Origin of the sequence: Saliphagus sp. LR7 (assembly GCF_003344565.1) — an archaeon.
Classification (GTDB): Archaea; Halobacteriota; Halobacteria; order Halobacteriales; family Natrialbaceae; genus Saliphagus; species Saliphagus infecundisoli.
Window position 1 is genome coordinate 1 of sequence record NZ_QPND01000010.1, and the last position, 105,508, is coordinate 105,508.

Here is a 105,508-nt window from a genome sequence, read left to right on the forward strand (position 1 = left end):
CCTGGACGTCCCATGCCGTGTTGGACGTCGAACCCGACGATACGTACTGGTGTGCCGCGGACATCGGCTGGATCACCGGGCATTCGTACATCGTCTACGGTCCGCTCGCGTTGGGGACGACGAGCGTGATGTACGAGGGCACGCCCGATTACCCCGAGAAGGATCGGCTCTGGGAGCTCGTCGAGAACTATGGGGTCGACATCTTCTACACGGCACCGACGGCGATTCGGGCGTTCATGAAGTGGGGCCAGGACTACCCCAAAGAACACGACCTTTCGTCGCTCCGGTTGTTGGGCACCGTAGGCGAGCCGATCAATCCTCGCGCCTGGAAGTGGTACTACACCCATATCGGTGGCGAGGAGTGTCCCATCGTCGATACCTGGTGGCAAACCGAAACCGGCGGCATGATGATCACCACCCTCCCGGGCATCGGCGAGATGAAGCCGGGATCGGCGGGCCCGCCACTGCCCGGCATCGACGCCCGGATCGTCGATTCGGGCGGCGAAGAGGTCGAGGCGGGCGACGCGGGCTACCTCACGGTCGACAACCCCTGGCCGGGGATGTTGCGAACGCTCTACAACAACGACGAGCGCTTCCTCGAGGAGTACTGGCGCGAGTATTCGGATCCCGACGCCGACGAGTGGGTCTACTTCCCCGAGGACGGCGCCAAGATCGACTCGGATGGGTATATCACCATCCTCGGGCGCGTCGACGACGTCATCAACGTCTCCGGGCACCGACTGGGCACGATGGAGATCGAAAGCGCCATCGTCGGCACCGAGGGCGTCGCCGAAGCCGCCGTCGTCGGCGGCGACCACGACCTCAAGGGCGAAGCGGTGTATGCCTACGTCATCGTCGAGGACGACTACGAGGGAAGCGACGACCTCCGCGAGCGCATCGTCGAAGGCGTCGAGGAGGCCATCGGCCCCATCGCCCGCCCCGAAGAAGTGATCTTCACACCCGAACTCCCCAAAACCCGCTCGGGCAAGATCATGCGCCGACTCCTCGAGGACCTCGCCAGCGGCGACGAACTCGGGGATACCTCCACCCTGCGCAACCCCGACGTCGTCGACGACATCGCTGCCCAGGTCGGCGACGACTGACCTCCTCCCCCGGAAGCGTGATACGGCGGGGACCCCCATTCGGTCCCGATGACCTCCTCCCGGTACTCGCGACGGGCGGTCCTTCTCGGGGCGGCGATCGCGCCCGTTCCCGCTACCGGCTGTCTCGGGTTCGACGATGACGCAAGCGGGTCCGCGGCGGATCGGGAAGACGATCCCGCGAGTTCCGTAGACGACGAAACGGAGAACGGACGCGACGGAGAGGGGTCCGAGGACGAGTCCGGAGGCACCGAATCCGAGGCGGACCCGGACCCCGAGGAACCCTCCCTCGCGGTCACGGAGGTCGCGACCGGGCTGTCCCACCCGTGGGCGATCGCAATTCTCCCGGAGGGCGGGCTCCTCGTCACCGAGCGCGAGGGTCGGCTCGTCCGAATCGATCCGGACTCCGGGGACGTCGACCCGATCGACGGCGTGCCGGAGGTCCTCCCGGAGGGGCAGGGCGGCCTGCTCGACGTCGAGTTGGCCCCCGACTTCGACGAGGAGCCCTGGATCTACCTCACCTACGCCGCCGGGACCGGCGACGGAGAGTCGGCGACCCACCTCGGTCGGGGCCGGTTCGACGCCGAGGCGATGGCCGTAGAGGGCTTCGAGGACCTGTACGTCGCCGACGCCGCGGGCTCGAGCGGCCACTACGGCTCCCGGGCCGTCTTCGGCGCCGACGGGATGCTCTACGTGACCGTCGGCGACCGCCAGTCAAAGGAGTTCGGCCCGGATCACGTCGCCCAGGACCTGGGGACGAATCTCGGGACGACGCTGCGGCTCCGTCCGGACGGCTCGATCCCCGAGGACAACCCGTTCGTCGGCGGCGATGAGGCCGTCCGGGAGGCGATCTACAGCTACGGCCACCGGAACCCCCAGGCGATGGCGGTCCACCCCGAAACCGGCGGGATCTGGCAGGCCGAACACGGCGAGGAGGACGGCGACGAGATCAATCGGCTCGAGGCGGGCGGCAACTACGGCTGGCCGGTCGCGACCTACGCCTGCGAGTACGGCACCGACGACCCCGTCGGCGACCGCCCCGACGAACGCGAGGGGACGGTCGAGCCCGTCCACTACTGGGAGTGTGGCTCGGGCGGGTTCCCGCCGAGCGGCGCCGCGTTCTACGACGGGACGGCCCTCCCGTGGCAGGGCGACCTCCTCGTCGGCAACCTGGCCGAGGGATACCTTGGGCGCTTTTCCGTCGAAGGGGCGGGGACCGACGACGTCTCCGTCCGGGAGCGAGAGCCGCTGCTGGTCGATCGCGGGTGGCGCGTCCGGGACGTCGTCGTCGGCGATTCGAGCGTCGTCTACGTCGCCGTCGACGCCGAGGACGCCCCGATCGTCCGGCTCGCCCCGACGTAGACGATGCGGGTCGCGGTGACCGGGCGGACCGCAACCGCTATCCTCGTCGCCACTCCTCACCCGTTCATGACCGATTCCGACGACGACCCGGAAGGACGGACGACGATCCGACCCGGCCGGAACTTCGAACGCGAGTACCGCCTCTCGACGGAGGAAGCGGGCCGGTTCCTGATCGACCTCGGGAACCAACTCCGCGACGGCGAGGAGCTGACGATCGAGGGCGACGACTGGGAACTCCCCTTCGCGTTCGGCGAGCCCGCCGAACTCGAGATCGAGTTCGAGGGCGTCGGCGACGAGGGGTTGGAGATCGAACTCGAACTCGTCGGCCGCCCCGACGAGAGCGGCCCCGACGTCCGATAGCTCAGGCGTCCCGGTCGATGACGAACGTCGTGAACGCCGCGAGTTTCTCCGCCGTGTCAGGGTCGACCCCGAGGGCATCGACGTGCTCTCTGGCCTCGGCGGCCAGCTCGAGGGCGCGCTCGCGGGCGTACTCGACACTGCCGGCCGACTCGAGGATCGCGAGGGCCTCCCGGATCTCCTCGTCGGTGTTCGTGTCGGCACCGAGGATCCCCCGGAGGCGCTCCGCGTCGGCGGGGTCGGCCTCCTCGAGGGCGTGGATCGCCATCAGCGTCTTCTTGCCCTCCCGGACGTCGTTGCCGAACTCCTTGCCGAAGTCGCCGGCCCGGCCGAGGGAGTTCTCGACGTCCAAGATGTCGTCGCCGATCTGGAAGGCGACCGAGGTGAGTTCGGCGTAGGCGGCGGCGTGGCGCTCGATTGCTTCGGACTGCCCGGCGACGATCGCCGCCAGACGGGCGACGATCCGGCCGAGACAGCCCGTCTTGCACGCACACATCTCGAGGTACTCCGCCCGGGAGATCCGGACGTCGCGCTCGTTGTGCCAGGCGATGTCCATTCCCTGGCCGAGGTGGGTCCGGTTGAGTTCGTGGGTGAGCATCTCGTAGGCCGCCAGCCGGGCCTCGGCGGGGAGGTCGCCCGGATCGCGTTCGAGAACTTTCAGGGGGAGAAAGTACAGCGCGTTGCCGGCGTTCAGCGCGACGTCCTCGCCGTAGACGCGGTGGAGGGCGGGCTCGCCCCGGCGGATCGCGGCCTCGTCCTCGACGTCGTCGACGATGATCGTCCCGTTGTGGAGGATCTCGGGGATGCAGGCGTAAGCGAGGAGTTCCTCGGGGTCCTCGCCGAACCCCTCGACGAGGACCAGAAAGAGGACGGCCCGCCAGCGTTTCCCGCCCCGGTCGAGCAGGTCCCAAACCGGGTCCGCGAGGCCCCGCTGGATGCTTTCGGGGTCGTACGCGTAGGTGGGCGCGCCGAAGAAGTCCTCGAGGTAGTCGGCGTCGATCTCCCGTGGGAGCAGGTCGGCGATCGCGTCGTCGATCGCCGGCCGCCACGCCGCGAGCGTCTCCCGCATACGGGCCGGTCACGGAGCGGGGTGAAAAAGATTCAGTTCGACGCCCCGGCATCCAAACCGCATGCTTTTGACCGGCGCGCCGGAACGGCCCGTATGGGACCGCCGGGGCGGGCGAACGAGGGGGAGAGCCGCGTTGCCGTCGTCGAGGGCGAGAGCGGCGGCTCCTCACTCGAGCTCGACGCCCTCTCGGAGACGGTCGAGAGAGAGGGCGGGCGACTGGTGGTCGGCCCGGCCCCGGATCTCGAGCGAGCGCCCGACGTCGTCGTCTGTCCGGACGAGCCCTCCCTGTCGGCGGTCGCCCGGGCGGGCGTGGACGCCCCGGTCCTCGCCGTCGGGATCGATGGCGTCCCCTCGGTCACGCCCGACCGGCTCCCGGAAGCGGTCCGGGACGCCCTCCCGGGCAACCCGCGGACGGTCCGCCGGCCGGTCCTCCGGGTCGAGACGGAGGGGGTTTCCAAGCGAGCGTTTTTCGACGTCGGCCTCCTGACCGCCGAACCCGCGCGCATCTCGGAGTACAGCGTCTCGAGCCGGGGGGAGACGGTCGCGCGGTTCCGGGCCGACGGCGTCGTCGTCGCGACCCCCCAGGGGAGCCACGGCTACGCGAGCGCCGCCGGCGCCCCGGTGCTCTCGGCGTCCCTCGCGGGCGTCGCCGTCGTTCCGGTCGCCCCCTTCGTCACGAAGACCAAGCAGTGGATCCTCCCCGACGACACCCTCGCGCTCGCCGTCGAACGCGACGAGGGAGCCGTCTCCCTCCAGGCCGACGACCGAACCGTCGCCACCGTCGGCGTCGGCTCGCCGGTCTCGATCGGCACCGACGGCAACCTCGCGGTGGTCGCTGACCCCGGCCTCGAGTGAACCGGATGTGGACGCACCGGCCGACGACCGTTGGCACCCGTCCACATTGGAAACACTCTAATGGTCGAACCACCGTGTTTCGGGTATGATCACGTCATCGCTGTTCGGGCCGATCGACGTCCTCGCCCAGGAGGTGGTCAGCGGCGTCGCGGCCATCGAGTTCGTCCTGCTCGTCGTCGTGGTTGCGAACCTCGCGATCCGCGCGCTCGCCTACCGCGACTACGCCAGCGCCGCACGCGAGGGCGGCGCCGAGGCGATCACCCGGAGCACCGCCCTCGACGCCACGAACGTCGCGCTCGTGCTCGGGTCGTTCTACTACATCACGGTCCACCTCCACGGCGGCGTCGTCCTGACGACCCTCGTCCTCGCGCTCGTGATCGCCGACGTCTTCGAGTTCGAGGCCCGCCTCGTCGAGGCGCGCACTGAGCGGCCCATCGAGCGCCCGAACGGCGCGCTGTTCGCGTCGGCGCTCGTCTTCGCCTACATCGCCTACCAGTCGCTTTTCTTCATCGTCAGTCCGGTCTGGGACGCGATCGTGTGACCTCTCCCCGTTCCTCCCAGACGCCCCTCGGTCCGGGAGGGGCTTCGATCCCGGTTCTCGGCGCACGGTCGTCGCTTCAGTTCCAGTCACTCGTGGCGTCCCCGTCAAAGACCGGGCAGCATCGAGCGACTCGTTCACCCCTTGGGAGGCTTCGGCTCGAACACAGCCGAGAGGGTCGTTACGACGATCTGCCGATCTCGCAGTGCCGTGTTTCGATCGACGGGACACTGACTTGTGACCGACCCTATGAGAGCACCGACGGTCTCGTCTTCGGGCCGGCTCCCCGTTTCCGCGGACGACGCGGGCGCTCCCGGGTTCGGTCACCACCGAAAACCAGTTCGGACCGGACTCGAGACCGCGCGTTCAGCTGTCGGTCTCCGCGTAGTACTCCCGGGCGCGCCGTCCGGTCGGGACGAGCACCCAGAAGGTGAACGCTCCGACCAGCGCGAAGTACAACATCGCGTCCTTGATCACGAGCGCGACGGCCGCGTAGGTGCCGGGATCCTCCGGGTTCGGTGCGATGAGCTGCGTATCGTAGAAGCTCGGGGTGTTGAACCAGCCAGCGAACACCAACCATATGAGCAACCCCCCAGTGAGGATGGCAAACCCCTTGATGAATTCATCGGCCATTGTTCGTAGTCGATCCTTCGTCGGGCTCGTCTTTAGCGTTTCCCATCCCGGCGGCCCGAAACCGCGTCGAGAACGCGTAGGTGAGCGCGCCGGTCGCGATCAGGGCGACGCCCACGATCGAGAGCCCGACGCCGATCTCGCCGATGTCGGCCTGGGCACGGTTCGTCGCGGCGTCCAACAGGGCAAACCCCGCGAGAATCGAGACGATGGCGATCAGCGTCGAGAAAACGGTGACGGTCTTGTAGAGCCTGAGCGGGACGACGACGTCGTGTCGATCCGGGCCGTCGTCCGCGTTCTCTCCGGCCTCGTCAGTCGTTCCGTCCCTTCCGTCTCGATCGGTCATTCGGGTGCTCGCACTACTTCGGCGGCCTGAGGCGGTAGTACCGTCGGTTCAGGTCGTACATGTACCCCTCGCGCATCGCCTTCAGTACCGAGTACGCGATCGTTCCCGCCACCAGCGGCAACAGGAACGAGAGGTCGAACGTGATCCCGTGGCTGAACGGGACGAGGTTCTGGACCGCCACCACGCTCATCGTGAACGCGAAGGTGACGCCGGCGACGCCGACGGCCGTCCAGAACGGCTGCTCGACCGGGCGCCGGGCGCTGCCCTTGTTGAGGAAGGGAACGATTGCGATCACGCCGACGACGGCGACGTTCGCGAGCACGCCGTAGAACTCGTCGGACATGAGCTTCTCGCCGCCCAGGATCGACAGCTCGGGGTTGAGCGGGCCGAGCTTCAACAGGCCGAACGACCAGTAGAGATACCAGTCGGGGATGATGACGGAGGGCGTCTGGGCGGGGTTGGCCACGTCCCCGAGGTGGGGCGGGAGCATCGCCGCCAGGAACACCAGCATCCCGACGAAGAAACTCGAGATCGCGAGGTTCCGGACCGTCTCGTGGGGCCAGGCGGGAAAGCCGAGCACGTCGCGTTCGACGTAGGTCGACTCCTGGCGGAGGTCCTGGTCCTCGCGGCGGGAGCGCTCGAAGTACTCGTAGGTGAGCCGCGAGAGGCCGGTCCGGCGTTCCTTCCGTTCGCGCCAGGTGGGCGTCTCGTCGTCGGGCGCGACGATTCCGGGGCCGCTGCCGTCGGTCTGTGGGTCTTGGTTGTCGCTCATTGTATCAGTGGGGTTCCGCGATGCCCTGCATCCAGACGATGCCGATGTGGAGCACGATCAGTCCCGTCACAACGAACGGGAGGACGAACACGTGGAGGATGTACATCCGCTGGAGCGTCGACTGGCTCAGGCTGAAGCCGCCGAAGATCAGCTGGGCGCCCCACTCGCCGACGACCGGGACGGCAAGCGCCATCTCGACGCCGATCTGGCCGGCCCAGAACGCCAGCTGGTTCCAGGGCAGCAGGTAGCCGGTGTAGCCGAAGCCGACGGTCAGCGCGAGCAGGACGACGCCGATCAGCCAGTTGACCTCCCGGGGCTCCTTGTAGGCGCCCGTGAAGTAGACCCGGATCATGTGGAGGAAGACGACGGCGGCCATCACCTGGGCCGACCACCGGTGGATGCTCCGGAGCATGAACCCGAAGTTCTGGTCCATCATGATCGTCGAGATCGTCGCATACGCCGCAGGGGTCTCCCCGGCGGTCGCGGGCGCGTAGTAGAACCCGAGTAAGGCCCCGCTGATCGCCGCGACGAGATAGGCCAGTAAGGAAAACGAGCCCAGCGCGTAGAGGGGATACCAGTACCAGAACTTGTTGTCCAGGTTGTACTGTTCGGTGTGGCTCTTTGGCATCTGGAGGTTGATCTTGTAGTACATGTTCTCTAAGATCTCCAGATAGTCGACGAGCCGGAGGCGCCGGTCGAGCCAGACCAGCGTCGTCAGATACGTCTTCTCGATGACCGAGAGGTCGCGCTCGGCGAGCCAGGCGTTGTGATCGTGTTCGTCCTTCGGCTCTAAGCTCATTCGTCGTCGCCCTCCGGGCGCGGGAGCGCGATGAGTTGCTGTTCGGTGATATCGAAGGGGTTGTACACCGACTGGTGGCAGTTACAGTAGATCCTGTCGTCGCCGTTCCCGTAGTTGCCCGACTCGCCCAGGCGCTTGTAGCCGGGGACACAACAGAAGTGGGTACACTTGTTGAGGTAAGCGACACAGCCCTGCGGGCACGTTTCAGCGACCCATTCGTCGTCCTGGGCCATTTCCTCGATCCGGGTCGACCGGATGACGATGATGGGGATCGTGTTCTCGGCGGCAACGTTCTGTGAGCGCCAGGTCGCGGTGGCGGGCTTGCCCAGCCCGTCCTCGCCGATGCCGTTGCCCCAGTCCTCGTAGCCCTCGAGGTCCTCGATGTGGATCCGGTCGCCGCCGCTTACCTCCTCCATCCACGGGTAGTCCCCGGAGGCGGAGGTGTCGTACCGGAAGTAGGCGTCCTGGCCGTCGGCGTCGGGAGCGATCCCTGGGAACGTCTGGACGCCACAGTACTGGTACCACTCCGTCGAGTACTCCGTGCCGGCGATCTCGGTTCGGGAGACCTGGTACTCGGTGCTGCCTTGCTCGACGGTTTCGGGCTCGGGCCAGATGCCCTGGAGGTAGCCCTCGTCGTCGATCTCGATCGGGATCTGGGGGAGCCCGCGCGGGGCCGGCCCCATCTCCCGGACGGCGCCGCGGTAGTCCATTCTCCCGCCGCCGCCGCCGGAGGGAGTCGTCGCCATCGTCACGCTCGCGGCGCCGACGGTGAGCAGCCCCGAGAGCACGCCGCCGCCGACGACGCCCTTGACGAAGCGACGGCGATCGGATTCGACCGGATAGTTGTCGTCGTCTGCCATTGTTATCGTTTGTAGTATGGGTAAATCGCGCGTTTGACCGTGTCCCACGCGCCGGTTTCGTCGGCGAGGGTCCGTCCCTCGGCCTGGTCCTCGCGGATGTGGACGTCCTCCCACTTCCGGCGTCGCTTCTTGACGATCATCACGTCGGGGAGGAACTCCTTGCGATAGAGCATGAGGATGAATCCGAGATTGACGAAGATCGCGGCCAGCAGGAAGCCGAGGAACATGTTCCCGGTCCCGCCGGCCTGGGAGCCGATCGCCCACTGGTCCGCGAGCCCGTAGACGAACAGCGCGACGAAGATCATCTGGACGAAGGTGAGCAGGACGATCGCGATCGCGGCGACCGTGCTCTCGCGGGGGGGTTCGTAGCGGTGGATGTCGCCGTAGGTGCTTCCGGAGGAGGACATTTAGCGATCCCTCCCCGGACTGCTGGTGTTCGCCGACTCGCCGTACTTCAGCAGGTAGAACGTAAAGACCAGCGAGACGAACGTCGCGAGGAAACTCGCGACCCCGACGTACTGCTTCTGGATCGGGACGCCGAGGTCGTGGATGTCGACGTCGGCCTCGGCCTGCCCCCCGCCCGTGTCGGTGGTGACGGTGATGGTGCCGGTCATCCCCTGGGAGACGTGGGGCTCACAGATGTACTCGTAGTCGCCTTCCGTCTCGAACGTCGACGAAAAGGAAAAGTCGCCGCTCTCGAGCGAGGAGTGGCCCTCCCAGCCGGCTCCCTCGGGCTGGGAGTCGGGGACGACGTTGTGCTGGGCCTGGGTTCCCTGCCAGGCCCACTCGACGGTCGTCCCGGGCTCGATGGTGAGTTCGGCGGGTTCGAAGGCGTTGTCGACGACGTTGACCGTCTCCGTGGTGCCGCCTCCGCCACCGCCGCTTGCGTTGCCGCTTTGGTTTCCGCCGCCGCTCTCGTTGCCCCCGCCCTGCGTTTCGTTTCCGCCGCTCCCGCCTCCCGTTTCGTTTCCGCCGCTCCCGCCTCCCGTCTCGTTACCGCCGCTCTCGTTGCCCCCGCTCCCGTCCTCCTGGGCCCCGACGGGCATCACGGCAGTCACGGCCGAGCCGGCACCGAGAACGCTGCCGACCGCTACCAGAGCCTCCCGTCTGTTCATACACGATGGGTTCAGGAACCTGTTCGCTTAAACCCTCCGGATGCACCTCCGGGAACCGGCTCCCGTTACCGGCCGACCGGGCCGTCATCCCGGGGTTTCGACCCCTCGTCCTCGCCGGAGAGGGCCGGCTCGCTCCCCTCGAACGCGTCGTCCTCGATCGGGAGGAAGTCGGGCCGGTCGGCCGAGGCCGCCCCGGTCGAGCGGAGCCGTCCCTTGTACTCCCGGAGGCGGAACTTCTCGGAGAGTCGGGCGTTCGCGACCATCAAGAAGAGGACGAGGCCGACGGCGGTGAAGCCCAGACCCACCACGAGCAGGACCATGTTGTCCCGGGCGCCGAGGATCGGCCAGGCAACTAAGGTTCCAAGCCCCACGAGCAGCTGGGTGGCCGCGAGCAACTGGAGCATCCAGTTGCCGACCTCGCTTCCCGAGTCCGGGATCGAGTCGGGGTCGGGCAGTCGCCAGTCCTCGGGCGGGTCGTCGACCTCGTAGTCGTCCATCGAACAGAGCGCGACCGTCGGCTTGACGTCCCGGACGATCGTCCCCCGACCCTCGACGCTTCCATCGGGGAAGACGATCGCGTAGTCGGTGTCCGAGTAGGCGACCAGCGCCCGATCGCCCTCGACTTCGGCGTACTCCAGGGACGCGAAGACTTCCCGGCTGGCGATCCGGGACTTGAGTTCGCGTTCGACCCGCGCCAGAAGCTCCGTGCCGGTGATCCAGCTCTCGTCGTCGAAGGCGACGTCCCACTCCTCAGGGGTGATCTCGGCCATCTCCCGGGGGCCGAACGCCTCGAAGTCGTACTTCTCCTCGACGCGCTCGCGGAGGGCCTCGACGCTCTCTGCGTCCCCGTCGGCCCCGCTCCCCGGGGAGGGCTCGCCGGGCGCGTCCTCGGGCGGGGCTCGCTCGCCCGATCGGTCGGGGGCGTCTCCGGGATCCGCCATCGGTCGAACCCAGGGCCCGACGGCCAAAACCCTTTTCGACCCGGCCCCGGGCCCGGTTTCGGGCCCTTTATTCCGCGCGCGACCCCAGCGCCGACATGGACCAAGAGCTGGCGGTCGCGACGGTCGTCGCCGGCCTCGTCACCGCCAGCTTCCCCTTTTACCTCTACGGCGCCTGGATCATGATCGACACCGAGGTTGTCACCTGGGACGTCCTCGTCTACCACCTGAAGTTCATCGCGGTCGGCCTGGCGCTGACGACTCTCCCCGTGGTCGGCTGGATGGTCCCCCGCACGGCCGCCCAGATGGGCGGGCTGCTCGTCGTCCACGCCTTCTTCGGCCTCCAGGCGTACGCGATGCTCGCCGTCGCGCTCACCGGCATCGTCCGGATCTTCCAGGTCAAACGCGATCACGACCTCTACACCGACGGGGCGGCCGCGGACGTCGAGATCGACGACCTCCACGAGAACATGGCCGGCTGGCGCCGCCGGCTCCGGGTCGGCGTCTTCGGCTACGTCCTCCTCTGGCTGATCGCCTACCTCATCGGGATCGTCCGGTACCTCCTCCGGTACCAGGTGTTCTGGTAGGGATCGACGTCCCGGCAGTGGGGGCGAGACTCGATCAGTCGGCCCGCGGGAGCGAGACGACGAAGACGGCACCCGTCGGCTCGTTGTCCTCGATCCGGACGTCGCCGCCGTACTGGTCGACCAGCGTTCGAACGAGATGGAGCCCGAGTCCCGACCCGGGACTCCCGAGACTCTTCTCGCCTTTCGCGAACACGACCTCCTTCTGTGCGTCCGGAATTCCGGGTCCGTCGTCGGCGATTCGGACCACGACGTCCTCCCGGCGCACCTCACAGGAGACCTCGACGACGGGCGTCTCGCCGTCGTTGTGCTGGACGGCGTTGTTCAGGAGTTCCTGAACAGCGAGCTGGCCATCCCGTTGACTGCGACCTCGACGTCCGGAACCGGGTCCTCGAGGACGAACTCCGCCTCCGGAAACGACTCCTCGCGAAGCGACAGCTCGGTGTCGAGGACCGAGGACAGCGGGGTCGGTTCGACGGCGAGGTCCCCGCGTTCGGTCACCGTCTCCACGAGGTCGCGGGCGGTCTCGGTGAGCTCGACGATGTGCTCCCCGCTGTCGAGGATCCGCTGGAGGTGCTCTTCGCCCTCCTCGTCGACGTGATCGGAGAGCAGTTCCGCCCACCCGAGCACGACCGCGATGTCGTTTCGGATGTCGTGGCGGACGACCCGGTTCAACAGCTCGAGTTCCTGTTCGCGGCGCTTCTGGTCGGTGATGTCCGTCGTGAGGCCGACGGCCTCGACGTCCCGTCCCTCCCCGACGAGGACCTGGCGCGTGAGCACCCACCGGAGCGAGCCGTCCGGTCGAACGACGCGGCCCTCGTAGGAGTTCTCGCGCGATCCGCCGGGCTCCATCTGCTCGCGAACGCGGTCCCGGTCGTCGGGATGGATGGTGTCGAGCAATCTCTCTACGTCGTCCTCGACTTCCTCCGACGGAATCCCCCAGATCCCCTCGAACCCGTCGCTGATGTAGTCGAACCGCCCGGGTTCGGTCGCCGTCCAGAGCGCGACGTCCTCAAGCTGGTCGAACAGGGCTCGGAAATCACGGCGCTGTCCGAGCGAGGAACGAGGCATAGCGGACCGTCCGGAGCGAGGCGTATAAATTTACGCTCCACGCCATGCGATCGTCGCCGACAGCGCCACAGGAAAACGGGGTCCCGACCGGCGCCGTCTAGCTGTTGAACGGCTCCTCGTCCCGGTGGTTGTCCGGGTTCTCGTGTTCCCGGGCGTCGTTTTCTCGCTCGTCGGATTCGTGTTCGATGTCCTGGCGCTTCCGTTCTTCCTCCTGTTTCCGCCGGGCCTCCATCTCCGCTTCGGTGAGCTCTTCGTCGTCGTTCTCGTCGGCCTCCTTCGCGAGTTCGACGTCGCGGCCGTGGTCGGTGTCGTCGTCGGTCATGGCAACCCGGTCGTACGGGCGCCGGAAGAAAAGGGGTTCGGCTTGCGCCCGACAGCCGGCCGGGCGGCCCGTCCGACGCGCTACCAGGGCTCGCCGGAGGCGAGGTCGACCGGGCTATCGCCCTTCTGGGAGGGACAGATGGCCGCGAGCACGCAGTCCCCACAGTCGGGGTTCCGTGCGGTACAGGTCGCCCGGCCGTGGTCGATACAGAGGTGGGTGAACTCCTGCCAGTCCTCGCGGGGAACGATCCCCACGAGGTCCTCTTCGATCCGCTCGGGCGTGGGCTCCTCGGTCAGTCCGAGCCGCCGGGAGAGCCGTTGGACGTGGGTGTCGACCACGATTCCCTCGACGATGTCGTGGCCGTGCTGGAGGACGACGTTCGCGGTCTTGCGGCCGACCCCCGGGAGGTCGGTGAGTTCGGCCATCGTGTCGGGAACCTCGCCGTCGTGGTCGGCGACGAGGCGTTCGCCGATCCCCTGGAGATAGCCACCTTTGTTGTTGTGAAAGGTGATCCCGTAGATCGCGTCGGCGAGCTCTTCTTCTGTGGCGTTCGCGTACTCCGCGGGCGTCGAGTACGTCTCGAAGAGCTCCTCGGTCACCTCGTTCACGCGCTCGTCGGTACACTGCGCCGAGAGGACGACGGCGATAAGCAACTCGAGGCGATTCGAGTACCGAAGCGAGATCGTCGAATCGGGGTAGGTCTCCCGGAGCCGGTCGGTGACTTCCTCGACCTGGGCCTCGCGGGGCTCGAGGGGAGTTCCCATTGCCTCCGTCTTTCGGGAGCGGTCATTTGAGCGGTTCGGTTCGCACGGACGGGGGTCGGGAGTTTTAAGCGGGCGACACGCCCCTGTCGGGGTATGAAAGCGACGGCGGTGGCCCACCCGATCCAGGGACTCGTCAAGTACCACGGGATGCGAGACCCGGTCGAGCGGCTGCCCTACCACGACAGCATCAGCGTCTGTACGGCCCCGAGCCGGACGACGACGACCGTCGAGTTCGGGTCGAGCGACGAGGATCGTTTCGTCGTCGACGGCGAGGAACTCGACGGACGCGGCAAAGAGCGCGTCGACGCCGTCGTCGAGAAAGTCCGCGATCGGGCGACGGCCGCCCACGCCGACGAACCGGTCCGGATCGAAAGCGAAAACAGCTTCCGGTCGAACGTCGGCCTCGGCTCGTCGTCGTCGGGCTTCGCCGCCGCCGCGACCGCCCTCGTTTCGGCTGCGGGCCTCGAACTCACCCACCCGGAAATCTCGACCATCGCCCGCGTCGGTTCGGCGTCGGCCGCCCGGTCGGTCACCGGCGGCTTCTCGCTGCTCGAGGCGGGACTGAACGACGAGGACTGTCGGTCGCGCCGTCTGGAGACCGACGTCGGCGACGATCTGACGATCATCGCGGGGCTGGTGCCCTACCACAAGGAGACCGAAGCGGCCCACGAGGAGGCAACCGAGAGCCACATGTTCGGGGCCAGGAACGCCCACATCCACGACCAGATGGTCGAGATGCGCGACGCGCTCCGGGAGGGAGACTTCGACCGGGTCTTCGAGACCGCCGAACACGACTCGCTGTCGCTGGCGGCGACGACGATGACCGGGCCCGCGGGCTGGGTCTACTGGCAGCCCCGGACCCTCGAAATCTTCACTCGCGTGCGAGAACTCCGCGAGGAGGGGATACCAGTGTACTTCTCGACGGACACGGGCGCGAGCGTCTACGTCAACACCCGCGAGGCGTATGCGGATCGGGTCGAGGAGGCCGTCGCCGACTGCGGCGTCGAGACCGCCCGCTGGGGGGTCGGCGGCCCCGCCCGGACGGTAGACGACCACCTGTTCTGACAGAGCCGGTTACAAGTCAGTGCGCCGTCGATCGCGATACGGTGGCGCGATCGAACGGTGAATCGTTGTAATCGACCCTGTGAGGCGACGCTTTTGGGACTGGGCGCCCAAGTTCTCGTATGCACGTCGCCGTCCTCGGCGCGGGCTACGCCGGCCTGACGCTGACGCGCCGGCTCGAGCGCGAGCTTCCCCCCGACGCCACCCTCACGCTGGTCGACGCCTCCCCGAACCACCTCGTCCAGCACGAGCTCCACCGGGTCATCCGCCGTCCTGAGCTCGCGCGCGGGATCACCGTCCCCCTCGCCGACGCGGTCGACGCGGACGTCCGGGTCGCACGCGTCAAGTCGGTCGATCCCGAGAACGGAGAGGTCGCCCTCTCGAGGGGAACCCTCTCCTACGACGTCGGCGCGGTCTGTCTGGGCGCCCGGACCGCCTTCTACGGCCTCGATGGCGTCCGCGAACACGCGATTCCCCTGAAACGGCTGGCCCACGCCGAACGGATCCGCCGGGAGTTCTTCCGGGCGACCGACCACGGGGACCCCCAGGTGGTCGTCGGCGGCGCCGGCCTCTCGGGGGTCCAGGTCGCGGGCGAACTCGCCGAACTCGCCCGCGAGGAGGGCGTCGATCCCGAAATCGTCCTCGTCGAGCGCCTCGAGCGCGTCGCCCCCGGATTCCCGCCGGCGTTCTCCCGGGCGGTCCGGGAGGCCCTCGAACGGAAGGGCGTCGAGGTACGGGCCGGCGAGACGGTCCGGGGGGCCGACGCCGACCGGGTCGATCTGGCCTCCGGCGAACTCGCCTACGACGTGTTCGTCTGGACCGGCGGGATCCGAGGGGCCGACGCCCTCGGCGAGCGCCCGACGGTCCGCAGCGACCTCCGGCTGGCGCCCCGGACGTTCGGACTGGGCGACGCGGTCCGGGCCGTCGATGCCGACGGCGAGGCCGTCCCCGCGAGTGCCCAGAGCGCGGTCCGTGAGGCCCGGACCGTCGCCGAGAACGTCTCCCGACTGGTCGCCCACGACCGGGAGGGCGGGGAGTTCGAGCCCCGACTCGAGCCCTTTACGTTCGACTCGCCGGGCTGGCTGGTCAGCGTCGGCGACGACGCGGTCGCACAGGTCGGCTCCTCCGTGGTGACGGGGCGGGCGGCGACGGCCCTGAAGACGACCGTCGGCGTCGGCTACCTCTCATCGGTGGGTGCGGTCGGGAACGCGATCGACCTCGTCTCGCGGGAACTCGGGCGGCAACGGTGAGTCCGTTCGCTACTGGTGAGAGGCCGGACGGTGTCGCTCAGCACGGTTGAGTCGTCGTTACATACAGGGAAAGCGACTACCGCTCCGGGAAATCAACGAGCCATATCAACTAACGCTACTCCTGTGAATCCAACAAAGATTGTTATCACTATACAGAATCCTACAATTAGATTCTCCGCCAGTGCTGATGAGACGAGATGTACGCCAAACAGCTCACCGAACGAAACGCCCAGGACTGCCAAAACTGGCGCAGCAACGATACCGTACCACGGGTTGTTCCAGCCCTCGTGATCAAATCGAAATAATCTCTGTTTTAGACCATCCCTCATATATCAATAGACCTACCGAATCCACATAAATCAGTGGTCGGTTCGCACCTCGATGTAACGTCGATCCGAATGTTACATACAGTCATCCGCATCTAACGCGTGCGTTCCGTTCCGAATCACGGACCCGACCTCCGATAGTAGCCACCCACCGGTCCAAGTCAACGGGCAAAGGATTCCGACTGTCGTCAGTGAACAATGTTTTATGGGTGATGGGTAAAGTGGTTTCAGCATAGATGATGCGTACCGCGGAAAAGGTAGACGACCTCGTCCGCGGGGACGATTCAATGGCGGAGGCCCTTGACTCGATCCGCCGGGAGGCCGACCGAAACGGCGGCGAGGTCGAGTGGGCCGACGTCCGGGACGATCTCACCAGCGGCCAGTGGGGCCGGATCATCGAGACGGGGATCTTAGTCGACGGCCGCGACGGCTTCGAGATCGCCGACCGGGAGGCGTTCGACCGCGCCCTGGACGACGACGAGGAGGGGGTCGACGCCGACGACGCCCCCGAGATCGACGACGGCGCCTCCTCGTGGTCCCAGTGGGACAAGCTGGCCGGGCTGAGCGCCGTCCTGTTAATGACCGGCTACTGGTTCGACTCGATCCGGGACCTCATTGGAGGGACGATGGACGTGATACTCGGGCCGCTCAACGCCGCGCTCCCGTTCTACGGAGTGATCCTCTCGGTTGCGCTAGTGACCGGGCTTTCTACATCGCTGCTGCAGGCGAACCTGATGAATCCCGAGCGGATGGGCAAGTATCAAGAGCGGATGCAGGCGATGCAGGAGAAGCGAAAGGACGTCGAGGAGCGAAAGGAAGCCGCCGAGGAACGCGGGGCCAGCGACGCCGAACTCGAGCGCCTCGACAACGAGATGGATCGCGTCCAGGAAGAACAGATGGAGGCGATGGCCGAGAACCTCGGAATGTTCAAAGAGCAGTTCCGGCCGATGGTCTGGACCATGCTGATCGTTATTCCCTTCTTCCTCTGGATGTGGTGGATGATCCGGGATGGCCACATCGCCAGCGACGAACTCCAGGTCGTGATGCCGATCGCCGGCGTCGTCGAGTGGAACGACGGCGTCATCGGCCCGATGCAGGCCTGGATCGTCTGGTACTTCCTCTGTTCGATGGGCTTTACCCAACTGCTCCGCAAGGCCGTCAACATCGACATGTCGGTGACGGCTAACTAACGAGAAGGGTTTCGCGGCCCCAAAGGGACGATACTCGACGTTTTAGGCGTACACGGCACCGAGTTGGCTCGTCCGGTTGGCTCGGGCTAATCGCAGTGACTGATCACGGGATCCGGGTTGCGACGACGGACCGCCGGGCACACAGTACACAACCACGTAGCGGGCAAGCGGCCCGCCTCACGACCAGCGGTCGAGCCCGGTCTGGACGATGCTCTCCTCGAGCCGTTCGAAGCCGCGTTCGACCTCGCTCTCGGCGACGCCCCAGTCGGCGACGTACTCGCGTGCGGCCCCGACGTCGGGTTCGATCGTCGGGTCGAACGCGTAGTCGTCGGTCACGTTCGGGTCGCGAAACAGCGCGCGGATCCGGTCGCCGTGGGCGATCGAATCGCCCCTGGCCTCGAGGACGCTCCAGAGGTCGCCGTGTTCGGCGATCGCCGAGAGGGCGGTCTTCGGGCCGATTCCCGACACCCCCTCGTTGAAGTCCGTCCCGATCAGGATCGCGGCGTCGATCAGCTGTTCGTGGGTGAGGTCGTGAGTCGCCAGGGTCTCGTCTAAATCCATCAGCTCCGGATCGCCCGAACTCGTCAGCTGGCGGACGGTCAGCGGCGCGCCAAAGAGGAGGGCGTCGTAGTCCTCGCTGCCGACGTAGTCGGCGTCGCCTCGACGGGCGATGTGGGCCGCCTGGGCCTCGCCCTCTGCGGGGGCCTCGACGACCGGAACGTCGAGTCGGTCGAACAGCTCTCGGCTGGTCTCCTGGATCGTCGGCGTCAGGCGCTGGGTCCGCGATTCCAGGCGGGCGATCGCAACCGGGTCGCCCTCCTCGCGGGCGACCTCGAGGTCCTCCTCGTAGCTCTCGCGTTGGGCGCGCCTGGACTCGATCTCGTCGCTTTTGAGGTCGGAGGGGCCGCCGTCGAACACCATCACGGGAGTGATGTCGTGCTCGAAGAACTTCGGCAGTCCCTTGACGATCCCGATGAGGTTTGCGACCTCCTCGCCGTCGGCGGTCGTGTACGCCGACCTCGAGGTCCACTTGACCGTCGTCGTCAGATACCGGTAGAGCCAGTTGTGGGCGTCGACCGCGATCACCGAGCCCGACAGCTCCTCGATCGGGATCTCCTCGATGGCCGCGATCTCCCGGAGCGCTGCGTTTCCCATCGACGGACGTTGGAGCGAGCGGGATTTGATAGTTGCCCCATGTCTCCGACCCGACCGTCTTGTCCGCCCCGCGACTCCCGATTTCCCGGACCCCCTCGTCGACCGTCGGCGGCGACACTCACTCGATCCGCTCGGGCGGCCCCCGTTCGCCCTTCTCGGCGAGGAAACGCTCCTCGCCGTCGGTCAGCTCCCGCCCCTCGAACTCGGCGAGCCCCTCGCGGTAGCGCTTTTCGGGGTCGGCCCCGACCGCTTCCGGGGGGTACTCGAGGACCAACTCGGCGATCCCAGTCGTCTCGCCCGTGTAGGCAAAGCCGGTCCGGTACAGCGCCTCGAAGGCGTAGGGGTTGTTGACCGCGATCCGGAGCCGGTCGTAGCCCCATTCGCGGGCGGCCTCGCGGACGCGCGAGAGGAGTTCGGGACCGATCCCCTCGCCGCGGCGGTCGTTCCGGACCGTGACGTAGCGGAGCCACAGGGTGCGGTCGTCGGTGCGGTCCTCGTTGAACGCGACGGCGGCGACTACCTCGCCGTCCTCGCGGGCGACGGCCTTGCCCGTGTTCGACATCACGAACTTGCCGGCGTAGCTAAAGCGCTCGTGGTCGAGCCGGAGCGTCGGCCCGTCGGGCGGCCAACCGAGGATCTCGTACTCCACGCGCCCGGCGATTGGGCCCCCGGACCCAAGGCTCCATCGACGCTCCGGCAAACCTTTTTCCGGTCATCCGTGGAACCCACGACCGATGACTCCGGTCCCGGTGGCCTCTTCGAGACGGATGTGGCGGCTTCGTACCTGGCGATCGAGGGCACGGCCGGAGGCGGAGGTAGCATGAACGTCCGTGGCACCCTCGAGCCCGACGAGGTCGAGACGTTCCTCGAGGAGACGACGGTCCCCGTCCGGCTCTCCTGTCGGACTCCCGGGGGGCGACTCTGGATGGTCTCGCTGTGGTTTCGCTTCCGGGAGGGAGTCCTCGAGTGTGCGACGTCGGCGGACGCCGACGTGGTCTCCTTTCTGGCGGCCGACTCCCACGTCGCCTTCGAGGTCTCGACGAACGACCCCCCATATCGCGGGGTCAGGGGCAACGGGACCGCGACGATCTCGCCCGACCCCGAAAAGGAGGTTCTCGGGGACCTCCTCGAGCGGTATCTCGGGACGACCGAGAGCGATCTAGCCGACCGACTGCTCGATCCCGACCGCCGGGAGGTACGGATCGAAATCGAGCCCGAGACGGTCGCCGGCTGGGACTACACCCACCGGATGGGCGGCGGGGCGTAGCCGCCGAGCGAGACCGGATAGCGGAGCTACCGGCTCGCGATGGCGTACTGGACGTGGACGAACTCCTCGAAGCTCATCGGCGCCCGGCGCTCGATCTTCTGTTGGACCTCCTTTCCCTCGCGGTCGATCTCGAGTTCGCTCGCGAGCGTATCGACGTCCAGGACCGCCGTCGTCATTCCCAGGAGGAGGTGTTCACACGCCATCTCGACTATCGTCTCCGCGTCGGGACTGCCGTCGTCTACCGCCTGGATCTCGGCGGCCTCCTCCAGAGAGAGGTCGGGAGAGTCCCCCGCCAGCAGCGCGTCGATCCGGTCGGCGTCGATTCCCGTCCGTGCGGCCGGCTCCTCGACGCGCTCGAGGATCGCCCGGAGCTCGTCGTCGTACTCCCGCCGGAGCGCCGCCGGGGTATCCGGAACCTGCATCCGTTGTTCGTAGAACACGGCGTCACGAACGGCCGGAGTTCGGAAAGGGGTTCCCATCCCCGCCGTCCGGACCGGTCGCCGCCGGATGTTTATAAGCCAGTCCGCAGACCGTGGGAACGCGTTACACGCCACGAGGGGGCGTCTGCTAACGGTTTTCACACTCCCGCCCACCGGTACACTTAAATGAGACGCGCCAGTAGTAACGGCCACCAGAACGCCACCGGCGTGGCGTGTATCGCTCGATGATCGATGACAGAACGCTTCCTCACGAGGTTCGACAGGTCACGAGCGCCAGCCACCGCCGGTGGGTGTATGGCACAGAGGTTTGACTAACACATGGTAGACGAATCGAAGAACGTAGAACTCACCGACGACGACATCGAGAACGACTCGAAAGGACAGCTCATCAAGAAGGCCGGACAGCTCCGGGACCGACGGAACGAGCTGAACCAGATGGCCTCCGAGCGCGCCTCCAAGCGCGACGACCTGAACGCGAAGACCAGAGAGAAGGTCGACGAGGCCCAGGAACACCGCGAGAAACGCGACGAACTCAACGAGCAGGTCCAGGAACACAAGGAGAGCCGGAACGAGCTCAACGCCGAGGCAAACGAGCTCTTCGACGAGGTCGAGGGGCTCAAGTCCGAGATGGAACTGGGCGAGGGCAAGGACCTAGAGGAGCTCGAAGAGGAGATCGAACAGCTCGAGTTCAAACAGCAGACCGAGGTCCTCTCGAGCGAGGAGGAACGCGAACTCATCGAGAAGATCGAGAGCAAGCGCGAGGAGTACGCCGACCGAAAGGAGAAACTCGAAGACAACGGCGACCTAGAGGAGCTCGTCGAGGAGGCCGAGGAGGTTCGCTCGGAGGCCTCCCAGCACCACCAGAAGGTGACCGAACTGGCCGACGAGGCCCAGGAACACCACAACCGGATGATCGAGGCCTATCGGGAGGCCGACGACGTCCGCGACGAGGCCGACGACATGCACGACTCGTTCGTCGAGGCTCAGGAGGCCGCCGACCGCCACCACGAGGACTTCGTCCGGGTCCAGAAACGGCTGCGGGAGATGGACAAACAGGAGGAAGAACAGCGCAAGTCCGCCCGCGACCAGAAGAAAGAGGAGGCCAAGGAGGAAGCCGAAGAGATCTACCAGAAGTTCAAGGACGGCGAGACCCTCGACACCGAGGACCTGATGAAGCTCCAGAAGACCGGACTGCTCTAAGGCGGTTCGTCACCGTGTGTCCCTTTTCGAGACGCGACCCGTGAGCCACGGCTGGAGGCTGGCGGGGCAGTGACGGGAGTCCGGGAGATCCGGCCCCCATCCTTTTGCACTCCGGGTCCGTCTGGTCGACCGTCATGTACCCGACCACGTGGAGAGAGCGGACCGGCCGGGGGCCGGCGCGTGAGTAGCGTCCGGTCGGCGGGCCGGATCACGGTGGTCGCGGCCGTCGCCGGCGCGGTCGCGCTCGCCGGGATCGTCCTCTTCTGGTGGCTCCCCGACTCGACCGTCGAACTAGCGGGGATCGTCCTCACGCTGGGTCTCGCCGTCGTCGGCGTGCGAGTCGGCGGCTCGATTGCCGACTCGGTGTTTCCCGGCTACGACGTCGCCGAGGTGGCGGTCGAGGGACCGATCACCCGCGACGGCGGCGGAGGCGGGCTTCCCTCCTCCCCGCGGGGGACCGGTGCCGACGACGTCGTAAGCGAGATCGAACGCGCCGATGCCAGCAACGCCGAGGCGCTGATCGTGCGCCTGAACACGCCCGGCGGCCAGGTCGTCCCGAGCGAGGACATCCGGCTCGCCGCGGCGGAGTTCGACGGGCCGACGATAGCCTACGCGACGGACGTCTGTGCCAGCGGCGGCTACTGGATCGCGAGCGGCTGTGACGAGCTGTGGGCCCGCGAGGCCTCCATCGTCGGCTCGATCGGCGTCGTCGGCTCGCGGGTCAACGCGAGCGAACTCGCCGACAAGCTGGGGCTCTCCTACGAGGGCTTCACGGCGGGCGAGTACAAGGACGCCGGCGTCCCCCTGAAGGAAATGGACGATGACGAACGGGCCTATCTCCAGGGACTGATCGACGACTCCTACGCCCACTTCGTCGAGCGCGTCAGCGAGGGCCGGGGCCTGGATCCCGAGTTCGTCCGGGAGACCGAGGCCCGGGTCTACCTGGGCAGCGACGCCGTCGAGAACGGGCTCGTCGACGAGCTGGGGACCCGCGAGGCCGTCGAGGAGCGGGTCGCCGACCGCCTCGGCCGCGAGGATGTCGCAGTCGAGGAGTTCGAGCCCTCCCGCTCGCTCGTCGAGCGGATGGGAACCGGCGCCCGGGGGGTCGCCTACGCGTTCGGGGCCGGCCTCGCGGGGCTCGTCGACCGCGGCGGCAACGGGTTCCGGTTTCGCCTCTAACGTCCGCGAGAACGCGGGACGGTGGCGTCGCCGCGAGCGGTGACCGGGCGGTCGGAGCGGTCGAGTACGTGGTTTTATCGTCGCGGGGAACCCACCGGGAGCCGTGACAACGCTCGTCGTCTGTCTGGATCGGACCGACGACGTCGGCCGCAAGACCGGGCTGCACTCGCCGGTCGTCGGCTGGGAGGCCGTCCGCGCGCTGGTGACCGACGTCGGCCTCGCCGATCCCGAGGACTCCGGGGTCAACTCCCTGCTCGAGACGCTCCGGGTTGCCCAGGGGCTGCGCGACGACGACGAGGAGACCGTCGTCGCCGTCGTCTCGGGCGACCGCGAGTCGATGGTCCGGGCGGATCGGGCGGTCGCCCGCCAGCTCGACGAGCTGATCGCCGACCACGACCCCGACTCGGCGGTCGTGGTCATCGACAGCGCCGAGGACGAGCGCCTGGTCCCGATCGTCGAGAGCCGGGTCCGGGTCGACAGCGTCGATCGCGTGGTCGTCCGCCAGGCCAGGGACATCGAGTCCACCTACTACCTCATGAAGCAGTTTCTGGCCGACGAGGAACTCCGCCAGACCGTTCTGGTTCCGATCGGACTCACCCTCCTCGTCTTCCCGATCCTCGCGATGGTCTTCGAGTTCTCCCCCGCGGAGGGCGCCGCGGCGATCACGACCGTCATCGGCCTCTTCCTGCTCTACAAGGGGTTCAGCGTCGACGACGTCCTCGGCGGGTTCGCCCGCCAGGCCCGCCGGTCGCTGTACAGCGGTCAGGTCTCCGTGGTGACCTACGTCGTCGCCGCCGGGCTCACCGCCGCCGGCCTCTTCGCCGGCGGGCTCGGCGTCTCGACGCTAGAGGACCCCCAGGGCTACTTCATCCCGGCGATGCGGTTTGCCTTCGACAGCGTCCCCTGGCTCGCCGCGGCCGCACTGACCGCCAGCGCCGGCCGACTGCTCGACGAGGCGATCGACGAGGAACCGATCCGGGGATCGTACATCAACCTCCCCTTCGTCGTCGTCGCCGTCGGCCTCGTCGTCCGGGGGTTCTCCGCGTACTTCCTCGAACAGGCCGACCTCATCGGACCCCTGACCGTGAGCGCCGCCGACCTGGGCGTGCTTTCCGTCGAGAGCTTCGCGGTCGGCGGCGGCAACCGCCTCGCGGTGTTCGTCGTGGGCGGGGTCCTCCTGAGCCTCGTGGGGGTGAAAGTCGCCTCCGCGCTCCGCGGGGTCGACCCTTCAATCGAGGAGCCCGAGATCGCCGACGGCGGCTCGGATTCGGACTCCCATCGGCAGTGAGCGCTCGCGAACCCGCCACGCCTTTGTCCGCGCCGCCCCGAGACGACGCATGGACGGGATCGGGACCGAGGACGACGCGGGTAGCGACGCAGGCGACGACCGGACCGACGGAGGCGCGTGGGTCGGGCTCTTCTCGGGCGGGAAGGACTCCTCGTGGGCGGTGTATCGGGCCATGGAGCGCGGTCTCCCCCTCTCCCGGCTGGTGACGGTCCACCCCGCGGGCGACTCCTACATGTACCACGTCCCGGCGACCGAACTCGCTTCCCTCGCCGCCGAGAGCATCGGGATCCCCCTCGTCGAGGTCTCGCCCGACGACTTCCACGCGGAGGAGGCGAGGGATTCGGGCCGCCAGGGCGACGCCGAGCTCGAGCCCCTCGAGGTGGCTCTCGCCGACGTAGACGACGAACTCGAGGGCGGGCTCGCGGGCGTCACCGCCGGCGCCGTCGAAAGCGAGTACCAGACGAGCCGGATCGAGGCGATGTGCGGGCGTCTCGATTGCGAGCTGTACGCGCCGCTGTGGCGCGAAGAGCCCCGGGAGCTCGCCGAGGCGATGCTCGAGGCGGGGTTCGAGATCGTGATCGTCCAGGTCGCCGCCGAAGGCCTCGATGAATCCTGGCTCGGGCGCCGGCTCGACCGCGACGCCCTCGCCGAACTGGAGGCCCTCAGCGAGGAGTACGGCGTCCATCTGCTCGGCGAGGGCGGCGAGTTCGAGACGCTCGTCGTCGATGGCCCCCACATGGACCGCCGGATCGAGCTCTCGTCCAAACCGGTCTGGGAGGGCACCCGGGGACGGCTTCGGGTGACCGACGCGGCTCTCGAGTAGTCAGCGATCGCCGTTCGTGATCCTCGTGTGGGCGCCGATCAGCGCGCCCGCGAGGTCCAGCCCCTCGAGTACGGTGCCCTCGTCGATGATCGACCGGCGGACGTCGGCGTCCCGGATCGTCGCCTCGGGGAAGACGAGCGAGCCCTCGAGGTGGCTCCCCTCGACGGTCGCACCGTCCATCACGTGGACGTCCGCCCCGATCGTCGAGTCCTCGACGCGTGCGGTGTCGGCGACGATCGACTCCCCCTCCAACTGCCAGCGGACGGCCTCGAGGTAGCTCTCTGGGGTGCCGATGTCGAACCAGGCGCCCTCGAAGGTAAAGGCGTAGGTCGGCTCCCGGTCGACGAGCCACTGGACGAACCAGCCGGGCTCGTCGGGGTTGTTGTCGCCGGCGAGGTACTCCGAGAGCAGCGACACCGACTCCCGGGGAAAGGCGTAGCAGGCGATCGAGACGAGCGTGCTCGCCGGGTTGTCGGGCTTCTCCTGGAAATCGACGACCCGGTCGCCCTCCAGCTCGACGAGCCCGTAGGATTTGGCCTTCTCTACGGAACCGACGTCGTAGGCGGCGATCGTCGGCCCACCGCTCTCCTCGAAGAAGTCGAGGAAGTCGCCAACCGCGAAGCTCATCAGGTTGTCGCCCGCGATCACGAGCAGGTCGTCGTCGACGCCCTCGCGGGAGACAAGTTGTGCGAGGGCGCCGACGACGCCGAACTTCTCGTCTTCGGCGCTCGTGTCCTCGACCGACAGAGTGGGTTTCTCGAACTCGCTTTCGGCGAGGTGGTCCTCGAAGCTCTCCGCGAACCGCTCGTTCGTGGAGACGAACACCTCCGAGATCCGGTCGTCGCCCTCCAACTCCTCGAGGATCCGGTCGATGACCGTCGAGTCGCCGATCGGGAGGAACATCTTGGGCCGATCCTTCGTGATCGGCCACAGCCTGGTCGCGTACCCGCCCGCGAGGACGACGGCCTTCATACACGCACCTCGCCCTCGGGCCGTAAGTCGTTTCGCCATGTCGTCTCGGAAGACCTATTCCGGTCGGGCGTCCGTGCTCTCCATGCGCGAGGCAGACGAGACCACCCGCGAGCGGATCCGGGCGGCGCTCGCCGAGGAGCCGGCCACCCCGAGCGAACTCGCCGCCCGGTTCGACCTCACCCCCTCGGTCGCGCTCGCCCACGTCGAACACGTCGCCCGGTCGGCCGAGGGCAATGGCGAGACGGTGATGGTCGCGCCGCCTGCGTGTACGGACTGCGGGTTCGACGGCTTCGACGACCTCCTGAATCGTCCCTCCCGGTGTCCCGACTGCAAGAGCGAGGCCGTCGCCGAGCCACGGGTGACGATCGGGAGCGAATAGACCGATGGCGACAGCGCTATTTACCGCGGCGGAGAGGAAGCCGGTAGGAACGCGAGCGACTCACATGACGACGACCACACCGACCCCACCCGATCCCGGGCCCGACGGAAACCGTGCGGCCCTCGTCGCCTCGCTGCTCGACTGGCTCGAGACGCGAGACCGGACGCCCGCGGAGCTCTCGCTCGTCCTCGATACCGTCTCGAACCGGCGCCGGCGGGTCACGATCGACGCCCTTCGAGCCCACGGCGAGGCGCTGACGCTACCCGACCTCGCCGAGGAGGTCGCCGTACGCGAGTTGGATCGCCCCCTGACCGAGATCGAGCCAGAAATTGTGACCGAGATCTACGCCTCGATCTACCACGATCACCTGCCGCGAATCGAGGACGCCGGGCTCGTCGCCTACGAACAGGAACGCGACCTCGTGGTGCCGGCCTTCGACTAACCGAACTTGCCGGTGATGTAGTCCTCGACCCGGTCGTGTTCGGGGTTCTCGAAGATCTCGTTCGTGTCCCCGGCTTCGACGAGTTCGCCGCCCGTGAGGAACACTGCCGTTTTATCCGAGATCCTGGCTGCCTGCTGCATGTTGTGGGTGACGATGACGACGGTGTACTCCTGGGCCAGTTCCTCGACCAGATCCTCGACCTTGGAGGTGGCGACCGGATCGAGCGCCGACGCGGGCTCGTCCATCAGGAGGACTTCGGGGTCGGTCGCGATGGCGCGGGCGATACACAGCCGCTGTTGTTGGCCCCCCGAGAGGTCCAGCCCGGATTCGTCGAGGCGGTCCTCGACCTCGTCGATGAGGGCCGCGCGCTCGAGGGCGGTGTGGATCCGCTCGTCGATGTCGTCGGTCTTGCCCTGGACCTCGAGGCCGTAGGCGACGTTGTCGCGGATCGATTTGGGAAACGGGTTCGGTTTCTGGAACACCATCCCGATCTTTCGCCGGAGGGCGACCGGATCAACGTCCTCGTCGTAGACGTTCTTGCCCCGAAAGAGGAGGTCGCCCTCGACGCGGGCGACGTCGATGAGGTCGTTCATCCGGTTGATCGACCGGAGGAAGGTGGACTTCCCACAGCCCGACGGACCGATGAGGGCCGTCACCCGGTGTTCGGGAATCGTCAGGTCGATCCCCCGGAGGGCCTGCTCGTCGCCGTAGAAGACGTCTAAGTCCCGGGACTCGATGACGGTCTCGGCCCCGTCCGTGGCTCCCGACCGCTCGGGGTCGTCGTCGGTTCTCGATTCCGGTTCGGAGCGATCGGCCATCCCCGTGACTGCCCCCTGACCGGCGCCATCCGAGCTCATTGGTTCGACGTTGGGCCGCCCCAAGTTACCTGTTCCGGATCACTCCAGAAGTCGGTCGTCGCCCTCGAGGGCGTACAGGGTCCGGCCGGCGACGTTGACCGCGTGGTCGCCGACCCGTTCGATGTCGCGGACCACCAGCAACGTCCCCAAGACGGCGGCAAACGGCTTCCCGTCGCCCGCCTCGTCCCCGGAGCCGCGAGTCGTCTCCAGGAGGTGCCGGAGGACCCGGTCGGTGACGGCCCCACACCGCTCGTCGAGTTCGTCGTCGCGGTCGGCGATCGCGGGGCACGCCCCGGCGTCGCGGGCGACGAACGCCTCGATCGCACGCTCGAGGAGTTCGAGCGCGAGCGCCCCGATCCGCTCTACGTCGGCGTCGACGGTCGCGACCGCGGGCCCCGCCCCCAACGCGTATCCCGCGAGGTTGGTCGCGAGGTCGCCGACCCGTTCGAGATCGGTGACGATCGCGAACGCCGCGACGATCCGCCGCAGGTCGGAGGCGACGGGCTGGTGGAGGCGAATCAGGTCGAGACACTCGCGCTCGATCGCGAGGTACCGACGATTTACCTCCCGGTCGCGCTCGATCACCGCCTCGGCGAGGTGGGCGTCTCCGGTAAACAGCGTCTCGATGCCGGTCGCGAGTCGATCGCGGACGAGGTCGCCCATCGCGACGACGGCTTCCTCCATGCGCTCGAGACGGGGCCGGTATCGCTCGCGGGCCATCCCTATCCGAACTTGCCGGTGATGTAGTCCTCGACCCGGTCGTGTTCGGGGTTCTCGAAGATCTCGTTCGTGTCGCCGAACTCGACGAGTTCGCCGCCCGTGAGGAACACCGCCGTTTTATCCGAGATCCTGGCGGCCTGCTGCATGTTGTGGGTGACGATCACCACCGTGTACTCCTCGGCGAGGTCGGCGATGAGGTCCTCGACCTTGGAGGTCGCGACCGGGTCCAGCGCCGACGCGGGCTCGTCCATCAGGAGGACGTCGGGATCGACCGCGATGGCCCGGGCGATACACAGCCGCTGTTGTTGCCCGCCCGAGAGCTCGAGTCCCGACTCGTCGAGGCGGTCCTGGACCTCGTCCCACAGCGCGGCGTCTCGCAGCGCGCGCTCGACGCGCTCGTCGATGTCGTCGGTCTTGTCCTGCACTTTGAGGCCGTAGGCGACGTTGTCGTAGATGCTCTTGGGGAACGGGTTGGGCGACTGGAACACCATCCCGATCCTCCGCCGGAGGGCGACCGGATCGACGCCCTCGTCGTAGACGTTCGTTCCCCCGAAGCGGAGCTCGCCCTCGACGCGGGCGCTGTCGACGAGGTCGTTCATCCGGTTGATCGTCCGGAGGAACGTCGACTTTCCACAGCCCGACGGACCGATCATCGCGGTGACCCGGTTTTCCGGGATATCCATGTCGACGCCCCGGAGCGCCTGGACGTCGTCGTAGAAGACGTCCACGCCCCGGGACTCGATGATCGTCCGCCCGGGGGTCGAGTGCTCGTCCGAGTCCTCGGTCGTCACCGACGTCTCGATGAGCCCGCCGGTCTCGCCGCTCGCTTCCGCGGCATCGATCCGTTCGTTCCGACTCGGCTTCCCGTCGTCTGGTACGTTTCTGGCCATGGTATCAACTCTCTCGCTGGTACTTGTTCCGGATGAGGATCGCCGTCCCGTTCATCATCAACAGGACGACCAGCAGCGTCACGACGCCGGCGGCGAGCACGCCGTAGCGAAACTCCGGCTGGATCTCCGAGGACCACGAGTAGATCTGGCGGGGCATCGCGCTGAACCGGGAGAAGAAGCCGTTCGGCGGCGTCCGGACGCTCGCGGCCGCCCCGATCATCAACAGGGGCGCGGTCTCGCCGATGGCCCGCCCCAACGCGAGGATCGTCCCGGTGAGCGTCCCCGGAAGCGCCCGCGGGAGCACGACGTTGCGGATCGTCTGCCACTGGGTCGCACCCATCCCGTAGGAGGCCTGTCGCAGCGAGTCGGGCACCGCCCGGATCGCCTCCTGGGCGGAGATGATGACGATCGGCAGGATCAACAGCCCGACCGTGAACCCGCCGACGATCACCGTTCCGTTGCCCAGATCGAACGTCCGGACGAAGATCGCCAGCCCCAGGAGCCCGTAGACGACCGAGGGCACCCCCGCGAGGTTGCCGATGTTGATCTCGACGAGCGTGACGAACGTCCCGAGCGGCCCGGAGTTCGGGGCGTACTCCTCCAGATAGATGGCCGCCCCGACGCCCACGGGGAACGCCGAGACGACGATTACGACGAGCATCAGGATGCTGCCGACGAGCGCGGGGTAGATGCCGGCGTCGGCGGGCGACCGGGAGGTCGCACTCGTCAGGAACCCCCAGTCGAGCCAGGGATCCGGCCCGGCGAACCCGACCGTCTCGACGACGAGGGCACCGACGAGCGTTCCCGCGACGACGACGACCGGGAACCAGAGGCCGGCGAGGCCCGCACGCTCGCGGACGACGCCCTCGAGGTAGACGCCGAGCGGGAGGAGCGTCGTCGTCGCGAGCACCACCCAGTGAGCGGCGTCGATGCCGACCGTCGGGGCGACCAGCGCACCCACGAGGGCGACGGCGCCGGCCGCCGCGACCGTCTCCAGACGGCCCCGGTCGTCCTCGCGGCGCCGGGAGACGATGCGCCCGAACGCGAACGCGACCGGGAGGGTGAGCGAGACGACGAGCAATAGCCAGTCGAGCGGGAGGACGGGCAGGGAGGTGAACAGCTCCGGGACGCCCGGGAGGAGTTTCGGGGTGGAAAACGAGAGGGTGAACAGCTCCGTCCCCGTCAGCGGCGTCGCGAGCGTCCGATCGACCGAGAGGGCGGGAACCCCGAAGATCGCCACCAGCGGGGCGACGATCAGGACGGCCAGGCGCTCGAGCGCGGCGTACGGCCGGAGTCGGCGGTGGAGTTCGATCGCCCCCGCGGCGGCGACGAGCGCCAGCGCGAGGCCGAACCAGTCGGCAACGGAGACGACCTCGAGGAAGACGACGACGATCCCCGCGCCGACGAGCAGGCCGACGACCGGGAGCCCGAACGTCGCGTAGGCCACCTCGCCGGCCGGTCCCTCGCGGGTGTAGCAGTAGGCCGCGACCGAAAGCGAGGGGACGACGAGCGTCAGGAAGAAGACGAGGTGCCAGCCGGGGTCGGCGCTGAGCGGGCGGACCGCGTCGTTGACGACGTACAGCAACAGGACGCCGACCATCAGCAGTCCGAACACCGTCGCGCCGAGGGTGACGGCCTCGAACAGGGTTCCCCGAAGGCGGCTGACCTCCTCCGTTCCCGTCATCCCGGCCGATTCGGGCGGTTCGGCCGGTTCGGCGGTGCCGCCCGCCATCAGGCACACCTCCGATCCGTCCCGTCTACGCTCGCGATCATTGGTACTCCTCTCGATGCCGTGCGGCGATCGCGTTGCTGAGTAGGTTCATGGCGAACGTGATGGCAAAGAGGGTGAGCCCGAGGGCGAACATACTCTTGTACGTCGGGGAGGCCGCCCCGACGTCGCTCGTGACGGCCTGGACCATCGCCGAGGTCATCGTCTGGCCGGACTCGGCGAGGCTCCCGACGGGATCGGTCAGGTCGAACATCCGGGGGCGAAGCCCCATCGCCATCACGACGATCATCGTCTCGCCGATCGCGCGGCTGAGCGCGAGGATGAACGACGAGAAGATGCCCGAGAGGGCGGCGGGGACGACGATACCGGTCGAGACCTCGTACTTCGTCGCGCCCAGTCCGTAGCCGGCCTCCCGGAGCGAGTCAGGCACGGCGCTCATCGCGTCCTCCGACAGCGAGGAGACCATCGGGATGATCATGATGCCTACCATGATCGAGGCGCTGAGGACGTTGAACGTCCCCAGATCGAGCCCGAGGCCCCGAAGGAAGTCGGTCAGGTAGATCAGCGCCAGGTAGCCGTAGACGACGGTGGGGATCCCCGCGAGGATCTCGAGTCCCGGCTTCAACACCGACCGGGCACGCGGACTCGCGTACTCGGAGAGGTAGATCGCCGACGCGACCCCGATCGGGATCGCCACGAGCGCCGAGACGGCCGTCACCAGCAACGTGCCAGTGACCAGTGGCAGGACGCCGAACTGGTCTCTGGCGGTCACCCACGTCGTTCCGGTGAAGAAGTCGACGGGGTCGACCATCCCGAAGAACTCGACTGCGTCGACGGCGAGCGCGACGACGATAGTCACCGTCACGACGACCGACAGCGCCGCACAGAGGAACAGTACGAGACGGTACACCCGCTCGCGTGCGACCCGACTCCGCTCGCCGCCGGTCAGTTGCAAACGCGTCGACTCCGTTCGTATCTGGTCGTCCATGACGTATAATATGTGAGTGGTCTAACTGGTAGCGGGCGCTCCGATCAGCTCCCGGTGATCTCCTCTAAGGTACTGAGGTTCTCGTCGCGCAGATCGGTGCTGGCGGGGACGTAGCCGATCTCGGAGACGCGGTCGGTCTCGGAGTTCTCGATATAGAAGTTCAGGAACTCGGCGACCTCCGGGCGCTGAGCGGACTCCTCGCTCGCGTAGATGAACAGCGGGCGAGCCATCGGGTAGTCGCCGGACTGGGCGTTCTCAAGGCTCGGTTCCGTACACTCGCCGTCCTCTGACTCGCGGACCTCGACGGCCTTCACCGAGTCGGAGTTCTCGCTGTAGTAGGCGTACCCGAAGTAGCCCATCGCGTACTGGTTGTCCTGGATCCCCTGGACGATGAGGTTGTCCTCCTCGGTGGGCTCGTGTTCGGCGGTGTGTTCGTAGTCCTCCCCGATGACGTTCTCGTTGAACCAGTCGTAGGTCCCCGAGGTCGAGGCCGGGCCGAACAGCGCGATCTCCTCGTCGGGCCAATCGTCGCGGACGTCCGACCAGGTCTGTGCGCGGTCGTCGCGCCAGATCTGTGAGAGTTCGTCGAACGTCATGCAGTCGACCCAGTCCGCGTCGTTGTTGACCGCCACCGTCAGCGCGTCGCTGGCGATCTGGAACTCGACGGGTTCGACGTCGTTGGACCCGCAGTTCTCGGTCTCCGCCTCCTGGATCGGGCGCGACGCGCCGTTGATGTCGGAGTCGCCCGGACAGAAGTGGTTCTCGAAGCCGCCCCCGCTCCCGGTCGAGTCGACCGTGACGTTGACGTCGGGGTACTCCTCCATGAACAGCTCGGCGAACGAATCGGAGACGGGGAACACCGTCGAACTCCCCGTGATGATTACCTCGCCGGAGAGGTCCTCTGAGCCGCCGTTTCCGTTCCCGTTGCCGGAGTCGTTGCCACTGCCGTTGCCATTGCCGTTCCCGTTTCCGTTTCCGTTACCATTACCGTTCCCGCCGTTCCCGCCGTTCCCGCCGTTTCCGCCATTACCGTTCCCGTTCCCGTTTCCGTTACCATTGCCGTTCCCGCCGTTTCCGTTCCCGTTGCCGTTCCCGCCGTTTCCGTTCCCGTTGCCGTTCCCGCCGTTTCCGTTCCCGTTGCCGTTGCCGTTGCCGTTGCCGCCGTTTCCGTCCCCGCTCGCATCGTTTTCCGAACAACCGGCGACCGACAGCACGCCGGCGACCCCCGTCGTCGCGATGAATTTCCGCCTCGAGACGCCCCCGATCGAACGGCCGTTGTCTGCCGTCATCACCCGGATGGTTCGGAGGGTCGTAGAAATACGATGCTATGACCTCTATATATTCGACTGTAGGGATATGTCCCGATACGTACAGCGCAGTAGATCGCCTATATCCGACGATTACGGGGAACGAGAACTGTAGTGCCGATCGGTAGGCGATCGATGGTCGGCGAACTATAGAGGCCGTGAAGGGGGAACTACTGGTACCGGTTCCTGACGAGGATCGCCGCGGAGTTGATCGACAGCAGGACGACCAGCAGCGTCACCGAGGCGGCGGCGACGACGCCGTACTGGAAGGCGGTGTCGGGGTAGGAGGCCCAGGTGTAGATCTGCATCGGCATCGCGCTGATCTTGCTGAAGAGGCTGTTTGGCACCCCGAAGACGGTCGTCGGCGCCCCGATCATGATCAGCGGCGCGGTCTCGCCGATCGCCCGCCCGAGCGCGAGGATGGTTCCCGTCATGATCCCCGGCAGGGCCTCGGGGAGGACGACGTTGCGGATCGTCTGCCACTTGGTCGCGCCCATCCCGTAGGAGGCCTGGCGCCGCGAGTCGGGGACCGCTCGGATCGCCTCCCGGGCGGAGATGATGACGATCGGCAGGACGAGCAGGGAGACGGTGAAGCCGGCCACGAGCAGCGTGCCGTAGCCGATATCGAGCAGCGTGACGAACAGTCCCAGCCCCAGTAAGCCGTAGACGACCGAGGGAACGCCCGCGAGGTTCGCGATGTTGATCCGGACGAACCGCTCTACGGGTCCGTCGCCGGCGTACTCCTCGAGGTAGACCGCGGCGCCGACGCCCAGCGGGAAGGTAACGAGGGCGATCACGATCATGAGGAAGATCGAACCCACGAGCGCGGGGTAGAAGCCGGCCTCGTAGGGGTTGGGGTGGGGCGGGCTCGTCAGGAACTGCCAGTCGAGCCAGCCGACGGCGTCTCGCGTGACGTAGACGAACAGGATCCCGAGCGCGACGATGCCGACGAGCGTCGCTGCCAGCGTGAGGTACTCGAAGGCCACGTCCTTGCTCCGGCTGATCCGCCCGAACGAGTGGTCGTCCCCGGTATCGGCGGCCATCAGCGGTACACCTCCCGATAGCGCGAGGCGACGAGTTCGCTCAGCAGATTCATGACGAAGGTGATGGCAAAGAGGGTGAGCCCGACGGCGAAGAGGCTCTTGTAGGCGATCGACTGGCCCGTGACGTCGCTCGCGCCCAGTTGGACCATCGCCGCCGTCATCGTCTGGACCGACTCGAGGAAGACCCCGGCGGGATCCGTGAGATCGACCAGCCGCGGGGTCTGGCCCGCGGCGATCGTGACGGCCATCGTCTCGCCGATCGCGCGGGAAAGCGCGAGGATAAACGAGGAGACGATCCCCGACAGCGCCGCGGGGACGACGACCGACGTCGAGACGGTGAACTTCGTCGCGCCCAGCCCGTAGGAGGCCTGCCGGAGGTCGTCGGGGACCGCCGACATGGCGTCCTCGCTGATCGAGGAGACCATCGGGATGATCATGATGCCGACGACGATCGAGGCCGACAGCGCGTTGAACGTCGAGACCGGCACGAGGGCGTCGATCGCGGGCGTGATATAGACCAGCGCGAGGTAGCCGTAGATCACCGTGGGGACGCCCGCGAGCACCTCGAGGGCCGGCTTCAGGATCGACCGCGCCCGGCCGCTGGCGTACTCCGAGAGGTAGATCGCCGTCAGGAGCCCGATCGGCAGGGCGATCAGCGCCGAGCCGAACGTGATGACGAGCGTGCCCGTGACCAGCGGGAGGACCCCGAAGCTCACCGGCTCGTTCGTCGGCGTCCACCGCGTTCCCGTGAAGAACTCGATCGGCGACACCGCCGAGAAGAACTCGACGGCGTCCGCGAGCAGCGTGAGGAGGATCGCCGCGGTCGTCAGGATCGAGACGGCCGCACACACCGCGAACACGACGCGGACGACCCGGCCCCGCATCGACCGGGCGCTGTCGTGACCGAGTTCGAGACCGCTCATCCGGTCACCTCCGCGACCGCCTCCTCTAAGCGTTGGAGGTTCTCGTCGCGGACCTCCTCGGTGATCGGGACGTAGCCGACCTCGGAGACGATGTCGGTCGCCGCCCGTTCGATGAAAAAGCGCACGAAGTCCCGTACCTCCGGTTCGGCCAAGGACTGCTGTGCGGCGTACGTAAAGAGCGGCCGGGCGAGGGGCGTGTACTCGCCGTTCATCGCCGTCTCGAGGGAGGGAGAGACACAGCCGTCGCCGGCGTCGATCGCGACGGCCTTGATCGAGTCGGGGTTCTCGCTGTAAAACGAGAATCCGAAGTAGCCGATCGCGTGCCGGTTGCCCTGGACGCCCTGGACGATCGTCCGGTCGCGCTCGGTCGCGTAATAGTTGCTGCGGTGGTTCGCGTCCTCGCCGATGACCGCCTCGACGAAGTAGTCGAAGGTGCCCGAGGTCGTGTCGGCGCCGTAGAACTCGAACTCCTCGTCGGGCCACTCCTCGCGGACGTCGCTCCACCGCTGGGCGCCATCGGCCCGCCAGATCTCCCGGAGTTCATCGACGGTCAGACAGTCGATCCAGTCGGCCTCGGGGTTGACGACCACCGTCAGCGCGTCGGTCGCGACGGTGAACTCGATCGGCGTGATCCCGTTGTCGCCACACTGTTCGATCTCGCCCTCCGAGATCTCGCGGCTGGCGTTGTTGAGGTCGGTCATCCCCGGACAGAAGAAGTTCGAGAACCCGCCGCCGCTCCCGGTCTGGCTGATCGAGACGGTGACGTCCGACCGTTCCTCGTCGAACGCCGCGGCGATCGCCTCCGCGACCGGGAAGACGGTGCTGCTTCCCGCGATCGCCACCTCCCGCGGGTCGCCGCCGACCGCCGCGATCGGGTTCGACCCGAGACACCCCGAGAGCCCGGCGGTCGCCCCCGCGCCCGCGACCGCCAGAAACCCCCGGCGCGACACCCCGCGGCCGCCGCCACTCGTCGGCTCGCGTACCATCGTCCATCTATTGAGGACACCCTATCTAAATGTCCTACTATGATGTCTATATAGATCTACGTTGGACAACCGTTGGCGCACGATATCTCCGGACCGATACCGAGACACTGATCGACTAATCGCAAGAGAGAGCGGCGTTTCAGATCCGACCTTCCCTCTCTATAGCTTGTCGTAGATTTATATTCCTGGAGTCGAAACGGCGCCACATGGAGACGCGCAAGGTCCAGGTGACCGGCGGCTCGACGTACACCGTCTCGCTCCCGAAGTCGTGGGCGACCGACAACGCGGTCAGCGGCGGGACGACCGTCGAGTTCTACCCCGAGGACGACTCGCTGGTGCTCACCCCCGAGAGCGACGCCGACCGCCAGCGGGGCACCTTGGACGTCACGAACCTCGAGGGCGAGCGGCTCACGCGTGCCGTGATGACGATGTACGTCAGTGGCTTCGACGTCATCAGCCTGGAGGCCGGCCGGATCACCACCGACCAGCGACGCGCGATCCGGGAGGCGACCCAGGGACTCGTCGGCGTCGAGGTGTTAGAGGAGACGACCGACAGCGTCGTCATTCAGGACCTACTCGACTCCTCGGAGCTCTCGATCGTCAACGCCGTCACCCGGATGCGCCTGATCGCGGGCTCGATGCTCGAGGACGCCGTCACCGCCCTCGTCGAGGACGACGACGACATCGCGAGGGACGTCATCGAGCGCGACGACGACGTCGACCGCCTCTGGCTGGTCGTCTCCCGGATCTTCCGAGCGACGCTTCGTTCGCCCCGTGCTGCCGAGGAGTTGGGTGTTCCCCGGGAGGACTGCTTCGACTACCACTCGAGCGCCCGCCAGCTCGAACGGATCGCCGACCACGCGGTCAAGATCGCCACCCTCGCGCTCAAGCTAGAGGAGATCCCCGAGGAGGTCGCCGAGGCCCTCGTCGCGCTCCGCGAGGACGCCTTCGACGTCCTCGAGAAGTCGATGGACGCACTGTTCGCCGAGGAGAGCGCGGAGGCGACCGAACTCGGCCACGCCGCTCGCGAGGCGATCCTCGAGATCGACGAGCACGCACGCGCGATCGACGAGATGCTGCGCGAACTCGACCCCATCCAGGCTCAGTCGCTGGGGCTGATCGTCGACTCGTTGTCGCGAAGCGCCGACTACGGGGGGAACGTCGCAGAGACCGCCCTCCAGAAGGCCGCGCCCCGGCCCTGATTCGCGCCGCTCGCGCTCAGTACGTCCGCGCGAAGTAGGCGACCTCCTCTGCGTGGTCGCCACAGACCCCACACTCCTCGCTCTCGGGTTTCTCGACCTCGCCCGCGGTCTCGCCGCCCTCCGCTTCCAGGGGCTGGAGGACGATCTCGGCGGCCATCTTCTCCTTGATCGCCTCCTCGCAGGCCTCGTCGCCACACCACGGCGTCTTCACGTAGCCGCCGTGGCGTCCGAGGGTGCCCATGATATCCTCCGGGGCATGGGCTTCCCGAACGTTGTCGTCGAGACGTTCCGCTGCGGCGTCGTACAGCTTGTCGTAGATCCGATCGAGATGGTCGTCGACGGCGTCGACGATCCCCTCGCGCCCTTCGACGCCCTCCTCCTTGTCCGGCCGGTGGACGAGGGTGACCTCCTCGTCTTCGACCTCGTAGGGGCCGATCTCGAGTCGCAGGGGGACGCCGTTCAACTCGTGTTCGTTGAACTTGAAGCCGGGATTTCGCTCGTCGCGGTCGTCGAGCTCGACCCGGAACCCGGCCTCCTCGAGTTCGTCGGCGATCGCCGCCGAGTACTCGAGGACCTCCTCCTGGGTGTCTTCCTGCCAGATGGGAACGATGGCGATCTGGGTGGGCGCGACCGTCGGGGGCAGTACGAGCCCCTGGTCGTCGGAGTGAGTCATGATCAGTGCGCCGAGTGCCCGCCACGACAGGCCCCAGGAGGTGGTGTACGCCGTTTGCTCTTCTTCGTCCTCGCCTGCGAACGAGATGTCGAACGCCTCTGCGAAGCTCTGGCCGAGGTGGTGGCTCGTCCCGCCCTGGACCGAGCGCCCGTCGGGCATTAGCGCCTCGACCGTCGTCGTCGTATCGGCGCCGGGGAACTTGTCGTGTTCGGGCTTCTTGCCCCGGAGAACGGGAATGGCGAGCACGTCCTCGTACACCCGCTCGTACTGGCCGAGGCGGGTCCAGACCTCCGCCCAGGCGCCCGCATCGTCGGCGTGGGCGGTGTGGCCCTCCTGCCAGAGGAACTCCTTGGTTCTAAAAAAGGGCTTGGTCTCGGTGGCCTCCCACCGGACCACGGAACACCACTGGTTGAGCCGCATGGGGAGGTCGCGGTGGCTCCGGACCCAGTCGGCCATGAAGGGCGCGATGATCGATTCGCTGGTGGGTCGCACCGCAAGGCGTTCCTCGAGTTCGTCGTGGCCGCCCTGCGTGACCCACGCGACCTCGGGGTCGAACCCCTCGACGATCTCCTTTTCGCGCTCGAGGAAGCTCTCGGGGATGAACATCGGGAAGTAGACGTTGTCGACGCCGGTCTCCGCGAACCAGCCGTCGAGGGCGTCCTGGATTGCCTCCCAAAGCGCGTAGCCCCGCGGTTTCGTCACGATGAAGCCGCCCATCGGGGCGTAGTCGGCAAGCCCCGCCTTCCGGACGACTTCGGCGTACCACTCGCCGGGTCTGTGCGATTTGGACTCGGTGATCCCGAGTTCCTGGCTCTCTTGGCTCTCCTCGCTCATACTACCCAGTCCGTCAGCGCAGGCTTAAACGATGCGAAGGTGTGGCGGTCGATGGCGGGGCAATCAGGCAGGTGCAAGCCCCGGTTACAGGGGTCAGGAGCCGAAATCGCGGGGTATGTCAGCGAGGTTCACCGACGAGGACGAGGGAAAACCGGTTGTCAACGCCGACGGCGAGAAGGTCGGCATCGTCAAGAGCGTCGAGGGCGGCACCGCCTACGTCGATCCGGACCCGAACGTCGCGGACACGTTCAAGTCCGCGATGGGCTGGGGCGACTCGGGCGAGGACACGTACGCCCTGAAGGAGAGCAACGTCGAAGCGATCACCGACCGGGAGATCCAGGTCCGGCGGCTGTAGGCAGAGCACTGGCAGGTCCCCGTCTTCGACGACCATCTCCGATAGCCGTGAGTCCGCTCGACTCACCGGGTGAATCCGAGAGGTGGGTTCCGGGATTCGTTCCGAATCCCCGTTACTTCGAGCGTGCCAACCTTTTGCGCTGCGCTCCCTCGCAGTGCTCGGTCGCTCGGCAAAACGTCGATGAAAAGCACGGCGTCACCCCCTCAGCCGCGCCTTTGGCGCGGCTTCGAGGGATTACTCGGCCCGCTCGCTCACTCCGTTCGCTCGCGGCTGTCGGGCTTGCCACCGCCTGTACGTAACGCTGTTCAGCTGTGTGGAAGGAAATCGCTACGGAACATCGAGGGGCGGTCTGCTGGTAGAGGTGAGGATCTCGTGGAACTCGAGGAGACGGTGGTCGACGAGAAAAAACTCAGTCCAGCGCGACGGCGTTGACCTCGCCGGTCTGGCCCGGACGCGAGGTGACGCGGGCGCGATCGGCCTCGTCGGTCTCGATGACGGCGCCCTTCGTGATGATGTTCCGCCGGACGTAGTTGGGGTTGGCGTCGTTCTCGACGACGTCGATGATCGTCGCCGTCCGCGTCTCGCCGCCGACGTGGACGTTCGCGACGTCGGTCGCGAGCGCGCGGGTCTTGGTCCCGTTGCCCCGGACGTCGACGGTCTTGAAGCGGCCCTCCCCGACCTGGGTCTCGGTGGGGAGCCGGCCGAGCTGGTGTTTCTTCCGGCTTCGGGTGTCCTTCAGTCGGCCGCCGGTCCGCTTGCGCGTCGAGCGTCCCTGATCCTGCATACCCCCGACGAGGCCGGGGACGTACTTGAATGCAGCCTTTCGACCCGCGCCGCCGCCGGGACCGAGCCGTGAACCACCACGGTTTTGTCTCCCCCGGAGAGTCCTCCGTCGATGAGTCTCCGGGTCGCCGTCGCGGCGCCGTTCGTCCAGAACGGGAGCCGTAGGCTCCGGGAGAACGAGTTCGTCGTCGCCCTCTCGCTGGATCGCGACTGGTTTTCGCCCGACCAGGCCAAGCGGCTGGTGGACGTCGCCACCGAACGGGGCCTCCTGGATCGGGAGGGAAACGACCTCGAGACCACCTTCGACCCCGCCGAGGTCACGGTTCCGGAGGGGTTCGCCCCCGAGGAGGACCTCCTGCGGGAGCGCTCGCCGTTCGAGCGGGTCTTAGACGCGCTGGTCGCCGAGGGCGTCGAGAAACACGAGGCCGTCGGCGCGATCAACCGGCTCCAGACCGAACTCGGGATCGCCATCGAGGCCGCGGCGGTCGTCTACGCCCGGCGGGAGGGGCTTCCCGTCGAGGAACTCGAGGACCCGGCCCGGGCGGCGGTTCTCGCCGACGGAAGCGATGGCGCCGGGAGCGACGAGGGTTAGTCCCCCTCACCCGAAGACGGGGTATGGTCGAAGGACGGATCACCGACGGCCGCCGGATCGCCCAGCTGCTCGCGAGCGAGATCGAAGGGCACGAGGGCGGCGAACTGGGGGCGCTGTCGGTGGTCGACGCAGCGCCCGACGCAGCGGGGGGCGCCCGCGCGTACGACGTCGCCGACGGGGAGGGGGTGCTCGCGCGGGTGTTCGTCGGCGAGGAGGAGGCCCGACTCGAGTTCGCCCGCGGCGACGAGGCCGTGCGGTCGGCGACGTTCGGCGACCGCGACGACATCGTGGTCCACACCGACGGCGAGCGGACGGTTCTCGAGGTCGGAAGCGGCGCGGCGGTCAAACCCGCGACGCGGGCGCTCGCCGCCGCGGCGGCGTGATCACTCGAGGTCGGCGAGGATCCGGGGGAGGTCCTCGGCGATCCGGTCCCGGATGACGCCGGCGACCGCGCGTGAGTCGGGCGTTTCGCCGCGTTCGTGGACGTGGACGGCGTCCATTCCGGCGCCGACCGCGCCGGTGACGTCCGTCTCGGGGTCGTCGCCGACGTAGACCGCTTCGCCGGGCGCGACGCCGAGGGCGGCGAGGATCGCCTCGAACGCCCGCGGGTCGGGCTTGCCGGCCTCGAGTTCGCCGGTAACGAAGGCGGCGTCGAAGCGTCCTTCCCAGCCGAGCGTCGCGAGTTTCTCGCGCTGGGCGCGGACGGGGCCGTTGGTGAGCAGGCCGACGCGGTACCGGTCGCGGAGGGTCTCGACCATCGTCTCGGCACCGGGGACGGGACCGATCGTCTCGGCGGTGCGCTCGCGGTAGGCCGCCGCGACGGCTTCGGGGTCGGCGTCGCTGTCGGCGAGCAGGTCGGCGAAGATCGGCTCGCGGCTCTCGCGGGTGAGGTTCCGGCCGTGGGCCGCGAGGTACTCCTCGCGGGCGATCGCGGGGGCGTCGGCGCGTTCGACGGCCTCGGCGAGGACCGTCTCCCGGTCGCGGTCGGGGACTGCGAGGGTGTCGTCGAGATCGAACACGACCGCGGTGGGCATGGACGGGGGTTGGGACGGTGCCGGCTTGAAGCTGTCCCCTCTCGGACGGCCTCCGAGAGCCGGGACCGGCGAACCCTCAGTCGTCAGTCGGAGTTCCCCGTAGCCCCTCGGAGAGCCGCGGGACGACCCGCTCCTCGATCCGGCCGGCGTACCCCATCAGCGTGGTGCCGAGGACGCTCATCACGAGCACGTAGCCCACCGCGAAGGCGTTGATCGCGTTGGCAGTGTCACTCGCGAGCCCGCTTCCCGCGCCCGCGATGGCGACGCTCGCGATGATCAACGAGAACTCCCCGCGGGTGACCATTCCGAGGCCCACGCGCACGGAACGGCGCTCGTCGAGGCCGTAGATCCGCCCGCCGAGGTAGCCGCTGACGAGTTTCGTCGGCGTCGTCGCGAGGACGGCGACGGCGACGAGGCCGGCGACCCCCGGAAACAGCGCCGGGTCCGTGACGAGCCCGATCCAGAGGAAGAAGACGGCGGCGAAGACGTCCCGGACGGGTTCGAGGAGCCGCTCGATCTCGGTGACGTGGTCGGTCGAGGCGAAGGCCATCCCGACGAAGAAGGCGGCGACGGCCTCGCTGACGCCGATCGCGAGGGCGGCCCCCGCGATCGGAACCGTGATTCCGAGCGCCCGGAGCACGAGGAACTCGTGGGAGTCGGTGTCGAGGGCGCGCTCGAGGACGGGGGTGGCGTAGTGGACGCCGGCGAGGAGCACGGCGATGAACGCGACCGCGACCGCGACCTCGCCGACGGCCGCGCCGACGTCGCCTCCGCCGAGAGCAAGCGCGGTGGCGACAACGAGGTAGACGGCGATGAAGAGGTCCTCGAAGACGAGCGTGCCGAGCATCGGGTCGGCCTCGTCGTTTGCGATCCAGCCCAGGTCAATCAGGGACTTGGTGATGATCGCCGACGAGGAGATGTAGACGATCCCCGCGAGGAGGAAGGCGGGGAGAAAGGCGCCGAAGAGGAGGTAGCCGAGGGCGAGGCCGGCGCCGAAGTTGATCAGCAGGTCCACCGCTCCCGCCTTCCCGATCAGGTCCCGAGAGGCGAGCAACCGCTCGACGTTGAACTCCAGACCCAGGAAGAAGAGGAGCATCACGATCCCGAGTTCGGCCCCGAGATAGACGAACTCGCTCTCGCCGTCGAGGGCGAGGGCGGCGCCGTGGGGGAGGACGTCGAGCCCCACTAAGGCGGGAAAGTCGATCCCGCCGAGCACGTGGGTGCCCAGAAGCATCCCCACGAGGATGTAGAAGGGGATCACCGACTGGCCGAGGCGAGTCGCGAGGACGCCGACGGCCGCCGCGGCCCCGAAGAGGACGCCGACGTCGATCAGGGCGGTCTCAGCCGCCACGGGCGATCACCCTCCGTCCCACACGAAGCGCCGATTGGAGATCTCTCGCCGGTAGGGCGCCCCTCACCGTTGGGGATCGTCCCCGAGCAGCGCCTCGAAGGCCGTACAGCTCTCGCGGTCGCCGACGACGACGAGCGTGTCGCCGGCCTCGATGACGCTCTCGGGACCCGGCGGGGCGACGACCTCGTCGTCGCGCTGGATCGCGACGACCGAGACCCCCGTCTCCTCGCGGACGTTCACCTCCCCCAGGCTCCGGCCGGCGAGCTCCGCGTTGGGAGCGACGTTGTACCACTCGAGGAACGTCTCCTCGGAGAGCATCGTCTCGACGCGGTCGCTCGTCACCGGCTGGAAGTACGCGCCCTCGAGGATCGTGCCGACGGTCCGGGCGAGGCGGTCGGGTAACTCGAACAGCTTCTCGCCGTCGGCACCCTCCTCTGCCTTCAGGTAGACCTCGCGTTTGCCCGTGTTGTGGGTGACGACGACGAGGCGCTCGCCGTCCTCGAGTTCGACCTCGTACTTCTTCCCGACGCCCGGGAGGTCGCTCTCGTAGATGGTCATACCCGAACACCGGGCGGGGTAGTAATAAAGCACGTGACGGCGCCCGGCCGCGGACGCCCGGTCGTGATCGCCCCGTCGCGGGAGACGAGCCCTCCGTTCGTTCCGAAGTCCGTGAATCATCGGCTTTATTTCCGACTGCCGTCTCCCTCTCGCCAGTCACGAATGGCCCGCCGCATCCACGTCGATTACCGTGCGAGCCTCTCCACCCTCGGGACGGTGCTCACCTATCTCTCGGCGGCGCTTCTGTTCCCGACGGCCGTCGCCGTCTACTACGGCGAGAGTCCGCTTCCGTTCCTCGTGGCGCTCGCGGTCGCGGTCACGGTCGGACGGGGCCTCGAGCGTCTCGACGACGAGCCGGAGATGGGCAACCGCGAGGCGTTCCTGATGGTCGCGCTGACCTGGCTCGTCGTCCCGCTGGTGGGCGCTCTCCCCTATCTCGTCGCCGGGTCGGGAACCGTCGCCCATCCGGTCAACGCCCTCTTCGAGAGCATGAGCGGCTTTACGACGACGGGCGCGACCGTCCTGGGAGAGATCTCGTTCGAGCGCCACTCGCGGTCGATCCTCATGTGGCGCCAGCTCAGCCAGTGGCTCGGCGGGATGGGCATTCTGGTGCTGATGGTCGCGATCCTCTCTGAGCTGTCGGTCGGTGGCACCCAGCTCATCCGCCACGAGGCCCCCGGAATCAGAGTCGAGAAGCTCACGCCCCACATCCGCGAGACCGCACAGGTGCTGTGGTCGATCTACGCCGGGTTCACCGTCGGCGCCGTCGTCGTCTACTACCTCCTTCACCTCCTCGGTCTCGCCCCGAACATGACCCTCTACAACGCCGTCGCCCACGCGCTGACGACGCTCCCCACCGGCGGGTTCTCGCCGGAAGCCAGGAGCGTCGAGGCGTTCACACCGATCGTCCAGTGGACGGTGGTCCCGTTCATGATCGTCGCAGGGACGAACTTTGCGCTCTACTGGTACGTCCTCCAGGGCCGGATCGAACGCCTGACCGAGAACGCGGAGTTTCGGCTCTACCTCGCCGCGATGGGCGCCGTGAGCGCGCTCGTCTCCGGGCTCCTGTTCGCCGGGGTCGGCCTCGCGGAGACGCCGACGATCGGGCCGATCCCGGGCAACCTCGAGATCTCGCTGCGCCACGGCGTCTTCCAGGCCGTCGCGGTCGTGACGACGACGGGCTACGCGAGCATGGACTTCAACACCTGGAACGCCTCCGCACAGGTCGCCCTGATGTTCGCGATGTTTCTGGGCGGCTCGGCCGGCTCCGCGGCCGGCTCGATCAAGATCGTCCGCTGGTACGTCGTCGGGAAGTCGATCCGCCGGGAGCTGTTCCGGATCGTCCATCCCGAGGCCGTCCGCCCGATTCGGATGGGCGCCCGCGACGAGGTCGTCGACGAGGAAACCGTCCACAGCATCTTCGTCTTCACTGCGCTCTTCTTGCTCCTGTTTGGGGCCTCGACGCTGTTGCTCTTTCTGGACGCCCACCGGATCGGCCTCGAACTCGACGCCCTGGAGGCGACGAGCGCGGCGATCGCCACCCTCGGCAACGTCGGCCCCGGCTTCGGCGTCGTCGGCCCGATGGGGAGCTACGAGCCGTTCTCGGCGACCGCGAAGCTCTACATGGTCTTTCTGATGTGGATCGGGCGCCTCGAGATCCTCGCGGTGCTCGTGATCCTGACGCCGGCCTACTGGCGCTCCTGATCGGCCAGCCCCTCGATCAGGAAGGTTGCGGAGGCGAGGTTGGTCGCCAGCGCGGTGTCGTGGACGTCACAGATCCGCAGCAGCGCGGAGATGTCGGGTTCGTGGGGCTGGGCCCGAAGCGGGTCCCGGAGGAAGACGATCCCGTCGAGACGGTCGCGGGCGACCTCCGCGCCGATCATCAGGTCCCCGCCGAGGGGACCGGAGGCTTGGGGATCGACGTCGAGGTTCGTCTCCTCGTTGAGCCGGCCGCCGGTGGTTCCGGTCGCGATCAGGTCGTACTCGGCGAGCTGGGCGGCGTGCTCGCGGGCGAAGTCGACCAGGTCGTCTTTCTTCTCGTCGTGGGCGATCAGCGCGACGCGGGTCATATCCGACCTCTCGCGCCGGCGATGGAAACGTTTTCGGCCCTCGACGAGCCACTCGGGGCGATGACCGCCAGGACCCCCTTCTTCGACCGACTGGCCGAGCGCATCGAGCGGATCGACAGCGTCCTCTCGGTGGGTCTCGATCCCGACCCCGCCCGACTGCCCGAGGACCTCCGCGACCGGGACCTGCCACGGTGGGCGTTCAACCGTCGGATCATCGACGCCACACACGAACACGCTGCCGTCTTCAAACCCAACGCCGCATTCTACGAGGATCCGGAGGGGTGGCGCGCCTTGGAGGAGACGATCGCGTACGCCCACGGAAAGGGGGTTCCGGTCCTGCTTGACGCCAAACGCGCCGACATCGGGAACACGACCCGCCGCTACGCGGATCTCGTCGATCCCGACCGCGACGGACCCGCCGCGGACGCGATCACCGTCAACCCCTACATGGGCGGAGACTCCCTCCAGCCGTTCCTGGCCAACGAGACTGCGGGCGTGTTCGTCCTCTGTCGGACCTCCAATCCGGGCGGCAGCGACCTCCAGGACCTCCCCTTGGAGACGGGCGAACCCGTCTACGAGCGCGTCGCCGCGCTCGCGGACCTCTGGAACGACCACGGCAACGTCGGGCTGGTCGTCGGCGCGACCCAGCCCGAGGAGTTAGAAGCGCTCCGCGAGATCGTTCCAGATCTCCCCTTTCTGGTCCCCGGAATCGGCGCCCAGGGCGGCGACGCCGAGCCTGCAGTCGAGTACGGGCTCGCAGAGGGCGTCGGACTGATCAACTCCTCGCGAGGGATCGTCTTCGCCGGCGACGACGCCACCGGCGAGGGAGCCGACGCCTACGCCTCCGCGGCCGGCCAGGCCGCGAAACGCCTCAAGAGCCGACTCAATCGTTATCGAGCGTAGTTGGCAGACCGTCGTCGGGGCGTGCTACGTGTACCGTCGTCGGATGGCGGGCGGAGAAAACGGGTCGAGCGTCGGGCGCACCGACGAATCAGTCGGCGAACTCGACGGTCGGGCTGTTGGGCTGGGCGAGAGTCACGAGGGTGTAGACGGGCGACCGGCGGTAGTAGTCGCCGACGGTCTCCCGCTGCTCGTCGGTGAGGTCGCCCTCAACCTCGATTTCGATCTCCAGGTCGTCATACATCTCGTCGGCCCGGTCGGTGTCGTGGATGCCAAAGAGCATCCGGAGATCGACGGGCGCGTGGACCGTGGTCGTGACGCCCTCGACCGGAACGCCCTCGCGGATCGCGTTCCAGACGATCGTGCCGTTGATGCAGGCGGTCAGCCCCGCGAGCGCCCCCTCGACCGCCTCGTAGCGGTCGGTCGGATCGAGGTAGCCCAGGGTTTCCTCTAGCTCCGGCGGGAGCCCGAACTCGAGGGTGTGTTCGCGACCGCCGCCCATCTCGTCGCCGCCCAATCCCCAGGGGCCGATGGTCGCTGTCGTCCGGTTTGCGACCGCCTCGGCGTCGCCCGAGGCCCGGAACTCGATGTGACCGTCCTCGGGGTGTTCCTCGAGCCAGTCGATGAACTCGAGGAACTCCTCGACCCGGACGTCGTGTTCGACGCGTTCGTTCTCCGTCCGCCGCGCGTGTGTGCTCATGGTCGGTTCACCGGTGGTACGTAGGCGCCCGAGGGAGATAACCGGCGTTCGCGACCGGGCGGACAGTCCCCTCGGGCGGCGGGTCGCTCCGACCTCTCTCGGACTCGCCGCGGCGATACACGAGGGGTGCGAGATCAGTCGCCGACGACCCGGCCGACGAGCCGGTCGCCCTCGAAGCGGCCGACGACCTCAACGGCGACGGGTTCGGCGGTCGGATCCTCCGGAAGCCGGTCGAGTCCCTCGCAGACGGCGATGTCGGCGGGGCTGGACTCGTTTGGGTGGTCGGCGACGAGGCGGCCCTCGGCGTCGTACTCGAGGGAGAGCTCGAACCGTTCGCCGATCGCCAGCGGTGCCGAAAAGAGGTCCCGGATGGAGGTCATGGCGTCGGCCTCAGAACTGGTAGGTGTCGCCCGCGTCGTCGTTCGGGTCCCTGTCGGGGTCGGGCCGACCGTCGCCCTGGCCGGGGTCGCCGGAGTCGGCCTGGGCCGCACACTCCGCACAGAGCCCGAGATCGCTCTCGTAGTGCTGTTCGCAGGTGAACGTCCCGCAGTTGCGACACTGCTCTTCGGCGGGGCGGGACTCACAGATCTGGCACAGCCCACTGACGCTCATGGTCGCCGTACGCGCTGGTCACCTATCAATCCGCGGCCGGAAGACACCGGGGCCGTGAGACTTAGGGTGGTCGCCCCGCTAACGGGGGCGTGGAGTTCGATCGCTCGCCGTTCGTCCTGGGGCTGGCCTCGGTGTTCGCGGGGCTGACCGCCGTACTCGGGATCTTCGGCGTCGTCGGCGCCCAGCCGATCGCGGTCGCGGTCGCGGTCCCGTTCGGGCTGACGAGCTACGTCATGTACTACCACGGCAGCGGGAAACTCGCCCGGGCGGCCGTTCGCCGCGGGGAGCGAGCCGAGCGCGCACGCCGCCGGCGCGCGGCGGGTGCCGGACCGCGGGACCGGGCCGGACCGCGAACCCGCGCCGATCGCCGGGCCCGTGCGGGCGCCGGACGCCGGCGTGGGACCGGCTCCCGGCGCCGGGCGCCCGCCTCGGGACCGACGGCCGCGGAGGCCCGTTCGACGCTCGGTGTGGGAGCCGACGCCGGCGAGAGCGAGATCCGCTCTGCCTACCGAGACCGGGTCAAGGAGGTCCACCCCGACCGCGGGGGGGACGAGGAGGCGTTCAAGGACGTGACGGCCGCCTACGACCGCCTCACGGAGTGAGACGCGAAGTGAGGTGTGGTAGCATCCGTCCTGCGGGAGCCTTTTGTCCGCTCGCTCGCTACCCGTTGGCATGAGCCGTGACCGGGCTCTGTTGGAGCGAGCCCTGGACCGTGGCGAGAGCGAGGGCGGAAACGTCGAGTTCAAGGAGCGACTCACCCGGGAGGTCCACCTGGCGGAAGGACGCCGGGAGAGCCTGGCGGCACAGCTTCGCCACCGGGTGCTCTCGGGGGACGGCGAGGCGACGTACGTCCTCGGGGTCACCGACGACGGGGGACTGGCGGGGATCGACCACGACCGATTCTCGGAGACGATGGACGTCCTCTCGCTTCTCGCCGAGGAGGCCGACGCCCACATCGACGACGTCGAGACCTGGGGCGTGGGGAAAGGGTTAGTCGGCGTCGCGACGATCCGGGACGGCGCCGTCTTAGAGACCGACGACGAACACGTCGTCGTCGGCACCGCGGGCCACGTCGACCACGGCAAGTCCACGCTCGTGGGCTCGCTCGTGACGGGACGGGCGGACGACGGCAACGGCGCGACCCGGGGATTCCTGGACGTCCAGCCCCACGAGGTCGAACGTGGGCTCTCGGCGGACCTCTCGTATGCGGTCTACGGCTTCGACGACGACGGGCCGATCCGGGTGGACAACCCCGACCGGAAGGGCGACCGCGCACAGGTCGTCGAGGACGCGGACAGACTGGTGTCGTTCGTCGACACCGTCGGCCACGAGCCCTGGCTCCGGACGACCATCCGGGGACTGGTGGGACAGAAACTCGACTACGGCCTGCTGGTCGTCGCCGCCGACGACGGCCCGACCCGCACGACCAGGGAGCACCTCGGGATCCTGCTTGCGACCGAGCTGCCGACGATCGTCGCGATCACCAAGGCCGACGCGGTGGACGACGACCGGCTCGAGGAGGTCGAACGCGAGGTCGAGGGCCTGCTCCGGGAGGTCGAGAAGTCCCCGCTGCGGGTCGGACGCCACGGGGTCGACGCCGCCATCGAGGAGGTCGGCGACCGCGTGGTGCCGATCGTCGAGACCAGCGCCGTCACCGGCGAGGGCCTCGACGTCTTAGACGAACTGTTCGATCGCCTCCCCAAAACCGCAAGCGGCGACGGCGAGTTCCGGATGTACGTCGACCGGAGCTACTCGGTCACCGGCGTCGGAGCAGTGGCGTCGGGGACGGTGATGACCGGCGAGGTCGAGGCCGGCGACGAACTCCTGCTGGGCCCGATGCCCGACGGGCGCTTCCAGGAGGTCGAGGTGCGCTCGATCGAGATGCACTACCACCGGGTCGACCAGGCCCGCGCGGGCCGGATCGTCGGCATCGCGCTGAAGGGGGTCAAGGAGAGCGCCCTCGAGCGGGGAATGGCGCTCCTGCCGGCCGACGCCGATCCCGAACCGGTGAGGGAGTTCGAGGCCGAGGTCATGGTCCTGAACCATCCCACCAGAATCGGCGAGGGGTACGAGCCGGTCGTCCACGTCGAGACGATCGGCGAGGCCGCGGCCTTCTCCCCGGAGGGCGGGCGGCTGCTTCCGGGGGACACCGGCGAGGCGACGGTCCGGTTCAAGTTCCGCCCGTACCTGATCGAGGAGGGCCAGACGTTCGTCTTCCGGGAGGGACGCAGCAAGGGCGTCGGAACCGTCACCGCGGTCCACCCGGCGAGATAGCGCGAGCCGTGCCCCCTTCGAAGGCCTTTTGACCGACCGGTCAGTATCCACGACCGACTCCTGGCCGGCGTGGGGACCGGCCGGTTCGTATCCATGACGAGAGACAGCTCTATTCGATGGTTCACGAAGGGGGATCGTCCGCCGGCCGACGCCGACCCGCCCGGGGTGAACCGCAGTGGTTGAGGCCGCGGGGATCGACGTCCTCAGCCTGCTGCTGGTGCTTACGGTCGCGTGGGTGTTCGGGGCGGTCTCCGAACGGCTTGGCTACCCGACGATGATGGGCGAACTGTTCGCCGGGATCGTCTTCGGGCCCGCGATGTTGGGAATTCTCCAGCCATCCGAGCTGCTCTCCGTACTCTCGGAGCTCGGGGTTTTCCTGCTGATGGTGTACGTCGGGATGGAGGTCGACCTCCGGGAGCTGTTCCGACTGGGCCCGCAGGCACTGTTGATCGCCATCGGCGCGTTCGTCATCCCGTTCGGGCTGGGCTACGGCGCCGGGCTCTGGCTGGGCGTCTCGACGGGCGCCGCGCTCTTCTTAGGCCTGGCGATGGCCGCGACCTCGCTGGCGACGAAATCGCGGATCCTCGCCGACCTCGAGCTGCTCGACACCCGGATCGCGAACGTCCTACTCGGAGGCGCCCTCGCTTCCGACGTCGGCGTCCTGATCGCGTTCGCGGCCGTCGACAGCTACGTCACGGCCGGCAGCCTCGACGTCGCCGAGATCGGCCTCATCGTCGGGCAGGCGCTTGGCTTCTTCGCCGTGACGCTGTTCATCGGCTACCGCTTTCTCCCCCTGGCCTGGAGCCGCATCGAGGCACTGAGCGAGCGCTACGGGTTCGTGGACCGCACGACCGCCTTCACGTTCGCGTTGCTCGTCTCCCTGCTGTTCGCCCAGCTCGCGACGCTCGCCGAGCTCCACATGATCATCGGCGGCTTCGTCGCCGGGATGTTCCTCCGGCAGGCCGACGTCCAGCCGTCGCTGTACGAGCACATGCACACCGTCATCTACGACCTCGCGATGGGGTTTTTCGCGCCCGTCTTCTTCGTCACCGTCGGCTTCGAGATGACGTTCGACGTCTTCTTCGAGTCGTTCTGGATCCTCGCTGGGCTGGTCGCGATCGCCTTCCTCGGCAAGATCGTCGGCTCCTGGCTGTTCGCGCTGCCGACCCAGCTCTCCTCGCTGGAGGGGCTCGTCGTCGGCTTCGGGATGAACGGCCGGGGGACCGTCGAGATCATCATCGCCTCGGTCGCGCTCACCACGGGCGTCATCGACCAGTCGATGTTCTCGATCCTCGTCTTCATCGCGATCTTCACCACCGCGCTCGTGCCGGCCACCGTCACCTGGGGCGTCCGTCTGCTCGAGGCCGCCGACGAACTCGTCTACGTCGAGCGCGAGGCCGATCCGGGCTGATCCCGGGCCGCCCGGTCTCCGGTTTGTCCGACGACGGTACCGGCGCGATCTCAGGTCCGCCGGTAGCCCTCCGGGGTTCGTTTCGCCAGCTCGAGCAGGCAGGCCCATCCGAGGATCCGCTCGACGCGTTCGCCCCAGACCTCGTCCAGCCGATCGCTCCAGCGGTACTGCTCGTAGGCGGGGATCTCCTCGCGAAAGCGATCGTACACCGCCTCGCTCGCCAGGGGACCGTCGGCCGTCTCGAGGATCTCGAGGACGGTCTCGACGCCGTAACACCGCTCCCGGAACCGCTCGCGGAGGCGGTCGGGATCTGGCTCCTCGCGGACCCGCGAGAAGCCGGCGGGGCCCTCGCGGGCGAGGCCCAGCGCCCGCAGGAAGGTGAGCCAGGTCCGGGCCTCGTCGCGGGGGGCGATCCCCGTTCGATCCATGATCCGGGCACAGCAGTCGTTCTCGTCGCCGGGGAACAGCGGAACGGCCTCCTGGACCTCCCCCACGAAAGCGAGGTCGTCTGGCGCCGCGGGGACGAGCTTGAACTGCATGCTCAGAGGCCGAACGATTCCGCAACGAGGTCCTCGCGGACCTCGCCGACGACGTGGGTCTCGCCGCCGAGCACGTCGATGGTCACCGTTGCGGGGGCAAACAGGTCGGCGGGGACCTCCTCGAACTCCCAGTCCAGGTCGTCGAAGACCTCGGCGAACGGCCGGCCGTACTCCGCTCCGGCCGTCGAGGCGACCGCCTCGGGGTGTTCGACGGGTTCGCTGACGACGAGGTGGGCGCGGCCGCCGTAGGCGACGGCGTCGTTCGTCCGGGCGATGGCGGTCGATTCGTCGCCCGCGACGGGGGCCATCGGCGCCCGCCCCGACGCCGAGACGACGTCCCGTGGGTCGTAGCCCAGCTCCGAGAGGCGAAAGGTCGCGAGTTCGGCCGCCCGCGCGGCGTTGGTGACGCTGCCGACGACGCTCGCGGTCGGATAGGCCAGCACGAAGACGCCGCTGGGCTCGACGTCGGCGAACTCCGCGATCTGGTCGATCGCGGCCTCCGTCGGGGGTTCGTCGCTCTCGACGGCCAGCGCCGTCAGGTCGAAGGCGTCGGCGTACCCCAGCCGCTGGAACTCCTCTTCCTCGGCGACCAGCGCGCGTGCGGGCCCGCTTCCGAGCCCCTCGAAGTCCTCGGTCGTCAGTTCCCAGCTCGCCTTCTGCGAACAGAGCAGGGCGAGGGCGGGCTGGTCGGTCGAGAGTTCGACGTGGGGGATCGGGGCGCCCGCGATCTCCTCGATATCGCGCCCGGGCGTTGCGAGCCCGGCGGTCTGGATCTCGGTGGCCAGCAGTCCGGCCTCGATCCCGCCCGCGAACTCGAGTCCGCAGTCGATCACCGTCGCGCCGCGTTCGGTCTCACGGGCGCCGACCGACAGCTCCTCGGCGTACTCGAGGGCCTCGTCGACCAGCTCGATCGCCATCCGGTTGAGACTCTCCATACCCGCCCTTTGCCGTCTCCACTAAAACAGTTCCGGGAACGCACACCACGGATCGGGGCAGAACCGTCCCGTCGGCGGTATCAGCCCTCGACCTCGTAGCCGGCGTCGGCGATCGTCCGGTCGATCATCTCGGTCCCGACGGCCTCGTGGCTCACCCGAACCTCGCCGTCCTCGTGGTCGGCGGTCGCCGAGACGACGCCGTCTATGGCCTCCAGGGCCGTCCGGACGGTCTCCTCGCAGCCCTCACAGGACATTCCACGGACGTCTCGAGTGGTTTGGTCCATGCCCGCGCTACCGCCTCCGGCCTGTTTACGGTGTCGGTGCCTTCGGGGTTCGCGGCGCCGATCCGTCGCTCAGTCGGGGTCGCTCGTCGGCTCGCGGCCCAGTTCGTCGGCGACGGCCTCGACCTTCTCGGCGGCGCCCTCCGAACTCGCGCGCTTGTCGTCTACCTTGAGGACCGTGCTCACCCGGTCGGCGTCGACGGCCCCGTGGGCCGCCTCGGCCGCGGCGAACAGCTCTCCGGCGTCGTCGGCCTCGATGGTGGTCCCCATCGGCGTCGTCTCGTAGGAGACGTCGAACGCCTCCAGGGCCTCGACCGCCGCCGCGACCTCACTCGCCATGCTGTCCTCGACGACCGGCGCGACCGACAGAAACGCGATCACCGTCATGGATGGGGGGACGGGCCGGATCGAGAAGTAGCTGTTCCCCGTCACGACTCCCGACCCGCGCTACGGCCAGAGCCCTCGAGCCTCGTGGGCCTCGCCGACCCGCGAGAGCGCGACGACGTACGCCGCCTCCCGCCAGGTGACCTCCCGGGCGTCGAACTCGCTCCGGACGGCCGCCCACGCCGCGTTCATCTCCGCCTCGAGTTCCTCGTTCACTCGCTCCAGGGACCACGCCCGTCGGTTGATGTCCTGGAGCCACTCGAAGTAGCTCACCGTGACCCCGCCCGCGTTCGCGAGGATGTCGGGGATCACCTGGACGCCCCGGTCGGCGAGGATCGCGTCCCCGGCGGAGGTCGTCGGCCCGTTCGCGCCCTCGACCACGATGTCGGCGGCGACCGCGTCCGCGTTCTCCTCGGTGATGACGTTGCCGAGCGCCGCGGGGACGAGCACGTCGACGTCCAGGGTGAGCAACGCCTCGTTCCCGATGACGGTGTCCGCGTGGTCGGTGACGGCCTCGGGCTCCTCGTCGTGAGAGGGGACCGCGCGGGTGTCGATCCCGTCGGGGTCGTACATCGCGCCGTTGACGTCGCTGACCGCGACGATCGTCGCGCCCCAGTCGTCGAGCAGGCGCGCGGCGTTGGCGCCGACGCTGCCGTAGCCCTGGATCGCGACGGTCGTCCCCTCGAGAGGCCGGTCGTAGTACTCGCAGGCGAGTTCGGTGACGATGGCGACGCTCCGGCCGGGGGCCTCCTCGCGGCCCTCGCTGCCGCCGATCACCGGCGGCTTGCCCGTGACGACGCCCGCGATGGTCTCGCCTTCCTGCATCGAGTAGGCGTCCATCAGCCACGCCATCGTCCGCGGATCGGTGCCCATGTCGGGGGCGGGAATGTCAACGGTCGGGCCGATGACCTCCCGGAGCTCCTCGGCGAACCGCCGGGTGAGCCGTTCGGTCTCCCCGTCGCTCAGCTCCTTGGGATCGACGGCGATGCCGCCTTTCGCGCCGCCGAAGGGGAGGTCCATCACCGCACACTTCCAGGTCATCCACATTCCCAGGCCGACGCACTCGTCCCGACTCACGTCGGGATGATATCTGAGTCCGCCCTTGTAGGGACCGCGGACGCTGTCGTGTTGGGCCCGATACCCGGTGAACAGCTCGACGGTGCCGTCGTCGCGCTCGATCGGCACCGTCACCTCGTGGACCTTCGTCGGGTGTTTCAGGCGCTCGACGATGTTCGGGTCGATCTCGAGGCGGTCGGCCGCGCCCTGGAGCTGCCGGCGGGCAGTCTCGACGGCCGACTCGGGCTCGCTCCCGTCCGGGGTCGTCTCCGTGCCGTCGTCGTGGGAAGAACTGGAGGAGGCCATCGTTACTCGATCGCCGTCCATCGGTTGCGCATCGCGCCGGCACAGTCCGGACAGGTACCGGGGTTGTCCTCCGCGACGATGATCGTACCGCACTCGAAACACTCGTAGGGACTCGCTTCGTCGGGGTCGATCTCGACGTCTCTCATTGGGATCAGGCCGCCGGTCGGGGACCGGGGCTCGGTAAAACGATACTAAGTGTATAAGGGAATACTCGGTGGCTCACAGCCGAACCCCTGGTAGAGATCGGGGTTGACTATTGAACCCTCACCCGGACGCGGCGACCCGGGCGGCCCCCTCGTCGAAGATCGCCGCAAACAGCGTGCGCTGGACGGTCCGGACGTGGCCGTAGAACGCCGTCGGCGAGATGTCGAGAGCCACTGCGACGTCCTCGCCCGTGCTCTCGCGGGGTGACTCGAAGAAGCCCGCGTAGTAGGCCGTCTGGACGACCTCGAGTTGGCGGTCGGTCAACTCGCCGAGCACCCGTGACTGGAGGTCCTCGTCGGGCGCGCGATCGAGGGCCCGTTTGGCGCGCAACTCCGCGCCGCCGAACGTCTCCCGGACGAGCCGGGCGATCCCCCGGGAATCGACCGTTTCGGGCACGTCGATCGCGACCGTCGTCCCCTCGGGCTCGGCGGTGGCCTCCCGGAACACGGCGCCGTGGTCGGCCAGATCCAGCGCGACGAACGGCTCCGAGAGCCCCAGCCGGAGGATCCCCTCCTCCCCGTCGGCGCTGATTCGCCTGACGGTCTCGACGGCGACGAGGTCGGCCGCCGCCTCCGCGACGGCGTCGACGTCCTCGACGGCGACGAACACGTAACTGCCCTCCGCCGTCTGCTGGACCCCGCCACGATAGGAGAGGCCACAGCCGGCCTCGCGGGCGAGCCGGGAGAGAACGAACGTCGGGTCGTCGACGGCGAACTCGAGGCGGGTCATCGACGACGTGAGGAGGGCGTTCTTGCGTTCGATTGCGCTGATCGCGGCGGCGACGGTCTCGCCGAGTTCGGCCAGCACGTCCCGGGCAGTGCCCTCGAAGGCGTCCCTGCTCCCGGCGTAGACGGTCAACACGCCGTGAGAGAGGTCGTTGTAGACGAGCGGAACGCTCAGTACGGAGAGGTAGTCCCGTGCGAGGGCCCCCGAGCGCCAGGGCTCCTCGCGGAGCCCCGCGGCGACGTTTCCGACGAGCGTCACCTCCCCGCTGGCCGCGGCCCGGCCCGCGGGTTCGACCCCCGACCGCTCGACGGGAAACGACTGGCTGTCGAGGTATCCACCCTCGTCGCCGGCCCAGGCCCGGGGCACTACGCCGTCGCCGTCCGGGTCGACCGCCCCGATCCAGGCGAACGCGAAGCGGTCATCGGCGGTCAGCAACTCGGGGACGGCGTGGTCGATCTCCGAGCGGGTCTCCGCGCGGACGATCGCCTGGTCGATCTCGCGGATGGTCTCGTTGATCCGGTTCAAAGCGGTGAGCTGGTCGTTGCGTTGCTGGAGGGTCCGGTCCTGTTCCCGGAGGCGGGACTCCCGGCTGACCCGGTCGAGGGCCGCCTCCGCGGTCGCGGCGAGCAGATCCGCGAGCTCCCGGCGTACCTCGTCGAAGACGCCGACTTCCGGGGAGCCGGCGACGAAGACCCCGTGGTCGCCCAGAGGGATGTAACACGCGCTCCGGAGGTCGGTCACCCGGTTGTCGAGTCGATCCGCGTCGTGGACGTCCGCGAAAAACAGCGCCTCGTCGGCGACGAAGCTGTGGCTCGGGAGCGTCTCGCCGTCGGCGTGGACCGTCGGGAGCGGGCCGTTGAGTTCCTCCATCGCCGCCGACTGGGCCGCCGGACGGAGGTCGTTCGTCTCGGCGTCGAAGAGATAGACGGCGCTCGCCTCGAGGTCGAGCACGCCCGGCGTGTCGTCGACGACGTGACCGGCGATCTCGGCGTGGGTCCCCGCGTAGAGGAAGTCCCGGGCGGTCCCCTGGAGGGTCGCCAGGGCCTCCTCGCGCTGTTTGCGCTTGGTGACGTCCCGGCAGCTATAGAGGAGCGTCCCGCCTTGAATCGAGACCTCCCGGACGTTGACCAGCAGGGTGTGTTCTCGCCCTGCTTTGTCGGTCGCCGTACACTCGATGTTCTTCAACACGCCCCGCTCGGCGAGTTCCGCCCGATCGAAGAGGTCCTCGCCCAGCAGATCCTCGATCCGTCCCAACTCGCGGATCTCGCTTGCGGTGTAGCCGAAGATGAAGTGAACGTTCGGGCAGACGTAGGTGTACGCGCCGTCCTCGTCGGTGATGAGGACGGTGTCGGTCATGTTGTTCAGCGTGACCCGGTGGAGTTCCTCCGAGCGCCGGAGATCCCGCTCTAGACTCACTCGGTCGGTGATATCGACGCCCTCGACGACGATCGAGACCGGGTCGCCGCGTTCGCCCTCGACGACGCGCACGGAGAGTTCGACGACGCGAGGGTCCTCGCCGCCGGAGGGCCGGGAGACGACCGCGCTCGCGAACCCGCCCTCGAGGGCGTTCGAGACGAGCCGTTCGACGTCCTCGGCGGCGTCCGACCAGCACGAAAGGCCCCAGAAGGGATCGCCGACGACCGCGGCGGCGTCGGTCTCGACCATCCCGCGGGCCGTCCGATTCAGCCGGCTCACGCGGCCGTTCGGCTCCAGAACCCACGTCGCCGCTCTCGCGTCGTGAAAGAGGGCGTCGAACTGCTTGGCGCGCTCGCGGCGGGTCGCGCTCCGGCGGGCCTCCCGGACGACGCGTTCGGTTCGCTCGAGAACCTCCTCGACCCCGTCATCTGCCACCTCGATCGGGACGTAGTCGGCCGCGCCGGCGCCGATGGCCTCGCTGGCGACGGCCTCGTCGCCGGACGCGGTACAGACGACGACGGGGAGAGTCGCCGTCTCCGACCGGACCGTCGAGAGGAGGTCGATCCCCGTTTCCTCGCCGAGTGCGTACTCAGTGAGGAGACAGTCGGGCGGGTCGGCGAGGGCCTCGCGGGCCCTCGCGGCCGTGGCGGCCGTCCGCACCGTCGCGTCGGTCCGGGCCTGGAGTTCGTCCTCGACGGCTCCGATCCAGTCGGTCGTCCCGACCAGCAGGAGGCGGGCGGAGTCCAGGAGGGAGTCAGTGAGGGGGACCATGGATGGTTCACAATCGAACCCCCCGCCCCATACGTTTGCCGCCGTGGTGGGGCCCGCCGCGGGGCCGAAAGGAGATGATTACTGGAAGCGGGTCGTGGCGTCCGAGGGCGTCCGGGTGTCGGCCTGCAGGACGAAGAAATGGTTGCGAACGTTCTCGATCCGACCGACCGCGGATACGAACCATCTAGATCCGTGGCGCGTCAGTCGCAGCGAACCCGCCGAAATCACCGGGGACCGGACTAAACGGACGATCCCGTCCGGTAGATGGACGGTACCACGACTCACGACCGGTCGAACAGCAGCTCACAGAGCTTCCGTTCGGCCTCCCGGAGATGGTGGGTGAACGTCGACTGGGAGATCTCGAGGGTCTCGGAGAGCTCGCTGCCGGTCCGGTGGCGGGGCGACTCGAAGAACCCGCTCCGGTAGGCGGTCCGGATGACCTCCTCCTGGCGGGCGGTAAGCCGGTCCTCGTATGCGGTCCGGAACGTCCGCCGGCTTCCGAGGGGACGGGCCCGGGTGTGGCGCGTGAGCAGTTCGAGGTCGGGAACCCGCTCCCGGACGCCCTCGACGAACGCCCGGACGTCCGCCGAGCGGTCCAGATCGACGACGGCGGTCGCGACCCCCTCCTCAATCGACAGCGAGCTGACGACGGCATCGCCCTCCCGCAGCGTCGAGGCGAGGGTCGGCTCCGCGGGGTGAACCCGGAACGGGGAGTCGCCCTCCCGGTCGGCGATGGCGCCGACGCCCTCGATCGGGACGGCGTCCTCGGCGGCCGCGAGGAACGCCTCGGGATCGCCCGCGACGGTGACGAAGACCGCGTCCGGCCCGCCGGGTCGGGGGACGATTCCCTCGACCTCGAACGTACACCCCGTTTCCCGCGAGAGCCGGGCGAGGGGCGTCTCCGAACCCCGCGAGCGGACCGTCAGCTCGACGACGCTGTCGGTCCGCCGCGTCTCGCGGGCCTCGACCGCGTGGATCGCGTGGGCAATCGTCCGGCCCAGCTCCGCCAGGACCTCGCGGTCGCGCTCGTCGGGTCGCGGGCTGGCGCCGTAGACCTTCAGGACGCCGTAGATCGATTCCTCGTAGACGAGCGGGATCGAGAGACACGATCGCCCGCCCCGCTCCAGGGCGGCCTCGCGCCACGGGCCGGCCCGGGGGTCGGTGGCGACGTCGGCGACGACCTGGGCCTCCCGGCGCTCGACGGCGGCGACGATCGGGTCGTCGCGTGCGGGCTCGTCGGCCACGAGCTCCTCGACGGTGCCGGCGCCGATACCGGCCCACTCCCGGGGCTCGACCCGCCCGGCGGCGGGGTCGTACTCGCCGATCCAGGCGAACGCGAACCGGTCTGCGTCGGCCAGTCGCTCACAGACCGCCCGGTCGATCCCCGCGAGGGTGTCCGCCTGGACCAGCGCCTGATCGATGTCGCGGATGAGCGTGTTGAGCCGGTCCAGGCGCTCGAGTTCCTCGTTTTGGTCCTCGAGCCGGCGCTCCCCCTCAGCGCGGTCGAGGGCTGCCTCGATCGTCGCCGCGACGGTCCCCGCGAGGTCGACTGCCGTCTCGTCGAACCGCCCGGACTCGGTCGTCCCCAGACGGACGACGCCGTGTCTGCCGAGGGGGACCAGCGCACAGGTCTCCAGGGGAAGTTCCTCGGGCAGATCCTCCTCGACGGCGATCGCACCCCCGACGAACGCCTCCCAGATCCGCTCGTCGAACCCCTCGGGGAACCCGTCGACGTCGATGGCCGTCCCCGGATCGACGCTGCTCGCCGCCCGCTCGATCTCGCCGCGCTCGTCGTACCGCCAGAGGGCGGCGTACTCGACCCCGAGGGTCTCCCGGACGACCTCGGGGGCGCGCTCGCGGATCCCGTCGGGATCGGCGTCGATCAGTTCCCGGCCGACCGCGTTCAGCCGCTCGATCGTCGCCCTGGTCCGCTTTCGCTCGGTGACGTCCTGGAAGATCACGCCGACTCGCCCCTCCGATCCGTCGCCGACCCGGAAGGCGTACAGCTCGAGGATCCGCCCCGTCGTCCGGAGTTCGCGTTCGAACCGGGTCGATTCGCCCGTCTCGAGGACCTCCCGGTAGGCCTCGATCCAGCCGTCGGCCTCCTCGGGAACCACCTCCCGGATCGTCCGCCCGACGACGTCTACGACGCCGCTTTCGGCCTCGAACGCCGGGTTCGCCTCGACGAACCGGAAGTCCGTCGGCCCCTCGCCGTCGCAGCGTTCGAGGACGCAAAACCCCTCGTCGATCGACTCGAACAGCGTCCGGTAGCGGCGCTCGCTCTCGCGGAGTCGCTCGTAGGCCCGCTCTTTCGCCCGGTAGAGCTCCTGACCCCGGAGCATCACGTCGCCGGTGAGCCGGGAGTCGTCGGCCGGAAACCCCTCCAGGATCGTCTCGATCTCCCCGTCGTCGAGCCGTTCGACGACCGGCGTCACGTCCTCGACGCGGTGGATGACGTAGTCGATCTCACCCGTCGAACCGAAGACCGGCGAGTTGATCGGGTTCCACCACCGTTCGACGAACTCCCCCTCCGAGTCGGGGTCGGGGATCGGGTAATAGGTGATCGACATCACGTCGCTTTCGCCCTCCGTCTCGACGCGATCGAGGGAGTCTCTGAGCCGTGAGACGCCTTCGGCGGGATCGGCGGGATCGGCCGGGAAGACCGAAAAGAGGCTCTCGCCCAGGATCGCCTCGCGTTCGGTCATCGTCGACTCGAGGTAGGCGTCGCTGACGGCGACGATCTCGTAGCTCCCGGGTTCGACGACGAGGTAGTTGCCGGGGACGTTCTCGAACAGCTGTCGGAACGTCGATTCGGCCGCCGCCGCCTCCGCCTCCCTGCGCTCGGTGGCGTCCCGGGAGATCCCGGCGACGAACTCGACCGCGCCGTCTCCTCCCCGGATCGGGCTGAGGACGTACTCGTGGTAGCCCTCCGCGTCCGCGGGCTCGGTGTAGGGGGCCTCGCCCTGGACCGTCTCCCCGGTCTCGAACACCCGCTCGACCTCGCCCTCGAGGCGGTCGCTCTCCCCGGGGGGCGTCCCCAACTCCCGGTTCGTTCTGCCGAGGTACTCGCCGTCGGCCATCCCCCAGAACGCCTCGAGGGACTCGTTTGCGTACACCAGCTCTTTCTCGCGGTTCCAGACGTAGACGTAGTCGTCGACGTTCGAGAGGATCGCGTCGAGAAAGCGTCCCTCCCGGTCGAACTCGTCGTCGAACGGCTCCCGGCTGGCATCGTCGCCCGCCAGCACACCGTCTGCGTCCGCGCCGTCGTCGTCGATCCCGCCGACCGGCGGCCGCCACCAGACCCGACCGCGGGAGCCGACCTTCTTCGTCTCGAGGACCCCCTCCTCGACCAGGGCCTCCAGCTTGTTGTAGACGGTCCGGGAGGTACAGTCGAACTCCGTGGCGACCTCCGGGGTCGTAAGCGGCGTGCCGGGAGGAGCGAGGTCCCCTACCACCTCGAGGACCTCCCCGGGCGACGGCGCTGACCGACTCATATCCCCCGAAGCGGATCGAGGACGAAAAGGATTCCGTCGACAGAAGCAAGTTACAGCCCGAGCCGGTCGGCGAGCCTGTCGGGGAGGTCGCCGCCGACGGCAAAGAGGTCGCGGCGCTGCTCCCCGGAGAGCTCGAAGTCGAACACCTCGAAGTTCTCCCGGACGTGCTCGGGCGAGGAGGACATCGGGATCGGCGAGACCTGGGGCTGTTCGAGCAGCCACCGGATCGCGACCTGGGCCGGGGTCTTGTCGTGGGCCGCCGCGACCTCGCCGAGCGTGTCGTCGTCGAGCAGGTCGCCGACGCCGAGCGGGCTGTACGCGGTGAGGACGACGTCGTTCTCGATGCAGTAGGCGAGAAGGTCGTCCTGGCGGTGCTCGACGTGGTACTCGACCTGGTTGGTGACGATCGGCGCGTCCGACAGTTCCTCGGCCTCCCGGGTCTGGGCGACCGAGAAGTTAGAGACGCCGAGGTGAGAGACCAGCCCGTCGTCGCGGACCTCGTTCATCGCATCCAGGGTCTCCTCGTGGCTCACGTCGTCGTTGGGCGAGTGGATCAGGAGGAGGTCCACGGTCTCGACGCCGAGGTTCTCGACGCTTTCGTGGACCGACTCGACGGCGGCGTCGTGGGCGCGGTTGTCGTCGGCGAGCTTGGTCGTCACGAACACCTCCTCGCGGTCGACGGCGGAGTTCTCTATGGCCTCGCCGACGGCGGGCTCGCTGCCGTAGATCTGGGCGGTGTCGATGTGGCGATAGCCCGCCTCGAGGGCGGCCTCGATCGCTCTCACCCGGACGTCGTGGTCGTCCATCCGTGCGGTGCCGAAGCCGAGCGCGGGGATCTCGACGTCGCCTGCGGTGACGGTTCGCATACCGCCGGCTTCGCCGACGCCGGCCAAAAGCGTTCGCCCGGCGGCTCCGGATGCCGGTTCGAACCGACGGTTCGGGTTCACGTACCACCCCCAGAATAATGTAGATCGAGGGACTAGTTCGAGGGGATGTCAACGGGGGAACCTGCGTCGGAGGGGGGATCGCCGGTCGTCGCTCGCGACGTCCGAAGGACGTACTACATGGGGGAGCCGGTGGACGCCCTCGACGGCGTCTCGCTGTCGCTCCCTGCCGGATCGTACACCGCGGTGATGGGGCCGAGCGGCTCGGGCAAGAGCACGCTGATGAACCTCCTGGGCTGTCTCGACACGCCCGACGAGGGGACGGTCGAGATCGGCGGTCGCTCCGTCGGCGACCTCTCGGGAGGCGAACGCGCCCGCCTGCGGGGGACCGAGATCGGGTTCGTCTTCCAGACGTTCAACCTCATGCCCCGGCTCACCGCCGCCGAGAACGTGACGCTGCCGCTGGTCTTTCACGACGGCGTCGAGGCCGGTCGCCACGAGCGCGCGGAAACGCTGCTTTCGCGGGTGGGACTGGGCGACCGCCTCGATCACGCGCCCAACGAGCTCTCGGGCGGACAGCGCCAGCGCGTCGCCATCGCGCGGGCGCTCGCGAACGAACCCACGCTCCTGCTGGCCGACGAGCCGACGGGCAACCTGGATACCGAGACCGGCGACGAGATCCTGGCCGTCTTCGACGAACTCCAGGCCGCCGGCCGGACGATCCTGATGGTGACCCACGAGCGCCGGGTCGCCGAGCGCGCGGATCGGATCGTCCACCTGATCGACGGCGAGCTAGCGGAGATCGAGCAGCTGGAGGGCAAGCGATGAAGCTCCGCGAGAGCGTCCGGATCGGCTGGCGGGCGATCACCGGCCACAAGCTCCGGTCGACGCTGACCACCGTCGGCGTCATCATCGGCATCGCCTCCGTGATCGTCTTCATGGTGCTGGGGGGCGCGTTCACCGAGAACGTCGTCGGCGACCTGGACGACGAGAGCGAGCCGGTGATGCAGGTCGTCACCCAGACCGAGCCCGAGACCGGCACCGGGATCATGTTCGTCGAGGCGCCGATCTACACCGAGTCCGACGTCGAGGCCATCGAGAGAATGGACGGCGTCGACTACGTCGCGCCCTCGGGGAGCCTCCCCGCGGTCCAGCTCTCGCACGGCGAGGAGAGCCAGACCGGGACGGTCGGCGTCGAGGCGACGATCCCCGAACGGTTCGGCAACGAGTCGATGTACCCCCTCGAGGACGGCGAGACGTTCTCGCCGTCCGCCGACGACGAGGCGGTCGTCAGTGGCCAGGCCGCCCGGCTGTTCGAGGACAACGTCTCGGTCGGCGACGAGCTCTCGATCACGTTCGAGGACGGCGAGACGAAAACGGTCACGGCGGTCGGAATCGCCAACGCCAGCGTCGGCGGACAGCCGAGCCAGCCGACGGTCTACCTCCCCGTCGACTCCCACTACGAACTCACCATCGAGACCCCCGACGGAGAGACCGAACGGGCCTACCCCTCCCTCGAGGTGCGCGCCGAGAGCATGGACGACGTCGATCCGACGAAGGAGGCAATCACGGAGTACTTCGAGACGGACGCGGACGCTCGGGAACTGAAGGACGACGAGCACACGATCGCGGTCCAGACGGTCGACGACGCGGTCGACCAGGTCGCGGGGATCGTCGACCAGCTGACGGTGTTCATCGGCGGGATCGCCGCCATCTCGCTGGTCGTCGGCTCGATCGGGATCGCCAACATCATGATCGTCTCGGTGACCGAACGGACCCGCGAGATCGGCGTGATGAAGGCCGTCGGCGCGCGCAAACGCGACATCGTCCAGCTCTTCTTGCTCGAGTCGGTGATCCTCGGATCGATCGGCGCGGTCGTCGGCGTCGCCGCCGGGATCGGGCTCGGCTACCTCGCGGTCTCGATGCTCGGCTGGCCGATGGTCTATCCCCTACAGTGGATCGCCATTGCGGCCGCCGTCGGCGTCGGCGTGGGGGTCCTCTCGGGGCTCTATCCGGCCTGGCGGGCGGCCAGCGTCGATCCCATCGAGGCGCTCAGACGGGAGTAGGGCTCACGCCGGCGCGAGTTCGACGGTGAGCTCGGTCGCACCGTCGTGGTCGTACTCGACCGTCCGGGACTCGTAGTCCGGATGAGAGATCTCGATCGTATAGGTGTTCTCGTAGATCCGGTCCGGGTAGACCCCCTCGGAATCGGTCTCGCCGGTGAACACCAGCGGGACGTCGGCCGCGAGGGACTCGCCCTCGCCGCGGACGCTCGCGCCCTCGATCGGCTCGCCGTCGGGGTCGGTGACGATCAGGCGCAGTCCGGAGGTCGGCGGCGCACCCTCGGCGGCCTCGAGCTCCACGACAGCCTCCTCCCCGTCGTCGTTTTCGTACTCGACCGTCCGGCCTCGATAGTCGGGATGAGAGATCTCGACGGCGTACGTGCCGACCGGCGCCTCCGTGGCGTACGTCCCGTCGCCGCCGGTCTCGCCCTCGAGGACGCTCGGCCCCTCGGTCCGGATGCTCGCCCCCTCGATTCCCTCCCCGGCCGGACCGAGGACCCGGATCCCGAACGGCGCCGTCTCCGTGTCCTCCTCGCTCCCGCCGTCCTCCGAGTCGTCATCGTCGCCGCCGTCGGATCCGCCGGTATCATCGCTATCGTCCTCGTCGGTATCGTCTCCGCCGGAGTCGTCCTCGGAGTCATCGTCGCCGTCGGTATCGTCGTCATCCGACTCGTTAGTGTCGTCATCGACGGAACCGTTCTCGGAACCATCGCCGGAGTCGTCACCGCTATCCTCCTCCCCGGAGCCGTCGTCGCTCCCGTTCCCGTCGCTCGAACCGTCGTCGGTCTCGGTCCCCTGGGAACCGTCCCCGTCACCGGAGTCGCCGTCACTGTCGTCGTCGGTGTCCCCGTTGCCGGAGTCGTCAGTGTCCTCGTCCTCATCGGTGTCTTCCGATCCATCGGATCCGCCCCCCTCGGTATCCGTCGTCTCGTCGGCGGTATCGTCGTCGGCGTCCGATCCGTCGCCCCCGTCGTCGGCGCTCCCTTCGCTCTCAGTGCTCGAGTCCCCGTCGTCCGATCCGTCGGTATCGTTGCCCGACTCGGTATCGTCGTCGCCTTCGGTGTCGTTGTCGATCGCGGTGTCGTTTCCGGCCTCGTCCCCCTCTCCGTCCGCCCCCTCGGCGGTGTCGTTCTCCGCGTCCCCATCGGAGTCGTTCCCGCCAGTGTCGTTCCCGTCGGTGTCGGTGGAGTCGTCGCCGGTCCCGTTGCCGTTCCCGCCCTCGGATTCGTTCTCCTCCTCGATCCGCTCGGCCGCACAGCCGGCGAGCCCGGCCGCGAGAACGGTGCCGGCCGACAGGAACTCTCGACGTCGCATACCCCGACTATCGATCCGAGCGAAATGAATCTATGGGATGCATCGTGCACGAACGATCGGGCGCGACGCTTATGCTCGCCCGATCCCTACGACTCGATCGATGTTCGTCGGCCACGCGCTCCTGGCGTTCGCCCTCGCGGCCCTGGCCGCCGAGTGGCGAGGCTGGGCCCGCCACCGCGTCGTCGCCCTCGGGATCCTCGCCGGCGCGTTCGCGGCGATCCCCGACGTCGACGTGGTCTACGCCGTCTTCGCGATGGACCCGGCCCACCTCGTCGCCGGCTCCACCGTCCGCCCCAGCGCTTTCTGGGGAGCCGTCGACGGCGTCCACCGCTCGATGACCCACTCGCTGATCGTCGCGGCGGTCGCCGGACCCGCGTTCGGGCTGTGGGCCCGCCCCCAGACCCCCGACCGCTCGCGAACGGCCGTCCGGGCGCTCTCGCTCGGCCCCCTCGGGGCACTCGTGGCCGTCGCGGCCGCCCTCGAGGGCCCCGCCGGCGGGGCGGTGATGGCCGCGTTCGCCGCGGCCGGCCTCGGGGTGGCGACGCTCGCGCGCCGTCACGCCGACCTCTCCCCGCGGGTCGTCGGGCTGGTCGCGACCGCGGGCCTGGCCTCTCATCCCTGGGGGGACTTCCTGACCGGCCAGCCGCCGGCGCTGCTCTACCCCCTCGACGCCGACCTCGCGACCGAGCGGGTCGTCCTCGCGGGGGACCCGACGCTGCACCTGCTCGCGACGTTCGCCCTCGAGCTGACCGTCGTCGCCCTCGCCGTGGCGGTGGTGGCACACCTGGCCGGCCGGTCGCCCCGCGGGCTCATCGACCGCCGCGCGACGCTGGGCGCGGGCTACGGCGCCATCGCGCTCGTGCTCGCGCCGCCGACGATCCACGTCGCCTACCCGTTCGTCCTCTCGATCCTCGCGGTCGGCGTCGTCTGTGGACTCTCGCGACCGCCGGTCGCCCTCCGAACCGAGGCGTGGCGCCGCCTGGAGGACCCATCGCGCACCCTCGAGACCGTCTCGACCGGGCTGGCCGGGGTCGCCCTCGCGCTGGGGAGCTACGCCGCCGTCTACCTCCTGGCGGGCTGATCCCCCACAGTAATGGGGCCCCGGAAGCGAGAGGAGAGCGTGTCCGGGTCGACGCTCACAGGGATGCTCGCGGACGGGAGACGAAACGCCGTCGCCGCCTGGCTGCTGGTCGCGCTCGCGGCCGCGGTCTGGGTCGGCGAACTCGTCGTCGCCGGCGTCCTCTGGTCTACGTTCGCGCTCGTGGTGGTGATCCTGGCGGTGCTCCCGCCGATCGCCTACCGGTCGCGGTACGTGATGCTCCCCTGGGAGGTGCTCGCGCTGGCGACGCTCCCCCTGATCGGGCTCGTCCTCGGGGCCGAGCGGTTCTCGGGGCCCCTCTTCGCCTACCTCGCGCTCGCGGCCGTCGGGCTCGTGATCGCCGTCGAGCTCGACGCGTTCACCTCGATCCGGATGTCCTCCGGGTTCGCCATCGTCCTCGTCGTCGCCGGAACGATGGCCGCCGCGGCGGTCTGGGAACTCCTCCAGTGGTACGCCGCCGTCCTGCTGGAACGGCCCTACGAGACGACCAACGACGAGCTGATGATCGAGTTCGCCTACTCGACGCTCGCGGGCGTCGCCGCCGGCGCGATCTTCCGGTGGTACTTCCGCGAACGGGTGTCGATCGACGACCGCATCCCGCCCGAGGCTCGAGGGAGGGTCGATGGCTGACCTGCGGCTCTCGGAGGCCGGCCAGCGCCGGCTTGTCCGCGCGATGGAACTCGTACTGGTCGGCCTGCTGTTCGTCGGGCTCGAGCGGGGCAGCGTCGGCGTCATCGTCAACACCGGCGTCGCGCTCCTCGTGGCTCGGCTCCCCTCGGTTCTCGAACGGGACTACGGCATCACGCTCGGACCGGGACTCGCGCTGTGGCTCACCGCCGCCGCCTTCCTCCACGCCGTCGGCGTCGTCGGCATCCCGGGAGCAGGCTGGACCTTCTACAGACAGGTGTGGTGGTGGGACCACGTCACCCACTCGCTGTCGGCCTCCGTCGTCGCCGCCGCCGGCTACGCCACCGTCCTCGCCTTCGAGCGCCACGCCGAGGCGGTCTCGATCCCGCCGCGGTTCATGTCCGTCGTCATCCTCGTGTTCGTCCTCGCCTTCGGCGTCGCCTGGGAGCTCCTCGAGTTCGCCATCGGGATCGTCGCCGACCTGCTCGGTACCCGGGGCATCCTCGTCCAGTACGGCATCGAGGACACCTTGCTCGACCTCACCTTCAACCTCATCGGCGGGGTGGTCGTCGCGATCTGGGGCGGGATCTACCTCACCGACCTCTCTGCCGTGATCGGCGAGCGTCTCGCCTCGCGGTGACTCCCCGACCGACCCGGTTTCGGACGGCGCTGGCTGGGATTTGAACCACGCTGAGACGGTCTCACTCGCTACGCTCGTGAGCGTGCGTCTTCCGTAAAATAGAGGGCGACTTCTCTGCTCCCCTGTGACGAGCACACGGTACGCGGTGCTCGTCGGAGTCGTTCGCCGTAGAAGTGCGCTGGCTGGGATTTGAACCCAGGTTGTGACCATGGCAAGGTCACGTGATACCACTACACTACCAGCGCCCTGTATTCAATCGTACAGCCGGAAGGGTGTATAAGGATTGCGAATCGGATGGGGTATCCTGACGATCGGTCGCATGACCCCAATTCTCACGATAACGGTGGTGTGAGCCGTTGACAGCCCCGAGCGAATCCGCTACTCTTTTAGGGCCATCGGCGCAATGATCGCTACAGTCTAGTGGCGAGACGCCCAAGCGCCACGGGATGACAGTCAGCGTACTCGTGCCGTCGTCGGTCTGCCGCGAGGCAGAAGACAAACGCGAGGCGACCCGAAAACTCGGCTACATCGCCCGCGCGGCGACGGTCTTCCGCGCCGACCGTCTCGTCGTCTTCCCCGACCGGGAAGGCGAGAGGCGACTCGGTGGCGGGTTCGTCGAAACCGTGCTGCGGTACGCCGCGACGCCGCCATACCTCAAAACCGAGGTGTGGGGCAAGCGCGACGAACTGGAGTACGTCGGTGTCCTCCCGCCGCTGCGTGTCGCGTCACGGACCGGCTCCGAATCGAACGGTTCGGGGTCGATAAGACAAGGGATCGTGACCGAGGTCGGACCTGAAGGCCGCGTCCGGGTCAATTGCGGACTGCAACACCCGATCTCCCTCAACCAGCCTCCCGGAATGGAGGTCTCCGAGGGGGAGCGCGTCACCGTCAGGATCTCTTCGCGACGACCGGTCCGCGCGAAACTGGTCGATCGGCCCGTTCCGGGGCTGTCGATCTGCCGCGCGGACCTTCGGACAGCACTCGGCCGTGAGGACGCCGGCGTCCCCATCGCGGCCTCCCGCTACGGTGAAGAACTCACCGTCGGGCGGCTGGGGAGGTTGGCCGGACGGGTCGGTGACGGGATGACCGTCGCCTTCGGCTCGCCCGAGAGAGGGCTGCCCGACATCCTCGGCATTGAGGCGTCGGCCGTCGGCGCCGACGGTGCCGAGAACGGAGTCGAACCCGCCGATCCGGGGTTCGACCTCTGGCTGAACACGGTTCCGGATCAGGGCAGCGAGGTCGTACGGACGGAGGAAGCGATGTTCGCGACCCTCGCCTGCCTCACACTGCCAGCGTGATAGAATGCCACAACCGAACTCACCACGGAAAGGCTCACTCGGGTTCGGCCCACGAAAGCGCGCGGCCAGCGAGGTCCCGCGATTCAACTCGTGGCCGGACGACGACGGACAGCCGACGCTCCAGGGCTTTGCGGGCTACAAGGCCGGCATGACCCACGTCGTGATGATCGACGACGAGGCGAACTCGTCGACGGAGGGAATGGAGACGACCGTTCCCGTCACGATCGTGGAGACGCCGCCGATGCGCGCCGTCGCCCTGCGTGCGTACGAGGACACACCGTACGGACAGAAACCGATCACCGAGGTCTGGACGACCGAACTCGAGGACGACCTCGAACGCGTCCTGGACCTCCCCGGTGACGACTACGACGCCGACGCGGCCGAGGACGACCTCCGCCGGGCGGCCGACGAGGGCCGCATCGCCGACGTCAGGGTCATCACCCACACCGTCCCGGGATCGGTGCCGTCGGTCCCCAAGAAGCGACCGGACGTCATGGAGACCCGCGTCGGCGGGGGCTCGATCGACGACCGACTCGACTACGCGCTCGAGCTCGTCGCCGACGGCGGCGAGCACGCGATGAACGACGTCTTCCGCGCCGGCGAGTACGTCGACGCCGGCGGCGTCACGAAAGGAAAGGGCACCCAGGGCCCCGTCAAGCGCTGGGGCGTCCAGAAACGCAAGGGCAAACACGCCCGCCAGGGCTGGCGCCGACGGATCGGCAACCTCGGTCCCTGGAACCCCTCGCGCGTGCGCTCGACGGTCCCCCAGCAGGGCCAGACCGGCTACCACCAGCGCACCGAACTCAACAAGCGTCTCGTCACCGTCGGCGACGGCGCCGACGCGACGGTCGAGGGCGGCTTCGTCAACTACGGCGAGGTCGACGGCCCCCACGCGTTGATCAAGGGTTCGCTCCCCGGACCGGAAAAGCGCCTCGTGCGCTTCCGGCCGGCGATCCGACCGGGAGACCAGCCGCGCCTCGATCCCGAGGTCCGGTTCGTCTCCACCGCATCCAACCAGGGATAAACTGGCTAACGCACACCAATGAAAGCAACAGCATACGACCTGGACGGAAGCGACGCGGGGGAGGTCGAACTCCCGTCGGTCTTCGAGACCGATTACCGGCCGGACGTCATCGGCCGGGCCGTCCGCGCCGCCCAGGCGAACCGAAAACAGGAGTACGGCGCCGACGAGTTCGCCGGCAAGCGGACGCCGGCCGAATCGTACGGCAGCGGCCGCGGGATGGCCCACGTTCCCCGCCAGGACGGGCGCGCACGCCGCGTCCCCCAGGCGATCAAGGGGCGCAAGGCCCACCCGCCGAAAGCCGAGAAGGATTGGAGCGAATCGATCAACACCAAAGAGAAGCGGCTCGCGGTCCGCAGCGCGATCGCAGCGACGGCCGACGCCGACCTCGTCGCGGAACGCGGTCATCGAATCGAGAGCGACCTCGAGTTCCCGCTGGTCGTCACCGACGAGTTCGAGGACCTCGAAAAGACCAGGGAGGTCGTCGACTTCCTCGAAACCGTCGGCCTCGCGGGCGACGTCGCCCGCGCCGACGAGGGCCGGTCGATCCGCTCGGGCCGCGGGACGACCCGTGGCCGCAAGTATAAGGAGCCGTCGTCGATCCTCTTCGTGACGAGCACCGAGGCGGGGCCCTCCCGGGCCGCGCGGAACCTCGCGGGCGCCGACGTGGCGACCGCGAGCGAGGTCAACGCCGAGGACCTCGCGCCGGGCGCGGAGGGCGGTCGGCTCACGGTCTGGACGGAAAGCGCCGTCGAGGAGGTGGCCGAGCGATGAGCGGCGTCATCGACTACCCGCTGGTCACCGAGAAGGCGATGAACGACATGGACTTCGAGAACAAGCTCCAGTTCGTCGTCCACCTGGACGCCACCAAACCCGAGATCAGGGAGGCGATCGAGGACCAGTTCGACGTCTCCGTCTCCGGGGTCAACACACAGATCACGATGAAAGGGAAGAAAAAGGCAACCGTCAGACTGAGCGAGGACGACGACGCACAGGAAGTCGCCTCGCGGATCGGGGTGTTCTGAGATGGGACGACGGATCCTCGGCCAACGACGCGGCCGCGGCACGCCGACGTTCCGGGCACCCTCCCACCGGTACAAGGAGAACTTAGAGCACAAGAAACCCGAGGACGGCGACGTCGTCCGCGGGACGGTCGTCGACGTCGAACACGACCCCGCGCGGTCGGCGCCGGTCGTCGCCGTCGAGTTCGAGGACGGCGACCAGCGTCTGATCCTCGCGCCGGAAGGAATCACGGTCGGCGACGAGATCCAGGTCGGGATCAGCGCCGAGATCGCACCCGGGAACACGCTGCCCCTGGCGGAGATCCCCGAGGGCGTTCCGATCTGTAACGTCGAGGCCAACCAGGGCGACGGCGGGAAGTTCGCCCGTGCTTCGGGCGTCAACGCCGACCTCGTGACCCACGACCGCAACGCGGCAGTGATCCAGCTTCCGAGCGGCGAGGTCAAACGGCTGGATCCCCAGTGTCGGGCCACCATCGGCGTCGTCGCCGGCGGCGGCCGGACCGAGAAGCCGTTCGTCAAGGCCGGCAACAAGTATCACAAGATGAAAGCACGGGGCACGAAGTGGCCCCGCGTCCGGGGCGTCGCGATGAACGCCATCGACCACCCGTTCGGCGGCGGCGGTCGCCAGCACCCGGGCAAGCCCAAATCCGTCTCGCGCAACGCGCCGCCGGGACGGAAAGTGGGAGACATCTCCTCCCGACGAACCGGGCGGGGTGGTAACGAATGAGTTCCGAGTACAGAACCGGCCGCGAGGGCGAGTTTACCTACCGCGGTCACACGCTAGACGACCTCCAGGGAATGGACCTCGAGGAGGTCGCCGAACTGCTGCCCGCACGGATGCGGCGAAGCATCGACCGCGGGCTCTCCGTCGAGAAGCAGAAGCTCCTCGAGGAGGCCCGCGAGGCCGAGGAGGAGGAGACGGCGAACTCGCCGATCAGGACCCACCTGCGGGACATGCCGATCGTCCCCGAGTTCGTCGATCTCACCTTCGAGGTCTACACCGGACAGAGCTTCGAGCGCGTGCGCGTCCAGCCCGAGATGATCGGCCACTACCTGGGCGAGTTCCAGCTGACCCGCAACTCGGTCGAACACGGCCAGGCGGGGATCGGCGCGACGCGCTCCTCGAAGTTCGTCCCACTGAAGTGATCCACGCATGGGAATCAACTACTCTGTCGAGGCGGACCCGGATTCGACGGCGAAAGCCATGCTCCGGGAGCGCCCAATGAGCCACAAGCACAGCAAGGAGGTCGCCCGCGCGATCAAGGGCAAGACCGTCGCCGAGGCGACGGGGTACCTCCAGTCGGTCATCGACGAGGAGCAGTCGGTGCCGTTCAAGTCCCACAACACCGGCGCCGGCCACCGCTCGGACATCGACGGCTGGGACGCCGGCAAGTACCCCGAGAAGGTAAGCGGCGAGTTCCTCGACCTGCTCGAGAACGTCACGGCCAACGCCGACCACCAGGGGTTTACCGGCGACGAGATGCGGATCGAACACGTCGCCGCCCACAAGGTCGGCGAGTCGACGGGCCGCAAGCCCCGCGCGATGGGGCGGGCGAGCGCCTGGAACACGCCGGAGGTCGACGTCGAGATCGTCGTCGCCGAGATCGAGGACGAACACACGGAGGACGATAGCTAATGGCGGACGAACACCAGTTCATCGAGGACGGCCTGCAACGCTCCCAGATCGACGAGTTCTTCGCGGACGAACTCGGCCGTGCGGGCTACGGCGGAATGGACGTCGCCAAGACCCCGATGGGGACCCAGATCGTCCTCAAAGCCGAGAAACCCGGCATGGTCATCGGCAAGGGCGGCGAGAACATCCGGAAGGTCACCACCGCCTTAGAGGAGAAGTTCAACCTCGACGACCCCCAGATCGACGTCCAGGAGGTCGACGAACCCGATCTGAACGCACGGATCGTCGCCGACCGACTCGCCAACGCCCTCGAACGAGGGTGGTACTTCCGGAAAGCCGGCCACACCACCATCGACCGGATCATGGACGCCGGCGCGTTGGGCGCCGAGATCGTCCTCGCCGGGAAGGTCACCGGCGCGCGCTCGCGGGTCGAGAAGTTCAACCGGGGCTACATCAAGCACAACGGCGAGCCCGCAGAGGAGGTCGTCGACCACGGCCAGGGCGTCGCCGTCATGAAGCTCGGCACGATCGGCGTCAACGTCAAGATCATCCCGCCGGGCGCCGAACTCCCCGACGACTTCGACGTCCACGAGGACGCAGACCCCGAGGAGGTCGTCCCCGAGGCCGTCGAGGCAAACGAGAGCGTCGAGGACCTGCTCGAGGGCGAACCCGACGACGACGTCGCCGACGAACGCGCCGACGAGGACGTCGAGGAGCCCGCCGAGCCCGGCGAGGCCGAGGTCGACGAGGAGGTCGTCGAGGAGATCATCGACGAGGAGACGGCCGACGACGAGGCCGAAGCGCCGGCCGACGAGGAGATCGAGGAGGAACTCGACGACCTCGAGGAGGACGTCGAGGCCGAAGCCGAGGAGTTGCTCTCGGAGATGGACGAGGAGGGCGAGGCCTCGGATGACGACGAAAACGACGAAGACGGGGGAGGTGAGGACTGATGGCGATCGTCCACGCCGAGGAGCTCCGAGACATGACCCCCGCCGAGCGCGAGGCCGAACTCGAGGAGTTAGAGACCGAGCTCCTCAACGCGAAGGCGGTGCTCGCCGCCGGCGGCGCGCCCGAAAACCCCGGCGAGATCGGCGAGCTGAAGCGAACGATCGCCCGGATCAAGACGATCCAGCGAGAAGAAGGCGATCTCGAAGCGGACGAAGAATAGCACGGCAACCGAGACGGACCCCAACCCAATGGCACTCACACCCGAAACCCTGGTTCGCCACGAGCTGAACGGGCTTCCCGTTCGGGTCGCAGAGAGCGACGACCCCTCGCGGGTCGGCCTCTCGGGGCGGGTCGTCGTCGAGACGACCAACACCCTACAGGTCGAGACCCGAAGCGGCGGCTCCAGGCGGGTGGTGACCGTGCCCAAGGAGGGGTCCGTCTTCGAGTTCGCGATCACAGATGACGCCGCCGGGGACGAGAGGTCCCCGGGGACCGCGTTCAAACTGGCCGACGCCCAACCCTCCGACTCCGTCGAGTCCGGAGTCGAGGACCGAGCCGACGGCGCCGCCGTCGGCTGTCGTGCCTTCGGGCACGCCGCTGGCGAGAACGTGGCCTACGTTACGGTCGATGGATCGCGACTGCTCTCACGACCCGCGCGGCGAACCGAAACGAGCGGTGATTCACCATGGCAATAGGATTAGATGTAGAAACCCCTCCGGAACCGGAAAACCCGGAGGAATACGACTACGAGAAGTGTCCGTTCTACGGCGACCTACCGGTCCGGGGCCAGACCCTGGTCGGCACCGTCGTCTCGACGGACATGGACAAGACCGTAGTCGTCGAACGAGAGTACGACGTGACGGTCCCGAAGTACGACCGTCAGATGAAGCGTCGCTCGCGCATCCCGGCACACGTGCCGGGCGTGCTCGAGGGCCTCTCGGTCGGCGACACGGTCACCATCGCAGAGACCCGACCACTGTCGAAGACGAAATCGCACGTGGTCGTCGAACGAATCGAGGAGGCGACCGCCGAGGACCTCGCCGAGTTGACCCGGCAGACCGAGCCCGACCAGGAGCTCTCGGCGAGCGACGTCACCGAGGGCGCCGAACCCGAGGCCGACACGGAGGGTGACGCCTGATGGAAGCGATGAAAGCCGACGTCACCCAGGGCCTGAAGAAGGGGTCCCTGGTCACGTGTGCGGACAACACGGGCGCACGCGAGCTGAAAGTCATCAGCGTCGCGGGCTACCAGGGAACTAAGAACCGCCAGCCGAAGGCGGGGCTTGGCGACAAGGTGACCGTCTCCGTCACGAAAGGGACCCCCGAGATGCGCCGCCAGGTGCTCGAAGCGGTGATCGTCCGCCAGCGGAAGCCGATCCGCCGGCCCGACGGCACCCGCCTGAAGTTCGAGGACAACGCGGCGGTCATCATCGACGAGAACGAGGAGCCACGGGGCACCGAGATCAAGGGGCCGATCGCCCGCGAGGTCGCCGAACGGTTCGGCGCCATCGCGAGCACGGCGACGATGATCGTCTAACCATGAGCAAGCAACCACGCAAACAACGAAAGCGAAGCGAGGAGGCGCCCCTCCACGAACGGGGCACGAAGCTCCACGCGACCCTCGACGGGGAGCTCCGCGAGGAGTACGACCGTCGTCGGACCCGCGTCAACGTCGGCGACACCGTCGAACTAATGAGAGGCGACCACGCCGGCGAGGAAGGCGAGGTCGTCGGCGTCGACTTAGAGGACGGCACCGTAGACGTCGAGGACGTGACGATCGAGACCGCCGACGGCGAGGAGGTCCCTCGTTCGGTCGAACCCTCGAACGTCCGGCTCGTCGACCTCGACTTAGAGGACGACCGGCGCGAGGCGCGCCTGGAGGGTGAGGACGAATGACCAACCACCAGAAACGCCTCGCGGCGCCGAACTCCTGGCCCGTCGAGCGCAAGACCGAGACGTTCACGGTCAAAGCCGGCGCCGGCCCCCACGGACAGGCGGGTGTTCCCCTCCTGATCCTGCTCCGGGACGTGCTCGGCTACGTCGACTCGAAGAAGGAGGCCCGCTACGCGGTCAGTGAGGACGCGATCCTGGTCAACGGCGAGCCCGTCGGCGACGAGGCCCGTCCGATCGGGATGTTCGACATCGTCGCGTTCCCCGACCGCGAGGAGTACTACCGCGTGTTTCCCGACGAGGGCGGCCGACTGGCGCTGTCGGCGATCGACGCCGAGGCCGCCGGCAGCCGTCTCGGGAAGATCGAGGGCAAGCGTCAGGTCGACGGCGGCCGGACCCAGCTGACCCTCCACGACGGCGCGAACGTCGTCGTCGACGAGGAGTACGCGACCAACGATTCGATCGTCGTCGACAACGAATCGAAGGAGATCGTCGCCCACTTCCCCTACGAGGAGGGCGCGCTGGTCACCGCCGTCCGTGGCAACCACGCCGGCAAGATCGGCGAGATCGAGGCGATCGAGATCACCGCCGGCAGCGGCTCGAACGCCGTCACCATCTCCGGCGACGACCCCTTCGAGACCGTCGAGGAGTACGTCGTCGTCATCGACGAGAACTTCGTCGGCGACGACGACCCCGACGTCACCACGACCGGCGAGAGCGCGGACGGAGGTGAGGACGAATGAGCGAGGCAGACACCGAAACCGGCTTCCACGAGATGCGCGAACCCCGCATCGAGAAGGTCGTCGTCCACATGGGCGTCGGCCGTGGCGGGCGCGATCTCAACCGGGCCGAGGGGATCTTAGAGGAGATCACCGGCCAGTCGAGCGTCCGGACCCAGGCGACGGCGACCGAACCCGAGTTCGGCATCCGCCAGGGCGAGCCCATCGGCGCGAAAGTCACGCTGCGGGGCGAGGAGGCGGACGAGTTCCTCGAGACCGCACTCGGCCTCACGGAGCTGTCGGCCACCCAGTTCGACGACACGGGCAACGTCAGCTTCGGGGTCGAGGAACACACCGACTTCCCGAGCCAGGAGTACGACCCCGAGGTCGGGATCTACGGGCTCGACGTCACCGTCAACCTGGTTCGGCCGGGCTACCGGGTCTCGAAACGCGACAAGGCCAACCGCTCGATCCCCGCCGGTCACCGTCTGACCGCCGAGGACGCGGTCGCCTATCTCGAGGCCGCCTTCGACGCGGAGATCACGGAGGGAAACGATGAGTGAAAGCGACACCGAAACCGAGACGGGCGAACACGCCACCAAGCGGACGGGCCAGATCGAGGCCTGCCAGCGCTGTGGCCGCAAGCAGGGGCTCGTCGGCAAGTACGACATCAACCTCTGCAGACAGTGTTTCCGCGAGGTCGCCCGCGACATGGGATTCAAGAAGTACAGATAATGACAGGGAACGACCCACTCAGCAACGCGCTTTCGGGACTCGACAACGCCGAGAGCGTGGGGCATCTCACACACGAGGTATCGCCAGCCTCGAACGAGATCGGCAGCGTCCTCGAAGTGCTCTACGACCGGGGGTATATCTCCGGGTTCGAGCTCGTCGAGGACGGGAAGGCCGGTCGGTTCGAGGTCGAACTGAACGGAGCGATCAACGCCTGTGGCCCCGTCAAGCCGCGGTACTCGGTCGGCGCCGACGACTTCGAGCGCTGGGAGAAGCGGTTTCTCCCCGCTCGGGACTTCGGCGCGCTCGTCGTCACGACGAGCAGTGGAATCATGAGCCACTACGAGGCCCGCGAGCAGGGTATCGGGGGCCAGGTGATCGCGTACGTCTACTAACAATGCGCACAGAACTCGAACCCCCGGAGGACGTAAGCGTCGAGGTCGACCACCTCGACGTCACCGTCTCCGGCCCGAACGGCAGCGTCACCCGCCGGCTCTGGTACCCGAACGTCACGGTCGAACTCGAGGACGACGTCGTCGTCGTCGAGAGCGACGTCGAGGACGCGAAGACGACCGCGACCGTCGGCACCTTCGAGAGCCACCTGCGAAACGCCTTCCACGGCGTCGTCGAGGGCTGGGAGTACACGATGGAGGTCTTTTACTCCCACTTCCCGATGCAGGTCCGCGTCGACGGCGAGGAGGTCGTCATCGAGAACTTCCTCGGCGAGCAGGCGCCCCGACGGACGACGATCCACGGCGACACCGAGGTCGCCGTCGACGGCGAGTCGGTCACGCTCTCCGGTCCGAACAAGGAGGACGTCGGCCAGACGGCAGCGGACATCGAACAGCTCACGAAAGTGAAAGGAAAGGACGCCCGCGTCTTCCAGGACGGCGTTTACATCACGGCCAAACCCCGAGGTGGTGCCTGATGGCGGACGACGACGACGTCGAGGAGACGGAGGACGTCGAGGGACTCGAGGAGATAAGCGGCGTCGGCGAGAGCAAGGCCGACGCGCTCCGGGAGGCCGGCTTCGAGACCGTCGAGGACGTCCAGGAAGCGGATCAGGACGACCTGAGCGAGGTCGAGGGGGTCGGCAACGCGCTGGCCGCCCGGATCAAAGCCGACGTCGGCGACCTCGAGGTCAGCGAGGAGACCGACGCAGAGATCGAAGACGAGGGAGGCGAGGAGGAAGCCGAGGAGGCCGAAACCGAACTCCGGCCCCGCGGCCTAGCCGAGAAGACCCCCGAGCTCTCCGAGAACGAGGAGCGACTCCTCTCCCAGCGAAAGCGGGAGGGAACGCCCCAGTTCAACCGCCAGGACTACCACATGAAAAAGCGGACGCCGGAATCCTGGCGTCGGCCCCGCGGTCAGCTGTCGAAACAGCGCCGCGGCATCAAGGGCAAGGGCGCCAAGGTCGAGGCGGGCTACCGGACGCCCGAAGCCGCCCGGGGCAAACACCCGAGCGGCTTCGAGGAGGTCCGCGTCGAGAACACCGACGACTTGGAGGGCGTCGACGGAGACGTCCAGGCGGTTCGGATCGGCTCCTCGGTGGGCGCACGGAAACGCGAGCGCATCGAAGAGGAAGCCGAGGACGCGGGCGTTCGCGTCCTCAACCCGACGTACGTCGAAGTCGAGGTGGATTCCGATGACTGATCTCTCAGCACAGAAGCGACTGGCGGCCGACGTCTTGGACGTCGGGAAGAACCGCATCTGGTTCGACCCCGAGTCCCAGGGCGAGATCGCCGAGGCGATCACGCGAGACGAGATCCGCGAACTCGTCGACTCGGGTACGATCCGGGCCAGCGAGGCCGGCGGGAACTCCCGCGGCCGGGCCCGCGAGCGCAACGCGAAACGCGCCTACGGCCACCGCACGGGGCCGGGAAGCCGGAAAGGCAAGAAGGGTGCCCGCCAGAACGAGAAGGACGAGTGGAAAGGCAAGATTCGAGCACAGCGACGGAAGCTCCGCGAACTCCGCGACAAGGGCGAACTCACGCCGACCCAGTACCGGGAGCTGTACCGGAAGGCCGGCGGCGGGGAGTTCCAGAGCGTCCAGTACCTGTTGAACTACATCGACGACAACTACGGTGACGACTAATGGCGACAGGACCACGATACAAGGTACCGATGCGGCGTCGCCGCGAGGTCCGGACGGACTACCATCAGAGGTTGCGCCTGTTGAAATCGGGCAAACCGCGCCTCGTTGCTCGCACGAGCAACAAGCACACGACGGCGCAGCTGATCTCCCCCGGACCCCAGGGCGACGAGACACGAGCAAGTGCACACTCGAGCGATCTCGCCGACTACGGCTGGGAGGCCCCGACGGGCAACCTGCCGGCGGCCTACCTGACCGGCCTGCTGGCCGGGAAACGGGCCGTCGAGGCCGGTCTCGAGGAGGCAGTCCTCGACATCGGCCTCAACACGGCCTCGCCGGGGAACAAGGTGTTCGCCGTCCAGGAGGGCGCCATCGACGCCGGCCTCGAGATCCCCCACAACGACAGCGTGCTGGCCGACTGGTCGCGAACGCGGGGCGAACACATCGCCGACTACGCAGACCAGCGCGAGGAGCCGCTGTACGGCGGGGAGTTCGACGCGAGTGACCTACCCGACCACTTCGATGAGACACGAGAGGCGATCCTAGAATGAGCGGACGCAACTCCCGGGGCTGGGAGCCGGTTACCCGCCTGGGCAGACAGGTACAGGACGGAGAGATCGAGACGATGGAGGCCGCGCTGAACTCGGGGCTCCCGCTGAAGGAACCCGAGATCGTCGACCAGCTCCTGCCGGGGCTCGACGACGAGGTCCTCGACATCAACATGGTCCAGCGGATGACCGACTCGGGTCGCCGGGTCAAGTTCCGCTGTGTCTGTGTCGTCGGCAACCGCGACGGCTTCGTCGGCTACGCCGAGGGCCGAGACGACCAGGTCGGCTCTGCGATCCAGAAAGCCATCGGCATCGCGAAGCTGAACATGATCCAGGTGCCCCGCGGCTCGGGCTCCTGGGAGGACCGATCCGACCGGCCCCACTCGCTGACCCACCGGACGACCGGGAAAGCGGGCTCCGTCGAGGTCGAACTCATCCCCGCGCCCGAGGGGCTCGGGCTCGCGGCGAGCGACACCGTGCGCGCGGTGCTCGAGCTCGCCGGGATCGAGAACGCCTGGACGAAGAGCCACGGCAACACCCGGACGACGGTGAACCTGGCGAAGGCGACGTTCAACGCCCTGGAGAACGCCTCCCAGTCGCGTGGCGCCCGCAGGCGCGAACGCGAGGTGGTCGAGGGATGAAGGCGATCGTTCAACTCCGCGGCGAGGTCAATCGCCAGGAGGGCGTCGATGACACCCTGGACATGCTGAACGTCCACGAGACCAACCACTGCGCGCTCGTCCCCGAGACCGACACCTACCAGGGGATGGTCGCGAAGGTGAACGACTACGTCGCCTTCGGCGAGCCCAGCCCCGAGGTGCTCGCGACGCTGCTCGAAACGCGCGCCGAGCCCCTCGAGGGCACGTCCTCGGACGTCAACGAGAAGTGGCTCGGCGAGCACACGGAGTACGACGGCTTCGAGAGCCTCGCGGAGGCGCTGCTCGAAGAGGAGACGACGCTTCGCGAACAGGGGCTGTCGCCGACGCTTCGACTGCATCCGCCACGCGGCGGCCACGAGGGGATCAAGCAGCCGGCCTCGAAGGGGGGCCAGCTCGGAACGCACACCACCGAGGAGATCGACGATCTCCTCACCTCGATGCGCTAACAATGACGGACAAGAAACGACGCCAGCGCGGCTCGCGGACCCACGGCGGCGGCTCCCACAAGAATCGTCGTGGGGCGGGCCACCGCGGGGGCCGCGGCCGCGCCGGGCGGAGCAAACACGAGTTCCACAACTACGAACCGAAGGGCAAACACGGCTTCGACCGGCCACAGGACGTCCGCGAGGAGGTCGCGACGATAGACGTCAAGAAGCTAGACGAGGACGTCCCGTTGTACGCGGCCGACGGCCTCGCCGAAGAAGACGGCGACGGCTACCGGATCGACGCCCGCGACGTCGTCGAGGACGGCCACGAGGTCGACGTCGTCAAGGTGCTCGGCGGCGGCCAGGTCCGAACCGAGCTCACCGTGGTCGGCGACGCGTTCTCGGAGAGGGCCCGCGAGAAACTCGAGGACGCGGGCGGCGAGGCGGTCCTCTCCGAGCGCGGGGAAGAACGTCTGGCCGAAGAGGACGAGGACGACGACGAGGACGAGATCGGGGCGTAAGCCATGGGATGGAAGGGTGCCGCGGAACCGGTGTTGACACGGATGCCGGCCGTCCGCCGTCCGGAGGGCCACGTCCCCTTCAAGCGGAAGCTGGCGTGGACCGCCGGCATCCTAGTGCTCTACTTCTTTCTGACCAACGTCGCCCTGCTCGGCTTGGACCAGGGGGAGGCGACCGACCTCTTCGGGCAGTTCCGTGCGATCCTCGCCGGCGAGTTCGGCTCGATCCTCCAGGTGGGGATCGGCCCGATCGTCACCGCGAGCATCGTGCTCCAGCTGCTGGGCGGGACGAACCTGCTCGGGCTCGACACCGACGACCCCCGCGACCAAGTGCTCTACCAGGGGCTCCAGAAGCTGCTGGTTGTCGTGATGACGGCGCTGACCGCCATCCCGATGGTCTTCGCCGGCGGCTTCCTTCCGGTCCAGGGCTCGCTTTCGCTCGGGGGGCTCGCCCTCGATTCGACGGGCGTCCAGCTCCTGCTGTTCGTCCAGATCTTCGTCGGCGGCATCCTCCTGCTCTACATGGACGAGGTGGTGAGCAAGTGGGGCGTCGGCAGCGGGATCGGCCTCTTCATCATCGCGGGGGTCAGCCAGCGGCTGGTCGCCGGCTTCCTCTCGCTGTCCGAGGAGGGGTTCTTCTATAGCTGGTTCCAGATCCTGACCGGGCGGACCGACCTCGATCCGATCGCCGGCGGCGCCGGCCTCTACCAGCTCGTCGTCACCGAGGGCCAGTTGCTCGCGCTCGCGACGACGGTCCTGATCTTCGCGATCGTCGTCTACGCCGAGTCCGTCCGCATCGAGATCCCCCTCTCGCACGCACGCGTGAAGGGTGCCCGCGGGCGGTTCCCGGTGAAGCTGATCTACGCGAGCGTCCTGCCGATGATCCTCGTTCGGGCGGTCCAGGCCAACGTCCAGTTTCTCGGCCAGATCCTGAACAGCCAGTGGGGGATGCCCGCCTGGCTCGGGGTCTACTCCGAGGGCCAGCCCGTGTCGGGCTTTTTCTACTACGTCGCGCCGATCTACTCGCGCGAGGAGTGGCTCTGGTGGACCGCACAGGTCACCCAGGAGTGGTGGCAGGTGCTGATCCGGATCGGGATCGACGTCGCCGTCATGGTCGGCGGCGGCGCGATCTTCGCGATCTTCTGGGTCGAGACGACCGACATGGGCCCGGAGGCGACCGCAAAGCAGATCCAGAACTCCGGGATGCAGATCCCCGGCTTCCGACAGAACGTCGGCGTCGTCGAGAAGGTCATGGAGCGGTACATCCCCCAGGTGACCGTCATCGGGGGCGCCCTCGTCGGCCTGCTCGCGGTCGCCGCGAACATGCTCGGCACCATCGGCTCGGTGACCGGCACCGGCCTGTTGCTCGCGGTCTCGATCACGTACAAGCTGTACGAGGAGATCGCCGAGGAGCAGATGATGGAGATGCATCCGATGATGCGGAACATGTTCGGCAAGGAGTAGCACGTTTTCAAGCCTTCGACCGCAACGACTCGTCGGTTCCAGTCACCGTCCGATCTTTCAACCGGAGTGACGTCTCCCCGCCCCTACCGCCGGAAACCGACAACTGAAGGTTATATATGGCGGAAGGGACAACCTCTATCCAACGCCCCATGGCAGAGATCTACCTCCTCAGCACGGTGCTGATGACCGTCATTCTGATCGCGGTCGCCGTCGCGATCGCACGGAGCGGGCATCGAGCGACGCCGAGCGGCCAGTCCGGCGGACGAAGCGGCTTCGCGGAGTGGTCCGGACGGGTCGACCCCGACCGGCCACGAATCGTCGAACTGGCCTACGACCCGATGGCCTGGACGGTATCCTTCGTCGTCCTCGCGATCGTCTTCATCGCGGGTGCGGTAGTGATGGTCCAGGGACTCTCCGGGATCGGCGGCGCCGTCGGTACCGGCCTGCTCGCGGTCGGCGGGGCGATCCTCGGCGGCTTCCTCTTCTTCGGGGCCTTCTTCGCCGCCCGCGACCGGATCGGCTACACGGCGGCGGGGATCGCGGTCGCCGCGGTGACGACCGGCCTGATCGCGCTGCTCGGCATCGTGGTCATGTTGCTCCAGGCGTAGCGCTCCCAGTGAGGAAGGTATAAGTGGACGACCGCCCGACCACCTAGCAATGGCGAGCGTCCGGACCTACGCGATCATCTACGTGGCGTTACTGGCGCTGGGGACCGTGCAGTTCGTCTTCTTCGAGGGCGACACTGGAATGTCCTATCAGGTTGCAATGGCCGGCGTGCTCGTCCTCTCGGTCGCAAAGGCCGGCCTCATCATCGGGTACTACCAGCACTTGATCGACGAGCCCCGATCGCTGACCTACCTGCTCGGGGGCGCCGTCTTCATGGTGTTCCTGCTGACGATCGCCGCCGGCTTCTCGATTCAGTAATCCGTCGTTCTCGCCGCCGACTCCGGACCCCACATGATCCGCCAACGACGAGTTCACGAACGTCCGGTTTCCTCGAGGGAGCGATGACCGACCATCCGGGGATCCGCGGGACCGGACTCGTCCTCGGAACGCTCGCGCTCGCCGTCTGCGCGAGCGGGGGCGCGACCGCGAGCAACGCCGTCGTCGGGCTCTCGGGATCGGGCGGGGAGATCACGGTACCGACCTGGCTCTATCTCGCCTCCGGAGGCGGCGTCATCGGCGCGATGGCGCTGCTCTCGATGCTCGTCACCGACCGGGTCGTCATCGAGGGCTACCACGACCGGACGGTGGACCTCCCCATCGACGCCCTCCATCGGGTCGGCGACGCCGTCCTCGGCATCGTCGGGATCGCGGGGCTCGCGTTCGTCCTCGTCGTCGGCGTCGCGGGCCCGCAGACGGGGCTGGTCAGCGGCGCCGTCCTCCTGGTGTTCGTCGGCGCCCGAGCCGTCCTGACGATGGTCGCCTACGCGGTCGGCAACCCGTGGCCCGCGATCAACCCCTGGCGGCGAGTCGCGGCGGCGCTGCCGACCCTCGGCCGGTCGTACCCCCGGCGGGCGGGCCACTGGCCCGCCGTCGCCGCCCTGCTCGCCCTGATCTGGCTCGAGGTCGTCGCCCCGCTTAGCTCCTCGCCGCGGGCGCTCGCTGCCGCGGTCGCCGGCTACTCCCTGGTGACGGTCGCCGGCGGGGTCGTCTTCCCGACCGAGACCTGGTTTCGCCGGGCCGACCCGCTGTCGGTGTGGTTTCGCTGCTACGGCTCGGTCGCGCCGATACAGCGGACCGACGACGGGCTCGCCCTCCGGGCGCCGGGCGCCCGGCTCGGCGACGACGACGTGCTCGCGGAGCTTTCCGGGGTCGCGTTCGCCGTCCTCCTGGTCTGGGAGTTGACCTACAGCGGCTTCATCGTGACGCCGCCGGGCGCGCGAGCAGTCGAGGCGGCCGTGGGCCTCGGGCTCCCGGCCGAACTCGTTTACCTACTCCTCCTCGTGGGCGGTTTCGCCGCCTTCTGGGGGGCCTACTGGGCCGCCGCCGGGCTCACGCGCCGGCGCGCGGAGACCTTTCTCTCCCGGCGCTATCTCGCGGTCCGCTTCGGACCCGCGCTGCTGGCGATCGCCGCCGGCTACCACCTCGCTCATTACGCCGGGTTCGCGATCCAGCTCTGGCCCGCCTTTCTCGACTCCCTCCTGATGCCCCTCTCGCCGCCGGCGAACCCGACCCGATATGCGCTGCCGGGCTGGTTCGGCTACGTCGAGATCGCGGGCATCCTCTCGGGCCACGTGCTCGCGGTCTGGGTGGCCCACACGGTCTCCTTCGAGCTGTTCCCCGGCAAGCTCCAGGCGATCAGAAGCGAGTACCCCTTCGTTGCCCTCATGATCGCCTTCACCGTGGTGAGCCTCCTGCTCGTCTCCCTCCCCGAGACGGGCGCGCCGTACGTTCCGAGCTGATACTGCCGGCTGTAACCGTATGAGACGTCTCGGCTCCCGCCCGACCGAGAATCGCGAACGACGTACAGCCGGTCGTATGAGGACCGCCAGACCCATGCCCGCTCGCGCCCTCCCGCCGGTAGGATGGCGCCCTCGCTGGCGGACTCGACCGAGCGGCTGACCGACCACGAGTACGACGTTCACGGCGACGCCCTCCGCTGTCCGTACTGCGATCGGCCGTTTCCAAGCGAGCGGACCCGGACCTTCCACGTCGGCGTCCGCCACGGCGAGAGCTGTACCGAGGCCGAACGCGAGGCCTACGAGGCCGAACGCGACGACGAGGAGTACGAACTGTTCACGTTCCACCTCAAGGCCGCGGTCTCGGTGTTCCTGATCTACTTCCTGTTCGTGTTCCTCTACGCGCTGGTGTGGGCGGGGTAACGAACGGACGGGAAAACGGGGACGGCGCCGCTTAGATGTAATCGATGCTCGGGGGCAGTTCGAGCTTGCGGCCCTTGCGCTCGCGGATCTCCATGATCGTCTCGGTCTGCAGGGAGTCGGCCATGACCTCGAAGCCGGCGTTTTCGGTGTTCCAGGAGGCCCGACCCTCGGTCGCAGACCGGATGTCGCTCGAGAAGCCGATCATCTCCTCGACGGGGGCGATCCCCTCGACGACCATGAGGTCGCCTTCCTGGTACATGTCGTCGACGCGGCCACGACGGCCCTGGATCTCGCCGCTGGCGGCGCCCATGTGGTCGTTGGGCACGTCGATGCGGACGTCCTGCATCGGCTCTAAGAGCATGATGTGGCCGTCGATCAGGGACTTGTGGACCGCCTCGCGGGTCGCGGGGATGACCTGTGCGGGTCCCCGATGGATCGTGTCCTCGTGGAGCTTCGCGTCGTGGAGACGGATCAGCGTCCCCTGGACGGGCTCCTGGGCCAGCGGGCCGTTGTCGAGGGCGTCCTCTAAGCCCTCGATGAACAGCTCCATCGTCTCGTTTAGGTGCTGGATGCCCTTTGTCTGGTCGAGGAGGATGTTCGTCCCGTGGATGTGCTCGACGTCCTGGGAGTCGTCCTTGCCCATGCCGGCGTCCTGGAGCGCCTCGCGGCGCTCCTGTTCGGGCATGTCCATCGAGGCCTCGCCGAGCTGGATCGCCTCGACGATCTCCTGGTCGAGGGGTTCGGCCGAGATGTAAAAGCGGTTGTGACGGTTGGGGGAGATCCCCTCGACCGTGTCGCTTTCGCGCTGGACGGCCTCGCGGTAGACGACGATCGGTTCGCCGGTGTTGACGGGGATTCCCTGGTTCTTCTCGATGCGCTGGGTGATGACCTCGAGGTGGAGTTCGCCCTGGCCGCTGATGAGGTGTTCGCCGGTGTCCTCGTTGATCTCGATCTGGATCGTGGGGTCTTCTTTCGACACCTGGCGAAGGGTCTCGATCAGCTTCGGGAGGTCGTCCATCGTCTGGGCCTCGACGCTCTTCGTGATGACCGGCTCGGAGATGTGCTCGATCGACTCGAAGGGAGTCATCTCCACGCTGGAAACCGTCGAGCCGGCGATCGCATCCCGGAGCCCGGTGACGGCGGCGATGTTGCCCGCGGGGACGCTCTCGACTTCCTCGCGTTCGCCGCCCATGTAGATGCCGACCGACTGGACGCGGTTCCGGCCCGCGGTGCCCGAGACGTACAGCTCCTGGCCCTTCTCGATGGTCCCCGAGAAGACCCGACCGGCCGCGATCTCGCCGGCGTGGGGGTCGATGCCGATGTCGGTGACCATCAGGACGACCTCGCCCTCGTCGTCGACCAGCCGCATCCCCTCCGCGAGTTCGCTCTCGTCGTCACCGCGCCAGACCCGCGGGATACGGCGGGGCTGGGCGTCGAGCGGGTTCGGGAAGTGCTCACAGACCATGTCGAGGACGACGTTCGAGAGCGGCGTCCGCTCGTGGAGCTCCTGGCGCTTGCCGGCTTGCTCCAGATCGATGATGTCGCCGAAGTCCATCCCGGTTCGCTGCATCGAGGGCATCGAGACGCCCCACTTGTAGAGCGCGGAGCCGAAGCCGACGGTGCCGCCCTCGACGCTGACGGTCCAGTCGTCGACGTCGTCCATGTCCTGGGTCATCCCCTCGATGAGCTCGTTGACGTCGGCGATGACGCTGAGGAGGCGTTCTTGCATCTCCTGGGGGCCCTCCTGAAGTTCGCTGATGAGGCGGTCGACCTTGTTGATGAAGAGGGTCGGCTTGACGCCCTCTCGGAGCGCCTGCCGGAGCACCGTCTCGGTCTGGGGCATCGCGCCCTCGACGGCGTCGACGACGACGAGCGCGCCGTCGACCGCCCGCATCGCACGGGTGACGTCCCCGCCGAAGTCGACGTGGCCGGGGGTGTCGATCAGGTTGATGAGGTGATTTTTGCCCTCGTACTCGTGGGTCATCGAAACGTTCGCCGCGTCGATGGTGATCCCACGCTCTTGCTCGTCCTCTTTCGTGTCCATCGCGAGCTGCTCGCCGGCGGTGTCGTCGGAGATCATGCCTGCGCCAGCAAGCAGGTTGTCGGTCAGGGTGGTCTTGCCGTGGTCGACGTGAGCGGCGATGGCGATGTTCCGGATGTTCTCCGGCTCGTCCATGAGCCGTTCACACTCCTGTACGATCTTTTTGCGTCTGCCCATATGGGCCTCACTACCGCCAGCAGGGTCAAAAGGGTGCTGTTTCTCCCCCCGCGTGGGCACAAGAGCCATACCGCCCCGGTCCCTGCTACCGATACTGATGGATCTCCGCGTACGCGGGTCGGGACCCGCCGCGCCCTTCCTGGGCGCCCGCGACTTGCTCGAGACCGAACGCGACCTCGCCCTGCCCGTCGACGTCCGGATCAGAGAGGACCCCGACGAACGGACCTGGGTGGGCCACCATGACGACCGCCACGTCCTGAACATCTCCCGACAGGCCGCGGCCAGCGCGATGGCCCGCGAACTCGCCCTCCACGAGTTCGCCCACATGGCCCGCCACGAGGAGGCCCACCCCTCCCACACCCAGCCCATCGAGGAGGTGCTCTACATGGCCCTGGCCGGCCGCCGGGTCGAACGCCGGAAACTCGCCCACTGCTACCAGATCGCAAACCACATGAAGGACATCTACGCCGACGACATCACCCTCACGGTGGGTCCCGGCGAGAAACTGCTCTCCTTTCTCGAATCCGCGCTCGCGGCCGCCGTCGCCGACCGGCCCACACCCGGTCCCGACGATAGCCGACTGATCTCTCCTAGCGCCGACCCCGAGATCACCGCCGTCAACGCCGCCTTCGCCCTCGCACTCGCCGAACGCCACGACCTCGCGGGCGAGGACCACCGCCTCTACGATCTCGCACACGCCGCCGAAAGCGACGCCCCCGAAGTCGATCTCGTGGGGTTTACCCGGCGCTTTCGGGACCTCGCGGCCGACCCCGACTCGAGTACCTACCGTCGGACGCTGCTCGAGGCGACCCGGTCGTACGTCGGGCGTGCGGAGTAAGAGCGGGCGGTCAAGTAGTGGGCTGCCAGATCCCCACCACCACGTCCTCGCGGCCGTGGGGGCCTCGCCGTAAACCGGTGGTGTGTGACGACGCCCTCGCTACGCGAGGGACGCAAAAGCGGAGAAATCGAAGCGAAAACGGTTAGCGTGCGGCGGCCGCGACGCGCTCTTTCTCCTCTTTCTGGCTGATCGCGTACGTCCCGACGTCGTAGTTGGCCGCGCCGACGAGCTGGTTGGCGATGGCCTCCTCGGCGGAGGTCGGGGTCTTGAACGAGTCGTTCTGGACGCCCTGTGCGAGAAAGAGCAGCGCCTGGTCGACCCGGCGCTGGGGCGCGACGTCGACCGCCTTCGGGACCGAGATCCCGCCGTACTTCAGGCGGACGGTCTCCTCGCGGGGCGCGGCGTTCTCGACTGCGGTGACGAGCACCTGGATCGGGTTCTCGTCGGTCCGCTCGTGGACGATCTCGAAGGCCTCGCGGACGAGGTTGAGCGTCTGCTGTTTCTTGCCCGTGTTCTCTTCCGTCTGCATCAGCCGGTTGATGAACCGCTCGACTATCGAGATCTCGGACTTCTGGAACTGTTTGGAGGCGTGACGCCCCATCGTGTGGGCGACGGGCGTCACGGTGATGTAGCGTTCCGTCGAGGGATCCTCGTACTCGATCTCGCCGATCTCCCAGGTGCCAAAGAGGTCGGCGGCGACGTCGGTGCCGCCGGCGGGCGCGTCGGGCTCGGGTTGGTCTGTCTCGGACATGTTATCTGACGGGTTTCTCCGCGTTGCCACGAACGAGTTCGAGCATCGCGACGCCGTTTACCTTGTCGACCTTGTAGTTGACTCCCGAGAGGTCGCCCATCGCACGGCCCTTCGCGCCGCCGATGCCGGCGATCGTGACCTCGTCGTGTTCGTCGATAAAGGAGATGGCGCCGTCGCCGGGACAGAAGGCAGTGACCTGTTTGCCGTTTTTGATCAACTGGACCCGGACGCACTTCCGGATCGCCGAGTTGGGCTGTTTGGCCTCGATGCCTACCTTTTCGAGGACGATACCGCGGGCCTGGGGGGCACCCTCGAGAGGGTCGGACTTCTCGCGGAGGCCCCGTGCACGGCGCGCGTACTCCGAGTCGGACCACCGCTGTTGCTGGCGGTCCTTCTTGAGCTTGCGCGCGGCGTACTTGCCGTTTGCCATAGTGTCCGTTGCTATCCGACGGAGCCACTTAAACGGCCCGTTTGGCACCGGTGTCGGCGTTTCGCCGCCTACGCCAGCTGGACGTCGTCGATCCCGAAGTGGCGATCGGCGAGCGTCCGGGCGGCCTCGATCGTCTCGCCGTCGGCCCCGATAGCGACGCCGCGGTCCTCGCGTGCGACCTCGACGTAGGCGACGGTGTCGTCGTTCTCGCTGACCGTGACGTTGTACACCGCCGCCGGAGCCAGGGCGTTGGCGACGAACTCCTCGGCGGTCTCGGCGGATTCGATCAGCCGGACCTCTCGCCCGACGGCCTCCTCGAAGCGCTCGACGTGGCTCCCTTGCGGGCCGATCGCCTCGCCCATCTCCCCGCGGGTGACGACGATCAGCAACCGGTCGTCGCCCACGATGCAGTCCCGGCCGGTCGCACCGGTGACGTCCTCGAAGCGCGCGAGGTGTCGGCGGGCGTCGTCGCCGAGCGTGACCGCCATCAGCGCCCGGTCGATCCCATCCGGAGGTCGACGTCGCCGGTGCCGAGCTTGATCGGTTTCCCGACGATGACGTTCTCGGTGACGCCGTTCAGATCGTCGACCTCGCCGTGGATCGCCGCGTTCAGCAGGTGGTTGACGGTGACCTCGAACGCCGCACGCGCGAGCACGGAGTCCTTGCTTCCCGAGATGCCGTGACGGCCGATCGACTCGATCTCGCCACGATTGGTCATGATGTCCGCGACGAGCATCAGGTGACGGACGTTGACGTTCTCCAGACCCTGCTCTTTGAGCGTGTCGTTGGTCTCCTCGATGATCGTCTCGCGGGCGGCCTCGATGCCGAGGTTGCGGTGGATCTCGTGGATGTTGTTACAGGTCGACCGGGAGGCGTCGACGCCCTCGATCGAGAGCACGTCGCCGAACGCCGATCCCTCGGTGTAGAGGACGAACTCCTCGCCGTCGTCTACCTCCTCCCGGCGGATCACGACCCGGGAGACCTCCTCGATCCCCTTGAACGTGATCTCTCGAAGCTCCTCGACCAACTGCAGCAGATCGCGGTAGGAGGGCTCTTCGGGGCCGAACTCGACGGCCGTCCCGTTCTGGACGGTCTCGACGCCCAGCGAGTCCTCGATGATCTCGGCGACCTCCTCGGGCGTGATCATCCGCTCCTCTAAGGTGTCGCGGTTCAGCGATATCTGGACGCGCATGTCCGCGACGTTCGTCGAGACGTCCCCGAGCGCGAGGATCTTCGTCGCCTCGATCTTCCAGACGACCTCGTGGGCCTTCTCGCGTTCGGTCGCGTACTCGTCTTCCAGATAGACCGTCATCATCGGCGTATCCGGAGTCTTCCGGGCGTCGACGAGTTCGATCAGTCGCGGGAGGCCCTGGGTGACGTCGATCTCGGCCACGCCGGCGTAGTGGAACGTGTTCATCGTCAGCTGGGTCCCCGGCTCGCCGATCGACTGGGCCGAGACGGTGCCGACGGGATCGAGGGGATCGACCCGCGTGTCGAGATACCGGGCCTCGACCGCGCGCGCGATCTCGTCGGCCTCCTCGACGGTGACGTCCTCGCGGGACTCGACGGTCCCGTAGACCTCGTCTTTCAGCCGGCGGGGGAGATCGGTGTCCTCGACGACGGCGACGACGTCGTCGCTGACGTCGTAGCCGCTGCCGGGTGCGCCCCCGGCGCCGACCGCCGAGCGCGACTCAGTCATCGGAGGTCACCTCCGTCCCCGGCCGGTCCATCCGACGGCTGTCGGCGTGCTCCGAGAGGTTCGTCGCCTCCGAACCCGCCTCGAGGAACTCGTGGCGTCCCTCGCCGTCGAACTCCGAGTCGAGGACGCGGTCGGTGATCGCGTCGACGTCGATCTCGTTGTCGTCGTCGTAGGAGACCAGCGTCGGCGAGGTACCGTCCTCGCCGAACTCGAACTGGACGATCGTGTCCGAGGTGTCCCGGACCGTGCCGTCGTACTGGGCCTCGAGCTCCGACAGCGCGTTGATCAGCCGGCGCTGGAGGTAGCCCGACTTCGACGTCCGGACCGCGGTGTCGACCAGCCCCTCGCGGCCGCCCATCGCGTGGAAGAAGAACTCCCGCGGGGAGAGCCCCGAGGTGTAGGAGTTCTCGACGAACCCGTGGGCTTCGGCCGAGAGGTCGTTGGGCTTGTAGTGGCTCAGGGTACGGTCCTCGTACCCCCGGTTGATCCGCTCGCCGCGCACTGCCTGCTGGCCGACGCAGCCGGCCATCTGGGTCAGGTTGAGCATCCCGCCGCGGGCACCCGACTCGGCCATCACGACCGCCGGGTTGTCGTCCTCGAAGTGCTCCTCGGCGATGTCGCCGGCGTTCTCGCGGACCCGCGAGAGGGTCTGCATGATCTTCATCTCGAGGGTCTCGTCGATCGTCCGCCCGGGCAGGCTCTCCAACTCGCCGGCCTCGTAGGCCGCGATCAGGTCGCCGACCTGGTCGTAGGCGTCGGCGACGGTCTCGTCGATCCGGGCTTCGGCTTCGTCCGGGATCGTCTCGTCGTCGATCCCGATCGAGAACCCGAAGTGCATGATCGCCCGCATCGCCAGCGTCGAGACCTCGTTGATGAAGATCCGCGAGCGGGTGTTGCCGTACTGTTTCGTGATGGTGTCGACGATCTCGCCGCCGAACTCGCCGACGCCCTCGGAGTCGATCGTCCCCGAGGCGTGCTGGCCGTCCTCGATGACGACCGTGTCGCCGGACTCGCTCGTGAACTCGAGGTCGAGCCCGTCGGGCAGGAGCTCCGAGAAGATCGTCCGGCCGGTCCAGTAGGGTTCGCCGTCCTCGTCCGTGCCGCTCGGTTCGGGTGGCTCGTCGATCCGGGTCGCCCGCAGCAGGTCGAGGACCTGGGTCTCGTTGAAGCTGGGGTTCTCGTGGGTCAGCAGATAGGTCCCCGAGATGTGGTCCTGGATCGCGCCGATAATGTTGCCACCGAAGCGGGGGCTGAGGATCTGCTCTTGGACCCGCATCAGCACGCGGGCCTCCGCACGGGCCTCCTCGTTCTGGAGGGCGTGCATGTTCATCTCGTCGCCGTCGAAGTCGGCGTTGTACGGCGGGCAGACAACGGTATTCAGCCGGAACGTCTTGTACGGCATCACGACGACCTCGTGGGCCATGATGGACATCCGGTGGAGCGACGGCTGGCGGTTGAAGATCACGATGTCGCCGTCGGTGAGGTGGCGGTTGACCTCCCAGCCAGCATCGACCTTTTCGGCCAACTCCTCGCAGTTCTTCTCGGTCACCTTCAGCCGGCGGCCGTCCGGCCGTCGGACGTAGTTCGCGCCGGGGTGGCCCTCGGGACCGTTGGTGACGTACCGGCGGGCCTCGGGGACGTTTCGCTCGGTGACGTTCATCGTCTGGGTCATCTCGCTTGCGACCCGTTCGGGGACGCCGACTTCGTTTAGACTAAGGGTCGGGTCCGGACTGATCACCGTACGAGCGGAGAAGTTCACGCGCTTTCCGGACAGCGAGCCACGGAAGCGCCCCTCCTTGCCCTTCAGGCGCTGGGAGAGCGTCTTGAGCGGCCGGCCGGAACGGTGTCGGGCCGGCGGCGTCCCGCTGATCTCGTTGTCCATGAACGTCGTCACGTGGTACTGCAGCAGTTCCCAGAGGTCCTCGATGATGAGCTGGGGAGCACCTGCCTCCCGGTTCTCCATGAACCGCTGGTTGATCCGGATGATGTCGACCAGCTTGTGGGTGAGGTCGTCCTCGGATCGCTGGCCGTTGTCGAGCGTGATCGAGGGCCGTGCGGTTACGGGCGGTACCGGGAGCACGGTTAGGATCATCCACTCCGGCCGGGATCGTTCGGCGTTGATCCCCAACACTTCGATGTCCTCGTCGGGAATGTTCTCGAACCAGTCCCGGATGTCGCTCGGCATCAGCTTGTTCGTGTCCTCGTCGGTGAGGTCGATGTCCAGAGCCTTCTCGATGGCCTTGCGCTGGCTCTCGCGCGGGCGGAACGACCCCGAAAGGATCTCGTTGATCCGCGAGAGCTCGATCTCGGTCTCGGCGGCGAGCTCGTCGGGCGTCGTCCGCTCGACGCCCGCCTCCTCGTCGCCCTGCATCGCGCCCGCGATGCGCTGGGAGAACTCGCTCGTGAGGACCTGCTGGACCTCGTAGTAGGTCGTCGGCTTCTCGTGGTCGATGTCGTACTGGACCTCGCCACAGAACGGACAGCGGTCCTTCTTTCTGGCCTGGCGGATCGCGGCCTTCGTCACGTCGTTGAGGTCGCGGCCGAGCTTTCTCGACTGGTCTAGGTCGCCGAGGAACTCCTCGCGTTCGTCCTCGGTGAGAAGCAGGCGCGAACACTCCCGGCACGTGCCTCGCAGAAGCCGGCGGATCAGCTTCGTGAAGCCGACGTGGATGACGGGAGCGGCGAGTTCGATGTGGCCGAAGTGGCCGTTACACGACCCCGAATGCTTCCCGCAGGTCTTACACTCCAGGCCGGGGTCGATGACGCCCAGCCGAGGATCCATCAGCCCCATGTCGATGGGGAAGCCGTCGTCGTCGTAGGTGTCGGCCGTGATGATCTTCGTCGCCGACATCTCCCGGTACTCCTCGGGCTCCATCAGCCCGAAGTCGATCGATCCGATGTCCTTCGGTGTGCTGTGTTGCATCATGGTAGGTTAGACCGCATCCTCGAGTTCGAGCCGGGGTGCGATGCCGAGGGCCTTCATCTCGTCTAGGAGGAGCTTGAACGCGTAGCTCATCTCGATCCGGTGGATGTCGGTTTCCTCCTCGCAGTTCGGACAGTAGACCCGCCGTTGCTCGACGTTCTCGACCGCCGCCATCCCGCAGTTCCCACAGACGTGGATCTCCTCGCGGTCGGACTCGTCGAGCAGTCGCTCTTTCAGCGTCATCGCCGCGCCGTGGCCGATGAAGACGTCGCGCTCCATCTCCCCGATCCGGAGGCCGCCCTCGCGGGCCCGGCCCTCGGTGGGCTGGCGCGTAAGCACCTGGACCGGCCCCCGCGAGCGGGCGTGGAGCTTGTTCGAGACCATGTGGTAGAGCTTCTGGTAGAAGATCACGCCGACGAAGATCTCGGCCTCGATCTTCTCGCCGCTGACCCCGGAGTACATCGTCTCCTTGCCCGCCGAATCGAAGCCGTTGTCCTCGAGACCTTTCCGGAGTTCGTCCTCGTCCTCGCCGAGGAACGGGGTGCCGTCGACGCGACGACCCTCCATCGCGCCGAGTTTCCCGCCGATCATCTCGAGGATGTGGCCGACGGTCATCCGGGAGGGCAGCGCGTGGGGATTGAGCACGAGGTCCGGTACCACACCTTCCTCGGTAAACGGCATGTCCTCCTGGGGCGCGAGGTGGCCGATGACGCCCTTCTGGCCGTGGCGGCTGGCGAACTTGTCCCCGAGTTCGGGGACGCGCTCGTCGCGTACGGAGACCTTCGAGAGCTTCGAGCCGTCCTCGCCCTCCATCAGCGTCACGGTGTCGACGACGCCCGACTCGCCCGACCGCATCGTCACGCTCGTCTCGCGGCGCTTTTGTGGGCTGAGGCCGCCCATGTCGTCGGGCTCCTCCAGGAACCGTGGCGGGGAGGTCTTGCCCAACAGGACCGAGTTCTCGTCGACGGTCGTCTCGGGGTTGACGAGGCCGTCCTCGTCGAGATGGGTGTACGCTTCCTCGCCGCGGGCGCCCCGGACGTCCTGGGAGGGGATCTCGAAGCGGTCCTCCTGGCCGCCCGGATACCGGCGTTCCTCGCCCTCGTAGGTCCGGAAGAAGTGCGACCGCGCGAGCGCGCGTTCGACGCTGGCCTTGTTCATCACCAGCGCGTCCTCGATGTTGAACCCCTCGTAGGACATGACGGCGACGACGAAGTTCTGGGCCGCGGGCCGGTCGTCGAAGCCGATCTGTTCGGTCGTCTGCGTTTTGACCATCGACAGCTGCGGGTAGTGAAGGAGGTGCTGGCGCGTGTCCGGCCGGATCCGGTAGTTCGCCGAAGGCAGTCCAAGCGACTGCTTGACCATCCCCGCCCCCATCGTAATTCGGGGGGAGGCGTTGTGTTCGGGGTAGGGAATCATCCCGGCACCGATCCCGAAGATCAGTTGGGGATCGATCTCGAGATGGGTGTGATCGTCCTCTAGATCGTCCTCGTCGACGGCGACGTAGATGTCCTCTTCCTCCTCGGCGTCGATGAACTCGATATATCCCTGTTCGACGAGTTCCTCGAACTCCATGTCGCCGTTGCGGACCGCTTCGATCTCGGCGCTGGTGATCCGGGGTTCGCCGTTCTCGACGACCAGCAGCGGGCGGCGCGCCCGACCGGCGTCGGCATTGACGATGACCTCCCGGGTCCGTTCTTTGACCGAGACGTTCACCATGTCGCTTATCTCGCCGACCCGACGCGACTCGCGGATCTGGTCCGCCAGTTCCTCCGGGTCCGGATGGGTCCCCACCAGCGACCCGTTGACGTACACCTTCGCCTCTCGTTGTTGTTGGCTTGCCATGTCAGTCGTCCGCCGGCGTCCGGGCGGTGTTCTCGAGTCCGGGGATCCCCTCGACCCCCATCGACGCCAGTTCTCGTTTGAGTTCCTGTTCGTCCTCGACGTTCTGTGAGAGCTCCATCGCCTGCGCGAAGTTCTTCACCAGCCCACAGTTGGGCCCCTCCGGTGTCTCGGAGGGGCAGATCCGGCCCCACTGGGTCGCGTGGAGGTCACGCGCCTCGAAGTGGGGCTGGCTGCGCGAGAGGGGCGACCGCAGCCGCCGCAGGTGGCTGAGGACTCCCATGAAGTCGGTCCGGTCGACCAGCTGCGAGACCCCCGAGCGCCCGCCGACCCAGTTGCCCGTCGCGATCGGATGCTCCAGACGTTCGGTCAGCACGTCCGAGCGGACCACCGTCGACACCGAGAGGTTCCGGTTTCGCATGTTCGCCCGCTCTAACTGGTACTTCACGTCCCGCGAGAGTTTGTTGAGCGCCGTCCGGAACAGGTCTTTCATCAGGTCGCCGCTCACCTTCAGACGCTTGTTGGCGTAGTGGTCCTTGTCGTCGGACTCCCGCCGCCCGAGCGCGAGCTCGAAACAGGCCTCGGCCATCCGACAGAGGTAGTGGGCCTTGTTGATCCGGACGTCCTCCTCGTCGACGCCCTCCTCGTGGAGGTGGGGAAGGAGATACCGGTCGATGACGTAGTTCGCGCGCTTGAGCTGGTAGTTCTTCCCCTGGCCCGAGGCGACCCGCTTGCCGAGGGTCTCGATGGCCTCCTCCTCGGTCTGGACCTCGGCCATCTCTAAGTTCTCGAGCATGTACTTGACGATCTCGGGGTCGTTCGAGACCTTGTGGACGATCTCCTCGTCGCTCTCGAGTCCGAGCGCCCGCACGAGGGTCACGAAGTCGACCGAGCCCGACACCGAGGGGAACGAGACCTCGAGCAGGCCGTCGCGGGTGCGCTCACAGAGCACGAGCGCACGATACCCCCGGCGCTGGGAGAAGGTCTTTGCGACCTGGATCTCGTCGCCGTACTTGCTGTCGTACTCCGCGAGGATCTTGTTCGGCGCCAAGTCCTCGCTGGTCATCAGCACGCGCTCGGAGCCGTTGACGATGAAGTAGCCGCCGGGGTCGGCGGGGTCCTCGCCGATGTCGATCAGCTCCTCGTCCGAAAAGCCCGCGATGTTGCACTTCTCGGAGCCGACCATGATCGGCATCCGGCCGATCTTCGTCTCCGTCGAGTCGACGACCCGCTCTTCTTCCTCCTCGCCGCCCTTGACGATCGACATCTCCATGAAGACGGGCGCCGAGTAGGTGATGTTCCGGAGGCGGGCCTCCTGGGGGTAGAGCAGTTCCTCGCTACCGTCGGCCTCCCGCACGCGGGGCGTGACGATCCGGACGTCGCCGAGTTCGACGTAGACGGGCTCCTCGCCCTCCTTGTCGCCGATTTCGGTGTCGATCGTCTCCTTCTCGTCGACGACCCGCTGCATGCCCCGGTTCAGGAAGGCGTTGAACGAGCGGTAGTGGTGTTCGGCGAGTCGTTCCCGCGAGAAGTACTCTCGAGAGATGTCGCGCCGGGCGCCCTGATCGACGTCGTAGTCGCCGTCGGCCGCCATCTCAGTCCACCACCAGTCGGTAGACGACCGCCTGATCGGCCGTCCGGGAGTCTCGCACGATCTTGACGACGTCTCCCATCTCGGCCTCGTCGGGAAGCGCCGGGTCCGTGCGTTTTATCTTCGGCAGGTCGGTGCGATCGATGTCGTACTCCTCGAGGACGTCCTCTAGGATCTCCTCGTCGAGGACGGTGTGCTCGGGGACGAGTTCGTGTTGGCTTACGTCTACCATGTATGGGTGTCACCGCGGTGGATGCTGGTCTCGGCTACCGGGGGAGAAGGTGCTGTCACGGGATACTACAGCAGCATACCGTCGGCAGGCATTTAACGGTTACTAACTGACTCGGCTGCGGTGCTATCCGACCGGCGATCCCGGTCGGGGATCGGGCACGTCCCACCTACGCCGTTCGGGCATATATCCCTTTGGGCACCGACGGACGAAGCGAGTCCACGCGCGGATCCGGATGGGCGCCCCGCCGTACCACACCGGCGTCGATTGGAAAGCCTTAATACTCGGACACCGATACCTGAAACTGCGAGCCCGGATGGTGTAGTGGCCCATCATACGACCCTGTCACGGTCGTGACGCGGGTTCAAATCCCGCTCCGGGCGTTCTCTCTCGACTTCTCGGATCCGTTCCGTTCGTCCGTTGCCGGTCGTGAGACGTGGGAGAGTCGATCCGTCTCTTTATACGTGATCGGAAAACCAGTCTCCCCGACCGATGGCGAACACGAAACAGACGGGGGACGAAACGGAGGCAAAACTCATCGCCGCGTTGGTCGAACGAGGATACTCCGTGTCGGTCCCGTTCGGGGACAACGACAAATACGACCTGATCCTCGACACCGGAACGGAGCTGTTTCGCGTCCAGTGTAAGACCGGCTGGATCGAGGACGACGTGGTCCGGTTCAAGACGGCGAGCAAGACGACGTCCGACGGCCAGGTCGAACTCGTCGGCTACGGCGGCTCCGCCGACGCGTTCGCCGTCCGATGTAAGGAAACCGACGCCCGTTACTGGGTTCCGGTCGATGCGGTCGGCAGACGCAATACGTATCTCCGCCTCTCCGAACCGGAGATCGACCACCCGAGCGTCAACCGGGCCGACCGGTATCGGTTCGACGCCAACCTCCCGGAGCGGGAGGACGGCTGATCGACCTCACTCCGAGATGAACTCGAGAGGCGTCACTGGCTCGAGTCCCCGTTTCTCGAGAAAGCCCTCGAGGAACTCCACGCGCTCGCCGATCTCCCCGGGGCGGTGGGAGTCGGTGCCGACGGCGACCGGGACATCGTACTCAAGGAGGGCCTCAAGGAACTCGGGGTCGGGGTGGACGACCCCCTTGAGGCCGGCTTCCGCTGCGGCCTCGACATGCGGGGGAGAAAGCGACCGTCGGAGTAGTTCGAGTGGACGTGGGCGTCGAACACGCCCGGGGCGAGGGAGGCAGGTCGCTTAGGGGTTGGGACGGTCCTAAACAGTTTGGAGGCAGGGTTAACTCCCCGCCGACCCGACCGTCGGTCGGCGACCCCGGTCCGCGCGGACCGACGCCACCTCTTTCCCCACCCCCCTGACGCTCTACTCCCACTCGAGCCAGTCGTGTTCCCAGCCGGTCCGCGACTCGGCGCGCCGGCGGGCGTGTTCGTCGTCCTCGCGGGCCGTCCGGTCTCGTTCGATCGCCCCCGACTGTTCGCCCGAAACCAGCAGCGGCGACAGCGAGATCCGCGCTTCCCCTTCCTCGGACCCCTCGGGGTCGAAGTCTGGACCGTCGACCCGCTCGATGCGCTGGGAGCCACGACCGGGTCCCTTCGGGTAGACGAGTCGGCCGTCGTCGGCGAGTTGCTCTACGAGCGCCCCCGGAGGATCGACCGTCGCGGCCTCGACCAAGATCCGGTCGAACGGGGCGTACTCGGGGAGTCCCCGGGCGCCGTCCCGACAGTCGACGAGGACCTCGCCGTAGCCTGCCCGCCCGAGGTTCTCGCGGGCCTCGTACACCACCGGTCGAGCGATCTCGACGGCGTGGACGTTGCGCGCGCCCGCGAGTTCGGCGGCGAGCGCGACCGTGTAGCCGACGCCGGCGCCGACGACGAGCACCGAATCTCCGGGTCGGGGATCGAGTTCCCGAAGGAGGCGGGCGGCGTCGCTGGGCGAGAGCACGCGGGTCCCGAGTCGGTCGTGCTCGCGGTCGGCGTAGGCGGTTCGCTCGTCGGGGACGAACGCCTCGCGGGGGACCTCCCGCATCGCGACGGCGACGCGTTCCCCCTCGAGGACGGCCTTGGCCTCGTGCTCGAGGCCGTCGACCATGTCCTCGCGCAGTACCGCGGGGTCCATGAGCGAGCTATCGCGCCGACGCTAATCAATGCCGCGTTCGGGGTCCCCCTATCCCCGCATCCTGACGAAGCGCACGCCGCCGTGTTCGGTCCGCTCGACCGCGCCATCCTCCCCGTTCCGGAGTTCGACGAGCGTCTGGGCACCGCTCCCGACCGGCGCGAGCAGCCGGCCGCCGGGCCGGAGCTGGGAGACCAACGCGCCGGGCACCTCGGGGGCACCACACGTGAGGTAGACCGCGTCGAAGGGAGCCCGCTCGGGCCACCCCTCCCGGCCGTCGCCGACCCGAACGTCGATCGCGCCGTAGCCGGCGTCGGCGAGGGTCTCGCGGGCCTCGCTCGCGAGGGCCTCGCTGTACTCGACGCTCGCGACGTGTTCGGCGCCGACGATCTCGGCCGTGATCGCGGCGTGGTAGCCACAGCCGGTGCCGATCTCAAGGACGGACTCGCCCGGGGAGAGTTCGAGGAGGTCGGCCATGATCGCGACCATGTGGGGCGCGCTGATCGTCTGGTCGTCCCCGATCGGGAGCGGGCGATCGACGTACGCCCGGTCGCGCCGGGCGGGCGGGACGAACTCGTGGCGGGGAACCCTTCGAAGGGCCTCCACTACTCGATCGTCATCGATCCGGCCGGCGAGCCCGTCGACCAGCCGGTCCCGTTCGTGCTCGTAGTCGGGCATGGTCGGACCGGTTACCAGGCCGACCAGGCGCTGCTCGTGTCGTCGTAGGCGTACACCCGCTTTGCGTCCTTGGCGGCGACCGCGTCGCCGTCCTGTTCGAACCGCGTCGTCCAGTAGCCGGTCGCATCCTCGCGGACGACGATCGCGTCGACGGTGAACTCGTCGTCGCCGAACCCCTCGCTCTCCCCGACGGTAAAGTCGTAGTCGCCCGGCACGTGGACCGTCACGCTCCGGCTGTCGTCGCGGCTCCCGTCCTGGGGGTGGACCGTGACGTCGACGGAGACGTTGTCTATCTCGCGGCTCCAGACCGTCTCGACGTCCTCCGCGACTGCAGAGTCGAAGCGTTTCTCGCCTTCGCCCTCGAGGCTCGTCACCCGCACGGTCGAGAGCACCTCCTCGGTCTCGACGAGGAACTCGTCGCCGACCTCGATGGTCTCCTCGGCGGGCGTCGTCACGTTCGCGCTGAAGGACTCGCCGTCCTGGGAGACAATCACGTCGAGGCTCCGCTCGCGGGTGCGTTCGGGCTGGATCTTGTGGACGTGGCTGCAGTCGCTACAGCGGACCGTGAGATCGCCGCCGCCCGAGGAGAGGACCTCGTGGACGGTCTCGGCGTCGGGCGAACAGGCGGGGCAGGCCGCCGGAAGCCGGTCCGGCGTCTCGCTCGCTGTCGGTGTCATACCCTCGATACAGGCTACGGCCCTAAAAGCCGATTGGGAGCCCCGCCGGCCGGAAAGCCAGAGTCGCCCGGGTCAGGGCCCGCCGCGCTCGGCGGGCGCGTACAGCGTTTCGCCGCCGACGCTCCTCTGGTCGGCGGGGATCGCCGGCCCGTCGCCTCCCAGGGTCGTAAAGCGAAACTCCGCGCCGACCGCCCGGGCGACGTCGCGGGCGGGCCGGTGGAGTTCGGGGGGCAGGTTGAGCGCGTAGAGCAGGTCCGCACCCTCGTACACCGAGCGCGTGGGGGAGACGACGTCGTCGATCACGAACTCGACCGCCTCGGGGACTTCCCTGGGATGGACGTCGGTCGCGACGACGGCCGTTCCCCGCTCTGCAAGCGCGTTCGCGACGTCGGTCCGGCGGCCGATCCCGACCTCGACGACGCGCTCGCGGGCCAGGCGGTCTACGATCGCCTCGTTCTCTCCGCGTGACACGGCGGGATGTTTATGCCGCGGGCGGTCTTACGGGTTTTCATGCCCGTCGATATCGTGCCGGTCGGCAACGTCTCCGCGCCCGTGACGCGGGCGGCCTCCTCGGCACTGCGGTCGATCTACGGCTGTGAGGTGACGGTCAACGACTCGCAGTCGGTTCCCGACGGCGCCTACGACACCGGCCGGAACCAGTACTGCGCGGAGAACTTCATCCAACTCGCAGAACGGGTCGGCCGCGGCGAGAAGAACATCGCGATCACGCCACTGGACCTCTTCTATCGCCGCCGGAACTACGTCTTCGGGCTCGCCTACCTCGACGGCAGCGGCAGCGTCGTCTCGACCTACCGGCTCCAGACCTCGAGCGACGGCGGACTCAGCCGAAAGAGCGAGGCCGACGTCTTCTCCGATCGCGTCCGCAAGGAGATCGTCCACGAGGTCGGCCACACCTACGGCCTCGAACACTGCGAGGACGACCGCTGCGTGATGAACTTCTCGCCGACCGTCCGGGAGGTCGACGTCAAAGGCGAGGCGCTCTGTGGGGACTGTCGCGGACTGGTCGGCCTCGACTGAGATGACTGGCGCCACAGCCCCCGGATGACCGCCGACCGATCGGACGAACTCGAGATCGAGATCGAACGCGCCGAGCGATCCGACCGCGACGCCCGCGGCTCCGACCGGGAGCCGCCCGAACGCCGCCTCGAGGACGAACTGGGGCGGATCGACCTCTCGACGACCCCCGAGGGGTACGTCGAGGGTCGGGTCGCCGCGATCGAGTCCCTCGATTCGCGAACCGTCCGCCTCGAGGTCGCCCTCCCCCACGGCCCCCGCGTCGGGTTCGATCTCGAGAAACCGATCCCGTGGTCCGAAGAGTTCCTGCTCGCCCGGATCGTCGATGACGTCGGCTACGACGCCGCCTCGGTCGGCCACCTCCGCGGGGAGACGGTCTATCTGGCCCGGACCGACGCCGGCGACGAGGGCGGGAGCCGGTGGCGGGCGTGGCTCCCGGAGGACTCGCTGGCGGCGCTTCCACCCGCGGTACGCGACCCGATCGATCGCCTGCTCGCGGCCGGGTCGCCCCGGTGGCGCCTCGTCGATCCCGCAGAACGGCCGTCACCGACCGACGGAACCGACGGGGTCTCCGCGGCGACGGCGACCGGAGCGGTCGTCGTCGGCGCCGTCCTCGCGGCCCTCGGGGCGGCCGTCGGCGCCGCGGGCGGGCTCGCCGTTCCGACGGCCGCCGTCGCCGCCGCTCTCCCCGGGCTGGTGCTCGTGGTCGCGGGCCTCGCCGTGCTCCTCGCTCGCGGGTGAACGGACGCCGCGGGTCCGGTGCCGGTCCTTACTGCTCCTCGCGCTCGTCGCGTTCCTCGGCCTCGTCCCGGGGGGCGTTCTGGGTCCCGAGGTCGCCGTCCGTGTCGGCCTCGTCGGGATCGCGGTCGATCCGCTCTAACTCGTCTTCGATCTCGGCCTCGCGTTCGGCCTCGTGCTCGTCTCGGCGGTCGGTATCGTCCTCTGCCATGGGCGAGGCGAGGGCCCCGAGGGCCATGACCGGTCGGCCGTCGTGTGCAACGGCGAGAGAGACAGATAAAAGGCGTCGGACACCGAAGCGGAGGCCATGGACGTTCCGTACGACGTGAACTCGTACGTTCGAGTGTTGAAGATGGCCTCGACGCCGTCGAGAGAGGAGTTCCTCCAGGTCTCACAGATCGCCGGCGCGGGGATTCTGCTGGTCGGGCTCATGGGCTTTCTCATCGGCGTCACGATGGGGCTGCTGACGGGTGGGTTCTAATGCCCATCTTCGCCGTCAAGACGACCGCGAGCCAGGAACAGACCGTCGCCGACATGATCATCAACCGCGAGGAAGAGGACGTCCACGCCGCGCTGGCGCCGGACTCGCTTACCTCCTACGTGATGGTCGAGGCCGAGGGCAACGCCGTCCTCGAGCGCGTCTTGGAGGACATCCCCCACGCCCGGACGATCGTTCCCGGCGAGTCGGATCTCTCGGAGGTCGAACACTTCCTCTCGCCCAAGCCGGACGTCGAGGGGATCGCCGAGGGCGACATCGTCGAACTCATCGCCGGCCCGTTCAAAGGCGAGAAGGCCCAGGTCCAGCGCATCGACGAGGGGAAAGACCAGGTGACGGTCGAGCTCTACGAGGCGACCGTTCCGATTCCGGTGACGGTCCGGGGCGACCAGATCCGCGTCTTGGACAGCGACGAACGGTAGTTCGTCGGACGGTACGAACGAGCATGGTGTGTCCGCGAGTGGCTCCGACGAGCGGTAGCGAGTCGGATCGCTCGGCGCGAATCGGGGAGCGACATCGTATCACCTCGATCGACAGTATCGCGAAACATCGGGAAGGGAAGCCGTTATGTGCCGCTCTCGAGTATGTGACGCCATGACGGACGAGTCCCAATCCGACGAGACCCGATCGTCGCTGGCGCTCGACACGGAGGGCGATCGGACGCTCTCGCCGGATCACCTCGAAATCGACCACGTCTACGAGGCGCTGGGCCACCCGCGCCGACGGTACCTCTGTTATACCCTCCTGGAGGACGCCGAGTGGTCGCTGCCCGGGCTCGCGACCAAGATCGCCGCCTGGGAGGACGGCGTCTCGACGGACGCCGTGACCGACGCCCGACGCGATCAGGTCTACGTCTCGTTGTACCACGCCCACGTCCCGAAACTCGTCGATCAAGGAGTCATCAGCTTCGACGAGGTCGAGGAGACGATCGCGGCCGCCGACCACGCCGAGCAGGTGCTGACCGTCCTCGAGGGGATCGGTGCGAGCCTCGACAGCGCACAGGAGACCCACGCCCGAAGCGAGATGGATGACGGGTAGTCCGAACGGCGACACCACCGGTCACGATCCGGGCGTGCGCCAGGTCCTCCAGCGCCACTACGATCCCGAGGAGAGCATCGAGTTCACGACCACGCTCGTCGCCGCGATCGCCGATGCCAAGGGGGTCGAGGCGACGGAGGTGGGATCGCCCCCGTTGTACGATGTCGTCGACGCCGCCGCCCTCGAAAACACCGTCTTCGGGGCGGAGACCCCCCGACGGTCCCGCCGGGGGAGCGGAACGGTCTCCTTTCGGTACGACGGCCTCGTCGTCGAGGTCGAGAGCGACGGCTGGATCCACGTGTACGAACCGGCCGGGGGCGACGAAACCGAGGAGTGACGGGGACGCGGTTCCGGACCGCGATCGGGGAGCCGGACGAACCCTGCCGGCAGGTTCCGGGGAACTCCTTTTGCGTGCGCCCGTAGGTTCCGTGAACGGATCGAACCGAAATGCGACTGTAC

At 67.9% G+C, this 105,508-nt stretch carries 129 protein-coding genes and 2 tRNA genes (1 of these 131 cut by a window edge); 70 read left to right on the top strand and 61 right to left on the bottom strand.

What is annotated here, in order from left to right; translation table 11 throughout:
- From DVH23_RS13835 to DVH23_RS13845, 3 genes are all read left to right on the top strand, one after another.
- Positions 1–1,103 (top strand): AMP-binding protein (locus tag DVH23_RS13835; protein ID WP_157972402.1); only part of this gene is annotated, 1,103 nt, incomplete at its 5' end.
- Positions 1,104–1,151: 48 nt separating this feature from the next.
- A complete protein-coding gene (locus DVH23_RS13840) occupies positions 1,152–2,462 on the top strand; it encodes a PQQ-dependent sugar dehydrogenase (protein WP_114578025.1) in 1,311 nt (436 codons plus the stop codon).
- A gap of 66 nt (positions 2,463–2,528) precedes the next feature.
- Positions 2,529–2,822 carry an amphi-Trp domain-containing protein gene (locus DVH23_RS13845; RefSeq protein WP_114578187.1) on the top strand — a complete coding sequence of 98 codons (294 nt, stop codon included), beginning with the start codon at positions 2,529–2,531 and terminating at the stop codon, positions 2,820–2,822.
- A gap of 1 nt (position 2,823) precedes the next feature.
- Here DVH23_RS13845 and DVH23_RS13850 read toward each other — a convergent pair whose 3' ends face one another.
- Positions 2,824–3,888, bottom strand: a complete 1,065-nt coding sequence (locus tag DVH23_RS13850) for a polyprenyl synthetase family protein (protein WP_114578026.1) — start codon at positions 3,886–3,888, stop codon at positions 2,824–2,826.
- Positions 3,889–3,981: 93 nt separating this feature from the next.
- Between DVH23_RS13850 and DVH23_RS13855 the strand changes: the two genes are divergently transcribed.
- Together DVH23_RS13855 and DVH23_RS13860 are read left to right on the top strand one after the other, a co-directional pair.
- On the top strand, positions 3,982–4,743 hold the full coding sequence (locus tag DVH23_RS13855; RefSeq protein WP_114578027.1) for an NAD(+)/NADH kinase: 762 nt from the start codon (positions 3,982–3,984) through the stop codon (positions 4,741–4,743).
- An 85-nt stretch (positions 4,744–4,828) separates the two neighbouring features.
- Entirely contained in the window at positions 4,829–5,284 is a 456-nt protein-coding gene (locus DVH23_RS13860; protein ID WP_114578028.1) for a hypothetical protein, read from the top strand.
- Between the two features lie 363 nt (positions 5,285–5,647).
- On the opposite strand, the gene DVH23_RS13865 is transcribed toward DVH23_RS13860, so the two are convergent.
- The 8 genes from DVH23_RS13865 to DVH23_RS13900 all read right to left on the bottom strand — a co-directional run bounded on the left by DVH23_RS13865 (position 5,648) and on the right by DVH23_RS13900 (position 10,744).
- Entirely contained in the window at positions 5,648–5,914 is a 267-nt protein-coding gene (locus tag DVH23_RS13865; RefSeq protein WP_114578029.1) for a hypothetical protein, read from the bottom strand.
- Positions 5,904–6,257 (bottom strand): hypothetical protein, encoded by a 354-nt coding sequence (locus tag DVH23_RS13870; protein ID WP_114578030.1) that lies wholly within the window; start codon positions 6,255–6,257, stop codon positions 5,904–5,906. Before DVH23_RS13870 ends, DVH23_RS13865 begins: the two co-directional genes overlap by 11 nt.
- A 13-nt stretch (positions 6,258–6,270) precedes the next feature.
- Complete coding sequence (locus tag DVH23_RS13875; protein WP_114578031.1) at positions 6,271–7,029, bottom strand: cytochrome bc complex cytochrome b subunit; 759 nt, start codon at positions 7,027–7,029, stop codon at positions 6,271–6,273.
- Between the two features lie 4 nt (positions 7,030–7,033).
- Entirely contained in the window at positions 7,034–7,828 is a 795-nt protein-coding gene (locus DVH23_RS13880) for a cytochrome b N-terminal domain-containing protein (RefSeq protein ID WP_114578032.1), read from the bottom strand.
- Positions 7,825–8,688: a Rieske 2Fe-2S domain-containing protein gene (locus DVH23_RS13885; protein WP_114578033.1), complete on the bottom strand. Its 864-nt coding sequence runs from the start codon at positions 8,686–8,688 to the stop codon at positions 7,825–7,827. Before DVH23_RS13885 ends, DVH23_RS13880 begins: the two co-directional genes overlap by 4 nt.
- A 2-nt stretch (positions 8,689–8,690) precedes the next feature.
- The gene (locus DVH23_RS13890) at positions 8,691–9,095 is read right to left on the bottom strand and encodes a hypothetical protein (RefSeq protein WP_114578034.1); all 405 of its coding nucleotides are present in this window, start codon (positions 9,093–9,095) and stop codon (positions 8,691–8,693) included.
- Entirely contained in the window at positions 9,096–9,803 is a 708-nt protein-coding gene (locus DVH23_RS13895; protein WP_114578035.1) for a plastocyanin/azurin family copper-binding protein, read from the bottom strand.
- A 65-nt stretch (positions 9,804–9,868) separates the two neighbouring features.
- Positions 9,869–10,744 carry a hypothetical protein gene (locus DVH23_RS13900; protein ID WP_198667935.1) on the bottom strand — a complete coding sequence of 292 codons (876 nt, stop codon included), beginning with the start codon at positions 10,742–10,744 and terminating at the stop codon, positions 9,869–9,871.
- A 95-nt stretch (positions 10,745–10,839) separates the two neighbouring features.
- On the opposite strand from DVH23_RS13900, the gene DVH23_RS13905 reads away from it, so the two are divergent.
- Entirely contained in the window at positions 10,840–11,328 is a 489-nt protein-coding gene (locus tag DVH23_RS13905) for a hypothetical protein (protein WP_114578036.1), read from the top strand.
- 34 nt (positions 11,329–11,362) lie between these two features.
- Here the strand turns inward: DVH23_RS13905 and DVH23_RS24295 are convergent, their stop codons facing one another.
- The 4 genes from DVH23_RS24295 to nth form a co-directional block, all read right to left on the bottom strand.
- Positions 11,363–11,653: a sensor histidine kinase KdpD gene (locus DVH23_RS24295; RefSeq protein WP_232833767.1), complete on the bottom strand. Its 291-nt coding sequence runs from the start codon at positions 11,651–11,653 to the stop codon at positions 11,363–11,365.
- Positions 11,650–12,396 (bottom strand): PAS domain S-box protein, encoded by a 747-nt coding sequence (locus DVH23_RS13910; RefSeq protein WP_198667936.1) that lies wholly within the window; start codon positions 12,394–12,396, stop codon positions 11,650–11,652. Before DVH23_RS13910 ends, DVH23_RS24295 begins: the two co-directional genes overlap by 4 nt.
- A 97-nt stretch (positions 12,397–12,493) precedes the next feature.
- Positions 12,494–12,718 carry a hypothetical protein gene (locus DVH23_RS13915; RefSeq protein WP_114578037.1) on the bottom strand — a complete coding sequence of 75 codons (225 nt, stop codon included), beginning with the start codon at positions 12,716–12,718 and terminating at the stop codon, positions 12,494–12,496.
- Positions 12,719–12,798: 80 nt separating this feature from the next.
- A complete protein-coding gene (gene nth / locus DVH23_RS13920) occupies positions 12,799–13,482 on the bottom strand; it encodes an endonuclease III (protein ID WP_114578038.1) in 684 nt (227 codons plus the stop codon).
- A 93-nt stretch (positions 13,483–13,575) separates the two neighbouring features.
- Here nth and mvaD point away from each other — a divergent pair, with 93 nt between their 5' ends.
- On the top strand, positions 13,576–14,547 hold the full coding sequence (mvaD, locus tag DVH23_RS13925) for a phosphomevalonate decarboxylase MvaD (RefSeq protein ID WP_114578039.1): 972 nt from the start codon (positions 13,576–13,578) through the stop codon (positions 14,545–14,547).
- A 119-nt stretch (positions 14,548–14,666) separates the two neighbouring features.
- On the top strand, positions 14,667–15,794 hold the full coding sequence (locus DVH23_RS13930) for an NAD(P)/FAD-dependent oxidoreductase (RefSeq protein ID WP_114578040.1): 1,128 nt from the start codon (positions 14,667–14,669) through the stop codon (positions 15,792–15,794).
- A 92-nt stretch (positions 15,795–15,886) separates the two neighbouring features.
- Here the strand turns inward: DVH23_RS13930 and DVH23_RS23580 are convergent, their stop codons facing one another.
- Positions 15,887–16,123 (bottom strand): hypothetical protein, encoded by a 237-nt coding sequence (locus DVH23_RS23580; protein ID WP_157972403.1) that lies wholly within the window; start codon positions 16,121–16,123, stop codon positions 15,887–15,889.
- 233 nt (positions 16,124–16,356) lie between these two features.
- Between DVH23_RS23580 and DVH23_RS13935 the strand changes: the two genes are divergently transcribed.
- Positions 16,357–17,310, top strand: a complete 954-nt coding sequence (locus DVH23_RS13935; protein WP_114578041.1) for a DUF106 domain-containing protein — start codon at positions 16,357–16,359, stop codon at positions 17,308–17,310.
- Between the two features lie 177 nt (positions 17,311–17,487).
- Here the strand turns inward: DVH23_RS13935 and fen are convergent, their stop codons facing one another.
- The gene (gene fen / locus DVH23_RS13940; RefSeq protein ID WP_114578042.1) at positions 17,488–18,465 is read right to left on the bottom strand and encodes a flap endonuclease-1; all 978 of its coding nucleotides are present in this window, start codon (positions 18,463–18,465) and stop codon (positions 17,488–17,490) included.
- 118 nt (positions 18,466–18,583) lie between these two features.
- Positions 18,584–19,114, bottom strand: coding sequence for a GNAT family N-acetyltransferase (locus tag DVH23_RS13945; protein ID WP_114578043.1), 531 nt, complete (start codon positions 19,112–19,114; stop codon positions 18,584–18,586).
- Between the two features lie 171 nt (positions 19,115–19,285).
- Here DVH23_RS13945 and DVH23_RS13950 point away from each other — a divergent pair, with 171 nt between their 5' ends.
- Positions 19,286–19,732, top strand: a complete 447-nt coding sequence (locus tag DVH23_RS13950; RefSeq protein ID WP_114578188.1) for a pyridoxamine 5'-phosphate oxidase family protein — start codon at positions 19,286–19,288, stop codon at positions 19,730–19,732.
- 26 nt (positions 19,733–19,758) lie between these two features.
- On the opposite strand, the gene DVH23_RS13955 is transcribed toward DVH23_RS13950, so the two are convergent.
- The gene (locus DVH23_RS13955; protein WP_114578044.1) at positions 19,759–20,172 is read right to left on the bottom strand and encodes a DUF5791 family protein; all 414 of its coding nucleotides are present in this window, start codon (positions 20,170–20,172) and stop codon (positions 19,759–19,761) included.
- Positions 20,173–20,490: 318 nt separating this feature from the next.
- Between DVH23_RS13955 and DVH23_RS13960 the strand changes: the two genes are divergently transcribed.
- The 4 genes from DVH23_RS13960 (at position 20,491) to DVH23_RS13975 (ending at position 24,662) form a co-directional block, all read left to right on the top strand.
- The gene (locus DVH23_RS13960; protein ID WP_114578045.1) at positions 20,491–21,372 is read left to right on the top strand and encodes a coiled-coil protein; all 882 of its coding nucleotides are present in this window, start codon (positions 20,491–20,493) and stop codon (positions 21,370–21,372) included.
- 180 nt (positions 21,373–21,552) lie between these two features.
- Positions 21,553–22,551, top strand: a complete 999-nt coding sequence (gene sppA, locus DVH23_RS13965) for a signal peptide peptidase SppA (RefSeq protein ID WP_114578046.1) — start codon at positions 21,553–21,555, stop codon at positions 22,549–22,551.
- 103 nt (positions 22,552–22,654) lie between these two features.
- On the top strand, positions 22,655–23,839 hold the full coding sequence (locus tag DVH23_RS13970; RefSeq protein ID WP_114578047.1) for a DUF373 family protein: 1,185 nt from the start codon (positions 22,655–22,657) through the stop codon (positions 23,837–23,839).
- A gap of 49 nt (positions 23,840–23,888) precedes the next feature.
- Complete coding sequence (locus DVH23_RS13975; RefSeq protein WP_114578048.1) at positions 23,889–24,662, top strand: diphthine--ammonia ligase; 774 nt, start codon at positions 23,889–23,891, stop codon at positions 24,660–24,662.
- On the opposite strand, the gene DVH23_RS13980 is transcribed toward DVH23_RS13975, so the two are convergent.
- Complete coding sequence (locus DVH23_RS13980; RefSeq protein ID WP_114578049.1) at positions 24,663–25,634, bottom strand: sugar phosphate nucleotidyltransferase; 972 nt, start codon at positions 25,632–25,634, stop codon at positions 24,663–24,665.
- 82 nt (positions 25,635–25,716) lie between these two features.
- On the opposite strand from DVH23_RS13980, the gene DVH23_RS13985 reads away from it, so the two are divergent.
- Entirely contained in the window at positions 25,717–26,013 is a 297-nt protein-coding gene (locus DVH23_RS13985; protein ID WP_114578050.1) for a transcriptional regulator, read from the top strand.
- 64 nt (positions 26,014–26,077) lie between these two features.
- Entirely contained in the window at positions 26,078–26,455 is a 378-nt protein-coding gene (locus DVH23_RS13990) for a hypothetical protein (protein ID WP_114578051.1), read from the top strand.
- On the opposite strand, the gene pstB (DVH23_RS13995) is transcribed toward DVH23_RS13990, so the two are convergent.
- The 9 genes from pstB (DVH23_RS13995) to DVH23_RS14035 form a co-directional block, all read right to left on the bottom strand.
- Positions 26,452–27,312 (bottom strand): phosphate ABC transporter ATP-binding protein PstB, encoded by an 861-nt coding sequence (gene pstB / locus DVH23_RS13995; RefSeq protein WP_114578052.1) that lies wholly within the window; start codon positions 27,310–27,312, stop codon positions 26,452–26,454. The genes DVH23_RS13990 and pstB (DVH23_RS13995) overlap by 4 nt on opposite strands.
- Before the next feature lie 39 nt (positions 27,313–27,351).
- Positions 27,352–28,032 carry a phosphate signaling complex protein PhoU gene (gene phoU / locus DVH23_RS14000; RefSeq protein WP_114578053.1) on the bottom strand — a complete coding sequence of 227 codons (681 nt, stop codon included), beginning with the start codon at positions 28,030–28,032 and terminating at the stop codon, positions 27,352–27,354.
- A gap of 2 nt (positions 28,033–28,034) precedes the next feature.
- Complete coding sequence (gene pstB, locus DVH23_RS14005) at positions 28,035–28,922, bottom strand: phosphate ABC transporter ATP-binding protein PstB (protein ID WP_114578054.1); 888 nt, start codon at positions 28,920–28,922, stop codon at positions 28,035–28,037.
- 4 nt (positions 28,923–28,926) lie between these two features.
- Positions 28,927–30,654 carry a phosphate ABC transporter permease PstA gene (gene pstA / locus DVH23_RS14010; RefSeq protein WP_224827028.1) on the bottom strand — a complete coding sequence of 576 codons (1,728 nt, stop codon included), beginning with the start codon at positions 30,652–30,654 and terminating at the stop codon, positions 28,927–28,929.
- Positions 30,655–30,691: 37 nt separating this feature from the next.
- Positions 30,692–31,639 (bottom strand): phosphate ABC transporter permease subunit PstC, encoded by a 948-nt coding sequence (gene pstC / locus DVH23_RS14015; RefSeq protein ID WP_114578055.1) that lies wholly within the window; start codon positions 31,637–31,639, stop codon positions 30,692–30,694.
- A gap of 44 nt (positions 31,640–31,683) precedes the next feature.
- Positions 31,684–32,928: a PstS family phosphate ABC transporter substrate-binding protein gene (locus tag DVH23_RS14020; RefSeq protein WP_114578056.1), complete on the bottom strand. Its 1,245-nt coding sequence runs from the start codon at positions 32,926–32,928 to the stop codon at positions 31,684–31,686.
- Positions 32,929–33,116: 188 nt separating this feature from the next.
- Positions 33,117–33,989 (bottom strand): phosphate ABC transporter permease PstA, encoded by an 873-nt coding sequence (gene pstA / locus DVH23_RS14025; RefSeq protein ID WP_114578057.1) that lies wholly within the window; start codon positions 33,987–33,989, stop codon positions 33,117–33,119.
- Positions 33,989–34,912, bottom strand: coding sequence for a phosphate ABC transporter permease subunit PstC (pstC, locus tag DVH23_RS14030; protein WP_114578058.1), 924 nt, complete (start codon positions 34,910–34,912; stop codon positions 33,989–33,991). The genes pstA (DVH23_RS14025) and pstC (DVH23_RS14030) overlap by 1 nt, the downstream gene beginning before the upstream one ends.
- Entirely contained in the window at positions 34,909–35,898 is a 990-nt protein-coding gene (locus DVH23_RS14035; RefSeq protein ID WP_114578059.1) for a PstS family phosphate ABC transporter substrate-binding protein, read from the bottom strand. Before DVH23_RS14035 ends, pstC (DVH23_RS14030) begins: the two co-directional genes overlap by 4 nt.
- Before the next feature lie 206 nt (positions 35,899–36,104).
- Here DVH23_RS14035 and DVH23_RS14040 point away from each other — a divergent pair, with 206 nt between their 5' ends.
- Entirely contained in the window at positions 36,105–37,100 is a 996-nt protein-coding gene (locus DVH23_RS14040) for a phosphate uptake regulator PhoU (protein WP_114578060.1), read from the top strand.
- A gap of 16 nt (positions 37,101–37,116) precedes the next feature.
- Here the strand turns inward: DVH23_RS14040 and proS are convergent, their stop codons facing one another.
- Positions 37,117–38,607: a proline--tRNA ligase gene (gene proS, locus DVH23_RS14045; RefSeq protein WP_114578061.1), complete on the bottom strand. Its 1,491-nt coding sequence runs from the start codon at positions 38,605–38,607 to the stop codon at positions 37,117–37,119.
- A 115-nt stretch (positions 38,608–38,722) separates the two neighbouring features.
- Here proS and DVH23_RS14050 point away from each other — a divergent pair, with 115 nt between their 5' ends.
- Entirely contained in the window at positions 38,723–38,962 is a 240-nt protein-coding gene (locus DVH23_RS14050) for a PRC-barrel domain containing protein (RefSeq protein WP_114578062.1), read from the top strand.
- Positions 38,963–39,371: 409 nt separating this feature from the next.
- Here DVH23_RS14050 and DVH23_RS14055 read toward each other — a convergent pair whose 3' ends face one another.
- Positions 39,372–39,746 (bottom strand): 30S ribosomal protein S8e, encoded by a 375-nt coding sequence (locus DVH23_RS14055; RefSeq protein WP_114578063.1) that lies wholly within the window; start codon positions 39,744–39,746, stop codon positions 39,372–39,374.
- 111 nt (positions 39,747–39,857) lie between these two features.
- On the opposite strand from DVH23_RS14055, the gene DVH23_RS14060 reads away from it, so the two are divergent.
- Together DVH23_RS14060 and DVH23_RS14065 are read left to right on the top strand one after the other, a co-directional pair.
- Positions 39,858–40,337, top strand: a complete 480-nt coding sequence (locus DVH23_RS14060; protein WP_114578064.1) for a DUF2240 family protein — start codon at positions 39,858–39,860, stop codon at positions 40,335–40,337.
- A gap of 23 nt (positions 40,338–40,360) precedes the next feature.
- Positions 40,361–40,720: a hypothetical protein gene (locus tag DVH23_RS14065; protein WP_114578065.1), complete on the top strand. Its 360-nt coding sequence runs from the start codon at positions 40,361–40,363 to the stop codon at positions 40,718–40,720.
- Here DVH23_RS14065 and DVH23_RS14070 read toward each other — a convergent pair whose 3' ends face one another.
- The 3 genes from DVH23_RS14070 to DVH23_RS14080 all read right to left on the bottom strand — a co-directional run bounded on the left by DVH23_RS14070 (position 40,721) and on the right by DVH23_RS14080 (position 43,280).
- The gene (locus DVH23_RS14070) at positions 40,721–41,371 is read right to left on the bottom strand and encodes an HAD family hydrolase (RefSeq protein ID WP_114578066.1); all 651 of its coding nucleotides are present in this window, start codon (positions 41,369–41,371) and stop codon (positions 40,721–40,723) included. It abuts the gene before it with no gap.
- A gap of 76 nt (positions 41,372–41,447) precedes the next feature.
- Positions 41,448–42,722 carry a cation:proton antiporter gene (locus tag DVH23_RS14075; RefSeq protein ID WP_114578067.1) on the bottom strand — a complete coding sequence of 425 codons (1,275 nt, stop codon included), beginning with the start codon at positions 42,720–42,722 and terminating at the stop codon, positions 41,448–41,450.
- 63 nt (positions 42,723–42,785) lie between these two features.
- Positions 42,786–43,280: a cation:proton antiporter regulatory subunit gene (locus DVH23_RS14080; RefSeq protein ID WP_114578068.1), complete on the bottom strand. Its 495-nt coding sequence runs from the start codon at positions 43,278–43,280 to the stop codon at positions 42,786–42,788.
- Between the two features lie 162 nt (positions 43,281–43,442).
- Here DVH23_RS14080 and DVH23_RS14085 point away from each other — a divergent pair, with 162 nt between their 5' ends.
- Positions 43,443–44,984 (top strand): TrkH family potassium uptake protein, encoded by a 1,542-nt coding sequence (locus DVH23_RS14085; protein ID WP_114578069.1) that lies wholly within the window; start codon positions 43,443–43,445, stop codon positions 44,982–44,984.
- On the opposite strand, the gene DVH23_RS14090 is transcribed toward DVH23_RS14085, so the two are convergent.
- Positions 44,969–45,349, bottom strand: coding sequence for a methylglyoxal synthase (locus DVH23_RS14090; protein ID WP_114578070.1), 381 nt, complete (start codon positions 45,347–45,349; stop codon positions 44,969–44,971). The two genes, DVH23_RS14085 and DVH23_RS14090, sit on opposite strands and share 16 nt — an antisense overlap.
- 60 nt (positions 45,350–45,409) lie before the next feature.
- Here DVH23_RS14090 and pyrF point away from each other — a divergent pair, with 60 nt between their 5' ends.
- Positions 45,410–46,252 carry an orotidine-5'-phosphate decarboxylase gene (gene pyrF / locus DVH23_RS14095; RefSeq protein ID WP_114578190.1) on the top strand — a complete coding sequence of 281 codons (843 nt, stop codon included), beginning with the start codon at positions 45,410–45,412 and terminating at the stop codon, positions 46,250–46,252.
- 88 nt (positions 46,253–46,340) lie between these two features.
- Here pyrF and DVH23_RS14100 read toward each other — a convergent pair whose 3' ends face one another.
- From DVH23_RS14100 to DVH23_RS14110, 3 genes are all read right to left on the bottom strand, one after another.
- On the bottom strand, positions 46,341–46,949 hold the full coding sequence (locus DVH23_RS14100) for an OsmC family protein (protein WP_114578071.1): 609 nt from the start codon (positions 46,947–46,949) through the stop codon (positions 46,341–46,343).
- A gap of 134 nt (positions 46,950–47,083) precedes the next feature.
- A complete protein-coding gene (locus tag DVH23_RS14105) occupies positions 47,084–47,329 on the bottom strand; it encodes a hypothetical protein (RefSeq protein WP_114578072.1) in 246 nt (81 codons plus the stop codon).
- A 10-nt stretch (positions 47,330–47,339) separates the two neighbouring features.
- On the bottom strand, positions 47,340–47,561 hold the full coding sequence (locus DVH23_RS14110) for a hypothetical protein (protein WP_114578073.1): 222 nt from the start codon (positions 47,559–47,561) through the stop codon (positions 47,340–47,342).
- Positions 47,562–47,650: 89 nt separating this feature from the next.
- Here DVH23_RS14110 and DVH23_RS14115 point away from each other — a divergent pair, with 89 nt between their 5' ends.
- The 3 genes from DVH23_RS14115 (at position 47,651) to DVH23_RS14125 (ending at position 51,246) form a co-directional block, all read left to right on the top strand.
- The gene (locus DVH23_RS14115) at positions 47,651–48,163 is read left to right on the top strand and encodes a J domain-containing protein (protein ID WP_114578074.1); all 513 of its coding nucleotides are present in this window, start codon (positions 47,651–47,653) and stop codon (positions 48,161–48,163) included.
- 70 nt (positions 48,164–48,233) lie between these two features.
- Complete coding sequence (locus DVH23_RS14120; protein ID WP_114578075.1) at positions 48,234–49,835, top strand: GTPBP1 family GTP-binding protein; 1,602 nt, start codon at positions 48,234–48,236, stop codon at positions 49,833–49,835.
- Positions 49,836–50,010: 175 nt separating this feature from the next.
- Entirely contained in the window at positions 50,011–51,246 is a 1,236-nt protein-coding gene (locus DVH23_RS14125; RefSeq protein ID WP_114578076.1) for a cation:proton antiporter, read from the top strand.
- A 50-nt stretch (positions 51,247–51,296) separates the two neighbouring features.
- On the opposite strand, the gene DVH23_RS14130 is transcribed toward DVH23_RS14125, so the two are convergent.
- From DVH23_RS14130 to DVH23_RS14170, 9 genes are all read right to left on the bottom strand, one after another.
- Positions 51,297–51,785 carry a hypothetical protein gene (locus DVH23_RS14130; RefSeq protein ID WP_114578077.1) on the bottom strand — a complete coding sequence of 163 codons (489 nt, stop codon included), beginning with the start codon at positions 51,783–51,785 and terminating at the stop codon, positions 51,297–51,299.
- Between the two features lie 2 nt (positions 51,786–51,787).
- Positions 51,788–52,720 (bottom strand): methenyltetrahydromethanopterin cyclohydrolase, encoded by a 933-nt coding sequence (gene mch / locus DVH23_RS14135; RefSeq protein WP_114578078.1) that lies wholly within the window; start codon positions 52,718–52,720, stop codon positions 51,788–51,790.
- Between the two features lie 80 nt (positions 52,721–52,800).
- Positions 52,801–53,004, bottom strand: a complete 204-nt coding sequence (locus tag DVH23_RS14140) for a heavy-metal-associated domain-containing protein (protein ID WP_114578079.1) — start codon at positions 53,002–53,004, stop codon at positions 52,801–52,803.
- Positions 53,005–53,073: 69 nt separating this feature from the next.
- Positions 53,074–53,388, bottom strand: coding sequence for an MTH1187 family thiamine-binding protein (locus DVH23_RS14145; protein ID WP_114578080.1), 315 nt, complete (start codon positions 53,386–53,388; stop codon positions 53,074–53,076).
- Positions 53,389–53,448: 60 nt separating this feature from the next.
- Entirely contained in the window at positions 53,449–54,747 is a 1,299-nt protein-coding gene (gdhB, locus tag DVH23_RS14150) for a glutamate dehydrogenase GdhB (RefSeq protein WP_114578081.1), read from the bottom strand.
- A 2-nt stretch (positions 54,748–54,749) separates the two neighbouring features.
- The gene (locus tag DVH23_RS14155) at positions 54,750–54,893 is read right to left on the bottom strand and encodes a rubrerythrin-like domain-containing protein (RefSeq protein WP_114578082.1); all 144 of its coding nucleotides are present in this window, start codon (positions 54,891–54,893) and stop codon (positions 54,750–54,752) included.
- A gap of 118 nt (positions 54,894–55,011) precedes the next feature.
- On the bottom strand, positions 55,012–57,864 hold the full coding sequence (locus DVH23_RS14160) for a bacterio-opsin activator domain-containing protein (RefSeq protein ID WP_114578083.1): 2,853 nt from the start codon (positions 57,862–57,864) through the stop codon (positions 55,012–55,014).
- Positions 57,865–58,145: 281 nt separating this feature from the next.
- On the bottom strand, positions 58,146–61,358 hold the full coding sequence (locus tag DVH23_RS14165) for a bacterio-opsin activator domain-containing protein (protein WP_114578084.1): 3,213 nt from the start codon (positions 61,356–61,358) through the stop codon (positions 58,146–58,148).
- 50 nt (positions 61,359–61,408) lie between these two features.
- On the bottom strand, positions 61,409–62,224 hold the full coding sequence (locus tag DVH23_RS14170; RefSeq protein WP_114578085.1) for an aldo/keto reductase: 816 nt from the start codon (positions 62,222–62,224) through the stop codon (positions 61,409–61,411).
- Positions 62,225–62,350: 126 nt separating this feature from the next.
- Between DVH23_RS14170 and DVH23_RS14175 the strand changes: the two genes are divergently transcribed.
- Positions 62,351–63,070, top strand: a complete 720-nt coding sequence (locus DVH23_RS14175; protein ID WP_114578086.1) for an ABC transporter ATP-binding protein — start codon at positions 62,351–62,353, stop codon at positions 63,068–63,070.
- The gene (locus DVH23_RS14180) at positions 63,067–64,308 is read left to right on the top strand and encodes an ABC transporter permease (protein WP_114578087.1); all 1,242 of its coding nucleotides are present in this window, start codon (positions 63,067–63,069) and stop codon (positions 64,306–64,308) included. The genes DVH23_RS14175 and DVH23_RS14180 overlap by 4 nt, the downstream gene beginning before the upstream one ends.
- A 3-nt stretch (positions 64,309–64,311) precedes the next feature.
- On the opposite strand, the gene DVH23_RS14185 is transcribed toward DVH23_RS14180, so the two are convergent.
- Positions 64,312–65,619 (bottom strand): carboxypeptidase-like regulatory domain-containing protein, encoded by a 1,308-nt coding sequence (locus tag DVH23_RS14185; RefSeq protein ID WP_114578088.1) that lies wholly within the window; start codon positions 65,617–65,619, stop codon positions 64,312–64,314.
- Positions 65,620–65,719: 100 nt separating this feature from the next.
- Here DVH23_RS14185 and DVH23_RS14190 point away from each other — a divergent pair, with 100 nt between their 5' ends.
- From DVH23_RS14190 to DVH23_RS14200, 3 genes are read left to right on the top strand one after another with little or no spacing between them, the layout of a single operon-like run.
- Positions 65,720–66,700 carry a metal-dependent hydrolase gene (locus DVH23_RS14190; protein ID WP_114578089.1) on the top strand — a complete coding sequence of 327 codons (981 nt, stop codon included), beginning with the start codon at positions 65,720–65,722 and terminating at the stop codon, positions 66,698–66,700.
- 39 nt (positions 66,701–66,739) lie between these two features.
- Entirely contained in the window at positions 66,740–67,348 is a 609-nt protein-coding gene (locus DVH23_RS14195; protein WP_157972404.1) for a hypothetical protein, read from the top strand.
- Entirely contained in the window at positions 67,341–67,985 is a 645-nt protein-coding gene (locus DVH23_RS14200) for a hypothetical protein (protein ID WP_114578091.1), read from the top strand. Before DVH23_RS14195 ends, DVH23_RS14200 begins: the two co-directional genes overlap by 8 nt.
- A 174-nt stretch (positions 67,986–68,159) precedes the next feature.
- On the opposite strand, the gene DVH23_RS14205 is transcribed toward DVH23_RS14200, so the two are convergent.
- Positions 68,160–68,230: transfer RNA gene (locus DVH23_RS14205), tRNA-Gly, on the bottom strand.
- A 201-nt stretch (positions 68,231–68,431) separates the two neighbouring features.
- Between DVH23_RS14205 and DVH23_RS14210 the strand changes: the two genes are divergently transcribed.
- The 29 genes from DVH23_RS14210 to DVH23_RS14350 all read left to right on the top strand — a co-directional run bounded on the left by DVH23_RS14210 (position 68,432) and on the right by DVH23_RS14350 (position 85,778).
- A complete protein-coding gene (locus tag DVH23_RS14210; protein ID WP_114578092.1) occupies positions 68,432–69,283 on the top strand; it encodes a putative RNA uridine N3 methyltransferase in 852 nt (283 codons plus the stop codon).
- 4 nt (positions 69,284–69,287) lie between these two features.
- The gene (locus DVH23_RS14215; RefSeq protein WP_114578093.1) at positions 69,288–70,307 is read left to right on the top strand and encodes a 50S ribosomal protein L3; all 1,020 of its coding nucleotides are present in this window, start codon (positions 69,288–69,290) and stop codon (positions 70,305–70,307) included.
- Positions 70,308–70,325: 18 nt separating this feature from the next.
- Positions 70,326–71,078 (top strand): 50S ribosomal protein L4, encoded by a 753-nt coding sequence (gene rpl4p, locus DVH23_RS14220; RefSeq protein ID WP_114578094.1) that lies wholly within the window; start codon positions 70,326–70,328, stop codon positions 71,076–71,078.
- A complete protein-coding gene (locus DVH23_RS14225; protein WP_114578095.1) occupies positions 71,075–71,329 on the top strand; it encodes a 50S ribosomal protein L23 in 255 nt (84 codons plus the stop codon). The genes rpl4p and DVH23_RS14225 overlap by 4 nt, the downstream gene beginning before the upstream one ends.
- Before the next feature lies 1 nt (position 71,330).
- On the top strand, positions 71,331–72,053 hold the full coding sequence (locus tag DVH23_RS14230; protein ID WP_114578096.1) for a 50S ribosomal protein L2: 723 nt from the start codon (positions 71,331–71,333) through the stop codon (positions 72,051–72,053).
- The gene (locus DVH23_RS14235) at positions 72,050–72,472 is read left to right on the top strand and encodes a 30S ribosomal protein S19 (RefSeq protein WP_114578097.1); all 423 of its coding nucleotides are present in this window, start codon (positions 72,050–72,052) and stop codon (positions 72,470–72,472) included. Before DVH23_RS14230 ends, DVH23_RS14235 begins: the two co-directional genes overlap by 4 nt.
- 7 nt (positions 72,473–72,479) lie before the next feature.
- Complete coding sequence (locus DVH23_RS14240; RefSeq protein WP_114578098.1) at positions 72,480–72,962, top strand: 50S ribosomal protein L22; 483 nt, start codon at positions 72,480–72,482, stop codon at positions 72,960–72,962.
- Positions 72,962–73,909 (top strand): 30S ribosomal protein S3, encoded by a 948-nt coding sequence (locus DVH23_RS14245; RefSeq protein WP_114578099.1) that lies wholly within the window; start codon positions 72,962–72,964, stop codon positions 73,907–73,909. Before DVH23_RS14240 ends, DVH23_RS14245 begins: the two co-directional genes overlap by 1 nt.
- Positions 73,909–74,127: a 50S ribosomal protein L29 gene (rpmC, locus tag DVH23_RS14250; RefSeq protein ID WP_114578100.1), complete on the top strand. Its 219-nt coding sequence runs from the start codon at positions 73,909–73,911 to the stop codon at positions 74,125–74,127. Before DVH23_RS14245 ends, rpmC begins: the two co-directional genes overlap by 1 nt.
- Positions 74,128–74,155: 28 nt before the next feature.
- Positions 74,156–74,602: a ribonuclease P protein component 1 gene (locus DVH23_RS14255; RefSeq protein WP_114578101.1), complete on the top strand. Its 447-nt coding sequence runs from the start codon at positions 74,156–74,158 to the stop codon at positions 74,600–74,602.
- Positions 74,593–75,045 carry a 30S ribosomal protein S17 gene (locus DVH23_RS14260; protein ID WP_114578102.1) on the top strand — a complete coding sequence of 151 codons (453 nt, stop codon included), beginning with the start codon at positions 74,593–74,595 and terminating at the stop codon, positions 75,043–75,045. The genes DVH23_RS14255 and DVH23_RS14260 overlap by 10 nt, the downstream gene beginning before the upstream one ends.
- A complete protein-coding gene (locus DVH23_RS14265; RefSeq protein WP_114578103.1) occupies positions 75,045–75,443 on the top strand; it encodes a 50S ribosomal protein L14 in 399 nt (132 codons plus the stop codon). Before DVH23_RS14260 ends, DVH23_RS14265 begins: the two co-directional genes overlap by 1 nt.
- A gap of 2 nt (positions 75,444–75,445) precedes the next feature.
- Positions 75,446–75,802 carry a 50S ribosomal protein L24 gene (gene rplX / locus DVH23_RS14270; RefSeq protein ID WP_114578104.1) on the top strand — a complete coding sequence of 119 codons (357 nt, stop codon included), beginning with the start codon at positions 75,446–75,448 and terminating at the stop codon, positions 75,800–75,802.
- Positions 75,799–76,539, top strand: a complete 741-nt coding sequence (locus DVH23_RS14275; RefSeq protein WP_114578105.1) for a 30S ribosomal protein S4e — start codon at positions 75,799–75,801, stop codon at positions 76,537–76,539. Before rplX ends, DVH23_RS14275 begins: the two co-directional genes overlap by 4 nt.
- Entirely contained in the window at positions 76,536–77,078 is a 543-nt protein-coding gene (locus DVH23_RS14280; protein WP_114578106.1) for a 50S ribosomal protein L5, read from the top strand. Before DVH23_RS14275 ends, DVH23_RS14280 begins: the two co-directional genes overlap by 4 nt.
- On the top strand, positions 77,071–77,250 hold the full coding sequence (locus DVH23_RS14285; RefSeq protein WP_114578107.1) for a 30S ribosomal protein S14: 180 nt from the start codon (positions 77,071–77,073) through the stop codon (positions 77,248–77,250). The genes DVH23_RS14280 and DVH23_RS14285 overlap by 8 nt, the downstream gene beginning before the upstream one ends.
- Positions 77,250–77,642 (top strand): 30S ribosomal protein S8, encoded by a 393-nt coding sequence (locus DVH23_RS14290; protein WP_114578108.1) that lies wholly within the window; start codon positions 77,250–77,252, stop codon positions 77,640–77,642. The genes DVH23_RS14285 and DVH23_RS14290 overlap by 1 nt, the downstream gene beginning before the upstream one ends.
- 2 nt (positions 77,643–77,644) lie before the next feature.
- Positions 77,645–78,175 carry a 50S ribosomal protein L6 gene (locus tag DVH23_RS14295; RefSeq protein ID WP_114578109.1) on the top strand — a complete coding sequence of 177 codons (531 nt, stop codon included), beginning with the start codon at positions 77,645–77,647 and terminating at the stop codon, positions 78,173–78,175.
- Positions 78,175–78,900, top strand: a complete 726-nt coding sequence (locus DVH23_RS14300) for a 50S ribosomal protein L32e (protein ID WP_114578110.1) — start codon at positions 78,175–78,177, stop codon at positions 78,898–78,900. The genes DVH23_RS14295 and DVH23_RS14300 overlap by 1 nt, the downstream gene beginning before the upstream one ends.
- Positions 78,893–79,342 (top strand): 50S ribosomal protein L19e, encoded by a 450-nt coding sequence (locus DVH23_RS14305; protein ID WP_114578111.1) that lies wholly within the window; start codon positions 78,893–78,895, stop codon positions 79,340–79,342. Before DVH23_RS14300 ends, DVH23_RS14305 begins: the two co-directional genes overlap by 8 nt.
- Positions 79,342–79,890 carry a 50S ribosomal protein L18 gene (locus DVH23_RS14310; RefSeq protein ID WP_114578112.1) on the top strand — a complete coding sequence of 183 codons (549 nt, stop codon included), beginning with the start codon at positions 79,342–79,344 and terminating at the stop codon, positions 79,888–79,890. Before DVH23_RS14305 ends, DVH23_RS14310 begins: the two co-directional genes overlap by 1 nt.
- Positions 79,887–80,528 (top strand): 30S ribosomal protein S5, encoded by a 642-nt coding sequence (locus DVH23_RS14315; protein WP_114578113.1) that lies wholly within the window; start codon positions 79,887–79,889, stop codon positions 80,526–80,528. Before DVH23_RS14310 ends, DVH23_RS14315 begins: the two co-directional genes overlap by 4 nt.
- Positions 80,525–80,992: a 50S ribosomal protein L30 gene (gene rpmD, locus DVH23_RS14320; RefSeq protein ID WP_114578114.1), complete on the top strand. Its 468-nt coding sequence runs from the start codon at positions 80,525–80,527 to the stop codon at positions 80,990–80,992. Before DVH23_RS14315 ends, rpmD begins: the two co-directional genes overlap by 4 nt.
- 2 nt (positions 80,993–80,994) lie before the next feature.
- A complete protein-coding gene (locus DVH23_RS14325; RefSeq protein WP_114578115.1) occupies positions 80,995–81,492 on the top strand; it encodes an uL15m family ribosomal protein in 498 nt (165 codons plus the stop codon).
- A 3-nt stretch (positions 81,493–81,495) separates the two neighbouring features.
- On the top strand, positions 81,496–82,953 hold the full coding sequence (gene secY / locus DVH23_RS14330; RefSeq protein ID WP_114578116.1) for a preprotein translocase subunit SecY: 1,458 nt from the start codon (positions 81,496–81,498) through the stop codon (positions 82,951–82,953).
- Between the two features lie 149 nt (positions 82,954–83,102).
- Positions 83,103–83,561, top strand: a complete 459-nt coding sequence (locus tag DVH23_RS14335) for a hypothetical protein (RefSeq protein WP_114578117.1) — start codon at positions 83,103–83,105, stop codon at positions 83,559–83,561.
- A 49-nt stretch (positions 83,562–83,610) separates the two neighbouring features.
- A complete protein-coding gene (locus DVH23_RS14340; RefSeq protein ID WP_114578118.1) occupies positions 83,611–83,877 on the top strand; it encodes a cytochrome C oxidase subunit IV family protein in 267 nt (88 codons plus the stop codon).
- A gap of 83 nt (positions 83,878–83,960) precedes the next feature.
- Positions 83,961–85,358, top strand: coding sequence for a hypothetical protein (locus DVH23_RS14345; RefSeq protein ID WP_114578119.1), 1,398 nt, complete (start codon positions 83,961–83,963; stop codon positions 85,356–85,358).
- A gap of 123 nt (positions 85,359–85,481) precedes the next feature.
- Positions 85,482–85,778 carry a hypothetical protein gene (locus tag DVH23_RS14350; protein ID WP_114578120.1) on the top strand — a complete coding sequence of 99 codons (297 nt, stop codon included), beginning with the start codon at positions 85,482–85,484 and terminating at the stop codon, positions 85,776–85,778.
- A 31-nt stretch (positions 85,779–85,809) separates the two neighbouring features.
- Here DVH23_RS14350 and DVH23_RS14355 read toward each other — a convergent pair whose 3' ends face one another.
- On the bottom strand, positions 85,810–87,996 hold the full coding sequence (locus DVH23_RS14355; RefSeq protein WP_114578121.1) for an elongation factor EF-2: 2,187 nt from the start codon (positions 87,994–87,996) through the stop codon (positions 85,810–85,812).
- Positions 87,997–88,093: 97 nt separating this feature from the next.
- Here DVH23_RS14355 and DVH23_RS14360 point away from each other — a divergent pair, with 97 nt between their 5' ends.
- A complete protein-coding gene (locus tag DVH23_RS14360; RefSeq protein ID WP_114578122.1) occupies positions 88,094–88,834 on the top strand; it encodes a DUF5781 family protein in 741 nt (246 codons plus the stop codon).
- 142 nt (positions 88,835–88,976) lie between these two features.
- On the opposite strand, the gene DVH23_RS14365 is transcribed toward DVH23_RS14360, so the two are convergent.
- The 8 genes from DVH23_RS14365 to DVH23_RS14400 all read right to left on the bottom strand — a co-directional run bounded on the left by DVH23_RS14365 (position 88,977) and on the right by DVH23_RS14400 (position 98,299).
- Entirely contained in the window at positions 88,977–89,585 is a 609-nt protein-coding gene (locus DVH23_RS14365; RefSeq protein ID WP_114578123.1) for a 30S ribosomal protein S7, read from the bottom strand.
- A 1-nt stretch (position 89,586) separates the two neighbouring features.
- Positions 89,587–90,015 (bottom strand): 30S ribosomal protein S12, encoded by a 429-nt coding sequence (locus DVH23_RS14370; protein WP_114578124.1) that lies wholly within the window; start codon positions 90,013–90,015, stop codon positions 89,587–89,589.
- A 68-nt stretch (positions 90,016–90,083) separates the two neighbouring features.
- On the bottom strand, positions 90,084–90,503 hold the full coding sequence (locus DVH23_RS14375; RefSeq protein WP_114578125.1) for a NusA-like transcription termination signal-binding factor: 420 nt from the start codon (positions 90,501–90,503) through the stop codon (positions 90,084–90,086).
- On the bottom strand, positions 90,503–91,714 hold the full coding sequence (gene rpoA2 / locus DVH23_RS14380) for a DNA-directed RNA polymerase subunit A'' (RefSeq protein ID WP_114578126.1): 1,212 nt from the start codon (positions 91,712–91,714) through the stop codon (positions 90,503–90,505). Before rpoA2 ends, DVH23_RS14375 begins: the two co-directional genes overlap by 1 nt.
- Positions 91,707–94,637, bottom strand: coding sequence for a DNA-directed RNA polymerase subunit A' (locus tag DVH23_RS14385; protein WP_114578127.1), 2,931 nt, complete (start codon positions 94,635–94,637; stop codon positions 91,707–91,709). The genes rpoA2 and DVH23_RS14385 overlap by 8 nt, the downstream gene beginning before the upstream one ends.
- A gap of 9 nt (positions 94,638–94,646) precedes the next feature.
- Complete coding sequence (rpoB, locus tag DVH23_RS14390; protein WP_114578128.1) at positions 94,647–96,479, bottom strand: DNA-directed RNA polymerase subunit B; 1,833 nt, start codon at positions 96,477–96,479, stop codon at positions 94,647–94,649.
- A 1-nt stretch (position 96,480) separates the two neighbouring features.
- A complete protein-coding gene (locus tag DVH23_RS14395; protein WP_114578129.1) occupies positions 96,481–98,070 on the bottom strand; it encodes a DNA-directed RNA polymerase subunit B'' in 1,590 nt (529 codons plus the stop codon).
- 1 nt (position 98,071) lies between these two features.
- Complete coding sequence (locus tag DVH23_RS14400) at positions 98,072–98,299, bottom strand: DNA-directed RNA polymerase subunit H (protein ID WP_114578130.1); 228 nt, start codon at positions 98,297–98,299, stop codon at positions 98,072–98,074.
- A gap of 307 nt (positions 98,300–98,606) precedes the next feature.
- On the opposite strand from DVH23_RS14400, the gene DVH23_RS14405 reads away from it, so the two are divergent.
- From DVH23_RS14405 to DVH23_RS23585, 3 genes are all read left to right on the top strand, one after another.
- Positions 98,607–98,679: transfer RNA gene (locus DVH23_RS14405), tRNA-Asp, on the top strand.
- 109 nt (positions 98,680–98,788) lie between these two features.
- Positions 98,789–99,217, top strand: a complete 429-nt coding sequence (locus DVH23_RS14410) for a group I intron-associated PD-(D/E)XK endonuclease (RefSeq protein WP_114578131.1) — start codon at positions 98,789–98,791, stop codon at positions 99,215–99,217.
- Positions 99,218–99,322: 105 nt separating this feature from the next.
- Entirely contained in the window at positions 99,323–99,463 is a 141-nt protein-coding gene (locus DVH23_RS23585; RefSeq protein WP_157972405.1) for a hypothetical protein, read from the top strand.
- Positions 99,464–99,637: 174 nt separating this feature from the next.
- On the opposite strand, the gene DVH23_RS14415 is transcribed toward DVH23_RS23585, so the two are convergent.
- The 4 genes from DVH23_RS14415 to DVH23_RS14430 all read right to left on the bottom strand — a co-directional run bounded on the left by DVH23_RS14415 (position 99,638) and on the right by DVH23_RS14430 (position 102,213).
- Positions 99,638–100,390, bottom strand: a complete 753-nt coding sequence (locus DVH23_RS14415) for a protein-L-isoaspartate O-methyltransferase (protein WP_114578132.1) — start codon at positions 100,388–100,390, stop codon at positions 99,638–99,640.
- 48 nt (positions 100,391–100,438) lie between these two features.
- Positions 100,439–101,065, bottom strand: coding sequence for a protein-L-isoaspartate(D-aspartate) O-methyltransferase (locus DVH23_RS14420; RefSeq protein WP_114578133.1), 627 nt, complete (start codon positions 101,063–101,065; stop codon positions 100,439–100,441).
- A gap of 11 nt (positions 101,066–101,076) precedes the next feature.
- Entirely contained in the window at positions 101,077–101,742 is a 666-nt protein-coding gene (locus DVH23_RS14425) for an HVO_0476 family zinc finger protein (RefSeq protein ID WP_114578134.1), read from the bottom strand.
- A gap of 72 nt (positions 101,743–101,814) precedes the next feature.
- Positions 101,815–102,213 carry a UPF0146 family protein gene (locus DVH23_RS14430; protein ID WP_232833766.1) on the bottom strand — a complete coding sequence of 133 codons (399 nt, stop codon included), beginning with the start codon at positions 102,211–102,213 and terminating at the stop codon, positions 101,815–101,817.
- 39 nt (positions 102,214–102,252) lie between these two features.
- Between DVH23_RS14430 and DVH23_RS14435 the strand changes: the two genes are divergently transcribed.
- Positions 102,253–102,780, top strand: coding sequence for an archaemetzincin family Zn-dependent metalloprotease (locus DVH23_RS14435; protein ID WP_114578135.1), 528 nt, complete (start codon positions 102,253–102,255; stop codon positions 102,778–102,780).
- Positions 102,781–102,804: 24 nt separating this feature from the next.
- Complete coding sequence (locus DVH23_RS14440; protein ID WP_114578136.1) at positions 102,805–103,518, top strand: hypothetical protein; 714 nt, start codon at positions 102,805–102,807, stop codon at positions 103,516–103,518.
- Positions 103,519–103,546: 28 nt separating this feature from the next.
- On the opposite strand, the gene DVH23_RS14445 is transcribed toward DVH23_RS14440, so the two are convergent.
- Positions 103,547–103,726: a hypothetical protein gene (locus DVH23_RS14445; protein WP_114578192.1), complete on the bottom strand. Its 180-nt coding sequence runs from the start codon at positions 103,724–103,726 to the stop codon at positions 103,547–103,549.
- Positions 103,727–103,822: 96 nt separating this feature from the next.
- Here DVH23_RS14445 and DVH23_RS14450 point away from each other — a divergent pair, with 96 nt between their 5' ends.
- From DVH23_RS14450 to DVH23_RS14470, 5 genes are all read left to right on the top strand, one after another.
- On the top strand, positions 103,823–103,996 hold the full coding sequence (locus tag DVH23_RS14450; RefSeq protein WP_114578137.1) for a protein translocase SEC61 complex subunit gamma: 174 nt from the start codon (positions 103,823–103,825) through the stop codon (positions 103,994–103,996).
- Complete coding sequence (locus DVH23_RS14455) at positions 103,996–104,433, top strand: transcription elongation factor Spt5 (protein ID WP_114578138.1); 438 nt, start codon at positions 103,996–103,998, stop codon at positions 104,431–104,433. Before DVH23_RS14450 ends, DVH23_RS14455 begins: the two co-directional genes overlap by 1 nt.
- A 172-nt stretch (positions 104,434–104,605) precedes the next feature.
- Positions 104,606–105,049, top strand: a complete 444-nt coding sequence (locus tag DVH23_RS14460; RefSeq protein ID WP_114578139.1) for a hypothetical protein — start codon at positions 104,606–104,608, stop codon at positions 105,047–105,049.
- On the top strand, positions 105,039–105,386 hold the full coding sequence (locus DVH23_RS14465; RefSeq protein ID WP_157972406.1) for a HalOD1 output domain-containing protein: 348 nt from the start codon (positions 105,039–105,041) through the stop codon (positions 105,384–105,386). The genes DVH23_RS14460 and DVH23_RS14465 overlap by 11 nt, the downstream gene beginning before the upstream one ends.
- A gap of 110 nt (positions 105,387–105,496) precedes the next feature.
- A protein-coding gene (locus DVH23_RS14470) for a hypothetical protein (RefSeq protein WP_114578140.1) crosses the window boundary here: on the top strand, positions 105,497–105,508 show its beginning. Its footprint extends 237 nt past the window's final position; the window shows 12 of its 249 coding nt (coding positions 1–12); its start codon is at positions 105,497–105,499; the stop codon falls past the right edge of the window.

Coding starts and splice junctions, on each gene's coding strand:
- DVH23_RS13840 (WP_114578025.1), top strand. CDS start 1,152: ATGACCTCCTCCCGGTACTCGCGACGGGCGGTCCTTCTCGGGGCGGCG.
- DVH23_RS13845 (WP_114578187.1), top strand. CDS start 2,529: ATGACCGATTCCGACGACGACCCGGAAGGACGGACGACGATCCGACCC.
- DVH23_RS13850 (WP_114578026.1), bottom strand. CDS start 3,888: ATGCGGGAGACGCTCGCGGCGTGGCGGCCGGCGATCGACGACGCGATC.
- DVH23_RS13855 (WP_114578027.1), top strand. CDS start 3,982: ATGGGACCGCCGGGGCGGGCGAACGAGGGGGAGAGCCGCGTTGCCGTC.
- DVH23_RS13860 (WP_114578028.1), top strand. CDS start 4,829: ATGATCACGTCATCGCTGTTCGGGCCGATCGACGTCCTCGCCCAGGAG.
- DVH23_RS13865 (WP_114578029.1), bottom strand. CDS start 5,914: ATGGCCGATGAATTCATCAAGGGGTTTGCCATCCTCACTGGGGGGTTG.
- DVH23_RS13870 (WP_114578030.1), bottom strand. CDS start 6,257: ATGACCGATCGAGACGGAAGGGACGGAACGACTGACGAGGCCGGAGAG.
- DVH23_RS13875 (WP_114578031.1), bottom strand. CDS start 7,029: ATGAGCGACAACCAAGACCCACAGACCGACGGCAGCGGCCCCGGAATC.
- DVH23_RS13880 (WP_114578032.1), bottom strand. CDS start 7,828: ATGAGCTTAGAGCCGAAGGACGAACACGATCACAACGCCTGGCTCGCC.
- DVH23_RS13885 (WP_114578033.1), bottom strand. CDS start 8,688: ATGGCAGACGACGACAACTATCCGGTCGAATCCGATCGCCGTCGCTTC.
- DVH23_RS13890 (WP_114578034.1), bottom strand. CDS start 9,095: ATGTCCTCCTCCGGAAGCACCTACGGCGACATCCACCGCTACGAACCC.
- DVH23_RS13895 (WP_114578035.1), bottom strand. CDS start 9,803: ATGAACAGACGGGAGGCTCTGGTAGCGGTCGGCAGCGTTCTCGGTGCC.
- DVH23_RS13900 (WP_198667935.1), bottom strand. CDS start 10,744: ATGGCGGATCCCGGAGACGCCCCCGACCGATCGGGCGAGCGAGCCCCG.
- DVH23_RS13905 (WP_114578036.1), top strand. CDS start 10,840: ATGGACCAAGAGCTGGCGGTCGCGACGGTCGTCGCCGGCCTCGTCACC.
- DVH23_RS13910 (WP_198667936.1), bottom strand. CDS start 12,396: ATGCCTCGTTCCTCGCTCGGACAGCGCCGTGATTTCCGAGCCCTGTTC.
- DVH23_RS13915 (WP_114578037.1), bottom strand. CDS start 12,718: ATGACCGACGACGACACCGACCACGGCCGCGACGTCGAACTCGCGAAG.
- nth (WP_114578038.1), bottom strand. CDS start 13,482: ATGGGAACTCCCCTCGAGCCCCGCGAGGCCCAGGTCGAGGAAGTCACC.
- mvaD (WP_114578039.1), top strand. CDS start 13,576: ATGAAAGCGACGGCGGTGGCCCACCCGATCCAGGGACTCGTCAAGTAC.
- DVH23_RS13930 (WP_114578040.1), top strand. CDS start 14,667: ATGCACGTCGCCGTCCTCGGCGCGGGCTACGCCGGCCTGACGCTGACG.
- DVH23_RS23580 (WP_157972403.1), bottom strand. CDS start 16,123: ATGAGGGATGGTCTAAAACAGAGATTATTTCGATTTGATCACGAGGGC.
- DVH23_RS13935 (WP_114578041.1), top strand. CDS start 16,357: ATGATGCGTACCGCGGAAAAGGTAGACGACCTCGTCCGCGGGGACGAT.
- fen (WP_114578042.1), bottom strand. CDS start 18,465: ATGGGAAACGCAGCGCTCCGGGAGATCGCGGCCATCGAGGAGATCCCG.
- DVH23_RS13950 (WP_114578188.1), top strand. CDS start 19,286: ATGAACGTCCGTGGCACCCTCGAGCCCGACGAGGTCGAGACGTTCCTC.
- DVH23_RS13960 (WP_114578045.1), top strand. CDS start 20,491: ATGGTAGACGAATCGAAGAACGTAGAACTCACCGACGACGACATCGAG.
- DVH23_RS13975 (WP_114578048.1), top strand. CDS start 23,889: ATGGACGGGATCGGGACCGAGGACGACGCGGGTAGCGACGCAGGCGAC.
- DVH23_RS13980 (WP_114578049.1), bottom strand. CDS start 25,634: ATGAAGGCCGTCGTCCTCGCGGGCGGGTACGCGACCAGGCTGTGGCCG.
- DVH23_RS13985 (WP_114578050.1), top strand. CDS start 25,717: ATGCGCGAGGCAGACGAGACCACCCGCGAGCGGATCCGGGCGGCGCTC.
- DVH23_RS13990 (WP_114578051.1), top strand. CDS start 26,078: ATGACGACGACCACACCGACCCCACCCGATCCCGGGCCCGACGGAAAC.
- pstB (WP_114578052.1), bottom strand. CDS start 27,312: ATGAGCTCGGATGGCGCCGGTCAGGGGGCAGTCACGGGGATGGCCGAT.
- phoU (WP_114578053.1), bottom strand. CDS start 28,032: ATGGCCCGCGAGCGATACCGGCCCCGTCTCGAGCGCATGGAGGAAGCC.
- pstB (WP_114578054.1), bottom strand. CDS start 28,922: ATGGCCAGAAACGTACCAGACGACGGGAAGCCGAGTCGGAACGAACGG.
- pstA (WP_224827028.1), bottom strand. CDS start 30,654: ATGGCGGGCGGCACCGCCGAACCGGCCGAACCGCCCGAATCGGCCGGG.
- pstC (WP_114578055.1), bottom strand. CDS start 31,639: ATGGACGACCAGATACGAACGGAGTCGACGCGTTTGCAACTGACCGGC.
- DVH23_RS14020 (WP_114578056.1), bottom strand. CDS start 32,928: ATGACGGCAGACAACGGCCGTTCGATCGGGGGCGTCTCGAGGCGGAAA.
- pstA (WP_114578057.1), bottom strand. CDS start 33,989: ATGGCCGCCGATACCGGGGACGACCACTCGTTCGGGCGGATCAGCCGG.
- pstC (WP_114578058.1), bottom strand. CDS start 34,912: ATGAGCGGTCTCGAACTCGGTCACGACAGCGCCCGGTCGATGCGGGGC.
- DVH23_RS14035 (WP_114578059.1), bottom strand. CDS start 35,898: ATGGTACGCGAGCCGACGAGTGGCGGCGGCCGCGGGGTGTCGCGCCGG.
- DVH23_RS14040 (WP_114578060.1), top strand. CDS start 36,105: ATGGAGACGCGCAAGGTCCAGGTGACCGGCGGCTCGACGTACACCGTC.
- proS (WP_114578061.1), bottom strand. CDS start 38,607: ATGAGCGAGGAGAGCCAAGAGAGCCAGGAACTCGGGATCACCGAGTCC.
- DVH23_RS14050 (WP_114578062.1), top strand. CDS start 38,723: ATGTCAGCGAGGTTCACCGACGAGGACGAGGGAAAACCGGTTGTCAAC.
- DVH23_RS14055 (WP_114578063.1), bottom strand. CDS start 39,746: ATGCAGGATCAGGGACGCTCGACGCGCAAGCGGACCGGCGGCCGACTG.
- DVH23_RS14060 (WP_114578064.1), top strand. CDS start 39,858: ATGAGTCTCCGGGTCGCCGTCGCGGCGCCGTTCGTCCAGAACGGGAGC.
- DVH23_RS14065 (WP_114578065.1), top strand. CDS start 40,361: ATGGTCGAAGGACGGATCACCGACGGCCGCCGGATCGCCCAGCTGCTC.
- DVH23_RS14070 (WP_114578066.1), bottom strand. CDS start 41,371: ATGCCCACCGCGGTCGTGTTCGATCTCGACGACACCCTCGCAGTCCCC.
- DVH23_RS14080 (WP_114578068.1), bottom strand. CDS start 43,280: ATGACCATCTACGAGAGCGACCTCCCGGGCGTCGGGAAGAAGTACGAG.
- DVH23_RS14085 (WP_114578069.1), top strand. CDS start 43,443: ATGGCCCGCCGCATCCACGTCGATTACCGTGCGAGCCTCTCCACCCTC.
- DVH23_RS14090 (WP_114578070.1), bottom strand. CDS start 45,349: ATGACCCGCGTCGCGCTGATCGCCCACGACGAGAAGAAAGACGACCTG.
- pyrF (WP_114578190.1), top strand. CDS start 45,410: ATGACCGCCAGGACCCCCTTCTTCGACCGACTGGCCGAGCGCATCGAG.
- DVH23_RS14100 (WP_114578071.1), bottom strand. CDS start 46,949: ATGAGCACACACGCGCGGCGGACGGAGAACGAACGCGTCGAACACGAC.
- DVH23_RS14105 (WP_114578072.1), bottom strand. CDS start 47,329: ATGACCTCCATCCGGGACCTCTTTTCGGCACCGCTGGCGATCGGCGAA.
- DVH23_RS14110 (WP_114578073.1), bottom strand. CDS start 47,561: ATGAGCGTCAGTGGGCTGTGCCAGATCTGTGAGTCCCGCCCCGCCGAA.
- DVH23_RS14120 (WP_114578075.1), top strand. CDS start 48,234: ATGAGCCGTGACCGGGCTCTGTTGGAGCGAGCCCTGGACCGTGGCGAG.
- DVH23_RS14130 (WP_114578077.1), bottom strand. CDS start 51,785: ATGCAGTTCAAGCTCGTCCCCGCGGCGCCAGACGACCTCGCTTTCGTG.
- mch (WP_114578078.1), bottom strand. CDS start 52,720: ATGGAGAGTCTCAACCGGATGGCGATCGAGCTGGTCGACGAGGCCCTC.
- DVH23_RS14140 (WP_114578079.1), bottom strand. CDS start 53,004: ATGGACCAAACCACTCGAGACGTCCGTGGAATGTCCTGTGAGGGCTGC.
- DVH23_RS14145 (WP_114578080.1), bottom strand. CDS start 53,388: ATGACGGTGATCGCGTTTCTGTCGGTCGCGCCGGTCGTCGAGGACAGC.
- gdhB (WP_114578081.1), bottom strand. CDS start 54,747: ATGGCCTCCTCCAGTTCTTCCCACGACGACGGCACGGAGACGACCCCG.
- DVH23_RS14155 (WP_114578082.1), bottom strand. CDS start 54,893: ATGAGAGACGTCGAGATCGACCCCGACGAAGCGAGTCCCTACGAGTGT.
- DVH23_RS14160 (WP_114578083.1), bottom strand. CDS start 57,864: ATGGTCCCCCTCACTGACTCCCTCCTGGACTCCGCCCGCCTCCTGCTG.
- DVH23_RS14165 (WP_114578084.1), bottom strand. CDS start 61,358: ATGAGTCGGTCAGCGCCGTCGCCCGGGGAGGTCCTCGAGGTGGTAGGG.
- DVH23_RS14170 (WP_114578085.1), bottom strand. CDS start 62,224: ATGCGAACCGTCACCGCAGGCGACGTCGAGATCCCCGCGCTCGGCTTC.
- DVH23_RS14175 (WP_114578086.1), top strand. CDS start 62,351: ATGTCAACGGGGGAACCTGCGTCGGAGGGGGGATCGCCGGTCGTCGCT.
- DVH23_RS14180 (WP_114578087.1), top strand. CDS start 63,067: ATGAAGCTCCGCGAGAGCGTCCGGATCGGCTGGCGGGCGATCACCGGC.
- DVH23_RS14185 (WP_114578088.1), bottom strand. CDS start 65,619: ATGCGACGTCGAGAGTTCCTGTCGGCCGGCACCGTTCTCGCGGCCGGG.
- DVH23_RS14190 (WP_114578089.1), top strand. CDS start 65,720: ATGTTCGTCGGCCACGCGCTCCTGGCGTTCGCCCTCGCGGCCCTGGCC.
- DVH23_RS14200 (WP_114578091.1), top strand. CDS start 67,341: ATGGCTGACCTGCGGCTCTCGGAGGCCGGCCAGCGCCGGCTTGTCCGC.
- DVH23_RS14210 (WP_114578092.1), top strand. CDS start 68,432: ATGACAGTCAGCGTACTCGTGCCGTCGTCGGTCTGCCGCGAGGCAGAA.
- DVH23_RS14215 (WP_114578093.1), top strand. CDS start 69,288: ATGCCACAACCGAACTCACCACGGAAAGGCTCACTCGGGTTCGGCCCA.
- rpl4p (WP_114578094.1), top strand. CDS start 70,326: ATGAAAGCAACAGCATACGACCTGGACGGAAGCGACGCGGGGGAGGTC.
- DVH23_RS14225 (WP_114578095.1), top strand. CDS start 71,075: ATGAGCGGCGTCATCGACTACCCGCTGGTCACCGAGAAGGCGATGAAC.
- DVH23_RS14230 (WP_114578096.1), top strand. CDS start 71,331: ATGGGACGACGGATCCTCGGCCAACGACGCGGCCGCGGCACGCCGACG.
- DVH23_RS14235 (WP_114578097.1), top strand. CDS start 72,050: ATGAGTTCCGAGTACAGAACCGGCCGCGAGGGCGAGTTTACCTACCGC.
- DVH23_RS14240 (WP_114578098.1), top strand. CDS start 72,480: ATGGGAATCAACTACTCTGTCGAGGCGGACCCGGATTCGACGGCGAAA.
- DVH23_RS14245 (WP_114578099.1), top strand. CDS start 72,962: ATGGCGGACGAACACCAGTTCATCGAGGACGGCCTGCAACGCTCCCAG.
- rpmC (WP_114578100.1), top strand. CDS start 73,909: ATGGCGATCGTCCACGCCGAGGAGCTCCGAGACATGACCCCCGCCGAG.
- DVH23_RS14255 (WP_114578101.1), top strand. CDS start 74,156: ATGGCACTCACACCCGAAACCCTGGTTCGCCACGAGCTGAACGGGCTT.
- DVH23_RS14260 (WP_114578102.1), top strand. CDS start 74,593: ATGGCAATAGGATTAGATGTAGAAACCCCTCCGGAACCGGAAAACCCG.
- DVH23_RS14265 (WP_114578103.1), top strand. CDS start 75,045: ATGGAAGCGATGAAAGCCGACGTCACCCAGGGCCTGAAGAAGGGGTCC.
- rplX (WP_114578104.1), top strand. CDS start 75,446: ATGAGCAAGCAACCACGCAAACAACGAAAGCGAAGCGAGGAGGCGCCC.
- DVH23_RS14275 (WP_114578105.1), top strand. CDS start 75,799: ATGACCAACCACCAGAAACGCCTCGCGGCGCCGAACTCCTGGCCCGTC.
- DVH23_RS14280 (WP_114578106.1), top strand. CDS start 76,536: ATGAGCGAGGCAGACACCGAAACCGGCTTCCACGAGATGCGCGAACCC.
- DVH23_RS14285 (WP_114578107.1), top strand. CDS start 77,071: ATGAGTGAAAGCGACACCGAAACCGAGACGGGCGAACACGCCACCAAG.
- DVH23_RS14290 (WP_114578108.1), top strand. CDS start 77,250: ATGACAGGGAACGACCCACTCAGCAACGCGCTTTCGGGACTCGACAAC.
- DVH23_RS14295 (WP_114578109.1), top strand. CDS start 77,645: ATGCGCACAGAACTCGAACCCCCGGAGGACGTAAGCGTCGAGGTCGAC.
- DVH23_RS14300 (WP_114578110.1), top strand. CDS start 78,175: ATGGCGGACGACGACGACGTCGAGGAGACGGAGGACGTCGAGGGACTC.
- DVH23_RS14305 (WP_114578111.1), top strand. CDS start 78,893: ATGACTGATCTCTCAGCACAGAAGCGACTGGCGGCCGACGTCTTGGAC.
- DVH23_RS14310 (WP_114578112.1), top strand. CDS start 79,342: ATGGCGACAGGACCACGATACAAGGTACCGATGCGGCGTCGCCGCGAG.
- DVH23_RS14315 (WP_114578113.1), top strand. CDS start 79,887: ATGAGCGGACGCAACTCCCGGGGCTGGGAGCCGGTTACCCGCCTGGGC.
- rpmD (WP_114578114.1), top strand. CDS start 80,525: ATGAAGGCGATCGTTCAACTCCGCGGCGAGGTCAATCGCCAGGAGGGC.
- DVH23_RS14325 (WP_114578115.1), top strand. CDS start 80,995: ATGACGGACAAGAAACGACGCCAGCGCGGCTCGCGGACCCACGGCGGC.
- secY (WP_114578116.1), top strand. CDS start 81,496: ATGGGATGGAAGGGTGCCGCGGAACCGGTGTTGACACGGATGCCGGCC.
- DVH23_RS14335 (WP_114578117.1), top strand. CDS start 83,103: ATGGCAGAGATCTACCTCCTCAGCACGGTGCTGATGACCGTCATTCTG.
- DVH23_RS14340 (WP_114578118.1), top strand. CDS start 83,611: ATGGCGAGCGTCCGGACCTACGCGATCATCTACGTGGCGTTACTGGCG.
- DVH23_RS14345 (WP_114578119.1), top strand. CDS start 83,961: ATGACCGACCATCCGGGGATCCGCGGGACCGGACTCGTCCTCGGAACG.
- DVH23_RS14350 (WP_114578120.1), top strand. CDS start 85,482: ATGGCGCCCTCGCTGGCGGACTCGACCGAGCGGCTGACCGACCACGAG.
- DVH23_RS14355 (WP_114578121.1), bottom strand. CDS start 87,996: ATGGGCAGACGCAAAAAGATCGTACAGGAGTGTGAACGGCTCATGGAC.
- DVH23_RS14360 (WP_114578122.1), top strand. CDS start 88,094: ATGGATCTCCGCGTACGCGGGTCGGGACCCGCCGCGCCCTTCCTGGGC.
- DVH23_RS14365 (WP_114578123.1), bottom strand. CDS start 89,585: ATGTCCGAGACAGACCAACCCGAGCCCGACGCGCCCGCCGGCGGCACC.
- DVH23_RS14370 (WP_114578124.1), bottom strand. CDS start 90,015: ATGGCAAACGGCAAGTACGCCGCGCGCAAGCTCAAGAAGGACCGCCAG.
- DVH23_RS14375 (WP_114578125.1), bottom strand. CDS start 90,503: ATGGCGGTCACGCTCGGCGACGACGCCCGCCGACACCTCGCGCGCTTC.
- rpoA2 (WP_114578126.1), bottom strand. CDS start 91,714: ATGACTGAGTCGCGCTCGGCGGTCGGCGCCGGGGGCGCACCCGGCAGC.
- DVH23_RS14385 (WP_114578127.1), bottom strand. CDS start 94,637: ATGCAACACAGCACACCGAAGGACATCGGATCGATCGACTTCGGGCTG.
- rpoB (WP_114578128.1), bottom strand. CDS start 96,479: ATGGCAAGCCAACAACAACGAGAGGCGAAGGTGTACGTCAACGGGTCG.
- DVH23_RS14395 (WP_114578129.1), bottom strand. CDS start 98,070: ATGGCGGCCGACGGCGACTACGACGTCGATCAGGGCGCCCGGCGCGAC.
- DVH23_RS14400 (WP_114578130.1), bottom strand. CDS start 98,299: ATGGTAGACGTAAGCCAACACGAACTCGTCCCCGAGCACACCGTCCTC.
- DVH23_RS14410 (WP_114578131.1), top strand. CDS start 98,789: ATGGCGAACACGAAACAGACGGGGGACGAAACGGAGGCAAAACTCATC.
- DVH23_RS14415 (WP_114578132.1), bottom strand. CDS start 100,390: ATGGACCCCGCGGTACTGCGCGAGGACATGGTCGACGGCCTCGAGCAC.
- DVH23_RS14420 (WP_114578133.1), bottom strand. CDS start 101,065: ATGCCCGACTACGAGCACGAACGGGACCGGCTGGTCGACGGGCTCGCC.
- DVH23_RS14425 (WP_114578134.1), bottom strand. CDS start 101,742: ATGACACCGACAGCGAGCGAGACGCCGGACCGGCTTCCGGCGGCCTGC.
- DVH23_RS14435 (WP_114578135.1), top strand. CDS start 102,253: ATGCCCGTCGATATCGTGCCGGTCGGCAACGTCTCCGCGCCCGTGACG.
- DVH23_RS14440 (WP_114578136.1), top strand. CDS start 102,805: ATGACCGCCGACCGATCGGACGAACTCGAGATCGAGATCGAACGCGCC.
- DVH23_RS14445 (WP_114578192.1), bottom strand. CDS start 103,726: ATGGCAGAGGACGATACCGACCGCCGAGACGAGCACGAGGCCGAACGC.
- DVH23_RS14450 (WP_114578137.1), top strand. CDS start 103,823: ATGGACGTTCCGTACGACGTGAACTCGTACGTTCGAGTGTTGAAGATG.
- DVH23_RS14455 (WP_114578138.1), top strand. CDS start 103,996: ATGCCCATCTTCGCCGTCAAGACGACCGCGAGCCAGGAACAGACCGTC.
- DVH23_RS14460 (WP_114578139.1), top strand. CDS start 104,606: ATGACGGACGAGTCCCAATCCGACGAGACCCGATCGTCGCTGGCGCTC.
- DVH23_RS14465 (WP_157972406.1), top strand. CDS start 105,039: ATGACGGGTAGTCCGAACGGCGACACCACCGGTCACGATCCGGGCGTG.